Here is a 114,902-nt window from a genome sequence, read left to right on the forward strand (position 1 = left end):
AGGAGTTTCTACGCCGCCCAGGAGGTGAAGCTGCAGCAGGTCTCGCTGAAGCAGCTTGTCTGCCTGCCCGGTTCCGAGCATGATTACGCCGACCGGCAGGTCGCATCCGCCCTGCACAAGGCCGGCCTCGGCGACTTCATCGAGCATCTGGCCGATGAGAGCCGTGAAGGAAAGATCTGGGATCAGGTTCTTTCGGGTGGGCAGAAACAGAAGCTGGTCGTCGCCCGCATCGTGCTGCAGCAGCCCGGACTGCTGTTCCTCGATGAAGCCACCGGCGCGCTCGATCCTGAAGGACGAATTGCCTTCCATCAGGCGATCAAGGACAATTGCCCCGACGCAACGGTGATCTCGATCATGCATGAGGCGACGCCGCCGAGATCGGTCGCGGGAACCGAATTCTACCACAGCGTGGTTGCGATCGCCGACGGCGTCGCGACCAAGAAGCCGCTGGTTCCGAGCTTGCCGGTCGAGCTCACCACCATCCTCACGCAGCCGACGCGGCCGGCCGAGGACAAATGGCTGCGCTTTCCCCGCCGGCTGAAGCAGAGATAGCCGCGGCACCACTGCCGGCATCCAGCCAGCCTGCCACGCAGCCCGATCACAGTCTCGCGATCCAGTCGGTTTGCCGCCGTTTTGACCCGCTCTCGCGATTGACTCGGCAAGGCGCGCTCCTATGTTGCGCCGGCTCGCAGAGATCCCAACCCGAACCCGCGAGCAGAAAGGTCACCGCGCCATGCCTGGCGACAGTCACAGTCGAACGCAACCGCCGTCCGCTTGACGTGACCTGACCGGCTCACGTCCTGCCGGACGGCAAGGAGTGAGCCATGAACGAGTTTTCCCCTGTCGCGGGCGGCGATGCTATCGCCATCGCCCGCGTGCTTGCCAACGAACACATCGCCGATATCGTCGAGGCCTTGAATCAGGAGCCCCGCGAGACAGCATCGGATCTGCTCTGCGAAGTGCCGTTCGAGCGGCTGGTCGAGATCTTCGACCAGCCTGAACTCGACGGCGCGTCCGAACTGGTCGAGGCGCTGCCCCGCAGCAGGGCAGGCAGGCTGCTTGCGGCCATGTCGGTCGACCGCGCCGCCGACATACTGCGCGATCTGAACGAACCGGCTCGTTCCGAACTGCTCGGCGGCCTGGCGCCGCCGCTGCGCGCGACGCTGCTTGCCATTCTAGGCTATCCCGAGGGCAGCGCCGCCTCGCTCATGACGACCGAATATGTCAGCGTGCCGCCGGACTGGAGCGTGGCCCGCACGCTGGATTACATCCGCAAGGTGGAGCGGACACGCGAAACCGTCTACGCGATCTACATCGTCGATCCGAAAACGCATGTCCTGTTGCGCTCGACCAGCTTGCGCCGGCTGATTGCCGGTGAGCCGGATGAGCTGATCATGGCGGTTGCGCCGGATCGCGCGCCTATTACCGTGTCGCCGCTGACCGATAGCGAGAAGGTCGCACAGCTGATCTCGAAATACGATCTGCTCGCCGTCCCGGTCGTGGACAACGGCAAACTCCTCGGCATTGTCACCATCGACGACATCATCGACACGATGATCGAGGAAACGACCGAGGACGTGCATCGCTTCGGCGGCATGGAAGCTCTGGATGAGCCCTACATGAAGATGAGCTTTCTGGCGATGATCCAGAAGCGCGCCGGTTGGCTATGCGCGCTGTTCGTCAGTGAGATGCTGACAGCCAACGCGATGCAGAGCTACGAGGGCGAGCTGGAAAAGGCGATCGTGCTGACGCTATTCATTCCATTGATCATGAGCTCCGGCGGCAATTCCGGCTCGCAGGCGACCTCGCTGGTCATCCGGGCGCTGGCGCTGCGCGAAATCGGCCTTGGCGACTGGTGGCGGGTGGCCCTGCGCGAGCTGCCGACTGGTCTGGTGCTTGGCTCGATCCTTGGCGTAGTCGGCGTTTGCCGCATCGCGCTCTGGCAGTATCTCGGCTTCTACGACTACGGCCCCCACTGGCCGCTGATCGCAATGACGATCGGCGCCACGCTGGTTGGCATCGTCACCTTCGGCTCGCTGTCTGGATCGATGCTGCCGTTCGCCCTGAAGCGCATCGGCTTCGATCCGGCCAGCGCATCGGCTCCGTTCGTCGCCACGCTGGTCGACGTCACCGGGTTGGTGATTTATTTTTCTGTGGCGCTGGTGATCCTGCGCGGAACGCTGCTGTAAAAAAACTCACGCACTTCCATCGCGGCAATCCCGTTGCCGCGATGGGTTCTTGTCGCGTCAGACGCGCTCACCATCTCTCACCCGGTAAGTCGGCTTGTACATGGTGACGAGTTCTTCCGCCGCGGTCGGATGCACCGCCATGGTACGATCGAAATCATCCTTGGTCAGCCCGGCCTTCAGCGGTATGCCGAGAAGCTGCGCCATTTCGCCGGCATCCGGCCCGAGGATGTGGGCGCCGAGGACTCTTTTCGAGGCGCCGTCGACGACCAGCTTCATCAGCATCTTTTCATCGCGGCCGGAAAGCGTGTGCCGCATTGGCCGGAAGGTGGCGCGGTAGATTTCGAGATCCGAAAAGCGTTTTGCCGCCTCATCCTCCGACAGGCCGACCGTGCCGATCTCGGGCTGGGAAAAGACCGCGGTCGCGATCGTGTCGTGGTCGGGCGCCGTCGGCTTGTCCTTGAAGGCGGTCTCGACGAAGCACATCGCCTCGTGGATTGCCACCGGCGTCAATTGCACGCGGTGGGTGACGTCACCGATCGCCCAGATGTTGTCGATATTGGTGCGGGAGTATCCGTCGACCTGGATTGCCCCGGTCTTGGTCATCTCGATGCCGACGCCTTCCAGGCCCATGTTCTCGGTATTGGGAATGCGGCCGATGGCGAGCATGACCTGATCGACCGTCAGCACCGTGCCGCCGGTGACAAGCGCGTCGAGCCGGCCGTCAGGCCGCTTCCTGACCCACTCTGACACGGCGTGGCAGAGAATTCTTACCCCCTTCTTTTCCATCGTCTCGTGCAGCATGCGTCGGAGGTCCATGTCGAAACGGCTGAGGATCTCCTTGCCGCGGTAGACCAGCGTCGTGTCGACGCCAAGCCCGTGAAAGATATTGGCGAATTCGACGGCGATATAGCCGCCGCCCTCGATCATGATTGCCTTCGGCAGCTCCTTGAGGTCGAAGGCCTCGTTGGAGAAGATGCAGTGCTCATGGCCGGGCAATGCCGGGTGCGGTGCCGGACGCCCGCCGGTAGCGATCAGGATCTGGTCGGCGGTAACGGTGCGATCCTCACCGAGAAGATGCACCACATGCGGATCGACCAGCACGGCGCGTGAGTGAAAGACTTCGCCGCCGGCACCCTGCACATTGTTCTGGTAGATGGCCTCCAGCCGGCTGATTTCGCGGTCCTTGTTGGCGACCAGCGTCGGCCAGTCGAAATGCGCCTCAGGCACCGTCCAGCCATAGCCGGCGGCGTCGGCGAAATGTTCGGGGAACTGGGAGGCATAGACATAGAGCTTTTTCGGCACACAGCCGCGGATCACGCAGGTGCCGCCATAGCGGTATTCCTCGGCGATGCCGACCCGCTTGCCGAGTGCTGCCGCGACGCGCGCCGCCCTCACCCCGCCGGAGCCGCCGCCGATGACGAAAAGATCGTAGTCGTAACCGGCCATGGCTGAACTCCTTGCCCCTCAAACACCGAGACAGGTAGGCTGCCGACCATCAAAAGAAAAGCCCGGACTTGCCGGGCTTTCTGGTCCAGTGGCGGTCAGGCCGCTCGGAAGTCCGCGATCAATTCGGTGTGGCGTCCGCGGGAGCAGCGCCATCGGCCGGGGCGGCACCGTCGGCAGGTGCGGCACCGTCGGCAGGTGCGGCCGGCGCCTTGGCATTCGCCGCTGCACCCAGGGTCTCGCCTACCTGCTGGGCGAGATCGCGAGCCAGGCCGTTCTGCCAGATGTCGGCAGCCTTCACCAGCTCGCGCGTCACGATCGAGCCGTTGTCGAGCAGCTTCTTGCCGGTATCGGAATTGTAGAAGGCGGCGATTTCAGTGAGTTCCTTTTCCGAGAACACTTTTGCATAGGCAAGCGCTGCTTCCTTTTCCAGGTCGGCGCGGCGCGATGCCAGGGCCATCGCCTTCTCGTTGATCGTCTTGGCGATCAGTTCCTGCATGTCCGGGTTCTTCTGGATCAGCTGCTGCTCGAGCGCCGCGGCAGCTTGCGGCAGGATGTTGTCGAACGTATCCGTCGCATGGATCGCCGCGACCGCGGCGCGCGCCGCCTTCAAATGCGCATCAGTGACATCCTGCGAAAACGCCGGCGACGAAAACGCGAAAACGGCCGAGGCCGCCAGAATGGCAAAAAAGCGGCCAACCCGGTTATGCAACATCATGATCGGTAAAACTCCCTGGTTTTCGGGCGGCATGGACGGTTTGGATGCCGTCGCCACCGGCTATGATGGCCGTTGATGCCAGCCCGATGAAAAGACCATGCTCGACCACGCCCGGAATGGCGTGGAGAGCATTCGAAAGCGCTCTTGTATCCGGAATGCGGCCAAAAGATGCATCGAGGATAAAATGGCCGCCGTCCGTAACAAATGGCTGGCTCCCCGTCATCCTCAGTGTAACAGGGCCGGAAAGGCCAAGGTTTGCAGCCACTGCGCCAACTGCAATTTCGGTGGCGCGCAGGCCAAATCGGTTGACTTCGATGGGCAGCGGAAAACGGCCGATCATCTCGACCATCTTGGAGCTGTCGGCGATGACGATCATGCGGGCGGAGGCCGCCGCGACGATCTTTTCGCGCAGCAGCGCGCCGCCGCCGCCCTTGACCAGTGTCAGCGCCGGATCGATCTCGTCGGCGCCGTCGATGGTGAGGTCGAGCTCGGGCGTTTCCTCGAGGGTCGACAGCGGCACACCAAGCTCGGTGCAAAGGACGGCGGTGCGCTCCGAGGTCGGCACGCCGATGACAGTCAGGCCGGTGGCGACCTTGTCGGCGAGCAGCCGCACGAACTCATCCGCTGTCGTGCCGGTGCCGATGCCGAGCCGCATGCCGTCCGTGACATGGGCAAGCGCTGCCCGCGCAGCCTCAACCTTCAATTGCCTCGCATCCATGCCGGGTCCCGAGATTTGTTTCGGCGCTCGTAGCATTTTTGCCGGGCTGGTCAAAGGACCTTGCCCGCGATGCATAAGCCGGCTTGCCTGAACGGGCCGCAGCGGTTATCGCCTGCCGGCAATCAAATCGTCACAGGACAGGCCATGACCCGACCGATCATCGTGTTCGACCTCGACGGGACGCTGATCGACACGGCGCCGGATCTGCTCGACAGCCTCAACCACAGCCTTGCCGCCAGCCAGCTCACGGCCGTCGACGAAGCCGGCTTCAAGCGCTTCGTCGGCCATGGCGGCCGGGTGATGATAGAGCGCGCCCATGCAGCGCAGCACAGGTCGCTGGCAGTGGAGGAGCACGACCGCCTGCTAAAGCTGTTTCTGGACCATTACACCGTTAACATTCCCGGCAAATCGCGCCCCTACCCGGGCGTACCGGAGGCGATCGCGCGGTTCGCGGCGGCCGGGTACCTGCTGGCCATCTGCACCAACAAATACGAGGCCAATTCGGTGGCACTGATCGAGGCGCTCGGCATGACCAGGCATTTCGCGGCGATCTGCGGCCAGGACAGTTTTCCGTTCCGCAAGCCAGACCCGCGCCATCTCACGCAGACCATCGCGCGTGCCGGCGGCGACCCGCACCGTGCACTGATGGTCGGTGATTCGCAGACCGACATCGACACGGCAAAGGCCGCCGGCATTCCGGTGGTGGCAGTCGATTTCGGCTACACCGACCGTCATGTGCGGGAGTTTGAACCGTCGGCGGTGATCTCGCATTTCGATTCGCTGACGCTCGATATGGTACAAGGGCTGATGGCCGCGGCAGAGGGCTGAAGCCGGCCATAGTCCGGACCGCCAGATGCCGACCGACAAGTGGTTGACTTCGCGGGCCGGCCTCCCTTATATCGCGGCGCGCTTGGCCTTCGGGCAACGAGCGGGCGATTAGCTCAGCGGGAGAGCACACCCTTCACACGGGTGGGGTCGCAGGTTCAATCCCTGCATCGCCCACCATCTGCTTTCCTGAATCAATTCCAAGTCAGAGCGGCTAGTTGTCAAAATCTGACGCTTGGTGCCGAAGCAGTAGGCCCGCTCTGGGTAAACCTGCCTTTCGCTCCGGCTGCTGAAGCGGCTTTATCGCGCCCACTGCAAGCATATCGCCCATTCGGCAAACTCGCGCGTCGAGGCCTTTTTCAGCGGCGCGAAGCAATCCCCGCCGCCTGGGAGCGGCTGGAGCGCCCGTCGCGGTCATCAAGCGGGTCGCTCGCTACGCTCCCGCTACGGACTCGATGTCACCCATTGTGAGGCCGCAGCCCGATCACGGTCCGCGCTAAACCCAACCCGAACCAAAGTGTCCACAGGGACATCACCAGTGATGCCACGACCCAGACGAAGCTGCCCAGGGTGACTCCGAGCCACATGCCCAGGGGCCAACCGAGGAAGGCTCCAATTCCGGCCACGACTGCGATGTACGATGCCCAGACCGGCGTGGCTCGGTGAGTGGTCTGCGCCTCGTTGCCAGCGATCACGGCAACGGCCAACGCCAAAAACATGAAGCCGTTGGCCTTTCCTTCGGAAAATGCCCACCAGGCCTCGAAAGTTGCCGTGTCCCCGGCGGCAGCAGCGGCGGAGACCACGGTGGCCTCGGCCACCGCGGTCGTCATGGTCCAGAGGGCGCCGACAGTCAGCACACCCCAGGCAGACAACGTCCACCACGCCTCGGTGAGGCGCGATCTGGCCGCCAGCACGATCAGACCTGTCAGGACGAACAGTGATAGCGCTACCGCGGAAACCCAATGGATGATCGCCCATCGGACAGGGTCGTCGGTGATGACTCCCATCTGGCGACCCATATCGGGATCGATCGGCCCATGGCCGACCAGCGCGCCTGCCAGCAGGATAGAGGCGATCGCAAGCCAAACTCCTGCTACGCGCGTTCCTTCTTCTGTGTTTGCCATAGAGACCTCGCGCAGTAATGGTCCCATGTCCCATCTAGCGCCAGATTTCAAAGGGTTGCAAGATGGCCAATGATCGGAACGGGTCAACTGACGCCGTAACATTGCCACATCTGTACGACCGGAAAGGGTCGGAACAGATAATCCGCATTGGGCACCAAGCGTCAGATTTTTACCACTAGCAGCTGCAGGTCGCCCCCTCGCCCCCAAAATTCTTTTGGGCGAAATTCAAGGCGCTGCTGTAGCTCGTGTAGCTCTGGAACTGGCAAACGTTGGAGCCGGCCCGCACCTTCATCTGCTCGATATCCCAGAACGAAACTTCGATACGGTCGTCGGCGCAATAGACCGTATAGCGTTCAGGTTCCAGCGCCTCGGCTTTCTGCACAGGCATCGAAACGGACGGGATGGAAAGTATGGAAAGTACAAATATGATGGCATGACGCATTTGCATGTAGACCCCCGAGTGACCGTCGGCACTGTTATGGCCGCGATGTTGAGGCGACGCATCATGATTTTAAGCAGTCGCCTTGTTCTTTCGGCGGCCATAGATCAGGTACGGACGGCGCCTCGTTGTAGCGCAACGCTCCGCGATCCCGGAACAAACCTGTATGGAAACGAGTTTCTGGTGATCGAGATGTGAGGGAAAGCCATGTCCAGACTTGTTTTGGCGGCCGCCGTGCTGCTTGTCGGCGGATCGGCCTTTGCGGCTGACGAAAATCCGGTGCCGGCGCAGAATGCCAAGAAGCTGTCGGAAATCATTGCCAAAGTCGAGCAGCGCGACGACTTCCGCTACATCAAGGAAATCGATTGGGACAGCGGCGCCTACACCGTCATTTATTACACGAACGACAAGGCCAAAGTCGAAATCACCTATGATCCGGTGACAGCCGCGCCGAAATGAAGCTGTCCGCCAACGGTCCAGATTCTAAAAAATGGCGCGCCTCGAAGGTCCCGGGCCTTCGGCACACCCTTGCGCAGATATGACTTTGATGGCTGACTGGGTGCTATCATTGCGCGCGGGGGTGGGCATGGCGACGGTAAAGCACGTATTGAAACGCTTTCTGATGATGCTCGCGGGTTATTTCATAGCGGTACTGGTTGGGCTGATCGCGGTGGCGGCGATCTATGGCGGGCTGAGCTCGCTGCCAAATGCGCCGAATTATTTCGACGTCATGGGTGTCAGCCCCGTTGCGGTGCTGCTGTTGCCGCCGCTCGGCATGTTCATCTATTTTCTGACGATCGTGCTGACTGCCCTGCAGACGCTGATCTTCGCACTGATTGCCGAGTTTTTCTCGCTGCGCAGTTTTTGGCTGCATATGATCTTCGGCGCCGCGGCTGCGGTTGGCGGCTTCGCCCTGATCTGGCCCAGTGTACCAGACGATACGAACCCGGAGCGCTGGGCCGATGTCGGTATTATTGCAGCGGCAGGCGTTGTCGCCGGCCTGGTTTATTGGCTGATCGCCGGGCGCGAGGCCGGCTTCCGGCGTCCGCTCTTTCAGCGCTAGACCCGCATTCCTCAGCTTGCCGGCGAACGCACCGCTTCCGTGCTGTCGAGCGCCTGCTGCAGCCTTGTGTCGCGGCCGTATACGTCGTTGAAATATTCGACATTGCCGGACAGGTCCGGCCATGCGGTGAAATAGGCGACATAGACCGGGATCTTGCGTGTCACGTCTTCGGTCGAATGTCCGAGCTTCAGTCTGTCCTCGATGTAGTCGACCGAGGTGCCGAGCACGGCAGCCGCCATACCGCGCGGATCCTGCAAGCGCACGCAGCCATGGCTGAGCGCGCGCATGTCGCGCTGGAAAAACGACTTCTGCGGCGTGTCATGCATGTAGATGGCGTGCTTGTTGGGGAACAATATCTTCAACTCGCCCAGCGCATTGGCCTCGCTCGGCAGCTGGCGCACGCCGTAGGGTATCTTCGCGCCATAGGCGCCCCAATTGACCGAGGAGGAGGGAATGCGCTTACCGCGCGCATTGACCACCTCATAGCCCGCGCGGTCGAGATAGCCCGGATCCCGGCGCAGCCGCGGCAGCATCTCATTGACCAGGATCGACTGCGGCACGCCCCAATAGGGATGGAAGTCGACCTGCTCGATCTGGTCATAGAAGAAAGCAGTCTGGTTGGTGGGCCTGCCGACGACGGCGCGGGTCTTCAGCTTCTCCTCGCCATCGTCGATATAGCTCGCGGTGAAAGCCGGCTGGTTGATGAAGACACGCGGGCTGCCGAGGTCGGAAGGCAGCCAGCGCAACTCTTCGAGCGCGACCCGAACCTTCTGAACCTTGTCGGCCTTGGACGTTCCGGCCAACGATGCAACGGTACGTGGGCCGATGACGCCGTCGCCTTTCATGCCGGCCCGTTTCTGCACCGCCTTGATCACCGGCACCAGCTCCGGATCGTAGACCTCGCTGGTGGCGAGCCTCGCCAGGACCTCGCCATAGGCGCCGCCCATCTCGTCATCGAGATTGCGCGCGATCTTTGTCAAAAGCTTCGGCAGTTCAGGGCTGGTCTGCCCCGGCTTCAGCAGCAGATTGGGATCGATGGTGATTTCGTCTTCGGCGCTGGCCTGGAGCGCTTCCAGTTCGACGCGCAGCGCCTGATACTCGGCGTTCTGTGGATGCCGCGATTCGAGGTAGGTGCGAGCTTGCTGGGTATGGGCCAGCGTCTTCAGCACCCCTTCCATGTCGAGCGGCTTCGGCGGAAAATCGTAGTAGCCGGTCATGCGGTTGGGATCGACGCGGCCGCTTTGTGCGTCACGGGCGTAGCGCAGGACGCGTGCCGACAGCGCCATCTCGAAGCGGACCAGCTCTTTCAGGCGTTCATCGGCATCGCCCGCCGATGTGCCTGCTGCCGGAATTTCGACGGTGTAGTCGGCGGGCGTCAGGCCGTAGCTCGCGGCTTCGCCCAGCACCCGCACCGCATCCTGCGCACGGCTGCTGGGACTGGTTCCCGTCACCCAGATGAAATCCGGATTGGCTGAGTAGTAGGCGATCAGCGCCTTGGCGATGTCCTTCTCGGCATAGAGGTCATAGCCGTCGAGCCCGGCAATGGCTTCGCGGAATGCAGCCCCGGTGGCCGCCGGCTCGAACGCAGCATCCTGCGGCGTTGCCGGTTCAGGCGCTGCCGACAGTGCCGAAAAATCGACGCGCACCAGCGGATCGCTCTTGTAGGTGTAATAGGACGGGCTGCTGATTTGCGCACCACCACCGCCACCACCGGAAGCGGCCGGCGCCTTGGGCCTCGGCTTGTATTTTGACGGTGGCGGGGGAAAGTTACCTTTCGGCGGTGCGTGTTTGACGCCGCCGCCGAAAAGCATGTCGAAGAACCCTTGTGCTTCAGCCTGCGGCGCGCCGAAGGCCAGCATTGCCACGGCCACCGCAAACGGCAGCACGGTGGCTTTGTTTCCAAGGAGTTTCATGGATCACCCGCTCCGGTTGAACCCGGATCCCGTTCCGCACCGCTTTCACGGTCTCGCCCACCGCATGGCGGATGTAAGGCGTGACTATACTGATTCATACTGATTTCGTTAAGCTTCCATAAATTTCGGAACGTCTGTTGCAGAACGGTTTCACAACATCGTGACGGGTGGAGCGAATCCGCCGTCGCTCCCGACCAAATGGTTGCGCCCGTGAGCCAAGCCTCAGGCGTTGGCGCCGCCGTCGATGGTCAATGCTGCGCCTGTCACGAAGCGCCCTTCGGGGCCGGCAAGCCAGGCGACCATGCCGGCGATCTCGTCGGCCGTGCCGAAGCGAGGCGTCGCCATCTTCTGGCGCTGATGCTCGGCGTGCGGGCCGCCTGCTGGATTCATGTCGGTATCCGTCGACCCCGGATGGACGACATTGGCGGTGATGCCGCGCGGACCGAGATCGCGTGCAAAGGCCTTGGTCAGGCCAACCAAGGCAGCCTTGCTGGCCGAATAGGCGCTCAGGCCGGCATCGGTGGCACGCTCGGCCAGGTTGCTGCCGATCGAGATGATCCGGCCACCCTCGCCCATATGCGCCGCTGCTGCCTTGGCCGCGACGAACGGGGCTCTGAGGTTGACCTCCATCGTCTCATCGAAGTCGGCAAGCGACAGGGCATCGATCGGCGCAGCGCGCCAGATGCCGGCGCTGTTGACGAGGATGTCGAGCCGTCCGAAGGCTCTTACCGCCTCATTGACTGCCGCCTCGATCGCGGCAGCATCGCGATTGTCGGCCTTGATGGCGAAGGCCCGACCGCCGGCCGCCTCGATTTCCCCGACCACCGTACGCGCCCGTTCCTCGCCATTCACATAGGTGATCGCCACGCCCGCGCCGTCGGCCGCGAGCCTTCGTGCGATCGCCGCACCAATGCCGCGGCTGCCGCCGGTGACGAAGGCGGCCTTGCCGTTCAAGCTCCTGGATGACATTTGCTTCTCCATTTTGTAGTGATTGATACATAAATACCTGCCAGCCTTGCTGAACCACGTCAACTGAATTATGTATCGATCAACACAGAAAGCACACCATGCCGGAACGAGGCCGCCCCCGCACCTTCGATCGAACCGCCGCCTTGCGGCGGGCAATGGAAGTGTTTTGGGCCAAGGGTTATGAGGGCGCGTCGATAAGCGACCTGACCGCTGCAATGGGCATCAACTCACCCAGCCTCTACGCAGCCTTTGGCAGCAAGGAAGCGCTGTTCCTCGAGGCGACCGAGCTTTACACGCAGGTGGAAGGCACCGATATCTGGTCTGCGCTGGAAAAGGCGCCGACCGCACGCCAGGCGGTCGAGCGATTCCTGCGCCAGACGGCCAGGGCCTATTCGCAGACCGGCCGTCCGCAAGGCTGCCTTATCGCGCTCGGCGCATTGCACCAGGACTCGAGCCGCGGCGCCATCTGCGATGATCTGCGCCGTCGCCGTGCCGAAAACCGCGAAGCCTTGCTGAGACGCCTCGAGCGTGGCGTGGCCGAGGGGGAGTTGCCGGCCGATTTCGACTGCGGTACGGCCGCGACCTTCTATGCGACCGTACAGCACGGCATGTCGATCCAGGCGCGCGACGGCGCGTCGCGCTCGGCTCTTCTGGAGACGGTGGCCGGGGCAATGGCGGCTTGGATAGCGATGGCCAGCACCGGGGCGGCGTGACGGTCGAACCCGGCAGACAAGAACAGACATTCAGGTCACTGCAGAGACGGCTCCAGCCTGCCGGCAACGAAGCCAACGGCGCGCTCCACCACACCCTTGTCCGCGAGAATGCGGCGGTGGCCGAGCCCGTCGGCCCAGTACAGCCGCACATGGTCGCCGGCACGCGCGTAGAGCCTTGCATGATCGGCGGACACTTCGCGGTCGTCCGGCGCGTGGATCACCAGCGTCGGCAGCGGCGCGCTTGCCAGTTGGCGGTCACCGGTGAATTCGTGCAGCGGCCGGCCGGCGATGCGCTCGACCCGGTCGGCCATGGCGATCTGCGAGCGCGAGCCGACATTCAGCATGCGGCTGAAATCGGCAAAGATCGCAGGAAGCGAGCTCGGCGCAGCGATTAGCACCAGCCGCCCGGCCGTCAACGGCGGGATATGTCTGATTGAACCGGCGACGGCATTGGCGGCGACGGCACCACCAAAGGAATGGCCGGCGATGGCGGCAAATGGGCCGAACCATTCGCCGGCAACCCGTGCTGCATCGACGGCACTGACAAGGGTCAGCCGGCGGCCCTGCGACTGGCCGTGGCCCGGCAAATCGAGCGAGACCACCTTGTAGCCGGCATCGCGATAGGCTTCGATCAATGTGCGCATGTATTCGGTACGCGAACGCCAGCCATGGATGACGAGCACGGTGCCTGCAGCCGCCCTGCCCGGCTCGGGCCGGAATTCATGCACCATGACGCAGCCGGTTCTGGTCTTTAGCCGGTGATGGCGCGCTTCGGTCATGAAATCGGCGGCGCGATCGATTGCGCGGCGCTCACCATGGCTCAAGCTCTTTTCGTGCGGCGTGCGGCAGAACAGCTCGAATGCAGCGCGCCCGGTGAGTCGCGGCGCCACATGCTCGGCCACGCCGAACGTGCCGCGGATGACCTTCAGTCCAAATGATGCCATAGTGGCGATCCATCCATTGGTTCAAGCATGAACATAATAGTTCAAACATGAACATTAAGCAAGACCTGCCCTGGGACAACCCGCGTTTTCGCAACTGGGTTGCGGTGGCGCGCGCCTGCCACGTGGTGGAACGCACCTTGGCGGTGAAGCTGGCGCCGCTCGACCTGAAGCCGGCGCAGCTCGACGTGCTGATGAACCTCTACCGCCATCCCGGCATGTCGCAGCACGACCTCGCTCGCCGCCTGCTGGTCGGTCGCTCCAACATCACCATGCTTTTGCCGCAGCTGGAGACCCGCGACCTGCTGCGCCGCGAGAGCGACGAGAAGGACAAGCGCGTGCTGCGGCTGACGTTGACTGAGGCAGGCGAGGCACTGCTGATGCGGGCCCTAAAGGTCCACATGACGCTGATCGAAAAGGCGATGAGCCAGTCGACGCCGGAACAATGCGACATGATCGGCGAACAGATGCGCAAGATTGCCGAGGTGTTGAAGACCGCCTGACGGCCCAGTGCTTCACCACCAAATTCCCTCACCACCAAATTTCTTCACCACATCGATTTTTGCGCGCGCTCCGGCCATTCCCTGTCGTAGACCTCGCCGTCGATGTTCTTGCGGCTGGTGATTTCCAGGATTTGGCCGGCGGTCGGCAGCGATTTCGGGTCGACATGCCTTGCCGGATTCCACAGATCCGACCGGTGGATGGCGCGGGCGCACTGGAAATAGACCGCATCGACCTCGACGACCGTCACCGAGCGCGCCGGCTTGCCCTCGACTGCGAACGAGGCGCAGAGCGCGGGATCGGTGGTGATGTGGGCGCGTCCATTGACGCGCAGCGTCGTGCCGGAACCCGGCACCAGGAACAGAAGCGCGACGCGCGGATCGCGAAGGATGTTCCTTAGCGAATCGGCACGGTTGTTACCGCGCCGGTCCGGCATCATCAGCGTTTTCGGATCGTGGATGCGGACGAAGCCGGCGAGATCGCCGCGCGGCGAGCAGTCCAGCCCTTCAGGCCCGCAGGTTGCGAGCGCAGCAAACGGCGAAGCTTCGATGAAAGCAGCGTATTCAGGAATCAGCTGGTCGAGTTCCTTGACCACCGACGCCTCGCCGGGCAGGCCATAGAGCGCTTCGAGCTGTTCGACGCTGGTGATCATGGACATGTTTTCGTCTCCAACCTTTGCCGGCGCTACTCCAGACGCATGACATTTTCACGACACGATGCCCGTTTGTCGGTCATCAGGAAACGGGTGTCGAGGGACCGCGAACAAGCGCAAACCGCTTTCGTGCTGACAGAAACGGAGGTCAAAAAATGGAGAAACCGCTCGGCCGGCGACGCACCGCCATGGAACTTATTGAAAACATGTTCAATGTTGAAATGCGTTTCCTACAATCAGGCTCGGAGAGCCTCGATACGCTTGCCAGCGCATTTCATGTCGAGATTGTCGTGCATGAGCCTCGCTCCCTGCCCTATGCCGGTGACTGGAACGGCCTCGACGGCGTTGGCGCCCTTTTCCGCAAGATGCGGGAAATCTGGAGCGACGTGGCGGTGGAGGACCTCCGGGTCGCCCAAAACGATGACATGGTGTTCATGAGCTGCACGCTTTCGCGGACATCGCGGGCCAATGGTGCAACCATCAAGCAGCCGTTTGCCGAAGTCTTGCGCTTCAAGGATGACCGGCTGATCGAAGGCACGCCGTTTTATCACGACACCAGCGAGATACTGGCGATGCTGCGTTGACCGAAGCGTCCCGCGAAATCAGTCAGCGGTCGCGGCTCAGCCCCTTCTCTTCCAGCTCGGCGAGATAGGCGGCCCAGCGTGCATCCTTCTCATGACCCAGCGTATGCAGGTAATTCCAGGTGAAGATGCCGGTGTCGTGGAAATCGTCGAAGGTGATGCGCACGGCATAATTGCCGACCGGCTCGATCTTAAGGATCGCTACATTGCGCTTGCCGGGAACGGTGACGCGCTGTTCGGGCGAATGGCCCTGCACCTCGGCCGACGGCGAGGCGACGCGCAGCAGCTCGGCTGGCAATTCGAACGGCTGATGGCCCGGAAAGGTGACGGAAAGCAGCTTGCGGTCCTTCGAGACCCTGAGTTCCTTTGGCGCTGTCATGCTGGTGGATCCTGCGGAAGACAGCCTTCCCTACGCCGCTTCGCGTTGAGGGAAAAGGCCGTTTCAGAACTTCCGACATGATCTGTCGGCGTCGGGATGTTACCGCAGATCGCGAGCTTCTATCTTGAATGGCAAGTTGGCTCGCATCACATAGCCATATATAACGAAGCCGTTCACGGCCACGGGAAGCGCATAAGCATGGATATGATCGATCCTTTCGGTCGCACGATCACCTACCTGCGCGTGTCGGTCACCGACCGCTGCGATTTCCGCTGCACCTATTGCATGGCCGAGGACATGACGTTCCTGCCCAAGAAGGACCTGCTGTCGCTGGAAGAGCTCGACCGGCTTTGCACGGTCTTCATCGAAAAGGGCGTGCGCAAGCTCCGCCTCACCGGCGGTGAGCCGCTGGTGCGCAAGAACATCATGCATCTGGTGCGCCAGCTTTCGCGGCATCTCGAGAGCGGTGCGCTGGAAGAGCTGACGCTGACCACCAACGGATCGCAGCTTTCACGCTTTGCCACCGAGCTCGCCGACTGCGGCGTCAAACGCATCAACGTCTCGCTCGACACCCTCGATGCCGACAAATTCCGCCAGATCACCCGCTGGGGCAATCTGGATAAGGTCATGGACGGCATCGACGCGGCGCAGGCGGCGGGGCTGAAGGTAAAACTCAATGCGGTGACCTTGAAGGACTTCAATGATGCCGAATTGCCGGAAATGCTGCGCTGGGCGCATGGCCGCGGCATGGATCTGACGGTCATCGAAACAATGCCGATGGGCGAGATCGACGCCGACCGCACCGACCAGTATTTGCCGCTGTCGCTGCTGCGCGCAGCACTCGAGCGCCAGTTCACGCTGAGCGATATTCCCTATAAGACCGGTGGCCCGGCCCGCTATGTCCACGTCGCCGAGACCGGCGGGCGGCTCGGCTTCATCACGCCGATGACGCATAATTTCTGCGAAAGCTGCAACCGGGTCCGGCTGACCTGCACCGGCACGCTTTACATGTGCCTCGGCCAGGAAGATGCAGCCGACCTGCGCGCACCACTGCGTGCGTCCGAAGGCAACGAGCTGGTCGCCGACGCCATCGACGAAGCAATCGGCCGCAAGCCGAAAGGCCACGACTTCATCATTGATCGCCGCACCAACCGCCCATCGGTGTCGCGGCATATGAGCGTCACCGGCGGCTGATTTTTCACCGATTTCGTGCAAGAATAATCGCCTTGGCATCGGCTTCGAGGCAAGGCTCATGCAGCGGCTTTTTGCAATCCCGACGTTTTTCGGAGTGATGGCGGGGACCATGGCAGTTGCCGCGCCACTCACCTATACGAACGAGCGCTTCGGTACCGTCTGCACCTTTCCGGATGAGATCTTCACTCTTCGCCAGCCTGAGCCGGACAATGGCGATGGACAACAATGGCTCACCGCTGATGGCGCCAGCCTGATCTGTTCAGGCATCCTCAATATCGATGATGAAACTCCGACAGCCTTCGTCTCCGCCCAGAGGGGCAGCAAGGAACCTGGCTACAAGATTACCTACAGCAAGACCGGCAAGGACTGGGCGGTGCTGTCGGGCATCAAAGGCGAGAACATCTTCTATGAACGCCGCCTGTTCGGAAAAGACGGTGTCATCCGTACGGTCTGGATCGACTATCCGCCAGCCTTGAAATCGAAATACGACCCGCTTATCGGAGCGATCGCCGGCAGCCTCAGGGGACCGTGAGCATCCGGCGACCTCGGAACATATTCGCAACCCGTTGTTTTTGCTAACGAGTCACGGTTGACGCGTGTAGTCGTATCGTACGGCAAGCCATTTCTTGCCGCTGCCATTGGCCTGGAGGAAATGCTGCTCGGCCACTTCGTGATTGTCGCCGTCCCTGGAAATGACGAAATCGGAGGCAGTGAATCGCCCTTCGACCTCAGGCCCGAAGCCGACGAAACCAAGCGGCTCGAAAAGCAGCGAAATCTTGCCGTCCTCCTCGCCACCAAAACTCCAGGCGGGCATGATCCCTGCCGGGAAACGGGTATCCATCGAGACATACTTCCAGCGGCCCTCCACCCGGTCATAGCTCAAATAGGCTATCCGCTGGAAGTCTGGGATTTTCGACCCGGGCGCCGGTCGCATCACCTCCTGCATGAAGGGGCCGATCATCGTACGCTCGGCCACCAGCCCGGTCATCACAATCGGCTGGGCGCCGGGCGTTGGCCAGATCGTGTTGACGACGGACCATTTCCCGACGCGGCGAGCGAGTTCATCCGCTTCGTGACCCGGCGTGGACATCCGTTCGACTGCCGACGCCGAAGCGCCGTTCTCGGCGAAGGCAGGCGCCATCGCCATGAGGATAACCGCCAGTGCAGAAGAGAACCGGGAAGCCGACGAAACGTGCCGCCTGCTGCCTGTGCCAAGCATGTCCGCATTGCCTCGTGCATTCATCATGGACCACCTCCCCAGACAAGATCAGAAGCCTACAATGACCAATTTGGTGAATCTTGCCGAGCAAATTTGATCTCGTCGAAAAATTTTCCTCGAGCCGCAGTGTGATCGATTTGCCCTCCGAACCCATCCTTTGGAACGGCACATTTCGGGATCACACCCAGAAAAGGTCTTGTCCGCAAACGGTTACCGGATTTACCGCAAGCCCGTTCGGGCCTAGCCTCTGCTCTGGAGCGGTTCTTCGCCCAGTGGGGGAATACGATATGCACAAACTCATTCTTTCTGTTGCATTGCTCAGCTTCGCGGCCCTGCCCGCGGCGGCCCAGTCGATCGGCGGCACCTATGCCGTGGCCGGCACCAACTTCGATGGATCGTCCTATGGTGGCGACGCGACGATTACGCTGACCAGCGAGACTACCTGCACGATCCATTGGGAGACAGGCGGCTCGTCCTCGGACGGCATCTGCATGCGCAACGACGATGCCTTCTCCGCCGGCTATGTCATGGGCAAGGCGGTTGGCCTTGTCGTCTACAAGGTGCAGGAAGACGGCTCGCTGCATGGCCTGTGGACGATTGCCGGCAAGGAAGGCAACGGCACCGAGGTGCTGACGCGCAAATAAGCCTGCCGCTCTTGCGAGGTAGATGTCACGGGCCACAGAAAGGCTGTGGCCCAGCCCTTTGACGTTGCTGTTTTGCGGGTGCCTGCTAGACGCTTGCTGCAGGACTCACCCGGTAATCGCCTTGCCTCTTTCGCCAAATCTGCGCGGCGCGTTGTTCATGATGGTGGCCATGATTGGTTTCACCCTCAACGATGCAATCACCAAATTCTCGTCGGAATCGATGAACATGGCGCAGGTCATGCTGATCCGCGGCGCCTTCGCTTCGCTTTTCGTTGCCCTGCTTGCGTGGCAACGCGGCGCGCTTGCCCGGCCTGGCTCGATGCTGCAGCCGACAGTTGCGCTGCGCGTCGCCAGCGAGGCCGGCGCCACGGTGTCGTTCCTGGTTGCTCTGGCACATCTTCCGATCGCCAATGTGTCCGCCGTGCTGCAGGCGCTGCCGCTGGCTGTGACGATGGGCGCCGCGCTTGTGTTCAACGAGGGCGTCGGCTGGCGGCGCTGGCTGGCCATTGCCGTCGGTTTTGCCGGCGTGCTGATCATTGTGCGGCCGGGCTTCGAAGGGTTCAGCATGTTTTCTCTGCTGGCACTGGCTAGCGTGGCATGCTGCGCGGTGCGCGACCTCGCCACCAAGCGGATTCCGCAGGCAATTCCGACATTGCTGGTGTCGACCGCCACCGCTCTTGCCATGACCGTTCTGGGCGCAGCATTGCTTTCGCCGATGGGCGGTTGGACGCCGATGACGGGAAAAAGCACGGCATTCCTGGCGCTGGCGGCGGTGCTCGTGCTCATTGGCTACCAGTTCATCATCATGGCGATGCGGGTGGGCGATATCTCCTTCATCGCGCCGTTCCGCTACACCGCCCTGCTCTGGTCGATCCTGCTTGGCTTCACGATCTTCGGCGATGTCCCCGATCTGCCGATGATCGTCGGTGCCACGATCATCATCGCCTCAGGCCTCTATGCGCTCTACCGCGAACGGATCGTCGGCCGGCGAAAGACAGCTGCCGAAAGCGCTGGACCGGACATGGCGCCGGACGGCATATAGGCGCGACCGTTGACGACCGTCTGATTTGAAAACTTGATTTGGTCATAGGGTCTAGCAGCAAACGATGGGCCGAGATATCGCAGGGATCATTCTGGCCGGCGGCCGGTCGAGCCGGATGGGCGGCGGCGACAAGACGCTGCTTGCGCTTGGCGATTGGACCCTGCTCGACCGTGTCGTTTCGCGCCTTGGCCCGCAGGTCGGCCCGCTGGCGCTCAACGCCAATGGCGATCCGGCACGGTTTGCCGCGACGGGGCTTCCCGTGCTTGCCGACACCGTCAAGGGTTATGCCGGGCCGCTTGCCGGGATCCTGACCGGCCTCGAATGGGCTTCCGACACCACTTGCCAGGCGCTGGTCACGGCTGCAGGCGATACGCCTTTCCTGCCCAAGGATATGGTCGAGCGGCTGCTCGCGGCAGCCTATGCACGCCCGGGCTCGATCGCCGTTGCCTGTTCCGGCGGCAAACGGCATCCGACGTTTGCGCTCTGGCCGCTGGGGCTCGACCAGGCCTTGCGCCAATTTCTCGTCGAGGAAGACAACCGGCGCGTTTCGGCGTTCATCGACCGGCACGGTTTTGTCGAAGTGGATTTTCCCATCCTGAAATCCAGAGGGGCCGAGATCGATCCCTTCTTCAACATCAACACTCCCGACGACCTTGCCCGGGCCGCGCATCTGTTGCAGAGCATCGAGCCATGAACAGACGTATCTTCGGCATCACTGGCTGGAAGAACTCCGGCAAGACGACATTGACCGAAAAGCTGGTAGCCGAACTCGTCCGGCGCAGCTGGAAAGTGTCGACTGTAAAACACGCCCATCATGATTTCGACATCGACAAACCTGGAGCGGATAGCTTTCGCCATCGCCAGGCGGGAGCGATGGAGGTGGCGATCGTGTCGGGCAGGCGCTGGGCGCTGATGCACGAATTGCGTGGCGAGGACGAGCCGACGCTGGAGGCGATCCTGTCACGGCTGGCACCCTCCGACATCGTGCTGGTCGAGGGCTACAAGCGCGAGGCGCACAAGAAAATCGAGACGCGACGGCTCGAGGCCAAGGACCGGACACCGCTCTCGGCAGGCGATCCACACATTATCGCCGTCGCCTCCGACTTTCCCATTGTCGGCGAAGACTTGCCGGTCTTCGATCTCGACGACACGAATTCGATAGCCGACTTCATCGAACGCGCCACCGGCCTGACGCGCTGAGATTGCGGCCGCGGGGAGCTTCCCGCCACTTTCTCTCCATTTAGGCGTTTGACCCAGCGTCACCGTTTTCTGAACATGACCTTCCCTCAAGCGGCGGTTTTGCAGTTGCTTTTTCTTGGGAAAGAATGGGAGTATCGCGCCAGCGGGCGGTCAAAAGCACCGCCCACAGAGCCGTTCGGGAACGACGGCCGGGACCAACAGAGAGGACCATTATGCGTATTGCACTGCGTATCGCGCTCGCCGCATCGGCTGCGCTGCTGACGCTTGGCGTTGCCCAGGCCCAGGAAAAAACCTTGAGGATCGGCACCGAAGGAGCGTATCCGCCATTCAACAACCTCACCGCCGACGGCCAGCTCGTGGGCTTCGATATCGATATCGCCAAGGCACTGTGCGACGAGATGAAGGTGAAGTGCACTTTTGTCGCGCAGGACTGGGACGGCATCATTCCAGCCCTTCAGGCAGGCAAGTTCGACGCCATTGTCGCGTCTATGTCGATCACCCCGGAACGCGCCGAGAAGGTCGACTTCACCCACAAATATTACAATACGCCGCCGGCAATCGCCGCGCCTAAGGACACTGATATCAAGGGTGTCACCAAGGAAGATTTGGCCGGCAAGACGATCGGCGTGCAGGCATCCACCACGCATTTCAACTATTCGACCAAGACTTACACCGACAGCACCGTCAAGCCGTATCCGACCGCGCAGGAATACCAGCTCGATCTGGCCAATGGCCGGCTCGATGCCGCCAATGACGACATCGTCGTGCTGCAGCAATGGCTGGATTCGCCGGACGGCGCCTGCTGCAAGCTGGTCGGCACAATCAAGCCCGTCATCGAAATCCACGGTCCGGGCGCCGGCATTGCCGTGCGCAAAGGCGAGACCGACCTGGTCAACCAGTTCAATGCGGCGATCGACGCGATCCGCGCAAACGGAAAGTACAAGGAAATCAACGACAAATACTTCAAATATGACGTTTACGGCGGCGAGTCCTGATCGACCGACATAGGACAACGTGAACGGCGGGAGATTCCCGCCGTTCTTATAAGGATGCCGCGCACGAGGGGTGATGCGGTACGGGTCTCAACGAGCCTTAAGGAGAACAGGCAGGCGGATGCAGAGCGCACTGACGCTTCTCAGTTGGGGACCCGAAGGCTGGCTCGACGACATCGCCGCGGGTGTGTTTGTCACAGTATGTCTTGCGCTGGCCACGCTGCCCTTCGGGCTGACGCTCGGCTTTTTCGTGGCGCTGGCCAAACAGTCGGAAGAGCCGTCGCTGAGACTGGCCGGGAACATCTACACCACGATCTTTCGCGGAATACCCGAGCTGCTCACGCTGTTTCTGATCTTCTTCGGCATCCCATTAATCCTGCAATACATTGTCCGGCTGGTGAGCCCCGGGACATCGGCCGACGTCAACAGCTTCGTCGCCGGGATGATCGCGCTGTGCTTCATCTTCTCCTCTTATTCCAGCGAGGTGTTTTTATCCGCCTTCCGCGCGATTCCAAAAGGGCAATATGAGGGAGGCTATTCGATTGGCCTGTCCAGCGGCCAGACGATGCGGCTGATCGTACTGCCGCAGTTAATCCGCATCGCATTGCCCGGACTTGCCAATCTTTGGCTGATCCTGCTCAAGGACACCGCGCTCGTCTCGGCCGTCGGCCTCAACGAGATCCTCCGGCAGAGCGGGGTTGCCGCTCGCGTCACCAAGCACGCCTTCCTGTTTTACGGTTTTGCCGGCCTGATCTATCTCCTGCTAGCGATCGTCTCCTCCTTCGGCATCAATGCGATCGAACGAGCGGTTGGCGGCAGCGAGGTCAAGAGATGAGCCTGGCCACCGACACGCTGAAGGTTGACCGGCCGCCGCCGCCCGCACGCGGCTGGTCGCGCCAACGCATCCTCGGCCATGTCCTGGTCGGCCTGTGGATCGCTCTCGGCATTGGCGTGGTCGTCTACCTAGTCACTGCGTGGAACCCGGAGTTCTTCCAGAAATATGCACCCGGCTACATATCCGGCCTTGGCATCACCCTGCTGCTGGTTGCCATCTCGATTGTGCTTGGTGCGATCCTGTCGGTGCCGATCGCCTATGCACGTATGTCGAACAATCCGATCCTTTCGGGGTTCGCCTATGCCTATGTCTATTTCTTTCGCGGCACGCCGCTGTTGGCGCAGACCTTCCTGGTCTACTACGGGGTCGGCTCCTTCCGACCGGAGCTCGAGATGGTCGGCCTGTGGGGCTTCTTCCGCGAAGCGTTCAACTGCGCGATCTTCGCCTTTTCGCTGAATACGGCCGCCTACCAGGCCGAGATTTTGCGTGGGGCGATCGAGAGCGTGCCAAGGGGCCAATGGGAAGGTGCCGCCTCGCTCGGCCTGCACAAACTGCAGACGATGTGGAAAATCATCCTGCCGCAGGCGCTGATTGTGGCGCTGCGCCCTTATGGCAACGAGATCATCCTGATGATCAAGGGCTCGGCAATCGTCGCCATCATCACGGTCTACGATTTGATGGGCATCACCCGGCTCACTTATGCGCGCACCTTCGACTTTCAGTCGTATATCTGGGCGGCGATCATCTATCTGGTCATCGTCGAAACATTGCGCCACGGCGTCGAGTGGATCGAACGGCGTATCACCATCCATCTGCACCGCTGACTCCCATCCCCTTGCCTGATCCGATAAGAAGGCCGCAAAGCAGGTTTCTAAGGGATTCGAAAACATGGCTTCGGTGGCATTTCTCGGTCTTGGCGTCATGGGTTATCCGATGGCCGGGCATCTCAAGAACAAGGGCGGTCACGACGTCACTGTCTACAACCGCACCAGGGCCAAGGCCGAGCAGTGGGTTGCCCAGCATGGCGGCAGCTTCGCCGTGACGCCGGCAGAGGCGGCCGAGGGCAAGGACTTCGTTTTTTCCTGCGTCGGCAATGACGACGATCTGCGCTCGGTGACGACCGGCGCCGGAGGCGCCTTCAATTCAGTGAAGAAGGGCGCCATCTTCGTCGACAACACCACGGCATCGGCCGAGGTCGCGCGCGAACTGGCGCAGCAGGCGCAAGCGCTCGGGTTTTCGTCCCTCGACGCTCCGGTCTCCGGCGGTCAGGCAGGCGCTGAGAACGGCGTGCTGACCGTGATGGTCGGCGGCGAGCCAGACGCCTTCGACAGGGCCAAGCCGGTCATAGATGCTTATGCCCGCATGGTCGGGTTGATGGGACCGGCAGGGGCTGGCCAGCTCACCAAGATGATCAACCAGATCTGCATTGCCGGCCTCGTTCAGGGACTGGCCGAAGGTATCCATTTCGGCAAGCAGGCCGGGCTCGACATCGAAAAGGTGATCGAGGTGATTTCCAAGGGCGCGGCCGGTTCCTGGCAGATGGAGAACCGCCACAAGACGATGAATGCCGGCAAATATGATTTCGGCTTCGCCGTCGACTGGATGCGCAAGGATCTTGGCATCTGCCTCGCCGAGGCCGACCGCAACGGCGCCAAACTGCCGGTGACGGCACTTGTCGACCAGTTTTACAAGGACGTGCAGGCGATGGGCGGCAAGCGCTGGGACACGTCCTCGCTGCTGGCGCGGCTGGAGAAATAGGATTTCACCGTGGCCGAGCTTTCGCCTCAATCCAGCGCCGACGAAATCGTCGCTCATCTGCGCTCGATCGCCTCGGAGGAAAATCGCCTTGGCATGCTGCGCTACGGCATCAAGATCGAACGTGCGCTCGGTATCTCGCATGGCGTGCAGCGGCAGATTGCCAAGAAGATCAAGCGCAACCATGACCGTGCCTTCGAGCTTTGGCAGACAGGCATCATGGAGGCGCAGTTCATCGCCTCCGTGACCGCCGATCCAGAGCGGTTCTCCGCCGCGGATGCAAGACGATGGGCGGCGACTTTCGACTCGTGGGATATCGTCGACGGGGTCTCCGATCTCTTTGTCGATACGGATTGCTGGAGGGAACTGATCGCCGAATTCGCGGTCGACGAACGGGAATTCGTTCGGCGCACGGCGTTTGCGATGATGGCTTGGTCGGTGGTCCACCGGAAGAAGGAACCCGAGGCGACCTTCCTCGAATTCCTGTCGATCATCGAAGCGCATGCGACCGACGGCCGCAATTTTGTGAAGAAGGCGGTGAACTGGGCGCTTCGTTCGATCGGCAAACGATCGATGAATTTGCACGGCCCTGCCCTTGCCCTGGCGCAAAAACTAGCGGCCTCGACAGACAGGACTGCGCGCTGGATCGGCAAGGACGCCGTGAAGGAACTTTCCGATGCCAAGACGCTCGAACGGCTCGCCGCCAGAAAAGCTTGACCTGAGCAAAGTGCGCTTCACCCAGGTGACGCAATCGACGCGCGCTGATTTCGAAAACCTGTTCGAGCAACCCGGCGGGCCGAAATATTGCTGGTGCATGGCCTGGCGCAACCTCGACCGCCGCGAGCATGTCGAGAACGACGAGAAGAAACGCGCGATGATGGCGCTGATCGAGGCTGGCACGCCGGTCGGCATTGTCGCCCAGATCGATGGCCGGACCGTCGGCTGGTGCTCGGTCGCGCCGCGCGAGACCTACCGCAGGCTGTCGCGGCAGCAGGACGATAGCGAGATGGGCATCTGGTCGATCGTCTGCTTCTATGTACCGAGAGCGCTGCGCGGTGGCGGGCTGGCAAGCGCATTGCTCGACGCGGCCATCGATCACGCCGTTGCCAAAGGCGCCAGGATGATCGAAGCCTATCCGGTCGACGATGCTTCGCCGAGCTACAGCTTCATGGGGTTTCGCGGCATGTTCGTCGCCCGTGGCTTTCGCGAGATTGGCATAGCCGGCTCGCGCCGGCATGTGATGCGGCTTGAGCGTTGACCAGTGGACAGCGGCAGCTTTACTTGATGTCCGCAGATCAAGGCTCAACAGCGGAGCAGCGATGAGCAACCGTTTTAAATCAGGCGCGGTCTTGGCGACTGCCTTGTTGGCGTCCGCCATCGCGGCAAGCGCTTCCGCTGGGACCATGCACATTTTCTGGAAGGATCTGCGCCCAGCGACCCAGGCAGCCGCCGAAAGCGTCGGACTGCCAATGATCGCGGCCAAAATGCCGGATCATGGCGAAACGCTCTCTCACGATTTGCAGGACCAGACCGTGCAGCTCGCGGGCTACGCACTGCCGGTCGATCGCGACGGTGATCTCGTCTATCAATTCCTGCTGGTGCCCTGGACAGGGGCCTGCAGCCATATGCCGACGCCGCCGCCCAACCAGATCGTCCTCGTTACGCCTGCGCAACCCTACCGGATGTCCGAGGCCTACCAGCCGGTTTCGATAACTGGCGCACTAGAGCCAGGCATGGAGAAGAGCCAGCTTTTCATCCTTGACGGCGTCAGTGTCATCCAGTCGGGCTACACTGTGCGCAAGGCCGAGGTGGTCAACGTCGACACCGTGCCGGACACGATCACGCTGCCGGTCAACTCGCCCTGGACTTTCCTCAACAAAAAGAAGAACTAAGCAGAAGAATGTCAAGCGGCGTTGGCGCCGGACTCCTTGTCGAGCACCATGTAATCCAGCGGCATCTCGGTGGTGTATTTGATCTGCTCCATGGCGAAGGAAGACGACACGTCGCGGATCTCGATCTTGGCGATCAGCCGCTTGTAGAAGGCGTCGTAGGCGGCGATGTCGGGCACCACGACGCGCAAGAGATAGTCGACATCGCCGCTCATGCGGTAGAATTCGACCACTTCGGGAAATTCCTGGATGACCTCCGAAAAGCGCCGCAGCCATTCATGGCTGTGCGAATTGGTGCGGATCGACACAAACACCGTGACCCGCACATTGACCTTTTCATGGTCGAGGATGGCGACGCGCCGCTTGATGACGCCCTCTTCCTCGAGCTTCTGGATGCGCCGCCAGCACGGCGTCGTCGACAGGCCGACCTTCTTGGCGACGTCGGCGACCGCAAGCGTCGCATCCTCCTGCAGGAGGCGGAGGATTTTTCTATCGAGGCGGTCCATTGGGTGCTCCCCCTGATGCAAGTCGTCCAAAGTGCGCAGCGGCTTTGGCACAACGATATGCATAAAAACAAGAATTTAAAGCGCGTCCCCTCATGCGCTGCGCGCTTCGCGGAATAGATTACCATATTCCCTCTTGTCATGGCCTTTTACAAGAAAGAAATTCTGTCGGATAGCGCGAAAGCGAGTGATTTCTTGCTGAATGCCTAGCCGATGCGATAGCGGATTTCCGATCTTAGAAATGGCAGCAAATCCATTTCAAACCATGGATTGCGCTTCAGCCAGCCGGTGTTGCGCCAGGACGGGTGCGGCAGCGGCAGGACTTTCGGGTCAGTCGGTGCCGCCCAGATGGCGCGCCAGTCCAAGACTGTTTCTGTCAGCGAGGGACGGCGCGCCGCGCCCATATGCCAGCTTTGCGCGTAGATGCCGATCGTCAGCACCAGATCGACTTGCGGCATCAGCGCCATCAGCGATACGCGCCAGGCCGGCGCACATTCGCGGCGCGGCGGCAGGTCGGCGCCCTTGGCGTCCTGACCCGGAAAGCAAAAGCCCATCGGCACAATGGCAAACTTGTCCGTGTCATAGAATTCCTCGCTGCCGACGCCGAGCCAGCTTCGCAGCCGGTCGCCGGAGGCGTCGGTGAACGGCATGCCTGACACGTGGACCTTGGTACCCGGCGCCTGGCTGGCGATCAGGATGCGGGCGCTCGAAGATGGCCTGAGCACCGGACGCGGCTGGTGCGGCAATGGCCTGCCGGCCGGCTTATCGACGCAGATGCGGCAGGCGCGTACCCTCGCTGCCAAGGCTTCCAACTCTTCGCTCATTCGGAACTCATTGTCAGGCGGCGGCACTCGGCCGGCTTGAGATTGCCCGATACCAGCGCAGCACGTTGGTGCACTCTTCGGGTACCTTGATGCGAGCCGGCTTCATGAAGTCGATGGCGACCAGCCCGGTGATGTCGGCGATCGAATAGGTATCGCCGGCGACGAATTCCCTGCCGGCGAGCTCAGTGTCCAGAAATCTCAGGAATTCGATCGCCTTCGGCTTGTTGGCCTCGCCCCATTCGGGGATTTGCGGGATCTCCCATTCCCTCATTGCGGGATGGATATGCCGGAACGCCGCGGAGACGCAGCCGAACAGATTGAACTCCACGCGCCTTTGCCACATCTCGACGATTGCCTTGCCCAGCGCACCACGCCCGAACAAAGCCGGCTCGGGGTGCAGTTCCTCGAAGTAACGGCAGATTGCGACGGACTCGGTGATGATGGTGCCATCGTCGAGTTCGAGCACCGGCAGACGCTTCAGCGGATTGCGCGAGCTGACCGGCTGCTCTTTGTGCTCCAGCGCACCCATGTCGACCGGCACCAGCGGAACTTCAACTCCCTTTTCAGCCAGGAAAATCCGAACCCGACGTGGATTGGGCGCGCGCCCGCCGTCGAACAGCTTCATCTTTATCCTCTCGTGCATCTCGACGAATCATAGGCGCAGCTCACCAGAAGCGAAAAATCTCCCGCAGGGCGTCGCCGATCGACGCCAAGGTCCCGTGTTTTCTTTCGACCAGCTCGTGCCCGTGGCTCTCGCGCCAGTTCTTCGGCTCGTCGAAAGTTCCGGCCCAGATGCCGGCCTTGCCTGCGCGCGCAGCGGCTTCCTCGGTCTCGAAATCGCCAAAGGCGACCGCCCAGCCGGCCTCGACCTGAGCGCGGTTGAGATCCTTGCCGCCAGCCTTGCAATCGCCGAGCAGCCTGCCGTAACGGTCGCGCTGCCAGCCGCTGCAGGTCACCGGATTGCCTGATATCAGCCGCACCAGCGCCTGGCGCGCCAGCCTGCCGCAGGCGTAGTCTGCGCCATCCCTACGGCAGATCTGCTGGTATTCCGGAGCGTCGATGCCGCGCATGCGGATACGTTCGGTGCCAAGAGTGAGTGAATCGCCATCGTTGACGATCGCCGCCCCTTGCGCCTTGCGCGTCTCGAAACGGTCGAGGCGTGCGGCGAGCAGGATCAGCAGGCCGAGCAGAATNTTGAGATCCTTGCCGCCAGCCTTGCAATCGCCGAGCAGCCTGCCGTAACGGTCGCGCTGCCAGCCGCTGCAGGAAACCGCTTTGCCGGCAATCAACCGCACCAGGGACTGCCGCGCGAGCTTGCCGCAGGGATAGTCGGCACCGTCCTTGCGGCAGATCTGCGAATATTCCGGCGCGTCGATGCCGCGCATGCGGACACGCTCGCTGCCGAGGGTGATGCTATCGCCGTCATTGACGAGCGCGGCGCCCTCCGCCTTGCGCGTCTCCACCCGGTCGAGGCGCGCCGCCAGGAGGATCAGCAGGCCAAGCACGATGAGCGTCAGCCCATAGTCCATCAGCCTGCGCCACCGGCTTCGCGGGCGCGGCGCATAGTATCGCTGGCGCGGCCATCGCGACCACGAACGGCTCATATGGCAAACCGTTGGTTAATCATTCGAACGTAGCTTAACGATTTGAAATTGCTGCCCGCGTAAATTGAAGACTTCATGCCCCTGCAACGCTCGACCACGGCGGACAAGTTTATTGTGGACCGCAGGAAACGCCATCGCAACAGCGATGTCGCGCGCGCGGTCCGCAAGACGCGCGACCGTCTTTCGCAGCAAGCCGGAAATCCCGACTTCGACCGCGAGCTGTTGAAGCTCCACGCGCTGTCGATGACCGGCGGCGTGATCGTCGTCCCGCTGCTCGTTCTGGCAACTGCCGCCGCAGGCTTGCTCGCGGGCGTCGGCAAGGAGATCGGCGTCTGGGCGCTGTTCACATTCATCTGCTACACCATCGTTGCATTCATGGCGAGACGCGTCACTCAGGCGTCCGAGCTCAACCCGCTGGAAACGCATAGGGATTTCCTGATCGGCCATTTTCTTTGCGGGCTTGGCTGGGCCTGGTTCGCATGGCTCGGCTGCGAAACTTGCCAAATCGATCAGTTCCAGGTCGCCAAGGCGGTGGTGCTGCTGCTCGCCATGTCGGCAACCGCGATCCTGGCATCGTCCCTGCGCGGTGCGCTGTTGGCGACCTTCGCCCTCCCGGTCGCCATCTATGCCTATGCCAGTGCGAAACTATGGCTGCCCGTCGAGGTGATCATGGCAGGTTTGCTGATCGCTTCGCTGCCTTTCTTCGCCTATGTGGCGCGCCAGCTCAACCGTTCCTCGCTGATGCTGCTGTCGTTCCGCTCCGAAAAGGACGCGCTGATCGCCGAACTGGAGACGGCGAAATCGATGTCGGACGAGGCACGGCGGCGGGCGGAAGACGCAAATCTGGCGAAATCACGTTTCCTGGCCTCGATGAGTCACGAACTGCGCACGCCGCTCAACGCCATTCTCGGCTTTTCCGAAGTGATGGCCAACGAGGTGCTCGGCCCGATGAGCAACCCGACCTATCGCGACTATGCCCGCGACGTGCATGACTCCGGACAGCATCTGCTCGACCTGATCAACGAAATCCTCGACTTGTCGCGCATCGAAGCGGGTCGCTACCAGCTCAATGAGGAGCCGATGATGCTGCTCTCCGTCGTCGAGGATTGCTGCCACATGATGGAGCTGAAGGCGCGCAACAAGGACATCCGCATCGTCCAGGATTTCGAAAACGCCTTGCCGCGCCTGTTCGCCGACGAACGCGCGGTGCGGCAGATTGCGCTCAACCTCTTGTCCAATGCCATCAAGTTCACCGCCACCGGCGGCGAAATCCGCGTGCGCGTCGGCTGGACGGCGGGCGGCGGGCAATATCTCTCCGTCAAGGACAATGGGCCGGGCATACCGGAAGACGAGATCCCGATCGTACTCTCGGCCTTCGGCCAGGGCTCGATCGCCATCAAGAGCGCCGAACAGGGCACCGGGCTTGGCCTGCCGATCGTGCAGGGCCTGCTGGCCATGCATGGCGGCGAATTCCAGCTCCATTCCAGGCTACGCGAAGGCACCGAGGCGATCGCCATCTTCCCGCTGAGCCGGGTGATGGAGGAACTGCCGGCGCTGCCGACCAAGGCGGTTGCTTCGCGCCGGCGCTGAATGCTTAACCGCGGACCGCGGCTGCCATGCCGGAGCTGGTCAGCGCGGCCGCCTTGACCAGTCCAGCGGCAAGAGCCGCCCCTACCCCCTCGCCCTGGCTGACGCCCAGATCGAGCAGCGCGCGAAGGCCGAGGCGCTCGGCGGCCTTGGCATGGCCCGGCTCCGGCGATAGGCTTGCGAGGAGACAATGATCGAGCGCGGCGGGGTTGGCGGCATATAGGGCGGCAGCGGCCGCGGTCACCGCAAACCCATCGAGCAGCACCGGGATCTTCTGCATCCGCGCCGCCAGAATGGCGCCGCAGATCGCTGCGAATTCCCGTCCACCGACCCGGCGAAGCGCTTCCAGCGGATCCTTGAGGCTCGCGCCGTGAAACGCCATCGCGGCATCGACCACCTCCGCCTTGCGCCTCTGCATCGCTGCGTTGGCCCCCGATCCAGGGCCGACCCAGTCGGCGCCGGTGCCGCCGAACAGCGCCGCGCAAAGAGCCGCGGCGACAGTCGAATTGCCGACGCCGAGGTCGCCAAGGCAAAGCAGGTCGGTGCCGCCGGCAATCGCTTCCATGCCGAAGGCCATGGTGGCGGCGCAACCGCGCTCGTCCAGTGCCGCGTCCTCGGTGATGTCGGCTGTTGGAATGTGCAGAGCCAGATCGAACACCTTCAAGCCGAGATCGTTGGCGATGCAGATCTGGTTGATCGCTGCACCGCCGGCGGCGCAGAGCTCGACCGCATTTGCCGTGGCGGCGGCGGGGCGCGGCGAAATGCCGTGGCGGGTGACGCCATGATTGCCGGCAAAGATCGCCACCAATGGCCGCGTCACCGCCGGCGGCGCGCGGCCGCTCCAGCCGGCGAGCCAGGCGGCGACGTCCTCGATGCGGCCGAGCGAGCCTTCGGGCTTGTCTGCCTTGGCAAACAACTGGCGCACGTGGGCCTCGGCCGCCATATCTGCCGGTGGCAGGCTCATCAGGAGTTCGCGAAAATCGTCGAAAGGCAGCGCGCTGGTCATGTCGATGGCGATCGTCCCTGTGAATTGGTGAGCGGCATAGCCGCCTTGGCCAGCCGGCACAACCTCGGCACAACTTCGAGGTATTGACGCGAAAGCACTTGTCGGCGGCGCACCCCGGAGGGCTTGCATTGACTTTGTCGTTGCACCATGTGGAGGCTAGCCAAGGAAATCCTCATGACGGCCATTGAATCCCCGTGCATCCTGGTCTGCTCGATCGACATGAAAACCGGTTTCTGTTTCGGTTGCGGGCGCACGCGCGAGGAAATCGCCGCCTGGATCGACATGACCCCGCAAACCCGCCGCAGCGTCATGGCCGAGCTGCCGGCAAGGCTGGAAACGGTCGAGCGACGCCCCCGCCGGGAAACCCGTCGCAGCCGCATGGCACGCGAACGCGACGCCCTCTCGTGAACCGGCCGCAGAGATGAACCGACTGTTGTGGATTCTGATCGTCGCGATCGGGGCGGGTGTGCTCCTGCTCATGCTCAACGATTCCGCCGGCAGCACGTTCGGCATTGAGAATTACGATTTCAGCCAGCTGATCTGGCTTGGCGCTTTAGCGGCGCTCGTCGGCGCCGGCCTGCTCAGATCGGGCAGGCCGTTAGGCACCATGGCCCGCAGCCTCGGCGCCTGGGGTGCCATCGTGCTGGCGCTGATCGCCGGCTATCAGTACCGCTATGAGTTGCAGGATTTCGCCAGCCGCGTCACCGCCGGCTTTGTTCCCGGCAGTCCGCTGGCACTGGGCGTGGACGAAGGCCATGCCACCGTCACCCTGGACAAGGCCGGCAACGGCCATTTCGAAGCGCGTGTCACGATCAACGGGACGCCGATCCTGACGGTTGTCGATACCGGCGCGACCAGCACCGTGCTGACCGCCGAGGACGCACTGGCGGTCGGGTTCAATTCGGCGGCTCTCCGCTTCACCATACCGATCTCTACCGCCAACGGCATGACACGCGCCGCCGCCGTAAAAACCGATGAGCTGTCGATCGGCGGCATCATGCGCAAGGACATGCCCATCATGATCGCCGCACCCGGCACGCTCGGCCAGAGCCTGCTCGGCATGAATTTCATCGGCTCGCTATCGGGCTTCGACGTCCGTGGCGATCGCATGATTTTGCGGGATTAACTTCTTTCCTCAGGCCGCCTCTGCGGTCCTGCCGAAATCGACTTCTGCGAAAGCCGCCTTGAGCACCTGCGGTCCGGCACCCGGCTTTGTCGCCTCGGTGGAAAGGATCTGCCGATAGCGGCGTGCACCGGGCAGGCCGTGAAACAGCCCGACCATGTGCCGGGTGACATGCCCGAGGCGTCCACCCTGCTCGATATGGCGTGCCGCGTAATCCGCCATGGCATCGATCAGCGCGGCAAAATCGAACGGCTCAGCCGTGCCGCCGTAAAACGCGGCATCGATGCCGGTCAGTATCCCGGGCGTGTGATAGGCGGCGCGGCCGAGCATAGCGCCATCGACATGGTCGAGATGCCTCAGCGCCTCTGCAAGAGATTGAATGCCGCCATTGATGCCGATGAATTTGTTTTGTTTTCTGGCTTTCAGCCGATATACGCGGCCATAGTCGAGCGGTGGGACGTCGCGATTTTCTTTTGGGCTCAGACCTTCCAGCCAGGCCTTGCGGGCGTGCACCCACAGCGCGTCGGCGCCGGCCGCGAAAACACCGTCGGCCAAGGCATCGAGTGCCGGTTCCGGATCCTGCTCGTCGACGCCGATGCGGCACTTGACGGTAACCGGTATTTTCACCGCCGCCTTCATCGCAGCGACGCAATCCGCGACGAGCACCGGCGTCTTCATCAGGCAGGCGCCGAACGTGCCCGACTGGACGCGGTCGGACGGACAGCCGACATTGAGGTTGATTTCATCATAGCCGAAGGCTTCGCCGATGCGCGCCGCCTCGGCCAGCTTTCCCGGATCGGCGCCGCCGAGCTGCAGCGCCACCGGATGTTCGCTGTCGTCGAAGCCGAGCAGCCGCTCGCGTGCGCCGTGGATGACCGCATCTGCCACCACCATCTCAGTGTAGAGCAGCGCCTCGCGCGTCAATTGGTGATGGAAGAACCGGCAGTGCCGGTCCGTCCAGTCCATCATAGGTGCAACGGCAACTTTGTGTTCTAACATACTAATTTTATTATCTTTTTTATGCGTCAGTCCGTCCAATACCCTGTTGGAACGACTGAGCAATTTGGAAAGAAGCGCGTAGCCAAACGTAACCGAATTTACGACTATGCTGGCGCAAACTGAAGGCCATTTAGCACATCACGCCGCTCACTGCACACGTGGTGCACACGAAATCTTCCGTCATCCCACCGGCCCGACCATCGATCAGATGACCATCAATAGCTTCGCTTGGCTGAACAAGGCCTTGACACGCAACTGGCATGCACACTGCCTCAACCACTTTAGTGACAGCATCGGGCTGTATCGACTTCAAAGGCGTTGCCTGCGGCTTATCGGCGAACTGAATTTGCTCTCCGCTAGTCTGAGCAATGTTATGCGTCAGCCCGAGGCCAGCCTGACCGGTTGGCTGTTCGGCTGCCGCGCGGAAAGCAGGGCCGCGAACTGGTCCACAGCCTGTCCGGCCCGCGCCAGGACTAGCGGATCCACGAGCTTGCCATCGGCAAAGTCGCTGTCGCTGCCGTAGACGGCGCTCGGCACGGTCAGTGCGGAGTAAAAGCCGAACAACGGGCGAAGCTGATGCTCGACCACCAGAGCGTGGCGCTGGCCGCCGCCTGTCGCGCCGATCAGCACCGGCCGGTCGACAAGCGCCAGCGGATCGATGAGGTCGAACAGATGCTTGAAGAGGCCGGCATAGGAGCCGTTGTAGACCGGCGTCGTCACGATCAGCGCGTCGGCCTGTTCGACAGCCTCCACCACATTCAGCGCCTCCGGCGTCAATTCCTTTCGCGTGAACGCAGCACCCAGACCACGGCCGGCATCGACAAGATCGAGGAAATTCACCGTGGCGGATAATCTTTCGCGCAGTGCCTCACCCAGATGATGCGCCAGCGTCCGTGATTTCGATGGCCTATGGGTGTTGCCTGACAAAACGACGATGCTCTGGCGCAGCCGTTCGACATGGAAATTCATGGGCTCTCTCATCTGTCCGAAACGATTGGAGACTCTGGCGGGCCGCCGGCCCCGCCAGTCCACAGCTGACCGTCAGGCGGCGCGCAGAGGCCGCGTCAGCGGGATCGGTGCGGCCGGCTCGGAACGCGGCACGCGGCCTTCGACCGGATGGCTCGGATCGTTGAATCGGTGCGTCGAGGCATGGCCGGCTGTGACGAGGCGGTCGACAAAGGCCTCGTCTTCAGCGGTCAGCCTGAAGTCCAGCGCCTTAGCGTAGCTGTCCCACTGTTCCTCGGTGCGCGGGCCGGCGATCGCCGCCGTGACCAGCCGGTTGTTCAGAACCCAGGCCAGCGCAAAATCGGCGGCGGAGACGCCGCGTGATTTTGCGTGCGCCGCGATCTGCCTGGCGATCTCAATCGATTCCGGGCGCCACTCGGTCTCGGCGATACGCTTGTCGCCACGGCCGGCCCGCGTGTCGGCAGCTGGCGCCTGGTTCGGCTCGTATTTGCCGGTCAGCACGCCGCGCGCCAGCGGGCTGTAGGAGACGACGCCAAGACCAAAATAGGCGGCGGCCGGCAGTTGCTCAGCTTCGGCGGTGCGGTTGACGATGTTGTAGAGCGGCTGGCTGGCCACCGGCCGGTCGATGCCGAGTTCATCGGCGAGATGCGCGACTTCGGCAATGCGCCAGCCACGGAAGTTCGACACGCCGAAATAGCGCAGCTTGCCTTGGCGGATTAGGTCTGCAATCGCCCGTACCGGCTCCTCCAGCGGCGCATCGAAGACGGCACGGTGGAAGTAGAACAGGTCGATGTAATCCGTCCCGAGGCGGCGCAGGCTGTTCTCGACGGTCTGGATTACCCATTTGCGCGAATGGCCGCCAAGATTGGGACCCTTGTCATGCGAGTTGACGAATTTGGTCGCTACAACCCAATGATCGCGCGTCGCCTTGATGCCGCGGCCAACGATTTCTTCGGACTTGCCGTTGTGGTAGACGTCGGCGGTATCGATGAAATTGATGCCTTGCTCGCGCGCCTTGTCGATGATGCGGTGTGCGACATTTTCCTCGGTCGGCCCGCCAAACATCATCGTGCCGAGGCTGAGCGGCGAAACCTTCAAGGCGCTGCGGCCAAGATAGCGGTAATCGGACATTTTTCTGCTCCGTTGAACTTTCAGTTGAGGGTTGGTTCGGCGTAGTGGCAGGCGACGTGGTGTCCCGCCGCGATCGCCCGGAATGCCGGCTCCTGCGAACGGCAAAGATCGGTCGCCAGCGGGCAGCGCGTGTGAAAGCGGCAGCCGCTCGGGATGTTCTGCGGGCTCGGCAGGTCGCCATGGATCGGCGCGGCCTGACGCCGGCGCAACGGGTCCGGCACGGCGTCCATCAGCGCGCGCGTGTAGGGGTGCTTGGGCGAGGTCCACAGCGTCGCATTGTCGGCGCTTTCGACGATGCGGCCGAGATACATGACCAGCACCCGGTCGGCAAAATAGCGGACCACCGACAGATCGTGCGAGATGAAGAGGTAGGACAGGCCGAGCTGCCGCTTCATGTCGACTAGCAGGTTGAGGATCTGCGCCTGGATCGAGAGGTCGAGTGCCGACACCGGCTCGTCGCAGACGACCAGTTCCGGATTGAGGATCAGCGCCCGTGCTATGCCTATGCGCTGACGCTGACCGCCGGAAAATTCATGCGGGTAGCGACCGAGCGAATCCTTCGGCAGACCGACACGCTCGATAATGTCCTCGACGATGCCGCGCCGCTCGGCCTTGTTGCCGATGCCATGGACTTTCAGCGGCGCGGTCAGGATGTCGCCGATCGTGTGGCGTGGGTTGAGCGATGCGAACGGATCCTGAAAAATCATCTGGATATTGCGGCGCGCCGCCTTCAGCCGGCTGGCGTCGAGAACGGTGATGTCGGTGCCGTTGAACTCGATCTTGCCGCCGGTCGGATCGACCAGCCGCATGATCGTCTTGCCGAGTGTCGATTTTCCGCAGCCGCTTTCGCCGACGAGACCAACCGTTTCGCCGCGCCCGACCTCGAGGGAAACGCCGTCGACAGCGCGCAGCGCACCGCCCTGGGCGTGGAAATGCGTCGAGAGGTCAGAGACCGAGAGCAACGCCATGCGCAACCTCCGGAATGAAGCTGTAGGGACAGGCAACGAGGCGATCCTCGCTCACCTCGACGAGGTCGGGTACGAAATGGGCACAGCTGTCGCGCGCCACCGCGCAACGCGGCCGGAACGGACACCCTCTCTCGCCGGCAGCCGAGACGATGCTGCCGGGAATCTCCGTCAGTCTGGCGTCGCGGTAGTGGAGATTGGTCTTCAGCCGCGGCGACGCAGCCAGCAGGCCGCGCGTGTAAGGATGAAGCGGTGTTCTGAACAGCGCGCCCGGCAACGCCTGCTCGACCTTGCGGCCGGCATACATGACGACGACCTTGTCGGCCCATTGCGCGACGACACCGAGATCGTGGGTGATCAGCACGACCGCCATCGACAGTTCGCGGCGCAGCGTATCGAGCAGGTCGAGCACCTGCGCCTGGATGGTGACATCCAGCGCCGTCGTCGGCTCGTCGGCAAACAGCAGGCGCGGCCGGCAGGCAACGGCGATGGCAATCATGACGCGCTGGCGCATGCCGCCGGAAAGCTGGTGCGGATAGTCGTCGATGCGCCGCTGCGGATCGGGAATGCGCACAAGCGAGAGCAATTCCATCGCCCGCGCCCGCGCTGCCTTGCCGCGTATGCCCTCGTGCAGCGTCAGCACCTCGGTGATCTGCCGGCCGATGGTCAGCACCGGGTTGAGCGAGGTCATCGGCTCCTGGAAGATCATCGCGATCTCGCGCCCGCGCAAGTTCCGCATCGCCTTCTGGTCGAGACCGAGCAGATCCCTGCCGGCGAACTCGATCCTGCCATTGGGGATCTTCGCCGAGCGCGGCAGAAGCTGCATCAGGGCAAGTGCTGTCAGCGATTTGCCGGAGCCCGATTCGCCGACGATCGCCAGCGTCTCGCCTTCGCCAACCTCGAAACTCAGCCGGCTGACCGGCTCGGTGGTCGGGAAGCGAACCGTCAGATTGTCGACCCTGAGCAAGGGAGTGGCCATCTCTAGCGCTCCTGCGAGAAGCGCGGATTGAGCGCGTCGTTGAGGCCGTCGCCGATCAGGTTCAGCGCCAGCACGGTAAAGACGATCGCTAATCCCGGCAGTGCCGTCAGATACCAGGCGGTTCGGATCAGCTCTCGACCGGCTCCGATCATCGAGCCCCAGCTGACGACATTGGGATCGCCGAGGCCCATGAAGGACAGCGCCGATTCCATCAGGATCGCGGTTGCCACCATCACCGACGAGGTCACGATCAAAGGTGGCAGCGCGTTGGGCAATATCTCGCGGAAGATGATGCGGGCATGGCCGTAGCCGAGGCTACGGGCAGCCATGACGAAATCCTTCTCGCGGATGGCCCGGAATTCGGCACGCGTCAACCGCGCCACCGTTGGCCAGGTGATGACGGCGATCGCCACCGTCACCACAGGCGCCGTCGGCTGCGCGATCGCCACCATGACCACCAGAAGCACGAAGCTCGGTATGGTCTGAAAGATTTCGACCAGGCGTACCAGCAGGTCGTCGATCCAGCCGCCGAAATAGCCGGCGGTAGCGCCGACGAGGATGCCGAAGCTGAGACCGAGCGCGGTCGCCATCAGCCCGACGAACAGCGAAATCCGCGCGCCATGCAGAATGCCGGAAAGCACGTCGCGGCCCATCGAATCCGTGCCCAGCGGGAAGGCCGGATTCTGCCCCGGCCACAGGAAGGGCCGTGCTACCATCGACAGAGGATCGGCCGGATAGAGGACGGGCGCCAGCAAGGCTGCCAGCACGACAAGCGACAGGAACACCACGCCGAACATGGCGTTGGGATTGCGCAGGAAAACCTTCAGCGCCCGGCCACCGGCCGCAATCGGTACCGACGCCGCAGAGGCGGAGCGCGCGTCGGGCGCGTGAAGATTGCTCCAGCTCTTCGCCTCGGGTTCAGCCGACACCGCAGGCTCGCGGGTATCGGCATAGAGGCGGCGGGAGCGGGCATCGCCGGCGGCGAATTCGGTGGAAGCCATCAGCGTACTCCGATGCGGGGATCGAGCCAGGCGTGCAGCAGATCGACGGTCGCATTGGCGACAATGACCAGCAGCGACGACAGCAGCAAGATGCCGAGCAGCACCGTGAAATCACGGCCCATGACCGCCTCGAAGGCGAGACGCCCGAGGCCAGGCCAGGAATAGACGGTCTCGACGACCACGGCGCCGCCGAGCATGCCGCCAACATGCATGCCGGCCATGGTGGTGATGGGGATCAGTGCGTTGCGCAGGACATGCCGGATGGTGATGACGGTCGGCGACAGGCCCTTGGCGGCGGCGGTGCGCACATAGTCCTGCGACTGGACTTCCAGCATCGCCGCCCGGGTCAGCCGCGCATAGATCGCCACGTAGAACAGTGCCAGCGACAGCGCCGGCAAGATCATGTAGCGCACCTTGTCCCAGAGGCCGGCAAGGCCGGTCAGGTTGCTGCCGATGGTTCCCGAACCGCCGCTCGGCAGCCAGCCGAGCTTGACCGAGAACAGGACGATCAGCATCAACCCGATCCAGAAGCCCGGGATCGAATAGAACAGCAGCGAAACGACCGAAAGCAGACGATCCGGCAGGCGTCCCGAAAACACGGCCATCAACGATCCGAGGACGAGACCGAGTGCGATGGCGATGGTCAGCGCCACCGCCATCAGCAACAGCGTTCCCGGCAGCCGCTGGCCGATCAGGTCGGCGACCGGCATGCCGTAGCGCGGCGAAAAGCCAAGACTGAAATGCGCCAGATTGTAGAGATAGTTGAACAGCTGGACGAGCAGTGGATTGTCGAGTCCGAAGCGCTGGCGCAACGCCGCCATGGTTTCCACCGTGGCCGAACCGGCCTCGCCGGCCATGACGTCGGCGGCATCGCCCGGCGCAAGCTGGAGCAGGAAGAAGTTCAGGATCACGATGCCCAGAACCGTTGGCACCGCCTGGATGGCCGTGCGCCGAAAGGTTCTGCCAATGCGCGTCAGGGTCGACATCGTTTTCGCTATCCCGGCTGTGGCTGACGATGCGGGTTTGCTGTTTCCCGGAAAGTTCCGTGCTTTTTAGTTGACAAGATTTATAGACATTGTCAAACCTGATTTAAGAAATTTTGTTCTGAAAATGGCAATGTTTCAGAATAGACTTTTATTTCATGCTACAAAAATAGCCGTTTGAAGTATGAAATCTTAAGTGCGGGAGCGAAGCGGCCAAATCTTTTCACAAACGGGCCGGCTCTTGGAACGATGGATTTTTCACCCGGCTGCCGACGACCGGCCGATTGATGCCGGCAGCAAAAAAGGACCAAGGCGCCATGTCTCATTTCCTCACCCCGAACCGCCGTAGGTTTCTCGGCCTTTCGGCAACAGCGCTCGGAGCCACCCTATTGCCCGCATCGCGCGGCGCCTACGCAGCCGAGCCGAAACAAGGTGGAACGGCGACGCTGCTGCTCTCGGCCGAGCCGCCGGTGCTGACGACGATCGCCCACACGGCGTTCAATTCCGTCTACGTCTCGGCAAAGACCACCGAGGGCCTGCTGACCTACGATTTCGATCTCACGCCGCGCCCGTCACTGGCCAGGCAATGGTCGCTCAGCGACGATGGCCTGCAATACACTTTCAAGCTGCGCGAAGGCGTGAAGTGGCATGATGGCCAGCCATTCACCGCCGCCGACGTCGCCTATTCGATCGCCACGATCAAGGATGTTCACCCTCGTGGCCGCAACACCTTCCTCAATCTTATCGACATCCAGACACCGGATCCGCTGACCGTCACGCTGGTGCTGTCAAAGCCGGCGCCTTACCTGATCACGGCGCTGGCCGCGGCCGAAACGCCGATCGTGCCCAAGCATCTCTATGACGGCGGCAAGGCAGCCGAAAATCCGGTCAACGTCGCGCCGGTCGGCACCGGCCCGTTCGTCTTCAAGGAATGGGTCCGCGGCAGCCACATCGTCTATGAACGCAACCCTGATTATTGGGACGCGCCGCGCCCCTATCTCGACCGGCTGATCGTGCGTTTCATCCCGGACGCTTCGGCGCGTGCCTTGGCGCTGGAAACCGGCGAGATCGACCTGGCGCCGGCAACGCCGATCCCGTACAGCGACTTGCAGCGCTTCGAGACGCTGCCGCATATCGGCTTCGAGAAACAGGGCTATCAGTATTCCAACGGTGTCAGCCGGGTCGAGTTCAACCTGGAGAAACCCTATTTCCAGGATGTTCGGGTCCGCCGCGCCTTCGCCCATGTCATCGACCGCAACGTCATCCGCGAGACGATCAACTATGGCTATGGCGAGACCATGCCCGGTCCGATCAACCCCAATCTGAAAAAATGGTTCGTCGCCGACCTGAAGACCTATCCGGTCGACACTGCCGCCGCCGAGAAACTGCTCGACGAAGCAGGCTTGCAACGCGGTGCCGACGGCACCCGCCTCAAGCTTGTCCACGACTATGTGCCGAGCGGCGAGACCTACAAGCGCGGCGCCGACTACATCAAGCAGGCACTGGCCGCGGTCGGGATCGAGGTCACCGTGCGCAGCCAGGATTTCGCCACCTACACCAAGCGCATCTACACCGACCGCGATTTCGACTTCACCTTCAACGGCATGAGCAATCTGTTCGATCCGACGGTCGGCGTGCAGCGGCTCTACTGGTCGAAGAATTTCAAACCGGGCGTGCCGTTCTCCAACGGGTCGAAATACAGCAATCCCAAGGTCGATGAACTTCTTGAAGCTGCCGCCGTCGAGGTCGATCACGAAAAGCGCTTCGAGCAATGGGCCGCGATCCAGCAGATCCTTGTCGAGGACCTGCCCGACATCGGCATCGTCAGCCAGCCGGAAATCACCCTCTACAACAAGCGCATCGCCGATCACACAGTGGGCGCCGAGGGCAATGCCGGCAGCCTCGCATCAACCCATATCGTCGCCTGATCCGCCGCCCCATGCGCGGTCTTTCGCGCATGGCATCTCTTTCTCCTTCCCCGAGAGATTCCCCCATGACGCTCGCCCACAAGCCTGGTTCCATCGTCGGCACGCCCTTCTTCAAGGCGCCGACCGACTATCCGGACAGCCCGCTATCGAAAGCGCTTCAGCAGCCGGTGCTGCTCGGACTGTTCCTGCCGATCCAGGCCGGCGGCTGGACCAACTCGACCCTGCCGCGCTCGACCGACTGGCGCTTCGATTACAATCGCGACCTGACGCTCAAGGCCGAGGAGCTTGGCTTCGACCTCGTCTTTGCGCTCAGCCAGTGGCTGCCCAAGGGCGGCTATGGCGGGGTCTTCAACGGCCAGGCGCTGGACAGTTTCGTCTCCATTGCAGCCATGGCCGCGATCACCAAGAAGATCATGCTGATCTCGACCATGCATGTTCTCTACGGCCCGTGGCATCCGCTGCATCTGGCCAAATTCGGCGCCACGCTCGATCACATTTCTGGCGGCCGCTGGGGCATCAACGTGGTCACCGGTCATCGCGCCGTCGAACACGAGATGTTCGGCTGGAACCGCATCGAGCACGACCGTCGCTACGAACTCGCGGCCGAGTTCGTCGAAGTGCTGCAGCGGCTGTGGCAGGACGACGAGAATTTCTCCTTCTCTGGAGAATCGAGCTGGAAGCTTAATGGCGGCTTCGTCACGCCGAAGCCGAATTACGGTCGGCCGATCCTGGTCAATGCCACCGGCTCCGATGCCGGCATTTCCTTTGCCGGCCGTTATTCCGACATCGTCTTCGTCACCAGCCCGGCCGGCTCCGACATCGCCAGCGCGCTGGAGGCGCTGCCGGCGCATACGAAGAAGGTGAAGGACGCCGCCCTCGGTGTCGGCCGCACCGTGCGCACGCTGCTCAATCCGCTGGTCATCAGCCGTCCCACTGAGAAGGAAGCCTGGGCCGTCGCCGACCAGATCGTCGCCCGTGCCGACAGCCGTACGCCGAAAGGGTTCCAGACCTTCAACAGCGACGCCCAGGCCTGGAAGGGCCGCGAAGGCCGCGACGATCCCTACGCCAAGGTCGGCGGCAACATTTATCTCATCGGCACGCCCGAGCAGATCGTCGACCAGTTCGTCAAGCTCAAGGACGCCGGCATCGATGGCCTGCAATTGTCCTTCTTCGACTTCAAGCCGGACCTCGAATTCTTCGGCGAGAACATCCTGCCGCTGATGAAGCAGGCCGGCCTGCGCAACGCCTGAGGAGCACTCATGACCACGACTGCGATCTCCGAAATCTGGTACACACGCTGCCCGGTGCCGACGCCTGTCGGGCTTGCGGCGCAGCTCGGACTTCTCGACGAAACCTTTCGCAAGGAGGGGATCGAATTGAAGTCGATCATCGATTCACCCAACCGCGACATCCGCCAGAGCCATTTCAACCACACACTCGACTGGTCGTTCCGCCACGGCGGCAACGTGCCGCCGATCCGTGCGCGGTCCGAAGGGCGCAAGACGCGTCTCGTCGGCATCACCTGGACCGACGAATTCCAGGCGATCATCACCTTGCCCGGCACCGGCATCAGAACAACCCAGGACCTGAAAGGCCGCCGCTTCGGCATCGCCCGGCGTCCGGAAGGCATCGTCGACTTCATGCGGGCGACGGCGCTGAAAGGGCTGGTCTCGGCGCTCTCGCTTGAAGGCCTCAGCCATGCCGACGTCGAGATCGTCGACATCGGGCTGACCGACAGCGTGCTCGACAGCCAGGAAGGGCCGTCGCTGTTCGGCCTCAAGCGCAAACAGGCCTATGGCGAGGAGGCAGCCGCGCTGATCCGTGGCGAGGTCGACGCCATCTATGTCAAAGGCACGGCCGGCATCAATGTCGCCAATCTGATCGGCGCCATCCAGGTCGCCGAATTCGGCTTTCATCCCGACCCGAACATCCGCATCAACTCCGGTTCGCCGCGTGTGCTGACCGTCGACGATTTGCTGGCCGAAGAGCGCCCTGATCTGGTCACGCGCCTGATCGAGACGATCCTGCGCGCCAGCGCCTGGGCTAAGGCGCATCCGGAAGAGACGCGGCGCTTCGTCGCCCGCGAATCCGGCGCCACCGAAGAACAGGTGCTGGCCGCCAACGGTCCGGATGTCCACAACCATCTCGGCCTCGGACTGCAGCCTGAGCTCGTCGCGGCGATTTCCCACTACAAGGATTTCCTGCGCGACTGGGGTTTCCTTGCCAGCGATTTCGACGTCGAGGCCTGGGTCGATCGCCGGCCGCTCGATCAGGTGACCATCCGCGCCGCCGCCTGAGAGGAAGCCAGCATATGACCTCGACGATCCCCGAGTTCCCACAACTCCTCGACACGGTAGCGAGCCTGGCCGACGACTTCGCGCTGACCGCCGCACATCACGACGCGACCGGAGAATTTCCGTTTGCCAATTTCGGCCGGCTTCACCAGGCCGGTCTGCTTGGCCTGGTCACAGCGCGCGAGCATGGCGGCCTCGGCGGCGGGCTGACGGAAGCCCAGGCGGTGATCGCCGAGATCGGCCGCGGCGAGCCGTCGACGGCGCTTGTGCTGGCCATGCATTACAACAGCCAGTATGCGCTGCGGAAATCCGGAAAATGGCCGCGCCATCTGGTGCAGCGGATTGTCGAGGCCGGCCGTCTTGGCCCTGCCTTGATCAATGCCGCCCAGGCCGAGCCGGGGATCGGCTCGCCCGCCCATGGCAAGCCGCCCGAAACCATTGCCCGGCGCGACGGCAATGTCTGGCGGATATCCGGCCACAAGAACTACGTCACCGGCATTCCCATCCTGAAATGGGTGAACTTGCTGGCATTGACCGACGAGCCGCAACCGCGCCTCGCCTCGTTCCTGGTGCCGACCAATGCGCCGGGATTGCGCGTCGAAAAGACATGGAACGCCGCCGGCATGCGGGCCACCGCCAGCGACGACGTCATTCTGGATAATGTCGCCGTGCCTGCCGAGGACATCACCGAGGCGCAGCCGGCGTCCGAGCCGCTGCGGCGGGAGGAAGGTGCGACGGCGTTCTTCTTTTCGCTGATCGGCGCTGTCTACCACGGTGCCGCCCGCGCTGCCCGTGACCGGCTGGTCTCCTTCGTCACCACGCATGCGCCGGCGAGCCTCGGCGCGCCGCTGTCGACCGTGCCGCACATCCAGGCAGGGCTGGGCGAGATCGAGGTCAGGCTCGCAACCAGCACGCGGCTGCTGCGCTCGCTCGCTGATGACGTCGACGCCGGCCGACCGGTCGGCACCGACGGCATGACCGTCAGGCATGTCGTCATCGACAATGCCGTGGCAGTTACCTCGCTGGCGCTGGAGCTTGCCGGCAATCCCGGTCTTAACAGAGACTTCCAGCTCGAGCGTCACCACCGCGATACGCTGACTGCCCGCTCGCACGCACCGCAGAACCATATGATCCGCACGATCGCCGCCAAGGCGGCGCTCAGCCGCCACGCTACCAGCCAAGTGGCCGAGCCGCCGGCTGTTGCCGCTGTCAAACCCAGGCTCAAGGCGGTCGGGTGAGCGACGCCATGATCTCCGAACATGTCGAAGTCGCTATCATCGGCGGAGGCCCCGGTGGCCTGACATTGGCGCAAGGCCTGAAGAAGAACGGCATCAGCGTCGCGGTCTTCGAGAAGGATCGCGCCCGCAATGACTACGTCCAGGGTTTTCGGCTGCGCATCCGCCAGCGTGGCATCGATTCGCTGATCGCCAACTTGCCGCCGGAACTCTACGAGGCCTTTGTCGCCACGCTCGGCCGAGCGCCGGACCGCAACATCCTGCTCGACGAAAATTTCGAGACCTTGGGCGAGGACGCCTGGGGTGGCGGCAACGCACTCGGCGAGGCCGACGACACGCATATCGAAAAGTCGGTGAGCCGCATCACGTTGCGCCAGGTGCTGCTTTCCGGCCTCGACGGCGTCGTGCGCTACGGCAAGGTCTATTCCCGCTACGAAGAGCAGCCGGACGGTTCGGTGATCGCGCATTTCGAGGACGGCTCGACAATCCATGCCGATGTGTTGGTCGGTGCCGACGGCGCCCGCTCGCGCGTGCGCCAGCAGCTGGTGCCGCATGCGCGAAGCTTCGACACCGGCGTCAGGCGCCTGGCCGGCAAGATGACGCTGCATGCGGCTGCCCTTCACCAGATCTCGCCGCTGCTGCTCGACTACAATGTCGGCGTCAGGCCGACGGAAGGTCACGGGCTGATGGTCACCAGCCATCGGGTCAATGTCGAGGCATTTCGGAAGCATGGGCTGATCGGGCTGGACGACGACACCCACAAGGACATTGCCGGTTTCCATTTCAACAACACCACCAGCTATGTCTGGTGGAACACCGCCTATGAAAATGACGAACTCGCTACGGACGAAGCGCTGGCGAAGTTCTCCGGCTCGGAGTTGCTCGGCCTCTTGATCTCGAAGATCGGCCACTGGCATCCGGAGATCCTCAACCTCATTCGCTACACCGACCCGTCGACGGTGGCGCTGCTGCATGTCCACAGCTCAGAGCCTGTCGATCCGTGGCCGACGAAACAGGTGACACTGCTCGGCGATGCCATCCATGCCATGACCTATTTTCGCGCGCTCGGCGGCAACACCGCGATCTATGACGCCGGGCTGCTGGTGCCTGAACTGGTGGCCGCTAAACGCGGCGACAAGCCGCTGCTTGAAGCCCTGTCAGACTATGAGGCGAAGATGCTGAAGCACGGCGCCAATGCGGTGCGGTCTTCGCTGACGGCGATGCAGAAGAATGTCCTTTCAGGCCGCCGCCGTCAAAAGGAAGCCGCCGAATAGCTGCCTCCAAAAATCGCCCGACAGCTCCTGCCCTACGCCGCTTCCACCAGGCTGGCCGACTGGAAGTCATGCTGGAGGATGGCGATCTCGTAGCCACGGCGCTGCAGCCAGTGCGCCGTCGTCGCCGCGCGGACACCGAGCAGATCGTCGATCAGCACGACACGGGCGCCACGCACGGCAATGGTTCGATAGGCGACGCCGAGCAACTGCCCGCCCTCCGACGCGATCGAGCCCGGAATGTGGCTTGCCGCGAATTCCTCCGGCGTGCGCACATCGAGCTGGTAGGTCGTGCGCCTCTCGTCCTTCGCCCAGGCTGCGGCCGTCGCCGCATCGATGCGCGGGAAGCTGTCGCCTTCGGCAAGTTTTGCGATGCGCTCCTCGGCGAATCGCTTCGCGTCCTCGCTCGCCGAACCATAGGCAGCAGTCCTGCCGGTTTCGAGCGCAAGGCCGGCCTCGCGCCACGCCTTGGTGCCATCGTGCAGATAAGCAACTTTGTTGGGCACGCCGGCATCGATCAGCGTCTGCGCGCCGATGTGGCGCGCGGCAGGCCGGCGCAGGAGACGATCACCTGCGTGTCCGGCGACGGCACCAGGTCGGCGAAGCGCAGCACCAGCTCAGCACCCGGAACGCTGATGGCGCCCGGTACATGGTCCTTGTCGAATTCCGCCACCGTCCGGCTGTCGAGCACGACCACGTCGGCTTTCTTGGCCTTGAGCGCCGCAAGCTTTGCAACGGTAATGACCGGCGTCCCCTTCTCGTCGCGGATCGCCAGCGAAAAATCGACGCCCGGCGTGTCGAAGGTCGGCAAGCCTTCCACATCGTCCTTCGTCCATTCCGGAATTCCGCCGGCCAGTGCGAACACCTGGCTGCGGCCGCGCTCGGCAAATCGCTCAGCAAGCCGCTCGGCGACGCCGCTGCCGTCATCCGCCAGCACGGTGCGCACCGCCTTGCGCGGGATGAAGCGGTCGATCTCCGCCTCGACCTGTGCTGCGGGCAGATTGGTGGCGAACAGCGGCGAGGCATATCCGACAATCGCGCTGTCTCGGATATCCAGCACCGCAAGTTCCTCGCCATCGGCCAGCCATTGGCGAAACGTCTCCGAATCGATCGTGCTCGCGCTCATGATGCTTTCCTTTCCTGGTGTTCGGTGGCGCCGCGGACCGGACGCGCAAGGCCGAGATTCTCGCGCAACGTCCCGCCCTCGTAAGCGGTCCGGAACAGGCCGCGCCGCTGCAGTTCCGGAATGACGAGATCGACGAAATCGGTGAGGCCCGTCGGCAGGATCGGCGGCATGACGTTGAATCCGTCCGCCGCGCCGCCGACGAACCATTCCTCCATCATGTCGGCCACGTCTTTTGGCGTGCCGACGATCTGGAAATGGCCGCGCGCGCCGGCAACGGCGAGATACAATTGCCGGATGGTCAGGTTCCGGCTCGAGGCCAATTCGGAGACGACTTTCAGGCGGCTCTTCACCGCATCGGAACTGCCCAGTTCCGGCAACGGTCCGTCGAGCGGATGGCCGGAAAGATCGACGCCGCCGAGCAATCCGGAAACCAGGGCGACGCCGACCACGGGATCGACCAGGCGTTGGATGGCGTCGAACCTGTCCTCGGCTTGCGCGCGCGTCGGCGCGACGACCGGGAAGACACCGGGCATGATTTTCAGGGAATCGGCAGAGCGGCCAAACGACGCCAGCCGGCCTTTCAGCTCGGCATAAAAACCGCGCGCCGATTGGATGGTCGGATGGGCGGTGAAGACCACTTCCGCCGTCCGCGCCGCCAGATGCTGGCCGGCATCGGAAGAACCCGCCTGGACGATGACGGGATGGCCTTGCGGCGGGCGGGCGACGTTGAGCGGCCCTTTGACCCGGAAATGCCGGCCGGCATGGTCAGGGGCATGGATGCCATGCCGGTCGATGGCGATGCCCGAAGCCTTGTCGGCGACGAAAGCATCGTCGTCCCAGCTGTCCCACAGCTTCTGCGCCACGGCGACGAACTCCTCGGCGCGGTCATAGCGGTCGGCATGAACGGGATGCTGGTCGCGGCTGAAATTCGCCGCCGCCGGCGCATCGGCCGAGGTGACGACATTCCAGCCTGTCCTGCCGCCGCTCAGGTGGTCGATCGAGGCAAACAGCCGCGCCAGGTGGAAAGGTTCCCAATAGGTGGTCGAAGCGGTGGCCACCAGCCCGATCCGTTGCGTGATGGTCGAGAGCGCCGACAGCAGCGTCAGCGGCTCGAAATGCACGACATGGCCGGTGCGCTCGAAAGTCTCGATCGGCTGCTCGCCATTGCGCGCACTGAGGCTGTCGGCAAGGAAGACCATGTCGAAGAGACCGCGCTCGGCGGTGCGCGCGGCCTCTGCGTAGTGCTGAAAGCTCAGGCCCGGATTGGCGGGGACATCAGGATGGCGCCAGGCAGCGACATGATGTCCAGGGCCGCGGATGAAGGCTCCAAGCTTTATCTTTCGATCTTCAGTCATTGGGGCTCTTCGGGGGCGTTTCTCGGGCTGGTCGCAAAGGCCTTTCATCTCTAACGCCTGCCAGACCCGCTGAGCGAAAGAATGCCTTTCGCCAGCTGGCAATTATTGTTTTTTGACATCGGGTTATGGGACAGCACGATGGTCGCTGCCGGGGTGATGGGCTAGAGCCACGGACCGCCGGCGTCGTAAGGGTCCTTGATGCTTCATACTTCTTCCTCCCCGCGTTCGATCCCTCGTTCAATCATCATTGTAGGCGGCGGCTTTGCCGGCGCGGTTACCGCGATCAAGCTGCTTGACCGTTCGACCGAACCACTGGCGATCACCATCATCGAGCGCCGGGCGGAGCTCGGTCGCGGCGTTGCCTACAGCACCGTCGATCCACAACATCTGGTCAACGGCGCGGCGCGCATCTTCTCGCTGCATCCGGACGATTCCGATCACCTCGTTCGCTGGCTCGTGGCGAATGGGCCTGAGCATGGCTGGACGCCGCCCGAAGATGTCCCGGACTCCAGCCCGCCGCGTTGGCTATTCGGCAGCTATGTCCAGTCCGAACTGACGAGAGCCGTCAGAGAAGCGGACGGGCGTTCCTCGCTGCGCCACGTCAAGGCGTCCGCCATCGACATGCTGACCGGTCCATCGGGTGTCTGCGTCGGCACCAGCGATGGCCAGCAATTGCCGGCCGACGAGGCGGTGCTGGCAACCGGAGTGTTCCAGAGCGAGCCATCCGCCACGGAAGCAGCCATCGTCAGCGATCCCCGCTATGTCGCCAATCCCTGGGATCCGGCGGCACTCGACCGGCTAGCCGGCAGCAAGGAACTGCTGCTGATCGGGTCCAGCCTGAGCATGGTCGACGTCGTCGCCAGCATGGAAGCGCGCGGCTTCGAGGGCAGCTACCGTGTCGTGTCGCGGCGGGGACAGATTGTCGAGCCACGGCGCAACACCGAGGCATGGCGCGACTTTCTCGCCGAGCGTCCGTTGCCGAAAACCACCAGGGCGCTTCTCGTACTGGTCAAGGCCGAACGCCGGGCAATCGAAGCCACCGGCCTGGACTGGCAAGGACTGCCGCTGACGATCCGGCCATGGATCCTGGCTCTGTGGCAAGGCGCTACCGACAGGGAGCGTCTAAAGTTCACACGCCATCTGCGCGCCTTCTGGGACGTCACCGCGCACCGGGCGGCGCCGCCGAGCTTTGAGCGCGTTGCGCTGGCGCGAAGCCAAGGCCGATGGGTGGGTGGAGCTGGACGGGTGCTGGCACTCCATCCGCAGGCCGACGGCATTGCCGCTGAGATCCGCTGGCGCGATAGCGGCGCGGTCGAACGGCTGCGTTTCGATGGTGTCGTCAACTGCCGCGGCCATCAGGAGCATGACTGGCGGCGGGTCGCCGATCCATTCGTCCAAAGCCTGCTCGATAACGGCATCGTCAGGCCGCATGCGACCGGCTTCGGCATCGACGCGACGCATGGCGGCCAAGTGATTGCCGGTAACGGCAAGACCCACGGCAATCTGTTTGCCGTCGGCCATCCGCTGCGCGGCGTTGCCTGGGAATCGAGTTCCATCAGTGAACAGCTGGCGCAGGCCATCGCCCTGGCTGGCCTTCTGGTCGGCGCCAGCCCAAGGCTGCGTGCTCTGGCCTGAGATTGCAGCCCCACAAATGACAGAAACGAAAAAGGGCCGCATCGACATGCGGCCCTTTTCTTTTCGGTCATCCGCTGGTTCAGGCGTTCGGATCGATATAGGCGTCGGCGAAACTGGCCGACAGGCCTTCCGCACCCGGCGCGTAGTTCTTGACGGTTTTGCGGGCGATGATGATGGTCGGCGGTGCGATCAAATTGATGATCGGCAACTCGTCGGCGATGATCTCCTGGAACCTGAAGAACAGCTGCTTGCGTTTGGCTTCGTCGAGCTCGACGGAAGCGGCTTCCAGCAGTCGGTCGACCTCAGGGTTCTCGTAGTGCGCGCCGTTCGAGAACGGCAGCCCGATCTTGATGTTCTTCGACCAGTAGAGCCGCTGTGCGCCGGCGCTCGGGTCAAAGATGTTGCCGCAGGATTCCGTCGACAGGTCCCAGGTCCGGTCGGTGTAGATGGTTTTGACATAGGTGCCGAAGTCGAATTTCTGGATCTCGGCGTCGATGCCGATCTTCGCCAACGCCTGTTTGAGGAAGTCGGCATAGCCCCACGGGTTATACGGGTTGTTGGTGAGCCTGAGCTTGAAGCGGATGCCGTCCGCTCCCCGCTTGAAGCCCGCCTCGTCGAGCAGTTTTTCCGACAGCGCCGTATCGACGGTCGCGGCCTTCACATCGGGATCGAAATACTTCTTGTTGACGACACTGATCGGCGTCGGCGACACCTGCCCATAGCCGTAGAACACGATGGCATTCACCGCGTCGAGGTCGATCGCGTGCGCGATTGCCTGACGGACTTTCTTCTCCTTCAGGATCGGGTTTTCGAGGTTGATGATCAGCTGGTGCAGCGGGCCGCTATAGGCGAAGACCGTGCTGTCGACGACGAATTGCGGCAGCGCCTTGAAACGCTCCAGATCGGCGAACGCCACCGGGTTCGGCCCAATGTCGACCTCGCCCGTCTCCAGCGCTGCGGCACGCGCGCCGGGATCGGTGATGAAGCGGAAGATGATCCGGTCGAGATAGGGTTTGGGCGCATCCCAATAGGTCGGATTCTTTTCGACGATGATGTGGCTGCCCTTCACCCATTCCTTCAGCACGAACGGTCCGCTGCCGATGATCTGCTCGAAAGACGGATCGTCGGCCGGCTTCAGCTTCTCGTAGATGTGCTTGGGCACGACAGGCGATTCCGTCGCGGCCAGGCCAGAGATCAGCGCGGCGGACGGTTTCGACAATTTGATCTTCACGACATGCAGGTCCGACGTGTCGATGTCGGTGACATTCTGGAAGGTGATGCGCCCGCGCGGATGGGCTTCGCGCAGCCGCGAGATCGAAAAGGCCACGTCCTGCGATGTCAGGTCGTGGCCATCGCTGAATTTCACCCCCTCGCGCAGCTTGAAGACATATTCGAGCCCGTCGTCGCTGATCGACCATTCGGTGGCCAGTTGCGGCCTTGGATTGAGGTCGTAGTCGTAAGCGAGTAGGCCGTCGAAAATCTTCGGGCCGATGGTGGCCGGCCCGCCGGCGCTGGTGTTGATGGAAACGATCTGGTTGGGCTCGGGATAGTAGACGAAGTTGAGCGTGCCGCCGGCCACCGGCTTTGCGTCTTGCGCGAAGGCCCCGGCGGGAAGCGCGGTACTCGCGCCGGCCAGCAGCAGGAACTGATTGAATAGGCGTCGGTTGATGGTCATGGTCGGTACTCCGCGTTTGCGCGATTTGTCTTTCATGGAGAAAAGTCGGATCGGCGGCTTCACGCGCCAATCCCAGAAAAAGGAGATCCAAATGCTTATGCGTTTGGCGCGAGCCAGATCTGCGCGAAGCTGTTGTTGATGCCCTGGGCGCCGGGCGCGAAATCCCGGACCTTCTTGTTGGCGACGATCTGGGCGCCGGCGGCGACGAGATCGACCGACACCACGTCGTCATGGATGATGTGCTGGAATTTGTACCAGAGCTCGCGCCGCTTGGTCTCGTCAGGCTCGATCGCGGCGGCTTCAAGGATCTGGTCGACCTCGGGGTTTGCATAGTGGCTGGCGTTGGAGAAAACGAGGCCGATCTTGAAGTTCTTCGACCAGTAGGCGCGCTGCACGCCGAGCGTCGGATCGAAGGTGTTCGACAGCGATTCGATGACCAAATCCCAGGCGCGGTCGGTGTAAACCGTCTTCAGGAACGTCGACAGATCGAGCTTCAGTATCTCGGCATCGATACCGACCGCTGCCAGCGACTGCTTGATGAAGTCGGCATAGGACGCCGGCAGGAACGCATTGTAGGCGAGCCGGAGCTTGAAGCGCTTGCCGTCTGCGCCGCGCTTATAGCCGGCATCGTCGAGCAGTTTCTCCGCTAGTTTGGGGTCGGGCTCACGCGCCTTGATGCTCGGGTCGTACCATTTGGGCAGTGCGGTGCTGATTGGGCTTGGCGATACCTGGGCGTAGCCGTAGAGCGCGATGTCGACCAGCTTCTGCAGGTCGATCGCATGGGCAATGGCCAGGCGCACCTCGCGCTTGGTCAGGATTTCATTTTCATAGTTGAAGAACAATTGCTGCTGCGGGCCAGAATAGGCGTAGGTGTTGGTGTCGACGACCAGAGCGGGGTTTGCCTTCAGCCGCTCGATATCGGCCAGCGGCACGGGATTGGCGCCGATGTCGATCTCACCGGTTTCAAGAGCCGCCGAGCGCGCAGCCGGATCGAGGATGACATGCAGGACGACACGGTCGAGATAGGGCCTCGGCGCGTCCCAATAGTCTGGGTTGCGATCGAAGATCAGATGGCTGCCGGGCACCCATTCCTTGAGCACGAAGGGACCGGTGCCGATCGTCTGCTCCAGCTTGGGCTGTTCCGCCGGCTTGAACGTTTCGTAGACATGCTTCGGCACGATCGGCGATTCCGAACTGCTCAGCGCCGTGATCAGATAGGGCGCCGGTTTCGACAGCACGATGATGGCGGTGTGCGGATCGGGCGTCTCAACCGCCGTGACATTCTGGTAGGTGATGCGGCCGCGCGGATGCGCCTCCTTCAGCCGCAAGATGGTGAAGGCAACATCTTGTGAGGTGAAGTCCTTGCCGTCATGCCATCTGACGCCCTGGCGCAGCTTGAAGGTGTAGCGCAGGCCGTCATCGCTGATCGACCACTCGGTCGCCAGCAGCGGTTTCGGGCTGAGGTCATAGGCGAAATCAAGCAGGCCTTCATTGACCTTGGGACCGATGGCCTGGCCGGTGCCTGAAGAGGTGTTGATGGCAATCAGCGACGTGGGGTCGGGATAGTAGGCCCAGTTGAGCGTGCCGCCCTGGACCGGCGTGCCTTCGGCGGCAAAGGAAAGACCGGGCAATGCGAAGCTCGCACCGCCAAGCAGCAACAGCTGGTTGAAATGACGACGATTGACAGACATGGTCTTGGGCTCCGGAAAACGGATTGCATCCGGCGGCCGAACGCATTTCGGCGCCTCGACGCAATGATCCCCGTGGCGCCGCAAAACCGGAAGAATGATTTTCTATCGTCTGCCGAAAGCGCCGCTTCGCACGACGGTTTCATTCCAGGACCCGGCTTTGGATCCGGCGAGGCTCGTCGCCGCCCAAATCAGCATCCCGACCTTATTCTACAAGAATAGTAGACATTGCGATTTCTTAGATTTCCGTTCCTGCTGGCGCGACGCTGCGGCAAACGAAATTTTCCCCTGCGTGCTTTGGCGCAAAGCCCGCCCTCGTCGCGCCGGGCCTGAAAGTGTTGAATGCGCCTCATGGTTGATTTCATTCGTGCGAAAACAAGGAAGCTGCGACCGACGCTGGCGAGACTTCCGCCGCTGACCTCGCTTCGCGCTTTTGTCGCAACCGCCCGCCATTTGAGCTTTACGCGGGCGGCGGAAGAGCTCCACGTCACGCCCGCCGCTATCGGCCAGCAGATCCGCCTGCTCGAGGATCACCTCGGGCAACCACTGTTCCAGCGCAACCGCGGCGAGCTTCTGCTGACTTCGGCCGGCCAGGCGCTGATGCCTGGTCTCACCGAGGCTTTCGACGTCGTTGTCGAATCGGTCGCACGCATTTCCGGCGACGAGGAAGATGCACCGATCAAGGTGTCGGTCGCGCCCTCTTTTGCCAGCAAATGGCTGATCCCGCGCCTCGACGCGCTGCGCGATGCGGTGCCCGGCCTCGAAGTGCTGGTCGATGCATCGACCAGGCTTGCCGATTTTGCCAGCGAAGACGTCGACTGTGTCATCCGCTACGGCTCGGGCGCCTATAGCGGCCTCGTCACCGAACGGCTGTTTTCGGAAGCGGTGCTGCCTGTCTGCAGCCCGGAATTTGCCCGTACGCACGGCCTCTACCGCGGGCCGGAGGGGCTGCGTAACGCGCCGATCCTGCATGAGGAAGGACCAGAACGCGATCCTAGCTGCCCGGACTGGAAGGGCTGGCTGCGATCCAATGGCCTGTCTGGCCGGCTTGTCGAAGGTGGCATACGGCTTAGCCAGTCGTCGCTGGTGCTCGATGCCGCTGTGGCCGGCAAGGGCATCGGTCTCNCGGTCTCGGCAAATTCCGACTGGCCGAGCCTGACCTTGCCGCAGGGCGGCTGGTCAGTCCGTTCGGCTCGCCGCAGCCGGTCGAGTTTTCCTATTATTTCGCGACCACGCCGCACAAGGCGAAGCTGGCGACAGTCGAGCGCTTCCATGGTTGGCTGAAGGCCGAGGCGCGGCGGCTTGGGGCTCTCGACTTCACGCCGCCAGTGCCGCTGCCGGCCCGCATCGCCATCGTCGCTGCGGAATAGTCTCACCTCGGTCTCGCGAGCAGGCGCGCGCGCCTATTTTAGCTTGAAGCCCAGCGCTTTGAGCACTTCGCCCAGGCGATCACGGCCTTTCAGCGCCGCCGTGCTGCCGATGCGGTTCGACATCAGCTCGGTCCAGTCGACCTCAGGCATCGACTGCTCCTGCTGGAAGGTGCGAAGCGTCTGGTTGTAGGCTGCGAGATCGTCCGGATGCGGAGCTGACTGGTAGCGCTCACGGTGCAGAACCACTGTCTGTGGCAGTCTGGGCTTGATGTCAGTCGCGGCCAGGAGATCGGGACAGCCGACGGTCAAGCCGAACATCGCGACGGTTTCCGGCGGCAGGCCGAGTTCGCGCGCCACCTCCTGCGGATGATTGCGCATGGCGCCGATGTAGCAGGAGCCGAGCCCGAGCGCATCGATCGCCACCACGGCATTTTGTGCTGCAAGTGCGGCGTCTATCACGGCCAGCAGAAAACTCTCCTGATAGTCGAGCCCCTCGCCCGCCCGGCCATTTGCCTTGGCAATGGTACGCAGCCGCGACAGATCGGCCAGCCAGACCAGCAGCAGCGGCGCCTGCTCGATATGGCGATTGATCGCCGCCAGTCCGGCAAGCCGCGCCTTGCGCGCCGGATCCTCGACGGCGACGACACTCCACGCCTGGAGATTGGAAGAAGTTGGCGCCGACTGGGCGGCAGCGACGATCAGTTCCAGCGTGCCTTCAGGCAGCGGCCTGGCCAGATAGTTGCGGACCGAGCGATGCGAAAGGATCGCCTCGAGGGCTTCGTTCCAGTTTCCGGTATGCGCGCTTTGCGGCGCTCGATAACGCCGCCGTAGCGCCGCTTCACCGCGTAGGTCAGCGTCGGAAGGGCGGATGCTGAAGGCGGCCGGCTGTGACATCGTCTTCCCTATTTGCCAATCTGGCTTATTCGGCTACCCGGCACGTGGCATGCCGATTGATTGAAGCGGCACCGGTCACATCAGAATGGCATTGGATGCGCCCTGTACGCCTCGCCGATCCGTGCCAGTATGTCCGGCGACAGTGCGACCGAGGCTGCATCGAGCGCATGGTCCAGTTGTTCCACGCTGGTCGCCCCGACGATGGGGACAACGGGAAATGGGCGAGACCGGACGAAAGCGACTGCCATCGTCACAGGGTGGATGCCGGCCTCCCGGGCGATCGAAATATAGGCGTCGACCGCCGGCCACACCCTCGGCGTGCAACGGCCGCCGAGATCGCCATTGAGCGCGCGACGCGATCCTTCGGGCGAGTAGTCGGGCCGGTATTTGCCGCTGAGCAGACCCGCTCCCGCAGGCGAATAGGCAAGCAGCGTTACCCCCTCGTTCACGGCAAGCTCCGCGAGGTCCGTATCGTAGTAGCGGCAGAGCAGCGAATATTCGTTCTGGATCGTCAGCGGGCGAGGACCGACATCGTCATCGGCCAAGCGCAGCCACTGCGCGATGCCCCATGTCGTTTCGTTCGACAGCCCGAAATGCCTGATCTTGCCTTCATTGCGAAGCGCGGCGAGCGTTTCCAGGCATTCGGCCATGCCGGCCACAGTCTCAGCCTTCACCTGTCCGGACGGATCGAAGCTCCAGACCCGGCGAAAATGGTAGTGACTTCGGTTGGGTACGTGGAGTTGGTACAGATCGATGTAGTCCGTCCTCAACCGGCGCAGTGAATTTTCAACCGCGGTCCGCAGCGTCTCGGCGTTGATCTTCGCGCCGCCGCGCACGACGTCCTGGCCGAGACCCGACACTTTGGTGGCAATTACCAAATCGTCACGGCGGCTTTTCGGCGCGAGCCAGCTTCCAATGTAGCTTTCGGTTCGACCGACCGAGTCTTCTCGAACCGGATTGACAGGATAGACCTCTGCTGTGTCGATGAAATTCACGCCACGCTCGACCGCACGATCAAGCTGTGCGTGCGCCTCGGCCTCGGTGTTCTGACGACCCCAGGTCATTGATCCCAGGCAGATCGAACTCACATGCGGGCCTTCCGGACCCAAAATCGTTCTCTTCATCCAAACCGTTCCCTGCACACGCTTCACTCGCCGGCACTTGCCGGTTCAAGAAGCGCGGCTTGGGCCCCATTGCGCAAAAGCGGAAGCAACTGATCGCCCTGCCGCTTGATCTCGGAAAGATACGGTGTGTCCGAGAGCACGAAGTGCGTGATGCCCAGATCCCGGTACCTGCCGAGCGCGCGGGCGACGTCGGCGGCCGAGCCGACCAGCCAGGTGGTGCCGGCGCCGCCGCCGCCGTATTTGCCCGGCGCAGTGTAGAGGTTGTCGTCCAGGACCTCGCCGCGCGCGTGCAGATCGAGCAGACGCCGCTGGCCCACCGCTACCGCCCGACCGTGATCGTTCCAGCCGGCGCCCTTGCCCTTGGCCATCTCGTCAACCTTCGCCTCGGCGTCCGCCCAGGCCTGCTCAGTGGTGTCGCGGACCAGCGTGGTAACCCGCAACCCGAATTCCAGAGGCGGGAGGTCTCGGTCGAGTTCCCTGCTCAAGGCTTTGAGCCGCTCGATCCGCTCCCGGACGCCGTCGAGCGGCTCTCCCCAGAAGAGCTGCACATCCGCCTCCCTGGCCGACACCCGCTCGGCCGCCTCCGACGCACCGCCGAAGTAGAGCTTGGGATGGCGACGATCGCAACGGACAGGGATGCGGGGCATGACGGTAGACCCTGTGACCTGGAAGTGCTCGCCGGCAAAGGTCACGTTCTCTCCGGACCAAAGTTTGCGAACCAGCCGCATGAACTCTCTGGTGCGGGCATAGCGATGTATCTGGTCGCCTTCGCTGTCGCCATACGCAGCGAGGTTGTCCTTGCCCGACACTATGTTGATACGCACGCGACCGGCAGTCAGCTGATCGAGCGTGGCTACGGCTGATGCGAAGTGCGCCGGCCGCCAGTAACCCGGGCGGATCGCGATGAGCGGCTCGAAGGAGGTGGTTCGGGCGGCGAGTGCGGCCGCGACGGTAAACGTGTCGGGCCGACCCCAGCCGGTACCGATCAGCGCGCCCTTCCAGCCGTGGTCCTCAAGCGCCTTCGCGTGGCTGGTCAGTGTGTCCAGGCTGTTGTGGTCCACGGCGGCCGGCTCGCCACGGTGACCGGGATCGACCTGGTTCGGTATGTACCAGAGAAATTCGGGATCAGCGCTCATTGTCAGGCCTGTATTTTTGTCGGGCATGGAGGTCGATGACAGGACTTTCAGCTCCGTTGTCGTTTGATGATCGTTCAATGGGTGGCCCCGAGCAACCCTGGCGCCTTGTGCGGCTGCGGCGCAAAACGACTTTCGGGCCGGACAAGGCCGAGATGGTCTCGCAGCGTGCGCCCTTCATAGTCCGTGCGGAACAGGCCTCGCCGGCGCAGGATCGGCACCACCGTATCGACAAAGACCTCCAGTCCGGTCGGCAGCACGTCCGGCATCAGGTTGAAGCCGTCGACGGCGCCGGCGACAAACCATCTTTCGATATCGTCGGCGATCTGCTCCGGCGTGCCGACGATGGTGCGGTGGCCGGTGCTGCCGTTCAGCGCCCGGATCAGCTGGCGAACCGTGAAATCGTTGCTGCGCGCGAGCGCGAGTGTGGCCTTGAAGAAGGTGTGGCCGCCATTGGGGGGCAGTTGAATCCCTTCTGGCAGCTTCTCGTCGAGCTTCAGCCGCTCGCGATCGATGCCGAGCACGCCGGACAGCCGCCCAAGGCTGTAGTCGAGCGGGATGCGATCCCACAGCTCTTCTTGCCGCCGCTCCGCTTCCCCCTCGGTGCTGCCGATGATGGTGGCCAGGCCGGCAAGGTTGAGCGGCACGCCGCCGGTGCGGCCGTAAATCTGGGCGCGTGTCTTCAGCTCTTGTGCATAGGAAAGCGCTTCTTCGAGGGATTGAGAGGCCGAGAAGACGGCTTCGGCGTGGCGTGCGGCGAGCTCCTTGCCGTCATCGGAACCGCCGGCCTGGATGACCACCGGATGCCCTTGCGGCGAACGCGGCACATTGTGCGGCCCATGCACCGAAAAATGCGCGCCCTTGTGCTCGATGGCATGAACCTTGGCGGCATCGACGAAGCGCCCGCCGGCCACGTCGCCGATGAAGGTATCGTCCTCCCAGCTGTCCCACAATGCCTTGACGATCTCGGCGCATTCGGCCGCCCGCTCGTAGCGCCGGCCGTGATCGATCGCACCGGTGAGGCCGAAATTGCGACCCGAGGCGGGATCGGCCGTGGTCACGATGTTCCAGCCGATGCGCCCGCCGCTGACATGGTCGAGCGTCGCGAAGCGTCTGGCGATGTTGTACGGCTCGTTGAAACTGGTTGAAGCGGTGGCGATCAGGCCGATGCGCTCTGTTGCGGCGGCCATCGTCGCCAGCACGATGGTCGGCTCCAGCGACGTGATCGGACGATAGTCGATGCGATCCGAGATCGCCGCCTGGTCGGCAAGGAATACGGCGTCGAGCTTGGCGCGTTCGGCGATCTTCGCCACCTGCACATAGTGGTCGACGGTGAAGGCGGCATAGGGGTCGACGCCGTCCATCCGCCATGCCGCCGGCGAAAAGCCGGCGTGCAGGATGTTGACGTTGAGATGGAGCTGCCGGCTGCTCATCGAAACACGCCGGGCTCGGGGTAAGCGCCGGTCAGATACCAGGTGCCGACGGTGCGGGTCTTGTATTCGGCGGGGTTGTGCAAGGTGTGGATGCGCGCGTTGCGCCAAAAACGGTCGAAGCCGTATTTGCGCACCGCCGAGCGCGCGCCCATCACCTCGAAAATCTCGGTCGTGACCTCCAGCGCGACATCCCCCGCCAGCACATTGGCCGCAGCGACGGCAACGGCCGCTTCGCCGCGCTCTTCCTCGGTCAGCGCCTTGCCGCGGGCGATCGCATGATCGATCGCCGCAGCCGCGCGATCGGCCAGCACCGTCGCCGCCTGCGTCTTGACCCAGAGTTCGCCATACTGGCGCTTGATCCAAGGATCGTCGATATGGCGCTCGACTCCGGAATACATCCATGGGCGCGAACTGTTGATCGTGTAGTCGCGTGCCGCCAGCAGAGCGCCCTGGGCTGTGCCGATGAAAACATTTAGCAAAACGCTTTGCTGCTGCAGCGGCCCGATGGTGCGGATCGGCAACGACGCGTCGACCCAGCCGCGCACCAGCTCGCTGTCGTGGATCCTGACGTCCTTATAGGCGACCTTGCCGCTGCCGGTCTGCGTCTGGCCGATGCCATCCCAGTCGTCGAGAATGGTGATGCCGTCACGGTCCGCGGGGATTGCCGCGAATTTCCTCTCGCCGCTGATCTCGTCTTCCCACGAGGTCGAAAGATAATCGGCCACATGCGAGCCGGAGGCGAAGGGTTTGAAACCATTGACGATCGTCCACTCGCCATCCTTGCGACCGAACAGCGTTTTGGAAAAGCTGTTGCCGGTGTTGCCCCAGAACCAGTCGCCGGCAGCCGAACGCCGCAGCAGATCGGCCGAACGCGGCTCGTCCGAATTGAGCCTGGCGGCGATCAATGCGCTGAAATGGTAGCCGTAGATGTGGCCGATCGAGCCGTCGACCTTGGCGAACTCGCGGCCGATCTTCAGCGCCGTCGAATAGGGTTCGCCGGCGCCGCCGAATTCCTTGGGGATGACGATTGTGAGCAGGCCGCTTTCCTTGAGCAGGCGTATCTGTTCGCTCGGCCTGCCACCAAGCTGGTCGCGCTCGACCGCGTCGCGGGCAAAGATGTCGCGCAGCTCGACCGCCTTGGCGATCCATGGATTGGAGGTATCGGGATCGAAGGTCATGCTGTCACTCATGCAGATGCGGGAAGCCGTGGCGCTCGGCCAGAAGCGCAAGAATGCATTTGGTGTCGTCGGCGAAGGCCTGGCCCTTGGCCGTCGGCAGGTCGGTGGGCGGATCGCCGCCGATGACGAGCACCGGCAGGGACTGATGCCGCTCGCCGAGCGCGTCGATCACCTTGTCCCTCGGCCTCGCGAACGGCACGCGCTCGACGTCCAGTCTGGCGGCGAGATCGGGAAAGGCGGCGAGCATCCCTTCGACCTGGTTGCAATAGGGACAGACGAATGTCCGGCCTGGATGTTTCGGGTCGGAGAAACCCGGCTGAATGAGAAAGAGCTTGTCGCGCGCCATGGTCTGCCTATTCCGCGGCTGCCGCGGCGGACCGCGAAAACCGATTTGCCGGCCGCTTCAGGCCGAGATTGTCGCGCAAGGTCCTGCCCTCATACTCCTGACGGAACAGGCCGCGGCGGCGCAGTTCCGGCACCACCAGTTCGATGAAATCCTTCAAGCCGCCAGGCATGATCGGCGCCATGATGTTGAAGCCGTCGGCGCCGTAATTCTCGAACCGCTCNCCTGCCAGTGGCCACGGGCGCCGGCGATGCGCAGATAGAGCTGCCGAATGGTCAGATTCTCGCGCCGTGCCAGGTCGATCACCAGAGCCTGCCGGCTCTTGCCGGCGTTGGTCTCGGGCAAATCCGGCACGGGCCCGTCGAGCGGGTATGAGCTGAGATCGAAGCCGCCAGCCAGCGCCGACACCAGGCCGAGGCCGACTTCCGGCTGGATCAGGTCCTGCAGCTGTTCGAACTTCTCCTGCGCCTCGGCTTCGGTCCGGCCGACGACCGGGAAGATGCCAGGCAGCACCTTCAGGTCATCTTCCGAGCGGCCATAGTTGCCGAGCCTGCCCTTGACGTCGGCATAGAATGCGGTGGCTTCGTCGAGCGTGATCTGCGCGGCGAAAATCGCTTCCGCGGTACGAGCCGCCAGCTCCTTGCCCGGACCGGACGCCCCGGCCTGGACCACAACCGGATGACCTTGCGGCGTTCGCGGCGTGTTCAGCGGACCGCGCACCTTGAAGTGCTGGCCCTTGTGGTTCAGCACGTGCAGCTTGTCCTTGTCGAAATAGCGCCCACTCGCTTTGTCGCGCGAGAAGGCATCGTCTTCCCAGCTGTCCCAGAGGCCGAGCACCACATCGACGAATTCTTCAGCCCGGTCGTAGCGGTCGCCGTGCTGGATATGCGCCTCGTGGCCGAAATTGAACGCCGCTTCCGGATCGGAAGAGGTGACCAGGTTCCAGCCGGCACGGCCGCCGCTCAAATGATCGAGCGAAGCGAACTGGCGGGCCAGATTGTAGGGATCGGAATAGCTGGTCGAAGCCGTGGCGATCAGGCCGATGTTCCTGGTCGCCGCCGAAAGCGCCGACAGCAGCGTGATCGGCTCGAACGGATAGACGCCGCTATGCGCCTTGCGGCTGGCGACCTCCAGATCCTTCAGCCGCGCCGCGACGCCGTCGGCGAAGAAGATCGTGTCGAACTTGGCCGCTTCCGCCAACCTGGCAAGTTCAATGTAGTCGCTGAGGCTGGTTCCCTCGCCCGCCGCCGGATGACGCCAAGCGGCGACATGGTGGCCGGTGAAGAGCAGAAACGCTCCAAGCTTGAGCTTGTCCTTGCGCCTGGCCATGTCTCCCGCCTCCTCAGCGATACAATCCGCCGACCGGGAATTCCCCGGTCAGCAACCAGGTGCCAATGGTGCGCTTCTTGTACTCGGCCGGATTGTGCAGCGTGTGCGTTCGCACGTTGCGCCAGAACCTGTCGAAGCCGTTGGCCTTGGTGGCCGAGCGGGCGCCCATCACCTCGAAAACCTCGCTCGAGGCATCGAGGCCGATTTGCCCGGCATAGACATTGGCGGTGGCGAGATCGATCGCCGTCTGCCCGCGCTGCTCCAGGGTCAAGGCCTCGCCTTGGCTATAGGCGGCATCGAGGCTTTTCGCCGCCACATCGGCGAGTTCGGCCGCGGCGAGCGTTCGGATATAGAGATCGCCATATTTGCGCTGCACGAACGGGTCGTCCGTGTGCTTCTCGTAGCCGGAATAGATCCAGGGGCGCGATTGCGAGACCGTATAGTCGCGCCCTTCGCTCAGTGCTCCCTGCGCACTGCCGACGAACAGGTTGAGCAGGACCGCCTGCTGGAAAAGTGACGTCAGCGTCTGGAACGGCGTTAGCGGCGCCGCGGGTGAGCCGATCAGTTCGTCGTCGCAGACATGCACATCCTTGAAGGTCACCTTGCCGGAACCCGTCTGGCGCTGGCCGACACCATCCCAGTCGTCCTCGATGACGATGCCTTCGCGATCGGCCGGGATCGCCGCTGCCAGCCGGTCCTGACCGTCCTCCCAGGCGACCTGGATATAGTCGGCGATATGCGAACCGGAAGAAAAAGGCCGAAAGCCGCTGAGGATCCAGCCCTTGCCGTTGCGCTTGGCCGTCGAGGTCTTTGACATGGCGTTGCCGGAATTGCCCCAGACCCAGTTTTCCCGGGCTGAGCGCGTTAGCAGCTGATCCTTTTGCGCCTGCGTGCCGCGAAACAACACGCCGTTAAGCGGCAGATGATGGTAGCCGTAGAGATGGGCGAGCGAACCATCGGTGCGGGCGAATTCGCGCACCACGCGAAGCACCGACAGCCAGGATGCGCCCTTGCCGCCATAGCGCTTGGGAATCTGCGCCGACGGCAAGCCGCTCTCCTTCAGCAGCCGGATCTGTTCGACCGGCCGTCCGCCGGCCTTGTCACGCGCCACCGCATCCCGATCGAAGATCTCGCGCAACTCAACCGCCGTGGCGACGAACGGGTCGGAAAGGTCAGGGCTGAAGGTCATCGGCACTTGTCCATTGAAATGCGTCTATTCCGCCGCGATGGTCTGCGCCGGCCGCCAAACGGCAGAGGCATAGGCCTCTTCGCCGAATTCGGCCGGATGGCTGCCGGTTATGCGGCTCTCATGGCTGTCGAGATCGGCGAGGAAGAGATCGCGGCTGATGCGGGCAACCACGGCGGGCACATCGCGCCTGATCGACGGGATATCGCCGATCGGCAGGCCGAAGCTGACGAAGCCGCCGGGATTGAAGACATGGACATCCTTCAGGAACGGCGCCTCGCCCGGCGCCTTCTCAAGGAATTCATGACCGAGACCGAGATAGGGATGGGCGCCGAAGAATTTATCGCGTTCTGCTTTGGGCGGCGCGTACTGGTCGCGCCACAGGCGGATAGAGGCGGCGAAATCGGCGAATTCGGGCTTGCGTGTCGGGTCGGCGAAATAGCCGGTACCGGCGATGACGAAGTCGAAGGCAAACGTCTCACCGGCGATCTCTGTGACGACCTTACCGCTGTCGACACCGGCCTTCGTCCATGGGGCGCCGAGGTGCAGGTGGAAATTCTGGTGCCGCACCACCCGCTCCACCGCATCGGGTGGCGGCGTCGAACCGGCATCGCGAAACCGCAGCGCCTGGCGCCAGCGCACCGCATCCGGCAGCAGCGGATAGTTGTCATAGGCACCGGGATAGCCGCGGACGCGATTGATCGGCACGCTGGCAATGCTGTTGCGGCGGGCAAAGAGACGCACCGATTTTGCCCCGGCCTCAAGGGCCGTCCCGGCTGCATCGAATGCCGAAGCCGCGGAACCGACGACAGCGATCGCCTTGCCCTTGAGCGAGGCAAAATCGATTGCCGCCGAACTGTGCGCGACGATACCCGGGGGAAGAGCTGCGAACACATCCGGTATCACCGCACCGCCGCTGCCGCCAAAGCCATTGGCCAGGATGATCTTGCGCGCTGTTTCGACCGATCGTTTGCCTTCCGCTTCGAGATCGAGGCGGAAATGCCCGGCAGCCGGCTCGATGCGCAGGAGACGCGTGCCGTAGCGGATGCCGATACCGAGGAACTCTCGATACCATTTCAGGTAACTCGCCCAATCCGTCCGCGCGATGCGGTCGAAACCGGCATACGCTTCCGCACCGTGGCGGGCTTCATACCATGACTGAAAGCTCAAGCCTGGCAGACCGAGTTCTGGTCCCGGCAGGCCTTTCGGCGTCCGCAGCCGGTTCATCCGCGCATGGGTAAGCCAGATGCCGGCCTTGCCTTCGTCCGATGCGGCGTCGATGACCGTGACCTTGCCGATGCCGGCGCGCCTCAGCGCGAAGGCGAAGGTCGCGCCCGTCTGCCCGCCACCGACGATGAAGACATTGTGGTCGATGCCCTCCCGATCCGGCACCCAGTTCTGCGGATCGGGACCGATCAGTCGAAGTGTTTCGCGGGCGTCGTGATCTGGATCGGACGGTAAGGCCATTTCGGTCCCGGCTGAAGTTCAAGCGTTGCGCCAAACTCCGCCTCGCTCGACAAACAGTCCAGAAATGTCTGCTTTGATTGCCCGGTAGTTTTTTTCACTTGCATTGCAACGACGCGCTTTCACCGCCGACCGAATGGGCGGTGGGTGTGGCCTCCCTGAAGCCGGAGCATCTTTTGATATTGCAGCGAGCGCAGGCACTGTTACGGCTCCCGCACAATACGCATGCGTAGCCGGGCATTGGTGTCGAGGACATCAGCAGCGCCGCGTGGGATCAGCTTTGTGTGACGTCCGCCATCTGGCAGACGGCAGATCGCGGATACACTGGCGACGGCCCTCGCGAGATAAGTCAGCGCAGCTATTCAAAAGGCGTCCTAAGAGTGCGGTCGGATACTCCGTCGCAAGAACGGATATGGACGAGAAGGAGAACTTTCGTGTGCAGTTGTTGCACACAAACCCTCATAAACATTTGATTTTATTTATCTATCTTCCCCATCCATCATTGGCGCCACCGCAAGTCTGTGGCGTAACATATTCATTTCATTATCTTCTTAATGTCTCTGTCAGACCAATTTGGCGAGGATGCCCGCCCAAACGTAACCGAATTTACGATTTTGCCGCCGCAACTGAAAGCCCCTCAGCTACATCAATCTTTCGCTGCACACGTAGGGCGCACGAAACCGGTGAGCAACGTCCGCTCCGCCACTGCGCATCGCGCTGCCACGCTGGTCGTGTCTGACGATCGAACGCGCCGTGCCTCAGGTGGATTGGCGGATCACCAGTTCCGGATCGATCAGCGTCACGATCGGCGTCGGTAACGGCTTGCCGATCATCGACAGGATCCGCTCAACCGCATGGCTGCTGACCTCGGCGGCGGCATAGTTGATCGATGTGATCGGCACCGAGCTGAAGTCCGCCGCTTCGGTGTTGTCATAGCCGACGATCGCCAGTTCGCCGGGCACGGAGACGCCCTGCTCGCGACACCAGCGCAACGCTCCAATGGCGAGCGAATCGGTCGTGGCAAACAGCGCCGTCGGCCGCTGCTTCGGCTTCATTGCCTCGCCGATCGCCTGAAAACCGTCGGTCGCCGAATGGCCGCCGGGCTTGACCACGACGAGCGCATCGGCGGGAAGCCCTGCCTCGGTCACGGCGCGAAACGCGCCGTCATGCTTTTCGCTGTTGCCGAGCAGCTGCGCCGCGTCGAGCATGGCGATGCGACGATGGCCGCGCTCGATCAGGTGCCGGACCGCCTTGTAGCCGCCGCTGCGGTCGTCGATCGCCACCACGTCGAGGCCGGCAACCGGAATATCGGCAAGCACCAGTGCGGGATATCCGACCTGACGCACCGCGCGGATGTGGTCGAGCCGGTCGTGGTTGGTCGGATAGATGAGGATGCCGTCGACCTGCCGCGAGCGGAACACGTTCAGCGCACTCCACTCCTTGGCGGAATCGTGGTCGCTGGCGGCCAGCATCAGGGAATAACCACGCTGGGCGAGCTCCCTCTCGAGGAAACGCGACACCAGCGTCAGCGTCGGGTTCATGATGTCGGTGAGCACCAGCCCGATCGTCCGCGTCTCGCGGCTGACCAGCGCCTGCGCGATGGTGTTCGGAAAATAGTTCAGGCTCTGCGCGGCCGACTGGATACGGTCGCGCGTTTCCTCCGGAATTCGCAGACTGCCGCGCAGCGCCAGCGAAACGGTGTTCGCCGAGTAGCCGGTGGCCACCGCGATGTCCTTCAGTCGGGTACGGGTTCTCTGCAAGATCTCGTCACATTGGCCATGTTGCCTGAGAGGACTTAAGCCGGCAGCAATCCCTCTTCGCGCAACCGTTTCAGACCCTTGTACTGAAGGCAATCGGCGTGCATCTCCATCAGCTCGATGCGATTGCCGTCAGGATCCTCGATCCAGGCCTGGCGGTTGCCGTCGAGCCCGTCCTTGATCTGTGCGGTCAGCTTGATGCCGTTGGCCTCGATCGCCGGGCAGAAGCTGTCAAGATTATCGATCGTCAGGCACATGTGATTGACGCCGTTGGCGTTCCAGCCGGGAGCGCGATCGTTTTCCGCGCCGGGAAATATCTCCAAGAACACCTCTTCCGTGATCCTGAGATACACCAGCCAAGTGCTGCCGTCCTTATTGTGAAGGCGCAGCATCTCGGGAAAGCCGAGCTTGTCCCTATAGAAGGCGAGGCTGGCGTCCAGGTCCTTCACCTTGATGGCGGCGTGGCCGAAGCCGGTGATCCCTTTCATGACGTTTTCCTCCCGATAGGTCGAATTTCGTATGAGCGTTAATATCGCCTTTGCTCCCCGCCGCGCGCTTTGTCAATATGAATTCTCACCCGCCAAAGCGCGGGTTTGCTGCGCTGCAGCGTCGTTTTCTCGAATGCCCGGTGCCATTTGATCCCGATTTGCTTGTCACTGTTGACAGAGCGATATCGTCATGATTGGTTTAACGCTAATATGAAAATTGCCAGAGCCGCGATCGGCTAAGGCAGGCCTTCGAGGGAGGAACCCGAATGGCGCTCAGGTGGAGCAAGGTCTCGCCGCAGCTTGCGCTGATTCCTGCGCTCACTGTCACCCTGGTGGCCTTCGCCGGCGCCATCGGATGGACGATCTGGATGTCGTTCACGCGTTCGCGTCGTTTCCCTGACTACGCGATCGACCCCGCAGTTTGGGCGCGCCAGTATGACCGGCTTTTCAGCGACGGCGTCTGGATGACCTCGCTCCGGAACGTCGTCGTCCTGGCGATCGGCAGCGCGCTCGCCATCGTGCTGGGTTTCATCCTGGCCGCGATGATCGAGAAGGAAAAGCGCGGCGAAGGCTTCTTCCGGACGATTTTTCTCTATCCGCTCGCGGTGTCGCTGATCGTCACCGGCATCGTCTGGCGCTGGATATTCAACCCGGCCCTCGGTGTCCAGAACTTCCTGCACCAGCTGGGCTGGGAAAGCGCCAATTTCAACTGGCTGGCCGATCCTGCCACGGCAATCTACGGCATCATTCTCGCCTCGATCTGGCACGGGCTCGGCTTCTACATGGCGCTGATGCTGGCCGGCCTGAAGTCGATCAACACGGAAATCTGGAGCGCCGCCAAGCTCGACGGCGTGAGCTTCTGGCGGCTCTACGTCGAGATCATCATTCCGATGCTGAAGTTCACGTTCCTGACCTGCGCGATCCTGCTGTCGCTCGGCGTGGTCAAGACCTACGACATCGTGCTCGCCATGACCAATGGCGGACCCGGTACGTCAACCTGGACGCCGGCCTATTTCGTCATCAACGCCTATTCGACCCGTTCCAACATCGGTTACGCGTCCGCCTCAGCAGTCATCATGCTGTTGATCACGGCTGCCGTCTTCCTGCCGCTGATGCTGGTCACCGCCTGGCAAGTCCGCCGTCGCCAGGCCGCCGCCGTATGAATGCCGTGTCCGCTTACGAGACATCAGCGGCCGCGCGCATCGGCGGGCGCGTCTACCCCCGTAGGCGCCGCCGCATCAAGGGAGCGTCGATCGCCGTCCTCGTGTTCCTCGCCATGTGCGCGGCCTTCATTTCGATCCCGCTCTACGTGGTGATCGTCACCTCTTTCAAGACAATGGACCAGATCGCGCTCGGCGAGGTCTTTTCGCTGCCGACCACCTGGACATTCGAAGGCTGGTGGAAGGCCTGGGCAGAAGTCTGCTCGGGCATGACGTGCGAGGGTGTCAGGCACGGATTCTTCATCTCGCTCGCCATTCTGTTCCCGAGCCTGTTCCTGTCGATCGCCCTGGCGTCGGTCACCGGCTACGCGCTGGCTCTGTGGAACGTCCGCTGGGCTGGCCCCTTTCTGTTCGTATTGTTCATGTGCGCCTTTGTGCCGTTCCAGATCATCATGATCCCGTTGGTCGCCCTGACCGCCTCGCTCGGCATCTACGGCACCATTTGGGCGATCGCCGTCATCCACGCCGTGCTGGCGATGCCGCTGCTGACGTTGATCTTCCGCAATTTCTACAAGGACGTGCCGCCCGAGATCATCAACGCGGCGATCATGGATTCCGGTAGCTTCTGGCGCATCTTCGCCGAGATCATCCTGCCGATGTCCGGCAACATCATGATCGTCGTGCTGATCCTGATGATCACCAGCGTCTGGAACGACTTCCTGATCGGGCTCACCTTTGGCGGCATGGGCGCCCAACCGATGACCGTCATCCTGGCCAACACCGTCATCACGGAGCGCGGCGAGGTCCACTACAATGTCGACATGGCCGCAGCTTTGCTGACGGCCATCCCGCCGCTGGTGGTCTATTTCGGGCTCGGCAAATTCTTCGTCCAGGGCATCACCGCCGGAGCCATCAAGGGATAGCCGTGCCGAAGGTCGAATTCAAAAATATCGTCAAGCAGTTCGGGCGCGTCACCGTGCTCGAGGATCTCGACCTCACCGTCAATGACGGCGAGTTCCTGGTGCTGCTCGGCCCGTCCGGCTGCGGCAAGACCACATTGCTTAACCTGCTTGCCGGCCTGCAGGAGGTGACCGCAGGCTCGATCACCATCGGCGGCCGCGATGTCACCGATCTCGATCCCAAGGGACCGCGGCCTGGCCATGGTGTTCCAGTCCTATGCGCTCTATCCGACAAAAACGGTGCGCGGCAACCTGAAGTTCGGCCTCTCGGCGCAACGGCTCGACCGCGGCGAGATAGAGCGGCGTGTCGCCTGGGCCGCACAGCTGTTGCGTATCGAACCGCTGCTCGACCGCCGTCCGGCGCAACTGTCCGGCGGCCAGCGCCAGCGCGTCGCCATCGGCCGCGCGCTGGTGAAGAATGTCGACGTGTTCCTGTTCGACGAGCCGTTGTCCAACCTCGACGCCAAGCTGCGCACCGAGATGCGTCTGGAGATCAAGAAGCTCCACCACGACCTCAAGAAGACGGTCGTCTACGTTACCCATGACCAGGTCGAAGCGATGACTATGGCGACGCGGATCGCTGTAATGGACGGCGGCGTCATCCAGCAGATCGGCACGCCGGACGAGATCTACGAGCGGCCGGCCAACCTCTTCGTCGCTCGTTTTGTCGGCTCGCAGCCGATGAACGTCTTCGAGACGACGATCGATCTCACCGGCAACCGCGTCGTCGCGACCCACCGGTCGACCGGCGTCGAGATGGACCTGTCCGACTATTCCTTCATCAGGCAGCCGGCCACGGGCATGAAGGTGCTGGTCGGCTTGCGGCCGGAGCATTTCTCGATCGGCAGGCCGAATGGCGGCAAACCGGCCGCCATCTTCGACCTGCCGCTGCGCTACAGCGAAAAGACCGGTAGCGACGGTACCGCCTTCTTGGCGGCCGCCGACGAGCTGCTGGCTGTGCATGTAGACCATTCGCAGATCGGCGCGCTGCGGGACGGCGCCAGCGTCAGAGCGATCTTTCCGGCCGACCGGTTCAATCTTTTCGACGCCGAAACTCGGAGTCGGATTTAACATCAATAGGGAGGAAACGATGTCCAGAAGACTGACGTCCAAGAGACTGCTGGGCGCATTTGGACTGGCGCTGGCGATCGGCGCCGCGCCGTTCGCCAGCGCCGCCGCCACCGAGCTCAAACTGTTCCATACATGGTCGAATGAGAGCGAGATCGGCGCGCTCAACGCGATCGTCAAGGCGTTCGAAGCGAAAGGTAATAAGATTACCGAGATGGCCGTGCCGCACGAGCAGGCCGGCTCCAGCCCGCTGGTCAGCCTGATCGTCGCCGGCACACCACCCAATTTGTTCATCAACTCCGAGCCTGGCCTTTATCGCGATCTGACCAAACGCGGACTGGGCGAGCCGCTCGACGCCTATTTCGACAAGATCGGGGCGACGCCGAATTTTCCCGAAACGGTTTTGAAGTCAATCAAGGTCGACGGCGAGATCCGCAAAATCCCGACCGGCGTCCATATCGACGGGATGATCTACTACAACAAGAAGGTCGCCGCCGAGGCCGGCGTCGACCCGACCAAATGGGCCTCGCTCGACGATATGTTCGCCGACATGAAAAAGGTCCAGCAGGCCGGCTTCACCTTCATCGGAGTGGGCGGCAACACGTTTCAGGCCGGCTATCTCTTTCATGCCCTGGTCGCTGCCGTCGCCGGCCCGGACATATACAACCGCTTCTATGGTGAAACGCCTGACAAGACTGTGTTCGACGAGAAAGGCCTGCGCGACGCGATCGACATGTTCCGCAAGATCACCAGCCAGGCCGACGCGGGCTGGGTGAACCGGCAATGGAACGAGACGACCAGCACGGTCATTTCGGGCAAGACGCTCATGCAGATCCATGGCGACTGGATGAAGGGTCAGTGGAAGGCCAACAAGAAGGTGCTCGGCGAGGATTTCGGCTGCATCAACATTCCCGGCACCAAGGCGCTATCGGTGACGGTGGATGCGTTCGGCATCCTCGGCGGCCAGCCCGATGACGTGCTCAAGGCAGAGCTCGACTTCGCCGGTACCGTCGTCGACCCCAAGATCAACGCCGAGTTCGCTTCCATCAAGGGATCGAGCCCGGTGCGCCTGGACGTTCCGACCGACAAGCTCGACGCCTGCAACCAGCTCGTCCTCGACTCGCTGAAAAAGCCCGGCTTCAGCGTCCAGAATCCTTTCAACATATCCGACACCGACTGGCTGAACTCGGTGTGGAATACGATGTACACATTCCAGGGCGACCCCGACATGACGGTCGACGACGTCATCGGGGATTTCCGCAGCGAATACGCGGCGGTCTTCCCGTAATATTGGTTGAGTCCGCGCCGCCCACCTGCCTCGCGAGTTCGTCGAAGGACGATACCCTCTCCCGTGAACGGGGAGAGGTTGATCGATCATTTGGCCAACTCAACGCGCCGCCACTAACCCACGGGAAAACATTTTGCGCAACAGACGGCGGGGGCAACTCCTGCATCCATTGACAGTCGTCATGCTCGGCTGGAGAATGAAGAAGGTCAACGGCGATAGCCATGCGGGAAGGCAATGGTCCAACCGCCAGATACCGGACACCGTCCTGGCAGCGTCGTCGCGGTCATCGTCATTTGTTTGATCATCGTCGCTTTGTTCTTCATAGGCTTCAGATACTCAAGGCCAGGCCAAGGTACCCTCGTTATTCCTGGCGGTACGCTGCAGCAACCGTGAATCCGACCCCTTGGCGCTGATGCGGAGCCGTTCTCGGGCTACCAAAAGTGCCCCGGCGGGACTGGGGACGACAGCAAGAACCGTCCGGCGCTTCGCGGCCGGTCTCTTGCATCCCGCCGCGGCCTTCCTTTCCCACCTAAACAACCAAGCCTGGCCGGTGTGAGGTCGACATACTGGGAGACGACGAGCCCCATCCACCAGGCACTAGACGGCCCTGATCAGCCGGAGCAGAGAAAGCGCCTCGAAAAAGGTCCCCTTGCGAAAGGCGAGATAGGTCGGCTCTTCGACACCGTGGAACCGGCGCTTGAAGGCCGCCTGCCCCTGCAGGTTGAAGCGGGTGCGATTGACCCACGGCGATTCATAGGCGCGCTGGAAAGCGCACCGCCAGAAATCGCTTTCGACAAACCCGCTGGGTCCGATTTCGACCAGCGGCGACAGGCCGAGGGTAACGACGGAAACACCTTCGTTGCGAAAGCGGTCGACCGCAAATTTGGTCAGGCCGATCTCGGCATGCGCCGAGGCATCGATGTGCTTGCGCTTGAACGAGGTGGTGTAGCCGATGACCTTGCCGTCACTGAACAGCGGATCGAAATCCAGCAAGGCCACGAGCTCTCCATCCGGACCGTGCAGGACGAAGCGGCGCATGTCGATGCCAAGGTGATCGGCAAAGGGCCTGTTGAGAAACCTCATCTCCCAGCGCTTGACGATGCGGTCTGCCCGCCAGTTCTGGGAGAGCCTGGCAATCTCGTCGAGGAAGACGGTCCCGTTGTCCTCCGCAAAGGAAAACCCCTTCCTCAAGAGCCAACGTTCGGAATAGCGCACTGTCTCATTGCGCCTTCCGGAAAAGTCGTGGCCGGGCAGGACAAGCCTGGTGTCGACGCCAAGGCGGTTGACCTGATAGCCAAGCCCGGCAAGCACGCGCGCCGTCTGTTCGCCGATCTGCACGAACCACGGGCTGCCTGCAACCTCGACGAAACGTTTGATATAGTCGCGCCGATCGGCCGGGGCAGCCATTGGGTCACCGAGCGCGAAATGATGTCGCGTTTTGCTGCCGTAAGCGATGTAGCCCTGGGCATCGCCGAAGTAATGAAGCCCCTTCTGCACGGCGGCCGAATAGGCAAGGGAAAAATCACCATGGCGACGGACCAGCGCCAGGCGCTCGACATGGTTCAGCTGCAGCCGCGGTATTTTAGGCCCGCGGTTTTCCAAAAAACGATCGAGGCGTCTTCGCAATGACGGCATGGTCGACTTTCGCGTGCCGGCTAGGCCGATGAAAGAGCTGACGGACCCCAGACCGATCATATTGCCGCGAGCTGATCCTTACCTGGTGCGGCATCTTATCCGGCCGGAACCGCCAGATTTAGGCACAATCCGCCCCCGGTCCCGCCCCAAGGCGGCACCACGCATTGTTGTCGACGCCCAGCGTCTGACGGCTGGTTGCTGCGCTCTTCGCGACACGAAATCGATTCCACTTCGGAAGCGCTCACCTGCCAAACACGATGGCGCTTATCGAACTGCGCTCTGAGAAGATTGTGCTTGATCTGAAGCCAGGAATTCGTCGCGTTCTGCTATCCACAAATCGGCATAGTCGACATTCTGCCACTCGGCAAACCACGGGCCGCCGCTCGTATAGTGGACCGCCTTAGGTGTGCCGACAGCAGGCTTTTCGTTCCAGCCTTCGAGCCAATTCCACTCTACCGGCAATGAGCCCAGATCTTCGTCGGCAACCCACTGCATTCGGTGAAGATAGGCGCCACTTTCCTGGTTCACGACCTCTGGCGTGAGCGATTTGACCGAGGGATGCGCGCAATTGAACAGCATCAACGACGACCAGTTTTTCCGAGGATAGGATGTCTGGACCACGCCATCCATCTTGGTCGTGGCCTTCGGCGTATAGTCATGCTGGACGCAATAGACCGCCTTTTCCGAGTCCGTATACTTCAGCAGGCCTGCGACGTCACCGAGCCACAGGAAATCGCAATCGCAAAACAGGGCCCAACCCGTGTAGCCGGCGAGAAAGGGCGTCAGAAAGCGCGTGTAGGTGAACTCCGTTGAGGCGAGCGGGTCTTTTTCCCGCCAGTACAGCCCGCGGCTACGCATCTCGTCCTGCTTGATCGGAATGACGGAGACAGGCGCCGACGCATGTTTGAGCAGCGAGTGGCGCGCGACGTCGTACGCGATCGGCTCACGGCTGTCCCATCCGATAAATACCCTAAACGCATCAGTCATATTCACTACCCTGGCTTTCGATTTTAACGGTCGTACACTAACTAGTTGGCGATGGCTCGGCAACAATGGCGGTCGCGCAAGCCGGTTTCTCACAGATTTGTCCTGGCCTCGGTCTTGCTGGTTCGGGTGGAATTGGCCTCGCTCCCCAATGCCACACGCGCCCATTTCTGATAGGTGTAGCTGGCGGAATAAGCGGCAACCATCGCCCCAGTGGAACCGTCCAGAAATCCCAGCCGGAAAACATAGCTGCGCATATAAGCCCAGACAGAGCGCAAAACCGCCTTGCCTATCGAGCTTTTTTTGCCCTCGGCAAGCAGCCGCGCGGCGGACGCTTCGGCGTACCGGCCAATCTTGTCGTGGGCATCCGCCAGGTCGGCGATGGAGTCGTGCTCGATCGGCTGGGACAATCGCCCGACCTTCCCGTTCACCACTACTTTCTCGTGCACGGTATCGTCGCTGAAGCGCCCGGAGCGGCGACGAAATAGCCTGAGCACCAGATCGGGTGACCAGCCGCCATGGCGGACAATATGCCCGCAAAAGCGCGATCTTCTCGGTATTTCGAAGCCGTCATAGCCTTTTGGGTCGGCGATTGCGGCTCTGATTTCCGCACCGAGCGGCGCCTCCACCCACTCATCGGCATCCAGCGAAAGGATCCAATCCCCCGTTGCCGCGGCAAACGCACGGTTTTTTTGCGCGCCGAAACCGGGCCAATCAAGGGTCATCAAAACCTTGGCTCCGAGATCACCGGCAATGTCCCTGGTTCTGTCGCTGCTGTCATTGTCTAGAACGACGATTTCGTCGGCAAAATCCACCGAACGAAGGCAGCGCGCGATGGACGCCTCCTCATTGCGGGTGATGATAACGACCGAGAGCACCGGCACGGTCAGAAGGTTCCGGCATCAAAGCTGCCGCTGTCATTCGAATGTATCTGCAGCATCGGCTCCCGGCCTGTTAGCGCACTGAGGGTACTAACCTAATCCAACAAAGTCGAAAATCATTTCAGATCAAGGCTTTCATACAGCGCCATCATTCGCTTTATCATGACGTTGAAATCATAATGCTCGGCCGCCGCTCTCACCCGGGTCGCGGTCTCACATCGTGACGACAACTGCAGCGCGTGCGCGAGCCCTGCAGCGAGGTCGCTTTCGCTGGCCGCGTCGCAAACAAGCGTCGGCTCGAACCGCTCGACAAGCTCGCGCGCTCCGCAGCCGGTGCTTACCACAGCGGGCAAGCCGCTGGCCATGGCCTCGATCACCACTGTGCCGAAAGGATCATAGATGGAAGGCAGCACGGCAATATCGGCCGCGCCGTACCACGGCAACATGTCCTTTTGCGGCCCCAGCATCTTGAGCCTTGCGCCGAGACCCAGCCTGTCACCAGCCTGCCTGAAGGCGTTGGCGCGCGAATCGTGGCCGACGACCCACAATTCCGGCTCGCCATCGAGCCTGGCGACAGCCCTCATCAGTGCAAGAAGCCCCTTTCGCGCAAAGCCCGAGCCGACAAACAGGACGACCGACCTGTTATCGTCGACGTCGAGCCGCGCGCGGACCGCGGTCCGATGCTGTTGGCGCAGTTGCGGATTGAAGCGGTCGAGGTCCACGCCGTTGGGGATATGGTGCACATTTTCCGCCGGATAATCGTAGTGACGGACAATGTCGTCTGCGACCATTTTCGAAATCGCAATGACAGCTTTGAGCCGTGGGCTGGCATAGGTTGCGCGCTCGAGGCGCAGCGTCTGGCGGTGAAAAGGGCTCAGCGCCATTGCCGCCCTGCCAAGCCGCGTCTGGAAACGCCGCCGCTCGGCAAGATAGGCGGCATGAACGCCCTCCCCGGCCCGGAAGACATCGCAGCACGGGAGGCGATCGTTGCTCTGCACCAGCGCCCGTGGCATCTCGGCGATCTTGCGGCAGGCGGCTTGAGCAAAGGACGTCGCCCGCAGCGAACGCGGAAAGCGGCGGCCGGCGCAATGGATGAACTCTATCCCTTCATTACGCGGCCAGTCGCCGGAGAGCACGGCCACCGGCCGCTGACGCGCCGCGAACGCGGCCATGATGTTTTCCAGCATGATCTCGCCTCCACCGAAAGGCGCATAACGCTGGCGCACGAACAGGATCGGCACTGTCGGTTCGGCTTGGACCTGCCGATCATGCTGAGACAGAGCCATTTGACCTCGCTACGCCGTGAAGATTTGCACATGATCGACTGGAGTGTCGTTTTCCTGAGGTAGACTGTGCGCCGCCGAGCAGAAGCCGCGCATTGCCGTCAGTAGCCGAAAGCCTCAAAATCCTCGGCATAGAGGCTAGAGACGATCCCGCGCGATCTCTTATCATAGTAATCGTCGGCCTTGCTCGTCGCATCCGTTCGGCTTTGGCTGCGGTGGATGGTGTTGCTGATTTGCCTGCCGCCACTGATCCGATCCCACACCTTTTGGAAGTCCTCGGCGAAATTTTCGACACGACCGATAAAATCAAACTCGGACGTGGGCATGACAAGCGACGATGTCTGCGGAGCCCAATGGAGGTCCGCATACAGCCAGCCATCTTCCAGGAGATCACAAAATTCACAGAAAGTCGGGATATTGCCGCGCTTACCGATGTTTTTCTTTCCCGTCGCGACCTTATCCAAATAGGCCGACAGCACGCGGCTGTAGGGATTCCGCACAAACGTGAACGCGAACACGTTCGAAATCGAATCAACCTGATCGACGGTCAATTGCGACGGACGCAACAGGGTGTCGCTCTGCAGCAATTGTTTCTTCGCGCCGGCGAGCTGGAACTTTTCGCGAAATTTAAGCTGGGCCAAGTTTATTGTGACCGTAGAGTTGGCCGACTTCGCAATGCGATTGTAGAAAAATCCGTGATCGGGATCAAACAATCCTTGCCGATCGGCGGTCAGTATCGTCAATTTGCCGCCATACGGGTATCGCTTGTAAAACGGAGAAGCCGGTATGGTCCTTTTGGCGACCGTTCGGCCAACCTTTGTTTTGATTTTCCGAAATCGTTTCAGCACATTCGAGCTCGATCCGTGAGTGGTTTCGTCCCCCGTTTACCGTGCCCACCGCGGCGTATAGCGTAAGTCTGTCGACGCTGCCAAGTTAGAGATTGAATGTAAAAAATTTGGCGGAACATTTGCGTTGTCTAACGCCTTCCCACCCCCGGAAAAACATCGCAGCACAAAAGGCGATCATTGTCCTGCACCAGGGCCGGAAGCGTTGGTCGTGCTGTGACAAGCCCGTGCGACGCGCGATGCCTCTATCCACCTCAATTGAGCTTTCGAACTTGGCGGGAGTTTCTTCGCGGTCTATTAAGCGCCGTAAGCCAGCCTTGGATAGGGCAATGCGGTAAAGACAGTCTGCCTGCTTACAGGCCTATGCCACGACAGGTAGACTGATTTCAAGGCGAGGGTTTTTGCCGATGACGACCAGCCATGTTTCGCCCGATAATGTCGTGCCGGGCAAACCCCAGCTCGGCGCATTCCGTCGCCTCGAGCGCTCGTTGCGGCCACGGCTGCAAAGCCTTCGCGACGTAGTCAGGGAGCCGTTTCTTGCCTGGGCGCATCCGGAAGCCCTCGCCTTCTACCGCAGGGCCGTGGCAACCGCATACCTGCCGGACGACTTGATCGACGTGGTCCCGCAACTCAAGATCCTGTACCTGGCAACGCCGAAGGCGGCCAGCAGCCGCATTCGAAGCAACCTTGCAGCCATGATCGGCAACGACACCGTGTCGGGGTGGCGCAGCGACCAGAACTGGAAGGTCCACAACCGAAAGGCGTCACGGTTGCAGGCGCCTCGCCATGGCATCGTGCAGTTCCACCACATGGCGACAAGTGCTGAAGCCTTGCGATTTACCTTCGTTCGCAATCCCTACACCAGGCTGTTGTCGTGCTGGGCCGACCAATATCGCGACCGTCCCCTTGTGCCTGGCTATGGCAGGGTCGAGGTCTATCTGGCCCACCGCGAACGGGCCGATCCGGCGCTGCCTGTCGGCGCTGACAAGAGCCTGTCCTTTGCAGATTTCGTCGCCTTTGCCTGCAAGACGTCCACATGGCGCATCGACAAACATTGGCAGAGGCAAAGCGACATTGTCGAAGTTCCAGGAGTTGCGTTCGACCTCATCGGCAAGACCGAGACTTTCGCAAAGGATTTCGAACGGGTTCTCGATCATGTCGGTGCAGGCGACGATATGCGGCGCGCGGCGATGCCGCCCCTGCACACCTCCTCGCGTCGCAGGCTTGCCGACTACTTCACGCCAGAACTGGCGGATTCCATCTATCGCGCATATGAGCGCGACTTCGATCAGTTTGGCTATCCGCGCGCGCTTCCAGAGTGAAAATATCGGGCGTATCGCTCAAAGGTACCCGAAAGCCTGCATCAGGGGCTTCCCACGGCCCTCGGTAAGCTCCGCCAATTCCTGCTGACCAAGGTCGGTCTTCCATCGTCCGCGCCCGTCATAGATCGGCTGATTGACCTGCTGGTTGCGGAGTGCAGTATGTTGCTTCTCAAGTTCGACTTCGGCCGGCTTGAACCATTGCTGCGGCTTCCTGTGATAGTCGAGCAGGTCCGGGCTGAAGGGCAGGTTGAGAAAGCCGCAGATGCGCTCGACGATCTTGGCCGGATCCTCGACCAGATCCTCGTAGCGATAGATCAGTACATCCGGCTGTCCTTGTTCGGCGAGAACGAGCGCATTGTCGCCGATCCAGCGGTCGAGCGCCTCCCTTGGATCGCCAAGACGCTTGGCCAATGACGCCACGACGTCGCGCCCGTCCCGCACCGGCATCACGAAACGCGCCCCGGGCACGAGGCGGCGAATACGGCCGACGCGACGGATATGCCGCGGCGTTTTTTCAAGCAGCAAGGTCTTTCCGGCACCGCGCGCCGCGCGCTTCAGCTTCCAATAGCGAAACATCGCCAGCGGCGTCCATTTGAAGAAGACATTGGTTTCCTGGAACGGCAGGTAGACGTCGGGATGGGCTGCGAGGATCGTCGCGATCAACGTCGTGCCGCTATGACCGCAGCCGCATATGAATCCGGTCCGCATCACCATGTCGGCAGTGCTCCCATGGCCCGACCCCGCTCCGTCACGGCAAAAAAGAAATGCTGGCAGCCTTGAGGGTGGCTATGCGGAGGCATTCGAAAACTTGGCGCCTTTCAGGAAACCGGACAATACCGCCTCCTGATAGCTTTCCTCGGATTGCGAAGCCACGGCCGTTCGCTTCCAGCTTTGTGGAAGACCAAATCCCTGCTTCTTACGTTTGAGCGTGCTTGCCGGCAAAACATTGCGATATGCGTATTTAAGCCCGCCCTTAAGCTGGCCATCCTTGTAAAGAAACGACTCCGGCAGGCTGAACGCATATTCGATCATCGTTCGCGACAGGAACGGGATACGCGCTTCGAGCGAAACCGACATGCTCAACCGATCGACCTTGGTCAGGATATTGTTGGGCAGACTGGTATGAAAATCGAGATATTGCAGGCTGCGCAACGGTCCGAGTTCCGGCTTCCACCACGCCCTGAGATGGGCGAGTTCATCATAGTCAGCAGCGATGGCAAGGCGTTCGCGATAGACGTCGCGCTGCCATCTCGTTCTGCCGGAGCCAATGGCGATGGAGAGCTCGACCGGGTCACGCGTGGTGATCAGGCGCAAATTGCGGTCCTTCAGGCGCCACCCGCTCTGTGAACCGAACGGGACGAAACGTTGCTTCCTGCGAATGCCGCTAAACCGCTTGTATGAGCGATAGCCGCCGAAAAGCTCGTCCCCGCCATCGCCCGTCAGCACGACGGTCCTGTCGCGGCTGGCAAATTCGCAGACACGAAACGCCGGGATGGCGGCCTTGTCGGAAAGCGGCTCGTCATACCATTCCCGCGTGCGGTCGAAGACGTCATCGAGCTCTGTCGGCTGCAGGATCCGGATCGCGTGTTCGGCGCCGAACAGCGCCGCGACCTTGGCCGCCTGCGCGCTCTCGTCAAATCTCGGATCTTCGAAGCCGATCGAAAACGCCTTTGCCGTGGGGTTCACCGCAACGGCATGCGACAGGACAACCGCCGAGTCTATGCCGCCACTGAGAAAATAGCCGACCGGCACATCGCTCACCATGTGAGCGGCAACGCTCGCCTGCATGCGGTCCCGCAGCCCGTCGGCCAGGCGGTCGTCATTGTCCGAGCGGAGTTCGGTAGGCATGGTCCAGTAACGCCCGACATCGACGCGGCCGGTTTCCAGATCGAATGTCAGCCGACTTGCGGCCGGAAGTTTGAAGATATTGCGGTAAAGGCTTTTGGGCGCTGGAATATAGCGGCATGCGAGATAGTCCAGGACAGCCGTCTCGTCGATCGGCGGCAGATCGTCGCCGAGCCAGGTCTGCAGCGCTTTCAGTTCCGACGCCCAGGCAAATCGGCGTCCCGAATGGAAGTAGAAGAACGGCTTCATGCCCGGCCGGTCGCGGATCGCATGCAGCTTGCGGCGTTCCCCGTCATGGATCACGGCCGCATACATGCCGTCCAGCTTCTCGCAGAGCCCTTCGAGCCCCCACACCCGATAGCCATGCAGCACAACTTCGGAATCGGACTGCGAGGTGAATACGCAGCCTTTGGCAATCAGATCGGCGCGGAGCTCGCGATAGTTGTAGATCTCACCATTGACCGTGATCGCGAACTTCCCGTCGGCGCTGACCATGGGCTGATTGCCTGCCGCCGAGAGGTCGATAATGCTGAGGCGCCGAAACCCGTGATAGAGATCGCTGGTGACACGTGCGCCGCCATAATTCGGGCCGCGGTGCACAAGCGTGTCGCGGGCCTGGTCGGCACGATGGATATCGTCGGGCGAAAAGCCCTCGGCACGATAGACGCCGAACAATCCGCACATCATTGGCTCCGCAGGAAGATCTTCGGTTCGAAAGCTTTTTGCCGGCTCCGCCAGCCGGGCCAGACCAGTATAGGAAACTGCCTGGATGCTCAACCGCCCTGCTGATTTGTACGGTCAGGCTCGAGCGGCCTCGAGCAGGCGCCTCATGTTCTTCTCCGCCTCGTCCATCACCTCGGCCGTAGGCGGCCGTGATCTGGGGATCGGCCCGGGCCGAGCGCGCGGGCCGATAGAACTCGCATGATGGATCGCTGTGGCCAGCCAGACCTGCTTCTCGGCCTTCTCGAACCGGAGAGCAGAACCTAGATGGCAAAAAAGGCATCGGCATATGAGGCAAAATCGTAGCTATCGGCGTCGTGCCGCTATGTCCGCATCCGCAGACAAACCGATGCATCGGATCAATTCACACCTGCCCCTGTCGCCGATATAAGATATGCCATGCCGCAGGAAGGCCTCATCGAGCCGCTTCCAGTAATCGAGCCGCGCAAGTACATTGTCGCAGAAGGCTACATCATCTACGCTGAGGTAGTCCAAATAACCACCGACCTTACCTTTTCGAACCTTGAAACTTTCCGGGTCGTCAGGATTGCGTGGTCGCAATTTTCCGCCATAGCGCGCACCCAGTTCTCCTGAGATTTCAGATTGCTGCATTCGTTTGAACGACCTACTGACGACCACATCAGCAAGGTTGGACTCGTCGAAGGACTTTCCCACAAAGTTTCCGACACTGCGCAAAGCGTCGTTTGTATCCCGCTGCATATCTTCATAGCGCAGAAGCGCAATTTTTCGCATGTAACTTGCGGCTGCGAACCACTGCAGATTGAAAAGGGCAATCTTCTCGACGCCGTGTTTGGGGCTCCTTACACATTCGCCTATCGGACCTGCTCCCAGCTGATGGCGTTTGCAAACCTGAAAATATCCAGACACCACAGTGTCGCGGGGGTCTCGCGTCAGAAATAGGATCCGCTGCCGTTTGTAGCGTGATTTGTCGGTGCTGATCTGTGCAATGTCACGCAGCTCCTTGTGGTCGGAACCATCATGCGTGTAAGCCGCATTGACGCCCAGATCGTCAAGCATTACGCGCAGCCACGTCCGCCCGGACTTGGGAAACGAGACGACAAGGAGTGGCGGCCTTTTTGCAAAGAAGTTGGACAACAATCTCAACTTAGGCCTCCGATTGCGAGCACTTTGATTGCGCAAAATCAGCGGTTGTAAATATCGATCAAAGCATTGGCGATCCGTTGCGAAGCTGGCATCTTCGGATCAATCGACAGATTGGCATTGAGGAAGTCCCGGCTTTGCTCAAAATAGGTCGGTCTTGACCTGACCGCAGCAAGGATATCGTCGACGAGTTGATGCTCCGACCATGTTGGTTTGAAAGCGCCCATAGGACTGTCGAACTCGACCATCGGCGAAACCAGCGGAAAGAGCACCACCGGAATGCCGCAGGCGATCGCTTCGTAAACCGTGGTGCTTGGGCGAGTTACTAGCGCCAGGGCGTCCGGGAGCAGTTGTGCGAAGTCTACGGGCGATTTGTTCGGCATGTCGACTTTTGCGAACATCGTAGGATGGACACTAACGACATGGGCAAGGCCGAGTTTCGCACATGCGGCTGCCACCGCTTCAATCGATTGGCGGTCTGCGAGGTCTTCGATATCCCCCTTGAAGTTCACCAGCACGAAAAGCCCTTCATCGTGCCTGGCGCCCGCGTTTTCGACAGCACGCTCAATTACCGGGGAGCCGACAATGTAGGTCGGTTGTCGTCGTTGCTGCAGCGCTGCCGGTCCCATCGACAGGATGTAGTCAGCTCTCACAAATCGATGCGGCTGCAGCAGTCTCGCACCTCCGATGAGGCCGACCACACGGACCATTCCGAAGTTGATAGAATCTATGAACCGCCTAAAAAATTGCGGTGCATAGTCATTTCCAGTCACCAGCATGTCGCAGGGTCTGATCGTCCGCTTGAGCTCAGCAAAGCTGATATGCGACATTCCCCGGGCGTTTAGTTCAGGGCGTGCGACGCCGCCGCGTTTCAATCCGTCAATATGCGCGAATACGCATTGAATGCCGCCGTCGACCAGAAGTTGAGCGGCATCAGCCAGCAGACGAACATTGTTGCGATTGTGTGGGACGAAGTAGACCGTCCTCGTCTCTGCCCTGCCGCGAGCGTAGATACGCCCCCGCCTGAACAGGTTTCCTGGATGCACAAGCCTGTACACCGCGAGGAGCCGCTGCACAAAGTCTTCGCTGATAAGAGAAGCCGACTTGTTCCCCGACCTACCCAAAGATATGCATCGCCCTCCAAGTCTTGAACCAGCCGCCAGCCGGCAGTTTACAGCGTTCTCGCCGTAAAAAAAGGCCCTTGACCACTTGGCTGCTGTGGCCTTCCTAGTGCGTTCGCGATGCCAGGCGTGGCGGAGTCAACTAGAGGCGATGAGTGAGCACATGTGGTGTCGCGCCTCGTCCATCACGTCGGCCCAGGGCCGTTCGCGCTTTGAGACCAGCACGGCCGAAGGATAGTAGGGCGTGCGGTCGCCCTCCACTGGCCACGAACGTTTGAAGCCGTCACCAAGGATGAAGACCGACGGGACGCCGAGGGCGCCCGCCAGGTGGGCCCCGGTGTTGCTGATGGTTACGACGGCGTCCATCGCTGCAACCTGCGCGGCGAACATGTCCATGTCGACAAGCTGATCCACGGTAGGGTCGTGCAACACACGTGTCGGGTCGCCATCGGTCAAGATTTTCAGGTCTGACTCGGTCCGGCCATATTGCAGCGAAACGAACCGAAGGTCCTGTCGGCCAAGCAGGGGACGCCACGCCGCCAGCGGCGGCAGGTCCTTGCCGGGATTGGAGCTGCCCCATGCGACGCCGACCAGCGGCCGGCCGTCCTCGCTGTAGCGGGCGCGAAGTTCAGCGACCCGCGCCGGATCCGGTTTAAGCGGGACGAAATGCTCCCGGATCGTCGCCTCATTGGTTTCGAACACAGCAGTCAGATGCTGGACGCCGGCAAAGGCCTGCGCCTCGGCGTAGGCGGCCTTGTTCCCGGGACCGACAGCCCGCACATCGGCAATGGGAAATGTCCGCTGAAACAACGGCACCAACCGATGCTCGACGAGCACGATCAATCGTGCGGCGCGGGCGAGCGCGCGGCCGACGGAACTCGCATGATGGATCGCGGTGGCCAGCCCCTGCTTCTCGGTCTCCATCAGGTCGACGAGCAGTACCTGGCCCGAGACATCCTGGCCGAGCCACTCACGCTCGACACGGCCTTCAACGATATGGCGCCGGGCGATCTTGAGTTCGGCCGCCGGTCCGTAAGCGCCCATCCGCATCAGCGCCTTGCCGAGCTCGTCGAGCAGATGTACCTCGCCCCTCGACTTCGCGATCGATGCTAGCGCCAGGGCTTTCGGCAGCGCGGCCGACCAATCGCGCGCCTCGATGCTTCGCCGATAATCCGCCATCTGATCGGCAATATCGCCGTCACGCCAGCGAAGGAAAAGCTGCCGCCGATGACTGCGGAACCAAACCTTGTATTTGTAACCGGCAAGCGCGATAGCGCGGCGCAACCGGAGAAGAAATCGGCTATCGGCCATCAGCAACTCCACTGATGATTTGCCTGATCCGTCCACCTGCTTCCTGCATTGCGGACGCCCATGCCTGGCCGCCTTTTCTGACCAGTCGAACGCTTGGATATGTGGCCACGGTCTCGCCGAAGGCGGGCCACGACAGCCGAAACCCGTCGTCGAGCATGACGACCGTTGGGACGCCAAGCGCCCCCGCCAGATTGGCGCCGGTATTGCTGATCGTCACCACGGCATCGAGCGCAGCGATTTGCGCGGCAAAGCGGTCCATATCCGACAACTGGTCGACGGAAGCGTCATGGATGATGCGTCCCGGCGCCCAGTGCTCGAACTCGGAGAGCGCCGGCCCGACATCGCCATATTGCAGGCTGACGAAACGTCCCGGCAGGCTGCCGAGCAACGCCCGCCAATCGTCCAGGGCCGGCAGGTCCTTGGCCTTGTTCAGGCTTCCCCAGGCAAAGCCGATCAGAGGACCGGGGCCGCGATCGAGGTAGGTGCTGCGCAACTCGGCGACCAATCGGCGGTCCGGCTCCAACGGGACGAAGGGCGCGCGTGCTGCCGGTTCATCCGGCCAGAAGTGCTTCGCCAGTGTCTCGAAGCAGGCGAAGACATCGGCGTCCACCGCCGCCACCTCCCCCTGTTCCTCCAGCCTGAGATCGAGCGCAGGATATGTTCGGCGATAGAGTGGCACCAGTCGCGGCTCGACCGAGACGATGCATCGCTCGGCAGCCGCGACCACCGGGCCAAGCAACGACGCGAACTGAAGGAAAATCGCAAGGTCGCCTTCGCGGCGCTCGACGGCAAGCCTGCGACCCGCAAGATCACTGCCATCCCATTCGGGCCTGCCTGGCATTTGCTTGCTCGACGCAATCAACCGCCAGGCACGGTTTCCGCCGCCGAGACGTCTGAGCCCACGCCCGGCTTTCTTGACAAGCCCGCGATCGCCAAGCTGCTCACCGAGCAGGCCGAGTGCCAGCGCATGGTCCCGGGCCGCCTTCCAGTCGCTTCGCTCGACGCTCTCCGCCATCAGCCTCATATGCCGTTCGACGCTTTCGTCGGCATGACGCGAGGGCCGTTTAAGAAGTTCCTTTGCTCGATCAAAAAGCGTCTGTAGCCGCTTGCCCGCGCCTGCTTGCGGGCGCAGGTCCGCAGCTTTTGCTTTTTGAAGGACGGATCGTCTGTTCGGCACGGCGATCCTCAACAGGCAGCGTCGGAATGCGTCGTCAAGATCGACGAGAGTCTTTGACCAACCTCGTCGAGCACCACCGACCACGCGCGCCCTTCCTTACGAATGACGACGCCCTTCGGATACCAGGGCGTTCGATCGCCGATGACTGGCCACGCCGTCTGAAAATTGTCGTCGATCAGGAAAATAGTCGGAATACCAAGTGCTCCGGATAGATGAGCCGCCGTGTTGCTGATCGTCACGACGGCATCGAGCGCTGCGACCTGTGCAGCGAACCGGTCCATATCGACCATCTGGTCAACGCTGTCGTCATAGATAAGACGCGCGTCATTGCCATTGCGCAGGCGCCGCAGCGCCGGCTTGATCTGTCCGTACTGAAGCGAAACGAATGTCGCTTGTGTCTGGGCGATGAACCGTGCCCATTCGGGGAAGTCAGGCACGTCCTTGGTGTGGGATTTGCTACCCCAGGAGAGGCCGACCAGCGGCAGATCCGTGATCGAGCGATAATGCTTGCGGAATGTCTCGACGAGCCCAGGATCTGCTCGCAGCGGCACGAAGTCGGCGGCAAGTTTCTCGGCATCGCGTCCGAACACCCAGGCGAGATCTTCGAAGGTCGCATGTTTGTCGCCGATCACATCCTGCTGCGCCGGGACCACGGTCGCCTTCGGGAACGTTCGCTGCAGAATTGATATGAGCCGCGGCTCTGCCCGAATTGTTGCACTTTGCGCATAGGCAGCGGCGGCGCCGGCCAGTCGCGCGTGGCGGATAACCCGGCCAAGGCTGCGCGGGTCATCCTCCACAAGATCGATCAGCAGTGTATCCGAACCGAGGTTCTCCCCGGTCCACTCGTTGGCATTTTTCCCCTTCCGCAGCCGGCGAGCGGTAAGCCGTAGCTCGGCCGCCCGGGCGAAGTTGCCCAGCCGTTCGAAGGCCTGTCCTGCCTTCTGCATCAGCTCGGCGTTGCGGGAACGGTCAGCCATGATGGCCATTTCATTGATACTTGCTTCAAGGCCTGTCCAGTCCCTGCGCGCGATCAGCGCGTCGGCCTTGGCCTGCAGCTCAAGAACGGAATGAGGCTTGGAGCCGGCAAACAATGTCCGCGCGGCCTTTGTGTATCGGCGCAATCGCAGGCCTATCCCAGCAATCACATACCTGACATAGGAACCGTGATAAAAACTGGTCATCGCCGTCAGCGCAAAACGCTTTGCCGCAGCTGCTTGCTGCCCTCGACGATCGGGCCGGACGCCTCCAGGTGAAAGATCGAGCGATAAATTTCGCTGCGCCTGGCAAGCTCGTCATGAGTCCCGGCGTCCGCCAGAATGCCAGCGTCAAACACCAGGATGCGATCGGCTGCCTTGATGGTTGAAAGCCTGTGCGCAATGCAGATCACCGTGCGCTCGAATGCATCGTCGAAAGCAGCCTCCATGACCGCCCGTTCGTTTTCGCCGTCAAGCGCGGACGTTGCTTCATCATAGACGATTACCGGAGCATTCTTGAGCAGCGCGCGCGCGATGGCGACGCGTTGTTTCTGCCCGCCCGACAGGTTGGTGCCACTCGGCCCGACAAGAGTGTCGAGCCCGTTTTCAAGGCTGGAGGAAAAGCTGGTGACCCGGGCGAGGTCCGCCGCGGACTCGATTTCCTGATCGGTGGCGCCCGGGCGTCCGTCGCGGATGTTGTCGCGGATCGAGCCTTCGAACAGGAAGACATCCTGTGACACCAGTGCGATATTGTCGCGAACGTCGGCGAGGCCGATCTTGGAAATGTCCTTTCCGTCGATGAGGATCCGGCCCTTGTCCGGCTCAATGAGGCGCAGGATCAGATTGACGATGGTGGTCTTGCCGGCGCCGGAGCGGCCGACGATCGCCAGCTTCTCACGGGGCCGTACCTCGAAGGAAACGCCGTGCAGCGCCGGGCTGTTGCCTTCGTAGGAGAAGGCCACATCTTCAAAACGGATACCGCCCTCGACATCGGTGAGGCGCTCGCCGGCGGTTGCGAGTTGTCGCTGCTCGGGCGTATCGATCAAATCATACATCTGCTCAACCGCCACCATCTGCTTCTGGATATCGACATTGACGCGGGCCAGCCGCTTGGCGGGCTCATAGGCAAGCAGAAAGGCCGTTATGAAGGCCATGAACTCGCCCGGGGTCTTGCCGTTGCCGAGGGTCTGCCAACTGGCATAAATGACGAACAGCCCGATGATCACGCCGCCGCCGGTCTCCATCAACGGACTCATCAACGCTGACGTCCGGTTTATCTGGATGCCGCGCCTTTCCATCTTGCCGACGGCCTTTGCGAAGCTGGCGACCGCCTTGTCTTCGAGCTGAAAGGACTTGATGGTCCGGATACCTTCGACGGCTTCCGTGCCGATCGACTGGACCAGTGCAGCCAACTCCGTCTCGCCCCTTGCCAGCGCCTTGAGCTTCCTGGTTATGGCGCCCACCGACAGGAACAGCAGCGGCAGAACCGCCACGGATATCAGCGACATCATCGGATCCTGCTTGACCATGACGCTTGCCAGGCCAATCAGCGTCAGCACATCGGAGACGGTGCTGCTCGTGAGCGTCAGAATAACGGATGACCCGGCGCGCGCGTTGAACATGATCTTGGAGACGAATTTCGCCGGATGCTGATTGGCGAAACGACCGATGTCGAAACGCACCATTCGAGAAAACTGGCGGTTTTGCAGGTCCGAGACGATAGCCCGGCGAATCTTTCCCGTCGTGATGGTCTGGCAATAGGCGGCTATGCCCTTAACCAGGAAAATGCCGATGATTACGGCGCTGATACCCCATGCGGCGGCAGCGTTGCGTTCCACATAGATGCTATTGACCATGGTGCTCATGATCCAAGCCGACGCGGCGGTCGTCGCCGCAACGGCGATCGAACACAGCAAACCGGCGAGATACAGCGTTTTGTGCGGCGGCAGGTTCTCGATGATCAGACGCTTAACCAGCGGGTATGCCAGCACCGCCGAAATTCGTCTCTTTGCGCTCATTCCATTTCCCGATGCGATGTGCGTTGGTACCGGAGGGCCTCTGCTCTCTGCCGACCCGCACGATTTCGGGACGCCGCTTGAGCATCCGCGATAGTTCATATCCTATTCCATGTCTGTGGCTTCGTTCGGAGCCGCAGTCAATGCCGAACCCGACTCATTGAATGGCGACCGTCAAGGCTGCCGCACGGGCTCAATCGGCTCGGTGATACGCCGCGTCCTTGACAAGCTTTGTTCCTTCGGCTCAATCGTTTGCCAATAGCTTGGGTGCATTCTCGTGGTGGGCGAAAATAGTGTCTGACATTCACAACGTGCCCTCCAAGAGGGCTGCGACCAATGGTTGGTTTTCCGACTTGGTGTGTGCATCGACGTTCTTTGGGGTGGTATTTCCCGTCGGATTTGCACGCCGGTTGGTCAGAGTGATCTGCCGACGGCTCCAAAGAACGCATTCCAATGATACATTTTGGATTGAACGAAGAACCAAGAACGATTTGAACTCGATGACCAATCAGTTTTGAAGACAATATTATGACCAATATATTGGGCATATCGGCTTTCTACCACGACAGCGCGGCCTCCCTCGTCGTCGACGGCGCCATCATTTCGGCGGCCCAGGAGGAGCGGTTCACCCGTCGAAAAGCCGACGAACGCTTCCCCTCAAACGCCATTCGGTCCGTTTTGCAGACCGGCGGTGTCTTGCTGAAGGATGTGGACTACGTCGTATTCTATGAAAAGCCGCTGCTAAAATTTTCGCGTCTGCTTGAAACCTATCTCGACGCCGCTCCTAGCGGATTCGATTCATTCCGAAAGGCGATGCCCGCTTGGCTGACGGGAAAATTATTTCAGAAGAGGATCATTTTCGACGAACTCCGCAGAATCGACCGCGGCTTCAAGGATCCATCCCGGATCCTTTTTTCCGAACACCACGTGAGCCACGCGGCCAGCGCGTTTTTCCCGTCGCCCTTTAACGAAGCTGTGGTTTTGACTCTCGACGGCGTTGGCGAGAAAGCAACCACGACAGTTGCGATCGGCAGGGGCGCAACTCTCGATGTCGTGCGGGAATTGCGGTTTCCGCATTCGCTCGGGCTTCTATACGCAGCGTTCTGTTATTATCTCGGCTTCAAGATAAACAGTGGCGAATACAAGGTGATGGGGCTGGCCCCCTATGGTGTGCCTCGGTTCAAATCGCTGATCCTGGAAAAGCTGGTCGACCTGAAGGAGGACGGAACCTTCCGTCTCGACCAAAGCTATTTCGCGTATGCCACTGGACTGAAAATGACGAACGCACGGTTCGCCAGCCTCTTCGGACAGCCGGTAAGGCGCCCTGATACCGATCCGTTAACTGATTTTCACATGGACGTTGCCGCGTCCATCCAAGCCGTCGCCGATGAGATCGTTCTTCGGCTGACCCGCAGCTTGGCACGAGATTTTGCAATTCCCAATCTGTGCATGGCCGGCGGTGTGGCGCTTAACTGCGTGGCGAACGGCAAAGTGCTCAGAGATGGTGCCTTCAAGAGAATCTGGGTTCAGCCCGCAGCCGGCGACGCAGGAGGCTCGCTTGGGGCAGCACTCGCCGCCTGGCATCTTAAACTCGGCGGTGAGCGGGTTATAGCCAAGCAAGATTCCATGAAAGGGAGTTATCTCGGTCCGGAATTCGGTCAGAGCGAGATCGAAGCGCAACTCAGCCGAGCCAAAGCCGTTTTCGAAGTCATGCCAACCGACCAACTGATCGATGCCACGGCTGCGGCGCTGGCCGACGGCAAGGCGGTGGGGTGGTTCCAGGGCAGGATGGAATTCGGACCACGGGCGCTTGGCAACAGATCCATCCTTGCAGATCCGCGGTCGGACCATATGCAGAAGACGCTCAATCTCAAGGTCAAGTTTCGCGAGAGTTTTCGTCCGTTCGCCCCCTCAGTCCTGTCGGCACATGTGTCGGACTGGTTCGATCTGGAGGGTGAATCGCCTTATATGCTCCTCGTTGCTCCGGTTAAGCAGAGCCGTCACCGCGCGATGACTGCATCCGAGGCCGCTATGTTCGGAATAGACAAGCTGAACGTCCGTCGGTCCGAGATTCCTGCCGTCACGCATGTCGACTATTCGGCCAGGATTCAGACGGTGCACGTCGAGACCAACCCGCTATACCACGCGTTGATCACCCGGTTTGAAGCGCTTACCGGCTGTCCTGTCTTGGTGAACACCAGTTTCAATGTGCGCAGCGAGCCGATCGTATGTTCCCCGACGGATGCTTTTCGCTGCTTCATGGGAACGGATCTGGACGTGCTGGTGGCTGGTAACTGCGTTCTCCATAAGCCGAAGCAGGATTCCGCCCTCGCAATGGACTACCGCGGTGAGTTTGAGCCCGATTGAGCACGCGCACGAAAGGCGTTGCTACATGGTGTCGAGATGAACGTGGTTAAAAAGCAACTTTGGAGAGCGCGGCGCACTTTGCGCAAAGGCCTCATTATGCTTCTAGGCGATAGGGCGCTGCTCCAGATCGGTTTCCCAGGCTTGATTGCCAAATGGGCTGGTTGCCCGACACCTTTGGTTCGGCCAAACCCCTATACCCTATATGAGCTGAATCCTGTGTGGCACTCGGGCAACGGCAGATCGAGACACAATAGCCTGGGCTTCCGGGGCCCGGAAACCGCCATGCCGAAGCCGGAGCAATGTCTAAGAGTTGTCTGTATGGGAGAATCGTCTACTTATTGTACCGGAATAGAAGACGATAGCCGTACTTATCCGCACCGGCTGGGCGAATACCTGAGGGATCTGAAACCGGGAGTCGAAATTGACATCGTCAACGCAGGAGTTGGCGGATATACCTCGGTCGAGAACGTTTTGAGACTTCTTTTCCACGTAGCACCATTGTCACCTAATCTTATCGTATACTACTATACCCACAATGATGTTCATCCTCGGCGACTGGAAGGACTGTCTCGAGACTACAACCAGTATTCCTGCTCCTGGTTCGAGCCACCGTCAGGTGGCGGGCTTTCGGGTTGGTTCAAAAGACGGCAAAATCTGGCGACCGCGTATGTCGGGAACATTGTTCGACGTCGAGGCGATGGACGTCGAAATTCGAAGCACATTGCGCACAATCCACCAGACGCGTTTCGTGCGAACTTTAGTGCACTGGTCGTCCTCGCAAAGGCAGCCGGAGCCTCGGTTCTCTTCGTAAACCCCAATTATCGGCAGGAAGACCCAAACGATCCCGCTGCAAACGCGGTTTGGGAACACAGACGCATTGTGGAAGACATAGCCGAGCGAACCGGCGCCTCGGTCGTTGATCTCCATGGATCGTTGCCTTACCTTTGCCAACGCAGCGAGACTTTGGATAGAAATTATTACGACGAGGTGCATTTCACCGAGAAGGGAGCGGATTCCGCTGCCAGGATTGTTGCCAACGCGATTATGGAACAGGGTCTTCTGAACTTTTCCAAAGAGAAACCTCTAATATACTGACGTATACGAGAGAAAAACTATGAATGTTTTCCATGAATAGTATATTTTTTTGGACATCCGCTGCTTTGCTGGTTGTAGCCGCAATAGCATTGGTGCGGATGGTCATAAAAAAACGAGGAAAAGCTGACGAGGAAGCTGAGCCGGAGGACAATTACCCTCTCTGGTAGGCCCTAATCCCTCGGTCTGCCTTGGGTTACGCCAGACGTGCGCGAGAGAGATCCCCCGGTCCCAAGGGCGCGGCTCATGTTGCGTTGCCGATCCACCAAAGGCGATTTCTGCACAACTGTCGGGGTCAGCGGACAGCCCGACAGACGCCTCAATGAAGCGTGAAGCGGAACCAGACTGCGCCGCGACAACATGCGCCAAAAGAACCGCATCTGAGGTCTGACGTCGTTCGAATAGTCAATCTTGAATCCTTCTGATTGCAGCTAGCCGGGAAGCGGACTACATGTCCGGCATTGCGGTTGGGGCCAGCTGTGACCACTATGGAGCGACTGTGCCATTTCTGGAGCGAGTTAAACGAAGGTACCTTCGGATACGCAATCGACTCGGATACGCCAAACCTGTCCGTCTGATGGCGTCGGATAAATTGAACGCGAAGTATGGCGACTTTGTAAGCTCTGGCGCCATTACTATACGCAAGACCCCCGTATTAACTTCTGACGATATATTCTTCACGATGGGGAGTTGCTTTGCGCAGGAAATTCGACGCGCGTTGACAAACAGACGCATCGCATGCGTCCCGTCCTACGGAAATATCAGCTTCGACCCCGCGGAGGCCATTGTAGATGAGCTGCCTCGGCAGGAACATATGAACTTCTACAACACTTTCACTGTTCGCCTCCAGCTCGAGCAAATGCTTGGCGTGTGGGATCAGGCAGACGACGACTGGTGGCAGGTCAAGAAACGCGTCCCTTGGGGCTCGGCCAGCTTTCAGGACCCGTATCGGCGCGGTATTTTCGCCAAATCTCCGGAAGTTCTCAAAGAGGTGATCGGGAGCGTAAACCGGGAAATGCGGGCTGGCTTCGATGCCGCCACGGCATTCATATTCACCTTTGGAATGACCGAGGTCTTCATCAACAAGGCCAGTGGCAAAGCAGCAGCGCAGAAGCCGCTCTATCTCGGCGGCGGCGGAATGCAGGAAACAACGCTTCACGTCAGCAGCTTTCAGGAAAACTACGCCAACGTGATGGCTGCCGTGGACATGGTCCGTGAACGCAAACCCGATGCGCCGATAATTCTCACGGTCTCACCGGTTGCATTGGCGCGCACATTTCAGGACGCGGATGTCGTCACCGCGAGCACTGAAGGCAAGTCCGTTCTTCGCGCCGTGCTTGGTCAAGTCTGCCGGGAACGGGACAATGTCCATTATCTTCCCTCGTTCGAGCTTGTCACCTATGGGGGCCTTGCTCGTAGCTACAGAGAGGACTTGCGGCACGTAAAGAACTCAGTCGTCGACGAGATCGTTGAGCAGTTCTTCAATGCCTATTTTGCTCCGTCTCAGGTGCCATCAAGCGAGAATTGATACCCCTGCCCTGCCGATTTCCATCATGGCTTTCGGCGACGTCCTCGCTTCATCCGATGGAGAGCCGCCGCAACCATTCAGGACTAGCTTGCCTTTACGACAATCGCCTGCCCCGTTGGAAGTTCGATAATGCCTTCCGGGCGGTTTTCGAAGAATTGGTCAAAGGCCTTTCGGGCTCCAGGACAGAGCGCGGAGCCGTAGTCATCGCATATGATGATGCCATGTGCGCACACCCGATCGTAGAAGAAGGCAAGCGCGTCACGCGTCGGCTCGTATAGATCGACGTCAATATGGACCAGGGCGAAACGCCGGTCGGCTACGCTGGGAAAAGTTTCCGGTATCCATCCCACATGAAAAGTTGTGTTGCCGAAGTCCGAAATATTCTCTCTGGCTACCCTCTCGTCAGTGCTGAGATCGCCGGACTTCCACGGCGTTTGGCCGTTTCGCTTGCGATCCTCTGCGGTCGGCTCCGAGAGGCCGGCGAACGAGTCGAAAAGGTGATAGTGCCGTGGCCGAAGATCGCTCATCAGCATGAATATCGTCGACCGGCCTTGCCTTACGCCGCATTCGGCCACATCGCCGTCGATCCGCTCGATCGATCGTAGGCAGCTTTGCAGGACAAAAGCTCGCGGATCTGGAATCCCGCGGATGTTTTTGACCCGCTGCAGTGCCTTGCGGAAAAATGGCTGGTCCTTCCAGACCATATGGCTGGAATAGACATAGAAGCCGTATCTGTCCGCCTTCTTCTGTGCGATCTTATACCAAGCCACGCCTCGGCGTTTGTTTGAAAAAACAGCAAGTGCCGCGTCTCTCAATTTCACCTGTATCCTCCAGCATTCGGTATGTGTTCTGATGACGGCAGAGAGAAACTCTGCCGTCATCAGACGCGAAATGACGTCGAGTTCCGACTGAAGGACATGGCCTTATCCCGCAACGAAGCGCTTCCGGTGCACGTAATAAGCCAAGATCGGGAATGGAACTCCCATGCACTGCGACTCAAGATCACGGTCACGTACCAGGCCGGTCCGGAAATTGGTCGATTGCCAGCGGAAGTTAGCACACTGCCCGGCTTAATCTGCGCGCCGCAACGATGGCGCGGCACCTCCTCATCACATATTTGCGCACAGCAGGGCAATGCCCGCAGCAGATGTGCGTCGAAAGTGTCAGGCGCCCTCGTCGCGCCTGGAGCGTCAGAGAGCCCAACTCGGCGACCAGGGAGATCAGGCCGTCGCGATCGCGGATCAGTCTCGCCGCGCTCGCCTTGGTCAGTCCCCTGCCCTCGAGATCCTGGAACGCTACGGTAGCCCTGGGCCGACAAACGGGAGCATAAATAGTTCCCCTGTCGGCAAGGCAAGCCATGTTTGTTCTTGCTTTGTGCCGGCAGCTATGCTACTAATTTGCTTATGGTGCTGATTTGCGCCAACGACCGCCTTGCCGCGACATGCGGTTTTTCAGCCAGGCTCGACAAAGCTCGCCCGCATTGCGGGCCTTTGGCCAATCACGGTCGAGTGCCAGCCTTTTCGGCAGCTTCCGAGAAGGGAAATCGGAATAGCAGCTTCCGGTTCTCGTCGCAGATTTCGAAGGAAAGACCTGTCAGGACCGGGCTGCCGCTGAGCAGGCCCTCGGCCAGGATTTCCTTGGCCGAAGCCATGGCGTTATCCTGAGCCGCGGACAAACCGTCCAACTCCTGACCCTCGAAATCTTCCGTCAAGCGGCCGTCATTGTTTCGGAAGTGAAAAAAATATCTCGGCATGCCGGTTCCGGTTGGTCGGTTTATCTAATTTTAGCCTTCATGCGTCAGGTCGATCGAACAGCACCCCCAGCCCATGTTCGAACGCACATGCCGCAATCATGTCGTCCAAGGCTTTTCCGGAGACCGGGCAATTCGGCATGACAGCCCTGATGGCGATCTCAGCCGCTGCGGTAGAAACCTCATCGTGGCGCCTCTTCCTGGTCTCGATATATTGCTCGATCAGAATTTTCAGGCGCCGCGCTGCAATCTCGTCAACGACCATGGTTCTCCCTCGATTCGGCACAATGTCCGTCTTCCGGGGTCCGTCTTGCGGGTGAACGGTCCGCCGCCATTGGGTAGCAGCGGACCACTCGGCTGGGTGAGCCAACGGCCCGAGGCGGGGGTGTCTCGGACCGCCACCACAATAGCTTCGAGAGGCCACACGTTCCACAGGACGCTGCCGTTGGTAATTTTCGTACACTGAACATTGCCGCGGGCAGTCCGGGACTGTGGGATTTTTTGGGCTAAGCCGCCGTCGCCGGATGCCGGATCAGCTCCGGCTTTGATAGCTGTAGATGCCGGCGCCGATCGCGACCGCTCCTACGGTTATCAGGATCGATGGCAGCCCCATCGACGTGGCGATGATCCCCCAGACGATGGCGACGGCAATTGCGCCGGCCGTTCCCAACACCAGTCTAAGCCGTTTCGACATTATCTGTTTCCCCCGAAAAGCGCATCTTTGGTCTTTTTCTGATCGAAATACCGCAATGCGGCACCATTGTCTGCGCTTTGTCCAACGTTTTTACGCCGCCCCTGAGCCCGACCGCTGAGGCGTAAGCGATCCGTATGCGGCCTTGTTGCAAACACCCGCTCGACAATGAGGAAGCTTGGGCGAAAGCCCGAGAAGCGAGGCGTCAGAAAGCGAGGTATCTATGCAAAATTTTCGGAATTTACTCCGGTTCACAATCATGGGCATGGCGGCCACGACAACCGCAATAGTCATCACAGGCCTTACCCCCGAGACAACCGAAGCGACTTTGATTTGCCATAGGGTGGTCTGCCAGAAGGCGAGCAATGAACGCAGTGCTTTCGGCACCAAATATCAGCGCAAGTGCACCTGCGAAAATGTAAGCGAGGGCGCTAACAACTATCCCTCCCCGCGCAACGCCAACAAGGGGCCCATCGGCGGTTCGAGCGGCACCAGCAGTTCAGGCGGCAGTAGTGGTTCGAGCGGCACCAGCAGCTCAAGCGGCAGCAGTGGTTCGAGCGGCACCAGCAGCTCAAGCGGCAGCAGTGGTTCGAGTGGCAGCAGCGGCTCGAGCGGCACCAGCGGCTCGAGCGGCACCAGTGGTTCAAGCGGCAGCAGCGGTTCGAGTGGCAGCAGTGGTTCAAGCGGCGGCAATGACGGAACAAGCAGCGGCGGATCCAACGGCAGCGGTGGAGTGTAGCAGCTGCTCAAGTGGCTCCAGCGGCGGCGGGTGGGCACACCACGTGACCCGTGCCGGCCGCCCACGACGATCAAACCCTCACGACAACGGGAGTAGTAGCTTGACGCTCCAACCGAAATCCGCGACCGCGCCCCTCACCGGCCTTGCAGGACTGCTTGGTCTTGCGCTGGCCGTCGGGGTGCTCGTCGACAGAAGCTGGCCTGTGCATTTGCAGGCCATGACTGTCATTGCAGCTACCGCGGCAGCGATGATCGCGGTCGACACGGCCTATTTCCAGACGTTTCGAAGGCGTTCAACGGGATTGCAGGCAAAGCCGATGCGAGCGCTTGAAGTCGAGCGCGTCATGCGCAAACTCATCGGCTTCATCGTCACGCTCACGACGATTGCCGCAGTCTACTGGATATTGCCGGAATACCGGCGTGAGTTTTACGCCCCCTACTGGGCAGCTCTCTACGACACCTTGCCGGCGCTGCTCGTCACCGCGCCGTTTTATGTTGCTTATGTCGATCGCCGGCAAACCGATCCGGAAGATTCATATGCCGAAATCGGTGCATTCGTCCTCGGCGGCGCCGTGCCGCAAAGGACTGAGCAGATACGCCAGCATGTGCGGGGCTGGATCGTCAAAGGCTTCTTCCTGCCGCTGATGTTCGTCTATCTGTGCTCCGCGCTAGGTTCGATCCTGGCCGGACTGGAACAACCGTATCAATTCGACATCATGCGCTGGCACGCTTTTGCAATCGATCTCCTGTTCATGGTGGATGTCCTTGTCGCGGTCGTCGGCTACATTTTCACGCTGCGCGTCCTCGACAACCATATCCGCACCGTCGAGCCCACTGTGTTCGGCTGGCTGGTTTGTCTTGCCTGTTATGAACCCATGAATGCCGCCACCCGTGCCTACCTGAATTACGAAACGGGCGCCAACTGGACGGCGGTGATGCCCACACCGGCGCTCCAGGTTTTCTGGGGATCGGCGATCGTCTTCTGCGTCTTGATTTTTGTCTGGTCCACCGTGAGCTTTGGCCTGAGATTTTCCAATCTCACCAACCGCGGAATCATCACCTGCGGACCGTATCGCTGGATCAAGCACCCCGCCTATGTTTCGAAAAACCTCTCCTGGTGGCTGGTCTCCGTCCCTTTCCTCACCGCTACGGGACCCGCTGAAGCGCTGCGGCACTCCGCCATCCTGCTCGGGCTCAACGCCGTCTATGCACTTCGCGCCATCACCGAGGAACGCCATCTGTCACGCGACCCCGATTACGCCGCCTATTGCGATTACATCGCCGAGAACGGTGCTGTAGCCCAGTTCAAACGACTGTTCGCGAAAGCGAGTCGGTCGCCGATCGGGCGTTCCGGCTGAATGATATCTTGTTTTGAGGGTTAGCGGCAGCTGGCGCTATCGTCGCAGCGCATCCGCGCGATGCCGATCCTCGCCGCTCACCGGCAACGGCCGATCGCCCTCGAGCAGGCGGGTGATCCGGGCGAAGCCGGCAAAAGCCTTTCTCGCTTCCTCGGCCGACATCCGGCCGGCCATGGCCGCAGCACAGCAATTCACCGCACATTGGTAAACCGGCCCGCGCCGCCCGGCCGGCCATTTTCGCAGGAATGCCATCGCTTCGGCAACGCTGTCGATCTCCTCCACAGGCTGTCCCTGTCCGCGCAAAATCCGCACGGGCGAAAAGAATTGCAAGCGGTCCATCGTTTCCTCCCCGTCGACCGGATGCGTACGATCGAACCCCACTAAACTCGCGAACTGGCCCTTTGGTTCCCGGCAAAAGAGGCTTGCCGTGAAAAATGTTGGCTGGACGAGAAGTTCCAGCAGTCCCAATTGCGCGACATCTTGCCGTTGTACGGGAACGTTAGCGCGGCTGATGCATTTCGATCCCACGAGCAGTCTTTTTTTGAGGGAAATGCCAAAACATGAGAATAGCCCATGTGGCGCCGCTCCATGAATCCGTGCCACCCCGGTTCTATGGAGGGACGGAGCGCATCGTCTCCTATCTGACCGAAGGATTGGTCGAGCTTGGCCATGACGTGACCCTGTTCGCCAGCGGCGATACCGAGACGTCGGCGAAATTGGTGGCGTGTCGCGAGCGTGCGCTGCGTCTCGATCCGCGCCCCCACAAATCCGAAACCGCGGCGCATCTCTCGATGCTTGCCGAGGTGAGGAACCGTGCGCAGCAGTTCGACGTCATCCACTTCCATCTCAGCCACTTCCTGCATTTTCCTTTCTTCGAACACATGCCCGACCGGACGGTGACAACACCGCATGGCAGGCTCGACTATGTCGATCTGGCGCCGGCCTACGAACGTTTTCCGCGCTTTCCGATGATCTCGATTTCCCGCAGCCAGAGAGCCGGGCTCGCCAAGGCTAATTGGCTGGCGACCATCCATCACGGGCTGCCGATCGATATCTACGAGCCGACTTTCGAGACGGATGCGGACGAGCCGTATCTGGCGTTCCTGGGCCGGCTGTCGCGCGACAAGCGCCCCGATCGTGCCATCGAGATCGCCTTGCGCTCCGGGCTGAAACTGAAGCTTGCCGCAAAGATCGGCGATGACGACCGCGCGTTTTTCCACGACACTGTCGAGCCGCTGATCGACGGCGACCGTGTCGACTATATCGGCGAGATCGAAGAGGACGGAAAGGCGGAATTCCTCGGCAAGGCGGCCGGCCTGCTGTTTCCGATCGATTGGCCGGAGCCGTTCGGCCTTGCCGCGATAGAGGCGATGGCCTGCGGCACGCCGGTAATCGCCTGGAATTGCGGTGCCCTGCCGGAGATCATCGACCACGGTGTGACCGGTTTCCTTGTCGATACAGTCGACGCTGCGGTCGCCTCGATACCGGAATTGCTACGCCTCGACAGGCGTCAGGTGAGAGCCGTATTCGAGAACCGTTTTTCTGCCACGAGAATGGCCCACGACTATGTGGCAGCCTATGCGCACCTGATCGGTGCTCCCGGTGAAGCGAGAGCGTCCTGATCGGCGTCATTGTGGAAGTTGAGAACGAAACGACAGAGTTTGTGACGAATGAATCAACTCGACGAGCGTAAGCTTGATCCCGCCGTAGCCCTTGCCTCTCTCGACGAGGTCGCGCCTCGGGAGCCGCACCGGCTGTTCGCCCTCAAGCAAGGCGACTGCTTCGCGGTGGCCGACGCCTATGGCGACATCCGCGGCGCCGGCGACGGCTTTTTCCGAGACGACACGCGTGTGCTTTCGGAATTTCGGTTGACGGTCGGTGGCCGGCAAATGTCACTGCTCGGCGCATCGCTCAGCCAGGACAATGTGCTTTTCACCTCGAACCTGACCAATGTGCCGATTCAGAGTGTCGGTGGCCGGGATATTCCGCAGGGCGCGATCCACATAGAACGCGTCAGGCTGCTTTGGCAGGACCGGCTGTTCGAGCGCATCACCCTTTCCAACTACAGCCAGGAATCGTCGGCCATTCGGGTTTCCTTGCATTTCGCAGCAGATTTCCGTGACATGTTCGAGGTGCGCGGCTCGACCCGGCCCAAGCGCGGGATAGCCCATGCCGCCGAGACCAGTCCGACGTCCGTGGTGCTTCGATATGACGGGCTGGACCAGCTTGTGCGCCTGTCGGCGATCTCGTTCTCGCAAGCCCCGGACAATTTGACCACCAACCGTGCGGATTTCCTGATTGCGGTGACTAAGCGCAGCAGCGAGGTCCTCTATATCGAAGTCGGCCCGGAAGTGGCGGAGACACCCGACCGCGACCGTTTTCGGGCTGCCGCCGCCCGCGCTCGCTTCGGCATGCGCGCCAAACGCCGCCACGGCGCGACGGTGCACAGCTCTGGCCGCGTCTTCAACGACTGGATCGAGCGCGCGCGCGCGGACGTGGCGTTGCTGACCACCGAGCTTGCAACCGGACCTTACCCCTATGCCGGCATACCCTGGTTCTCGACGGCGTTTGGCCGCGACGGGGTGATCTCCGCACTGCAGATGCTGTGGTTGAATCCCGGGCTGGCGCGCGGCGTGCTCGCCTTCCTCGCCCAGCATCAGGCAACCGAAACGTCGCCGTTCAGCGATTCGCAGCCGGGCAAGATCATGCACGAGACCCGCAAGGGCGAGATGGCGGCACTGCGGGAGCTCCCGTTTGGCCGCTATTACGGCGGTGTCGACACCACGCCGCTCTACATTCATCTCGCTTGTGCCTATGCGGATCGTACCGGCGACATGGCGTTCCTCGACAGCCTGTGGCCATCGCTCTGTGCTGCGGCCGAATGGACCGAAGAGATAAGCCGCGCGACCGGCTTCGTTACCTATCAGCGCGGCGCCGAGTCCGGCCTCGCCAACCAGGGCTGGAAAGACAGCTTCGATTCGGTCTTCCATGCCGACGGTCGCATGCCCAAGGGGCCGATCGCCCTGGTGGAGGTGCAAGGCTATGTCTTTGCTGCGTTCCGTGGTCTGGCAGCGCTCGCCCGCCGCCGTGGCGAGGACGACAAGGCCGATCATTGGGACGAACGCGCCGAAACCATGCGCACCGCGGTCGAACGCCATTTCTGGATGGACGATCTCAATTTCTACGCCATGGCGATCGACGGTGCCGGCGAGGTCTGCAAGGTACGGACGTCGAATGCCGGCCATCTCCTCTATGTCGGGCTGCCCGAGCCGGAACGGGCGCAGTTGGTCGCCGATCAGCTGCTCTCGGCGTCGTTCCACTCGGGTTGGGGCGTCAGGACGCTGGCCGACGATGCGATATTCTTCAATCCCATGTCTTACCACAACGGTTCGATCTGGCCGCACGACACTGCCATGTGCGGTGCCGGCCTGGCACGTTATGGCGTACGCGACAGCGTGGTGCGGCTGATGAGCGGCACGTTCGAGTCGGCTGTCCATTTCAACATGCGGCTGCCGGAACTGTTCTGCGGCTTTACCAGGTCGCCGGGCGAAGCGCCGATCGCCTATCCCGTCGCGTGCCTGCCGCAGGCCTGGTCGGCGGGATCGGCCTTCATGTTGATGCAGGCCTGCCTTGGCCTGGAAATCGATGGCTGGGACGGTGAAATCCGGGTCACCCGCCCGAGGCTGCCGATCGGCATCGACACGCTGACACTGCGGCATCTGGGTGTCGGCTCGGTGGTGGTCGACCTCACATTCCAGCGTGTCGGTGGTCGGGTCGTCGCCTTTCTCGCCGATCGGTATGAGGGGATGGTACCGCTCATCGTGCGCACCTGACGCCGCCTCGCTGCGGCGCATCGAAAACGACGCGCGGCACCGCAATCGTCCGGAACCGATAGCCTCTTTGTGCGTTGCAAAAATGGGCGGCGTGGGAACTGTTGTTGTCGCACGGCAGCGAACCAGAAAAACCAATAAAAACGGCTATCGGCGGCCGGAGGCGAGATCACATTCCATGTCAGATTATACTGTAGACCTGCTCTGGGTTTTGCTGATTGCAAGTTTTGGCTTTTCCGCTTTTGCCATTCTCCTATCGATATCCCGCCAGCGCCGCGGCCGCGCAACGGCGGCCGCATACACGCCGAGCGAGGATGTCGCATCGGAAGCGGCACGCAAGGTGCTGCGCGAGTTCGAAAAGAACGGCCAGTCGGCCGACGCGGCGCTGGTCACATGGTCGCCCGACACATTGCGTAAGATCCTGGCCGACGACCTGCCGGACGCACAGGTCATCGTCGTGTCCAACCGCGAACCTTACATCCACAACATCAAGGATGACGGGGTCCAACTTCTGGTGCCGGCCAGCGGGCTGGTTTCGGCACTCGAGCCCATCACTCGCGCCTGTGCCGGAACCTGGATCGCCTATGGCGGCGGAACGGCAGACCGTCNCAGACCGTCTCACGGTCGACAAGGACGACCGGGTGCAAGTGCCGCCAGGCAATCCGTCCTACACGCTGCGCAGGGTCTGGCTGACGGAGGAGGAATATCAGGGCTATTATCTGGGCTTCGCCAATGAGGGCCTATGGCCGCTTTGCCATATCGCCTTCACCCGCCCGATCTTTCGCGCCTCGGACTGGGACGCCTACGAGGCCGTCAACCGCAAGTTCGCCGATACGGTGGTTGCCGAAGCACGCAACGAGCGGCCGATCGTGCTGGTGCAGGACTACCACTTCGCGCTGCTGCCGCGCATGATCCGCCAGCGCCTGCCGGACGCCATCATCATCACCTTCTGGCACATCCCGTGGCCCAATTCGGAAGTGTTCAGCATCTGTCCGTGGCGTGAGCGGATCCTGGAGGGATTGCTCGGCAGTTCGATCATCGGCTTTCATACCCAGTTCCATGCCAACAACTTCACCGAAAGTGTCGACCGCTTTCTGGAGAGCCGCATAGAACGGGCCGACGCGGCGATCTCCTATGGCGGACAGACCACGTTGGTCCACGCCTATCCCATTTCCATAGAATGGCCGGCCCAATTGCTGGCAAGTTTGCCGTCTGTCGAGGAGTGCCGCGCCCGTGTCCGCGATAGATTCGGCCTGTCTGCGGAGACCAAACTATGCGTTGGCGTCGAGCGCCTCGACTACACGAAAGGCATTCTCGATCGCTTCCATGCCTTGGACGAATTGTTCACCAGATATCCCGAATGGATAGGCAAGGTGGTTTTCCTGCAGATCGCGGCGCCGAGCCGGGGGACATTGCCGGCCTACCAGCAACTCCATGACGAATGCCGCCGCTGTGCCGAGGAGCTCAACCGGCGCTATGGCAGCGAGACATACAGCCCTATCCTGATGGTCGCCGAACATCATCGGCAGGAGCAGGTCTACGAGGTCTATCGCGCCGCCGACATCTGCATGGTCACCAGCCTGCATGACGGCATGAACCTTGTCGCCAAGGAATTCGTCGCGGCGCGCGACGACGAACAGGGCGTGCTTTTGCTCAGCACCTTCGCCGGCGCCTCGCGCGAATTGCTGGAGGCACTGATCGTCAACCCCTACGATGCAGCCATGATGAGCGAGGCGCTGTTGCAGGCGCTGACGATGACGCCGGAAGAGCAGCGCGAGCGTTTGCGGCCGATGCGCGAGATGGTCCGCGACAATAATGTCTACCGCTGGGCCGGCAGCATGTTGCTGGATGCCGCGCGCCTGCGCAAACGCGGCGATCTCGACAGGGTGACCGGAACTGGCGAGCGCCCGCCGTCGAACACCAACAACGTCATCTCGATGTTCGAGCGGGCACGGAAGGCAGCGTCGTGAAAAGCTTTGAACAACCGCCGGCGCCGGACCTGCCGGAAGGGCAATGGGCGCTCTTCCTCGACATCGACGGAACCCTGCTGGAACACGCTGCCCATCCCGACGCGGTGTCGGTCGGCGAGGAATTGCGCAATCTGCTTGGGCACATCGAGCAGCGGCTGGATGGTGCGGTCGCCTTCATCACCGGCCGCTCGATCCCCGCTGTGGACAAGCTGTTCCACCCGCTGAAGCTGAGGATCGCCGGCCTCTATGGGCTGGAGCACCGGCTGACGCCGACGGGTCCGATCGATGCCGCCGACGCGCCTGCCGACATCGCCGCCCTTGCCGACGAGATCGAGGCCGAACTGGGCAGCGGCAAGGTCTATGTCGAGCGCAAGGGTCCGGTCCTTGCCGTCCATACAAGAGCAGCGCCGCAACTGCTTGCGCCGGCAATCCAGTTGATCGAACAGGCATTGGCCCGGCTTCCGAAGGGTTATCGGGTGCTTCCCGGAAACGCCGGCGTCGAGCTCATGCCTCTGGAAGCCGTCAAAGGTGCTGCCATCCGGCGTTTCATGGACATTCCGCCCTTTGTCGGCCGGCGGCCGATATTCCTCGGAGACGACACATCGGACGAACACGGTTTCGAGGCCATCAACGAAATTGGCGGCATCTCGATCCGCGTGAAGCCGAACGGACCGACGGCCGCAACCTATGTCCTCGATGGCGTGACCGGCGCAATAGCCTGGCTCGGGGCCAATTTCGAAGTCTCGCCGGTCTCCGGTGCTCGACCGGCCGACAACAAGGCAGAGACCGAATCAAGGGCGAAGCTCAATATCGCAGCCACGGCAGCGTCCGGTCGATAAGCGCGTTTCTCATTGAATATCTTTAAGCCCAAAGCCGGCAAATCGTCTGCTTGCCGGTTCCCCTGCGTCAGGCTTAACCTGCGTGCCACGCGTGGAGGCGCGTGCGGTAACAAGGGGAGGACATCTCTATGACCATACAAGGCGCATCACCGGACCTGTACAATGAGGATCTCGCTCCGGCGAAGGTTCGAAACTGGGGACCGTTCTCGATCTTCAACGTCTGGACGTCGGACGTCCACAGCCTGTGGGGCTACTATCTCGCTGCCAGCCTGTTCCTGTTCTGCGGCGGCTTCGTCAACTTCATCATCGCCATCGGTATCGGTTCGCTGATCATCTATGCGTTGATGAACATGGTCGGCTATGCCGGCGTGAAGACCGGGGTGCCCTACCCGGTCCTGGCGCGCGCCTCCTTCGGCATCTGGGGCGCCAACATACCGGCGCTGGTGCGTGCCATCGTCGCCTGCTTCTGGTACGGCGCGCAGACGGCGGCGGCCTCCGGCGCGATCGTAGCCCTGCTGATCCGCTCGCAATGGTTCGCCGACTTCAACCAGAGCACACATTTCCTCGGCCACTCCGGGCTCGAGGTGATCTGCTTCGCCGTCATCTGGGCGCTGCAGCTCCTGATCATCCAGAGGGGCATGGAAACGGTGCGCCGCTTCCAGGATTGGGCCGGACCGGCGGTGTGGGTGATGATGCTGATCCTGGCGATCTATCTTTGCATCAAGGCAGGCACCTTCGCCTTCACCAGCGACATCCCGATGGATGTGCTGCTGGAAAAGACCAAGGACGCGGGCGTGCCGGGCACGCCGGGCTCCTGGACCTCGCTGTTTGCTGTGGCGGCGATCTGGGTGACCTATTTCTCAGCGCTCTACCTCAACTTCTGCGATTTCGCCCGTTATGCCGGACAAGGCATCGCTGCGCAAGGGCAACATCTGGGGCCTGCCGGTCAATCTCATCCTGTTCTCGCTGGTCGCCGGCGTCACCACAATCGCCGCCTTCGACGTCTATGGCGAGGTGCTGCTGCATCCTGACCAGATCTCGGCGAAATTCGACAGCTGGTTCCTGGCGGCGCTCGCGGCCCTGACCTTTGCCGTAGCGACGCTTGGCATCAATGTGGTGGCAAACTTCGTGTCGCCGGCCTTCGACTTCTCCAACGTCTTTCCACGTCAGATCGACTTCAAGAAGGGCGGCTACATCGCGGCGCTGATCGCGCTAGTGCTCTATCCCTTCGCGCCCTGGGAAGGCAGTGCCGCCTCCTTCGTCAACATCATTGGCGCGACGATGGGGCCGATCTTCGGCGTGATGATGGTCGACTACTACCTGATCCGGAAGGGCGAGGTCGATGTCGAGGCGCTCTACAGGGAGAATGGCGAATTCCGCTTCCAGGGCGGCTGGCATGTCAATGCCTTCATCGCCGCCGGTATTGGCGCGGTCTTCTCGTCGATCCTGCCCAACTTCACCGGCCTGCTGCCGTCCTGGTGGGGCGTCTATGGCTGGTTTTTCGGCGTGGCAATTGCCGGCGTCATCTATTACGTGCTGCGTACGATGGCACTCGGCGCCTGGGCCAAGATGGCCAAGGCCTAAACGGATTCGGGGCGGCGCAAGCCGCCCCGTTCATTCTGCGACCATCTCGGCCAGGCGGCGCACGGTGTTCCAGTTGCGCGACGTGCCGATGCCGAGGCGTTTGTGGCTCACCGCCGCAAGCAGCCGCGAACTCGGCGTCTCGCGCGAAAAGACGATCCAGATGTCGCCGCCGACCGCCTGCAGCTTTTCATTCCTGCCGATATAGGCCTGCAGCGCAGAGACCGCATCGGGGGAAACAGGCGCCCGCATCACGCGCACCGCCACCTGGTCCGCGGCTTTAGCCGATTCGGCTGGGAACGGATTGCCGGCCGCCAGCCTCAGCCAGCCGTCGGCGCGGCGCACGATGATGTCGACATGGCGGCCAAAAGTCTTTGCGAACGCCGCCTCCAGCCGCTGCTCCAACGCCGCGAGTTCTGTCTCCTGCGCCTCGAAGACCAGATTGCCGGTCGCCACCAGTGTGCGCGGGTTGTTCAGGCCCAGGCCTTCGGCCATCGCCTTGAGATCGGACATGACGACCCGCCGCCCCTCGCCCAGGATGATGCTGTAGAGCAGCGCGACGTAAGTTCGCATCGGCGGCTAATCTAGACCAGCCGCGACTGCTCTACCGCCGCCTCGATGAAGCTGGCAAACAGCGGGTGCGGATCGAGCGGCCGGCTTTTCAACTCGGGATGATACTGCACGCCGATGAACCAGGGATGGTCGGGATATTCGACCGTTTCCGGCAGCACGCCATCCGGCGACATGCCGGCAAACACCAGGCCGCAATCCTCGAGCCGCTCCTTGTAGTCGACATTGACCTCATAGCGGTGGCGATGGCGTTCGGAAATCTGCGTATCGCCATAGATCTCGGCGATCTTCGATCCCTTGGCGAGGTCGGCCTGGTAGGCACCGAGCCGCATGGTGCCGCCGAGGTCGCCGGTTTCCCTGCGCTTTTCCAGCATGTTGCCCTTCAGCCATTCGGTCATCAAGCCGACGACCGGCTCCTCGGTTGGACCGAACTCGGTCGATGATGCGTGCTCGACGCCGGCCAGCGAACGAGCCGCCTCGATGCAGGCCATCTGCATGCCGAAGCAGATGCCGAAATACGGCACCTTGCGCTCGCGCGCGAACTTCGCCGCCAGGATCTTGCCCTCCGAGCCGCGCTCGCCAAAACCGCCGGGGACGAGAATGCCATGGACCTTTTCCAGCCACGGCGCCGGGTCTTCCTTCTCGAATATCTCGCTTTCGATCCAGTCGAGCTTGACCTTGACCCGGTTGGCGAGGCCGCCATGCGACAGCGCCTCGATCAGCGATTTGTAGGCATCCTTGAGGCCGGTATATTTGCCGACGACGGCGATAGTCACCTCGCCTTCCGGATTGTGGATGCGGTTGGACACCGCTTGCCATCGTTCCATGCGCGGCTTCGGCGCCGGATCGATGCCGAAGGCGGCCAGCACTTCCGAATCCAGCCCTTCATTGTGATAGGCCATCGGCACGTCGTAGATATGCGGCACGTCGAGCGCCTGGATGACGGCGCTTTCTCGCACGTTGCAGAACAGCGACAGTTTTCTGCGCTCTTCCTTGGGGATCGGCCGGTCGGCGCGGACCAGCAGGATATCAGGCGCAATGCCGATGCCGCGCAACTCCTTGACCGAATGCTGTGTCGGCTTGGTCTTCAGTTCGCCCGCCGTCGGAATGTAAGGCATCAAGGTCAGGTGGACGTAGACGGCGTTGTTGCGCGGCAGGTCGTTACCGAGCTGGCGGATCGCCTCCAGGAACGGCATCGCCTCGATGTCGCCGACGGTGCCACCGATCTCGCACAGAACGAAATCGTAGTCGTCATTGCCGTTGAGGACGAAGTTCTTGATCTCGTCGGTGACGTGCGGAATGACCTGCACGGTGGCGCCGAGATAGTCGCCGCGCCGCTCACGCTCGATGATGTTCTTGTAGATGCGGCCGGTGGTGATGTTGTCCTGCTGGTTGGCCGAGCGGCCGGNTCGAGGAAAGGCATCGCCTCGATGTCGCCGACCGTGCCGCCGATCTCGCACAGCACGAAATCATAGTCGTCATTGCCGTCGAGCACGAAATTCTTGATCTCATCGGTGACATGCGGAATGACCTGCACGGTGGCACCGAGATAGTCGCCGCGCCGTTCGCGCTCGATGATGTTCTTGTAGATGCGGCCGGTGGTGATGTTGTCCTGCTGGTTGGCCGAGCGGCCGGTGAAGCGTTCATAGTGGCCAAGATCGAGATCGGTCTCGGCCCCATCATCGGTCACGAAGACTTCGCCGTGCTGGTAGGGCGACATCGTGCCGGGATCGACATTGAGATAGGGATCGAGCTTTTTGATGCGTGCGCGATAGCCTCGCGCCTGCAAGAGAGCCCCAAGGGCCGCTGCAGCAATGCCTTTTCCAAGTGAGGAAACCACGCCGCCTGTGATGAATACATATCGCGCCATGGGAGTCATCGCTTAACGCGGCCGAATTGATTCCGCCAGAGAAAAAACCGCCGCGAAGGCTTTTTCCCAAGAAGGCGCTCTGGTCATGGACGTATCAAAACAAAAGGGCCGGCGAGGCCGGCCCTTTTGGCACGATCTGTAAAGCGTCAGATGATGACTACCTTGGTGCCTACTTTCACCCGGCGGTAGAGGTCCATGACGTGCTCGTTGATCATGCGGAAGCAGCCATTGGAGGCGCTGGTTCCGATCGACTGCGGTGCAATGGTACCGTGGATGCGCAGATGGGTATCCTTCTTGCCATCGTAGAGATAGATGGCGCGCGCACCGAGCGGATTGTCGCCGCCGCCGGGCATACCGTCCTTGTACTGCCCATAATGCTTGGGTTCGCGCTTTTGCATATCCAGCGTCGGAATCCAGCGCGGCCATTCCTGCTTGTCGCCGACGGCAACCGTCCCCTTGAACTGCAGGCCTTCGCGGCCGACCGCAATGGCATAACGGCGGGCGGTTGACGATGATTCGACGAGGTAGAGACGGCGGGCGCTGGTATCGATGACGATGGTGCCGGGGTTGTAGCCGGTGAATTCGACCTCCTGCGGCACGAATTCCGGCTTGACCTTGAACTGGCGCTTGGCCTGCTTCCTTTCGAGCGCGGCGTCGAGCGCGCGCGTCTCAGGAAGCAGCGACATCGATGAAGAGGATGTGCCGCCGAACAGTCCCGCGAACAGCCCGACGCTCTGCGGCTTCTGCCCGACCGGTTCGCTGCGCAATTCGCCATTGTTGCCGGTCAGCGCAACGTTCATGGCCTCGGCCGGGATCGGCTCGGCCGACTGGATCGGCGCGATGGGTGCGATCGGTTCGATGATGTTGACGGTCTTCTTCTTGGCCGGCTTGGCATCAGCCACCTTGACCGCCGCGACCGGCTGGCTCTCCTTGGCAAGGAATGCCTGCCGTTCCGCATCGGCCTTGGCTTTCGCCGCCTCGCGCATCGCCAGCTTCCTGGCTTCGAGTGCCTTGGCGCGAGCGGCTTCCTTGTCGGCTGCGATCTTGGCTTCGATCTTGCGGATCTGCGCAAGGTCGTCCGGCGTCGGATCTTTCTTCTTCTTGAGAAGCTTCAATTGCGCCGCATCGCTTTTGGCAGCGACGTTGACGACGTCAGTTGTTGTCGCGGCTTTATGAGCCGAATTTGCCGTCGGCATAGCCGCGTAAGCGGGCGCACCTAGGCTGAGCACGGCACAAAGGCCGGCAAAAATGAAGCTGCGAAGCTGCATGGGGAAGATCCGATCGTTCAATGCTTGTTGCCCACGGCGTCGCCCGGCGCCCCCCAAGGACGCCGAAAATGCCGCGCGCAATGTATAATCGATTAGCCGGAAGCGCCTCAAGCGTAGGGCGCGGTCGAATCTTCGTGATTGTGCGGCATTTGCCGCGACTGTGTTCAAACGACAACAGATCGCGGCATCAGATGCCCGATTACTGGTTGGGGACCTGCGGCGTGGCCGGCGCGGTGGCGCCGTTTGTCGCTGGCGGCGTCGCCGGGGCTGTTGCCGGAGGCGTCGTTGCCGCGCCATTGCCGGACGGCGGGGTCGGCGCCGTGTTGCCTGAAGGCGGCGTCGTGGTGCCGGGCAATTGGTTGAGTACGCCCTTGCCTGCTCCGTCCGAGCTCGCCGGGACGCGATCGAGAATGTCGATCGGCTTCTCGCCATAGCGCGCGACGATCGACAGTGTCAGCGAAGTGACGAAGAAAGCCGCGGCCAGGATCGCTGTCGCCCGCGTCAGCGCATTGGCGGCGCCACGCGCGGTCATGAAGCCCGATCCGCCGCCGATGCCGAGACCGCCGCCTTCGGAGCGCTGCAGCAGCACCACGCCGACAAGCGCGAGCACGACCATGAGGTGGACGACGATCAGTACGGTTTCCATAATTTATCCTGGCAAGGCCTTGCGCGGCCGCTGATTTGGAGGCGGCTCAATACAATGCTTTGACGGCATTTCCAAGCCCGTGGCCGGAATATGGGAAGCAATGCGTCCTTTGCAACGATTCTGGCGCCGGCCGTCCGCTCAAATCCGGCAAGCAGTCCCGGTATCAAGCGATGTTTCGATAGGCTTCCGCGATGCCGAGGAAGTCCGCTGCCTTCAGGCTGGCGCCGCCGACCAGCGCGCCGTCGACATTCCTGACGCCGAGCAACTCGACGGCGTTGGACGGCTTGACCGAGCCGCCGTAGAGAATGCGCATCTTGGCCGCCGTATTGCCAAGCTTCCGCGCCAGTTCTTCACGGATATGCGCATGCGCCTCGGCGACGTCGGCGGCGGTCGGGGTCAAGCCGGTGCCGATCGCCCATACCGGCTCATAGGCAATGACGCTGTTGGACGCCGTGGCGTTTGGCGGTACCGAGCCCGCAACCTGGCGCGACAGCACGTCAAGCGTGGCTCCTGCTTCGCGTTCGGCTCTTGTCTCACCAATGCAGATGATAGCCACCAGCCCGGCGCGCCATGCGGCGGAGGCCTTGGCCTGCACTATGGCATCGTTCTCCTTGCGATCAGCACGGCATTCGGAATGGCCGACGATGACATGGCTGGCGCCTGCATCCTTCAGCATCTCCGCCGAAATACAGCCGGTATAGGCGCCGCTTTCCTCGGTGTGGCAATCCTCACCACCGGCCCGGACCGGCGTGCGCGACAGAATCTCGGCGGCGTGCGCAAGCAAGGTCGCCGGCACGCAGACCACGGCTTCGGTCTCGGCGTCGAGCCCGCTCATGAAGCCGTTGCCGATCATCCTGAGCTCGTTGAGCGAGGCGCTGGTCCCGTTCATTTTCCAGTTGCCGGCGACGAGCGGGCGGATTCCAGGCGTCATGGGATTTGTTTCTCCGGGCAATTTCCAGCTGGCTCTCACTATCAAAATCAGGCCACAAAGCAATCGACAGTGAGCAGGAAGGGCGCTATTGCGCTTGTTTCAGACTCGGCGCATGCGAAATGCGCAAAAATCGGAAGTACTCATGCTTGGTATGTTGAGAAGCGCGGCGGGGACCTGGGTCGCGAAACTGCTGCTGTCATTGTTGGTGTTGAGCTTCGCCGTCTGGGGCATCTCGGGGCGGCTGATGGGCGGTCTTGCCGGCCATGACGCCGTGATTACGGCCGGAGGCACCAAGGTCTCGATCAACGAATACCGCCTCGCCTACGATCGCCAGCTCAGCGTAATGTCGCAGCAATTCGGCCAGCGCATCAGCCGTGAGCAGGCGACGGCGCTCGGCATCGACAACCAGGTGCTGGCGCAACTCGTCTCGGGCGCCGTCCTCGACGAGCAGGCCCGCAAGCTCGGCCTTGGCCTGTCCAAGGACCGGCTGGCCGAACTGACCCGCGAAGACCCGGCGTTCAAAGGGCCTGGCGGAACCTTCGACAGGCGAACCTTCGAGTACCTGCTCCGGCAGATCGGCATGCGGCCGGAGGACTATCTGAAAAACCGCGCCCAGGTGGCGGTCCGCCAGCAGATCGTCGAGGCGGTTTCGGATGGCCTCAAAGCCCCGGATACATTCTTCAAGGCGGTCGCGCTCTATCGCGGCGAAGATCGCACAATCGACTACCTGACCTTGCCGAAATCGCTGGTCGAACCGATAGAAGCGCCGTCCGACAGCGTGCTTTCGGCCTATTTCGGGGAGAACAAGAAAACCTACGCCGCGCCCGAATACCGTAAGTTCTCCTATGTCAGGCTCGAACCGGAAGACATCATGGATTTGAGCGCAGTGACCGATCAACAGGTCAGCGACGACTACAACAAGAACAAGGCGCGCTACACCACGCCCGAGATGCGCACCATCGAGCAGCTTGTGTTCAAGACGCCTGATGCTGCCAAGGCGGCGCTCGATTCGCTCAGGACCGGCGCGACCTTCGACAAGATCGTCGCCGCCGAAGGCAAGACGCCGGCCGACACCCTGCTCGGCACGCTGGCCAAGGACAAGATCGCCGACAAGGCGGTTGCCGATGCTGCCTTCAAGCTCAACGCCAATGAAGTCAGCCCGGTCGTACAGGGCGCCTTTGGCCCCGTTCTGCTGCGCGTCACCGAGATCAAGCCCGAAGTGGTGAAGCCGCTGGCCGAAGTGTCCGAGCAGATCCGCAAGGATCTGGCACTGGGCGAGGCAAGTCGCATCTTGCTGGACGTGCACGACAATTACGAGGATACTCGCGCCTCCGGCAGTTCGCTCGCTGAGGCAGCTGCCAAATTGAAGCTGAAGGTCGTTACCATCGACGCCATCGACCGCACCGGCCGAAGGCCGGATGAAAGCATCGTCAAAGACCTGCCGGAATCGCCGGCGCTCATCAAGGCGGTGTTCGAATCCGAACCCGGAACCGACAATGAAGGCCTCACCACCGCCGATAACGGCTTCGTCTTCTACGACGTGAGCGCGATCACGCCGGCCCGCGACCGCACGCTGGACGAAGTCCGCCAGAAGGTCGTGGCCGACTGGACCGCGGCGGAGACCACCAAACGGCTTACCGCAAAGGCACAAGAGCTCGAGAAGCGTCTCAAGGCCGGCGCCACGCTCGAGGTGATCGCCGGTGAGCTCAAGCTCGAAAAGCAGACCAAGCGCGGTGTCAAGCGCGATGCTGACGACGTCGATTTCGGCAAGGAAGGGGCCGCCGCGATGTTCGGCGTCGGCGAAGGCGGCACCGGGCTAATCCCCTCGCCCACAGGCGACGGACAGATCCTGTTCAAGGTTGCCGAGGTATTCGAGCCCGCCGGGGCCGACGCCAACTCAGTACCCCAGGACGCGCAGAAATCCTTCACCTCCGGTATGTCCGACGACCTGCTCGACCAGTTGGTGGCGCAGTTGCAGACGCAATATGACGTCCGCATCGATCAGACGGCCGTAACCCAAGCCCTGGCCAGATGAGCGCGCTGAAGATCCACATCGCCAAGGTCGCCGCCGGTAGCGCTCTTTCCTTCGAGGAGGCGCGCGAGGCCTTCGACATCATCATGTCCGGTGACGCCACCCCCGGCCAGATCGGCGGCTTCCTGATGGCATTGCGGGTGCGCGGTGAGACCGTCAGCGAGATCGCCGGCGCCGTCGCCACCATGCGCGCCAAGATGCTGCGCGTCGAAGCCCCCGAGGGCGCCATCGACATTGTCGGCACCGGCGGCGACAATTCGCACAGCGTCAACATTTCGACCGCATCCGCCTTCGTCACCGCCGGCAGCGGCGTGCCCGTCGCCAAGCACGGCAATCGCGGACTGTCCTCGCTGACCGGCGCCGCCGATGTTCTGATCGCGTTGGGCGTCAAGATCGACATCCCTCCGGAGACGATCGGCCGCTGCATCCACGAGGCCGGAGTTGGCTTCATGTTCGCGCCGGCGCACCACCCGGCGATGAAGCATGTCGGCCCGACCCGGGTCGAGCTCGGCACCCGCACCATCTTCAACCTGCTGGGTCCGCTTTCCAATCCGGCCAGTGTCAGACGGCAGATGGTCGGCGTGTTCCTGCCCGAATGGATCATGCCGGTGGCAGA

The 114,902-nt window shown here is 61.8% G+C and carries 101 protein-coding genes, 1 tRNA gene and 10 pseudogenes (2 of these 112 cut by a window edge); 48 read left to right on the forward strand and 64 right to left on the reverse strand.

Features of this window, described 5'->3' with window-relative positions; all coding sequences use genetic code 11:
* A protein-coding gene (locus X760_RS46660; protein ID WP_023717611.1) for an ABC transporter ATP-binding protein/permease crosses the window boundary here: on the forward strand, positions 1-552 show its end. It extends 1,338 nt beyond the left edge of the window; 552 of the gene's 1,890 nt are visible here — the last part of the coding sequence; its start codon lies beyond the left edge, outside the window; the stop codon is at positions 550-552.
* Positions 553-824: 272 nt separating this feature from the next.
* Positions 825-2,189, forward strand: coding sequence for a magnesium transporter (gene mgtE, locus X760_RS46665; RefSeq protein ID WP_023717612.1), 1,365 nt, complete (start codon positions 825-827; stop codon positions 2,187-2,189).
* 57 nt (positions 2,190-2,246) lie between these two features.
* Here mgtE and gor read toward each other — a convergent pair whose 3' ends face one another.
* The 3 genes from gor to rpiA all read right to left on the reverse strand — a co-directional run bounded on the left by gor (position 2,247) and on the right by rpiA (position 5,068).
* A complete protein-coding gene (gor, locus tag X760_RS46670; RefSeq protein WP_023717613.1) occupies positions 2,247-3,635 on the reverse strand; it encodes a glutathione-disulfide reductase in 1,389 nt (462 codons plus the stop codon).
* Positions 3,636-3,753: 118 nt separating this feature from the next.
* On the reverse strand, positions 3,754-4,350 hold the full coding sequence (locus X760_RS46675; RefSeq protein WP_023717614.1) for a DUF2059 domain-containing protein: 597 nt from the start codon (positions 4,348-4,350) through the stop codon (positions 3,754-3,756).
* Entirely contained in the window at positions 4,337-5,068 is a 732-nt protein-coding gene (gene rpiA, locus X760_RS46680; protein ID WP_023717615.1) for a ribose-5-phosphate isomerase RpiA, read from the reverse strand. The genes X760_RS46675 and rpiA overlap by 14 nt, the downstream gene beginning before the upstream one ends.
* A 144-nt stretch (positions 5,069-5,212) precedes the next feature.
* On the opposite strand from rpiA, the gene X760_RS46685 reads away from it, so the two are divergent.
* Together X760_RS46685 and X760_RS46690 are read left to right on the forward strand one after the other, a co-directional pair.
* Complete coding sequence (locus X760_RS46685) at positions 5,213-5,896, forward strand: phosphoglycolate phosphatase (RefSeq protein WP_023717616.1); 684 nt, start codon at positions 5,213-5,215, stop codon at positions 5,894-5,896.
* A 102-nt stretch (positions 5,897-5,998) separates the two neighbouring features.
* A tRNA-Val gene (locus tag X760_RS46690) sits at positions 5,999-6,073 on the forward strand.
* Between the two features lie 278 nt (positions 6,074-6,351).
* On the opposite strand, the gene X760_RS46695 is transcribed toward X760_RS46690, so the two are convergent.
* Both X760_RS46695 and X760_RS46700 read right to left on the reverse strand, forming a co-directional pair.
* Positions 6,352-7,017, reverse strand: a complete 666-nt coding sequence (locus X760_RS46695; protein ID WP_156948025.1) for a hypothetical protein — start codon at positions 7,015-7,017, stop codon at positions 6,352-6,354.
* 175 nt (positions 7,018-7,192) lie between these two features.
* Positions 7,193-7,465, reverse strand: coding sequence for a hypothetical protein (locus tag X760_RS46700; RefSeq protein WP_051409612.1), 273 nt, complete (start codon positions 7,463-7,465; stop codon positions 7,193-7,195).
* A gap of 198 nt (positions 7,466-7,663) precedes the next feature.
* Here X760_RS46700 and X760_RS46705 point away from each other — a divergent pair, with 198 nt between their 5' ends.
* Together X760_RS46705 and X760_RS46710 are read left to right on the forward strand one after the other, a co-directional pair.
* A complete protein-coding gene (locus X760_RS46705; protein ID WP_023717619.1) occupies positions 7,664-7,915 on the forward strand; it encodes a PepSY domain-containing protein in 252 nt (83 codons plus the stop codon).
* 127 nt (positions 7,916-8,042) lie between these two features.
* On the forward strand, positions 8,043-8,519 hold the full coding sequence (locus X760_RS46710) for a hypothetical protein (RefSeq protein ID WP_023717620.1): 477 nt from the start codon (positions 8,043-8,045) through the stop codon (positions 8,517-8,519).
* An 11-nt stretch (positions 8,520-8,530) separates the two neighbouring features.
* Here X760_RS46710 and X760_RS46715 read toward each other — a convergent pair whose 3' ends face one another.
* A complete protein-coding gene (locus X760_RS46715; protein ID WP_023717621.1) occupies positions 8,531-10,432 on the reverse strand; it encodes a murein L,D-transpeptidase in 1,902 nt (633 codons plus the stop codon).
* A gap of 222 nt (positions 10,433-10,654) precedes the next feature.
* Entirely contained in the window at positions 10,655-11,401 is a 747-nt protein-coding gene (locus X760_RS46720; protein ID WP_023717622.1) for a 3-oxoacyl-ACP reductase family protein, read from the reverse strand.
* A 98-nt stretch (positions 11,402-11,499) separates the two neighbouring features.
* Here X760_RS46720 and X760_RS46725 point away from each other — a divergent pair, with 98 nt between their 5' ends.
* On the forward strand, positions 11,500-12,114 hold the full coding sequence (locus X760_RS46725; RefSeq protein WP_023717623.1) for a TetR/AcrR family transcriptional regulator: 615 nt from the start codon (positions 11,500-11,502) through the stop codon (positions 12,112-12,114).
* Positions 12,115-12,149: 35 nt separating this feature from the next.
* On the opposite strand, the gene X760_RS46730 is transcribed toward X760_RS46725, so the two are convergent.
* The gene (locus tag X760_RS46730; protein WP_023717624.1) at positions 12,150-13,058 is read right to left on the reverse strand and encodes an alpha/beta fold hydrolase; all 909 of its coding nucleotides are present in this window, start codon (positions 13,056-13,058) and stop codon (positions 12,150-12,152) included.
* Between the two features lie 47 nt (positions 13,059-13,105).
* Between X760_RS46730 and X760_RS46735 the strand changes: the two genes are divergently transcribed.
* Complete coding sequence (locus X760_RS46735; RefSeq protein ID WP_023717625.1) at positions 13,106-13,558, forward strand: MarR family transcriptional regulator; 453 nt, start codon at positions 13,106-13,108, stop codon at positions 13,556-13,558.
* Positions 13,559-13,602: 44 nt separating this feature from the next.
* Here X760_RS46735 and X760_RS46740 read toward each other — a convergent pair whose 3' ends face one another.
* The gene (locus X760_RS46740) at positions 13,603-14,214 is read right to left on the reverse strand and encodes a pyridoxamine 5'-phosphate oxidase family protein (protein ID WP_023717626.1); all 612 of its coding nucleotides are present in this window, start codon (positions 14,212-14,214) and stop codon (positions 13,603-13,605) included.
* Between the two features lie 149 nt (positions 14,215-14,363).
* Here X760_RS46740 and X760_RS46745 point away from each other — a divergent pair, with 149 nt between their 5' ends.
* The gene (locus tag X760_RS46745; protein WP_031193571.1) at positions 14,364-14,792 is read left to right on the forward strand and encodes a nuclear transport factor 2 family protein; all 429 of its coding nucleotides are present in this window, start codon (positions 14,364-14,366) and stop codon (positions 14,790-14,792) included.
* A gap of 22 nt (positions 14,793-14,814) precedes the next feature.
* Here the strand turns inward: X760_RS46745 and X760_RS46750 are convergent, their stop codons facing one another.
* The gene (locus tag X760_RS46750; RefSeq protein WP_023717628.1) at positions 14,815-15,168 is read right to left on the reverse strand and encodes a DUF971 domain-containing protein; all 354 of its coding nucleotides are present in this window, start codon (positions 15,166-15,168) and stop codon (positions 14,815-14,817) included.
* A 198-nt stretch (positions 15,169-15,366) separates the two neighbouring features.
* Here X760_RS46750 and moaA point away from each other — a divergent pair, with 198 nt between their 5' ends.
* Together moaA and X760_RS46760 are read left to right on the forward strand one after the other, a co-directional pair.
* The gene (gene moaA, locus X760_RS46755; RefSeq protein ID WP_031193572.1) at positions 15,367-16,362 is read left to right on the forward strand and encodes a GTP 3',8-cyclase MoaA; all 996 of its coding nucleotides are present in this window, start codon (positions 15,367-15,369) and stop codon (positions 16,360-16,362) included.
* A 58-nt stretch (positions 16,363-16,420) separates the two neighbouring features.
* Complete coding sequence (locus X760_RS46760; protein WP_023717630.1) at positions 16,421-16,894, forward strand: hypothetical protein; 474 nt, start codon at positions 16,421-16,423, stop codon at positions 16,892-16,894.
* A 51-nt stretch (positions 16,895-16,945) separates the two neighbouring features.
* On the opposite strand, the gene X760_RS46765 is transcribed toward X760_RS46760, so the two are convergent.
* A complete protein-coding gene (locus tag X760_RS46765) occupies positions 16,946-17,608 on the reverse strand; it encodes a DUF1579 family protein (RefSeq protein ID WP_031193573.1) in 663 nt (220 codons plus the stop codon).
* Positions 17,609-17,868: 260 nt separating this feature from the next.
* On the opposite strand from X760_RS46765, the gene X760_RS46770 reads away from it, so the two are divergent.
* The 11 genes from X760_RS46770 (at position 17,869) to X760_RS46820 (ending at position 25,941) form a co-directional block, all read left to right on the forward strand.
* Positions 17,869-18,225, forward strand: a complete 357-nt coding sequence (locus X760_RS46770) for a hypothetical protein (RefSeq protein WP_023717633.1) — start codon at positions 17,869-17,871, stop codon at positions 18,223-18,225.
* A 121-nt stretch (positions 18,226-18,346) separates the two neighbouring features.
* Complete coding sequence (locus tag X760_RS46775) at positions 18,347-19,267, forward strand: DMT family transporter (protein ID WP_023717634.1); 921 nt, start codon at positions 18,347-18,349, stop codon at positions 19,265-19,267.
* A 64-nt stretch (positions 19,268-19,331) separates the two neighbouring features.
* Complete coding sequence (gene mobA / locus X760_RS46780) at positions 19,332-19,961, forward strand: molybdenum cofactor guanylyltransferase MobA (protein ID WP_023717635.1); 630 nt, start codon at positions 19,332-19,334, stop codon at positions 19,959-19,961.
* Positions 19,958-20,467, forward strand: coding sequence for a molybdopterin-guanine dinucleotide biosynthesis protein B (mobB, locus tag X760_RS46785; protein WP_023717636.1), 510 nt, complete (start codon positions 19,958-19,960; stop codon positions 20,465-20,467). The genes mobA and mobB overlap by 4 nt, the downstream gene beginning before the upstream one ends.
* Positions 20,468-20,679: 212 nt before the next feature.
* Entirely contained in the window at positions 20,680-21,462 is a 783-nt protein-coding gene (locus X760_RS46790; RefSeq protein WP_023717637.1) for an ABC transporter substrate-binding protein, read from the forward strand.
* Between the two features lie 118 nt (positions 21,463-21,580).
* On the forward strand, positions 21,581-22,294 hold the full coding sequence (locus tag X760_RS46795; protein ID WP_023717638.1) for an ABC transporter permease: 714 nt from the start codon (positions 21,581-21,583) through the stop codon (positions 22,292-22,294).
* Positions 22,291-23,118 (forward strand): ABC transporter permease, encoded by an 828-nt coding sequence (locus X760_RS46800; RefSeq protein WP_023717639.1) that lies wholly within the window; start codon positions 22,291-22,293, stop codon positions 23,116-23,118. The genes X760_RS46795 and X760_RS46800 overlap by 4 nt, the downstream gene beginning before the upstream one ends.
* Positions 23,119-23,182: 64 nt before the next feature.
* A complete protein-coding gene (locus X760_RS46805; protein WP_023717640.1) occupies positions 23,183-24,052 on the forward strand; it encodes an NAD(P)-dependent oxidoreductase in 870 nt (289 codons plus the stop codon).
* A gap of 9 nt (positions 24,053-24,061) precedes the next feature.
* Entirely contained in the window at positions 24,062-24,766 is a 705-nt protein-coding gene (locus X760_RS46810) for a DNA alkylation repair protein (protein ID WP_023717641.1), read from the forward strand.
* A complete protein-coding gene (locus X760_RS46815) occupies positions 24,726-25,307 on the forward strand; it encodes a GNAT family N-acetyltransferase (protein ID WP_023717642.1) in 582 nt (193 codons plus the stop codon). Before X760_RS46810 ends, X760_RS46815 begins: the two co-directional genes overlap by 41 nt.
* Positions 25,308-25,368: 61 nt before the next feature.
* Positions 25,369-25,941 carry a DUF3299 domain-containing protein gene (locus X760_RS46820; RefSeq protein WP_023717643.1) on the forward strand — a complete coding sequence of 191 codons (573 nt, stop codon included), beginning with the start codon at positions 25,369-25,371 and terminating at the stop codon, positions 25,939-25,941.
* An 11-nt stretch (positions 25,942-25,952) separates the two neighbouring features.
* Here the strand turns inward: X760_RS46820 and X760_RS46825 are convergent, their stop codons facing one another.
* From X760_RS46825 to X760_RS79050, 5 genes and pseudogenes are all read right to left on the reverse strand, one after another.
* Complete coding sequence (locus X760_RS46825; RefSeq protein WP_006333679.1) at positions 25,953-26,444, reverse strand: Lrp/AsnC family transcriptional regulator; 492 nt, start codon at positions 26,442-26,444, stop codon at positions 25,953-25,955.
* A gap of 203 nt (positions 26,445-26,647) precedes the next feature.
* Positions 26,648-27,339 (reverse strand): annotated as a pseudogene (locus tag X760_RS46830) (uracil-DNA glycosylase family protein).
* Complete coding sequence (locus X760_RS46835; RefSeq protein WP_023717645.1) at positions 27,279-27,890, reverse strand: glutathione S-transferase; 612 nt, start codon at positions 27,888-27,890, stop codon at positions 27,279-27,281. The pseudogene X760_RS46830 and the gene X760_RS46835 overlap by 61 nt, the downstream one beginning before the upstream one ends.
* Positions 27,891-27,930: 40 nt before the next feature.
* Positions 27,931-28,458 (reverse strand): annotated as a pseudogene (locus tag X760_RS79045) (thermonuclease family protein); the annotation flags it as partial.
* Between the two features lie 3 nt (positions 28,459-28,461).
* Positions 28,462-28,869, reverse strand: a pseudogene (locus tag X760_RS79050) (thermonuclease family protein); the annotation flags it as partial.
* A gap of 75 nt (positions 28,870-28,944) precedes the next feature.
* Between X760_RS79050 and X760_RS46845 the strand changes: the two are divergent.
* Positions 28,945-30,459 (forward strand): HAMP domain-containing sensor histidine kinase, encoded by a 1,515-nt coding sequence (locus X760_RS46845; protein ID WP_023717647.1) that lies wholly within the window; start codon positions 28,945-28,947, stop codon positions 30,457-30,459.
* A 4-nt stretch (positions 30,460-30,463) separates the two neighbouring features.
* Here the strand turns inward: X760_RS46845 and X760_RS46850 are convergent, their stop codons facing one another.
* Entirely contained in the window at positions 30,464-31,462 is a 999-nt protein-coding gene (locus X760_RS46850; RefSeq protein ID WP_023717648.1) for a nicotinate-nucleotide--dimethylbenzimidazole phosphoribosyltransferase, read from the reverse strand.
* Between the two features lie 174 nt (positions 31,463-31,636).
* Between X760_RS46850 and X760_RS46855 the strand changes: the two genes are divergently transcribed.
* Entirely contained in the window at positions 31,637-31,870 is a 234-nt protein-coding gene (locus tag X760_RS46855) for a DUF1289 domain-containing protein (RefSeq protein WP_031193575.1), read from the forward strand.
* 13 nt (positions 31,871-31,883) lie between these two features.
* Positions 31,884-32,588 (forward strand): TIGR02281 family clan AA aspartic protease, encoded by a 705-nt coding sequence (locus tag X760_RS46860; RefSeq protein WP_023717649.1) that lies wholly within the window; start codon positions 31,884-31,886, stop codon positions 32,586-32,588.
* A gap of 9 nt (positions 32,589-32,597) precedes the next feature.
* Here the strand turns inward: X760_RS46860 and dusA are convergent, their stop codons facing one another.
* From dusA to X760_RS46895, 7 genes are all read right to left on the reverse strand, one after another.
* Positions 32,598-33,590 (reverse strand): tRNA dihydrouridine(20/20a) synthase DusA, encoded by a 993-nt coding sequence (dusA, locus tag X760_RS46865; protein ID WP_280940410.1) that lies wholly within the window; start codon positions 33,588-33,590, stop codon positions 32,598-32,600.
* 372 nt (positions 33,591-33,962) lie between these two features.
* Positions 33,963-34,553, reverse strand: a complete 591-nt coding sequence (gene msuE, locus X760_RS46870) for an FMN reductase (RefSeq protein ID WP_031193577.1) — start codon at positions 34,551-34,553, stop codon at positions 33,963-33,965.
* Positions 34,554-34,625: 72 nt separating this feature from the next.
* Positions 34,626-35,681 carry an aldo/keto reductase gene (locus X760_RS46875; RefSeq protein WP_023717652.1) on the reverse strand — a complete coding sequence of 352 codons (1,056 nt, stop codon included), beginning with the start codon at positions 35,679-35,681 and terminating at the stop codon, positions 34,626-34,628.
* A gap of 20 nt (positions 35,682-35,701) precedes the next feature.
* The gene (locus X760_RS46880) at positions 35,702-36,649 is read right to left on the reverse strand and encodes an oligopeptide/dipeptide ABC transporter ATP-binding protein (RefSeq protein ID WP_023717653.1); all 948 of its coding nucleotides are present in this window, start codon (positions 36,647-36,649) and stop codon (positions 35,702-35,704) included.
* A complete protein-coding gene (locus X760_RS46885; RefSeq protein ID WP_023717654.1) occupies positions 36,627-37,625 on the reverse strand; it encodes an ABC transporter ATP-binding protein in 999 nt (332 codons plus the stop codon). Before X760_RS46885 ends, X760_RS46880 begins: the two co-directional genes overlap by 23 nt.
* A 2-nt stretch (positions 37,626-37,627) precedes the next feature.
* A complete protein-coding gene (locus X760_RS46890) occupies positions 37,628-38,626 on the reverse strand; it encodes an ABC transporter permease (RefSeq protein WP_023717655.1) in 999 nt (332 codons plus the stop codon).
* Positions 38,626-39,612, reverse strand: a complete 987-nt coding sequence (locus X760_RS46895; protein WP_023717656.1) for an ABC transporter permease — start codon at positions 39,610-39,612, stop codon at positions 38,626-38,628. Before X760_RS46895 ends, X760_RS46890 begins: the two co-directional genes overlap by 1 nt.
* Positions 39,613-39,926: 314 nt before the next feature.
* Here X760_RS46895 and X760_RS46900 point away from each other — a divergent pair, with 314 nt between their 5' ends.
* The 5 genes from X760_RS46900 (at position 39,927) to X760_RS46920 (ending at position 46,340) form a co-directional block, all read left to right on the forward strand.
* Positions 39,927-41,537 (forward strand): ABC transporter substrate-binding protein, encoded by a 1,611-nt coding sequence (locus X760_RS46900; protein WP_023717657.1) that lies wholly within the window; start codon positions 39,927-39,929, stop codon positions 41,535-41,537.
* A 65-nt stretch (positions 41,538-41,602) separates the two neighbouring features.
* The gene (locus X760_RS46905) at positions 41,603-42,787 is read left to right on the forward strand and encodes an LLM class flavin-dependent oxidoreductase (protein ID WP_023717658.1); all 1,185 of its coding nucleotides are present in this window, start codon (positions 41,603-41,605) and stop codon (positions 42,785-42,787) included.
* A gap of 9 nt (positions 42,788-42,796) precedes the next feature.
* Positions 42,797-43,834 (forward strand): ABC transporter substrate-binding protein, encoded by a 1,038-nt coding sequence (locus X760_RS46910; RefSeq protein WP_023717659.1) that lies wholly within the window; start codon positions 42,797-42,799, stop codon positions 43,832-43,834.
* 14 nt (positions 43,835-43,848) lie between these two features.
* A complete protein-coding gene (locus X760_RS46915) occupies positions 43,849-45,069 on the forward strand; it encodes an acyl-CoA dehydrogenase family protein (RefSeq protein WP_023717660.1) in 1,221 nt (406 codons plus the stop codon).
* A gap of 8 nt (positions 45,070-45,077) precedes the next feature.
* Positions 45,078-46,340 carry an NAD(P)/FAD-dependent oxidoreductase gene (locus X760_RS46920; RefSeq protein ID WP_023717661.1) on the forward strand — a complete coding sequence of 421 codons (1,263 nt, stop codon included), beginning with the start codon at positions 45,078-45,080 and terminating at the stop codon, positions 46,338-46,340.
* Between the two features lie 32 nt (positions 46,341-46,372).
* Here X760_RS46920 and X760_RS46925 read toward each other — a convergent pair.
* Together X760_RS46925 and X760_RS46930 are read right to left on the reverse strand one after the other, a co-directional pair.
* Positions 46,373-47,463 (reverse strand): annotated as a pseudogene (locus tag X760_RS46925) (rhodanese-like domain-containing protein).
* Positions 47,460-48,818 carry an LLM class flavin-dependent oxidoreductase gene (locus X760_RS46930; protein ID WP_023717662.1) on the reverse strand — a complete coding sequence of 453 codons (1,359 nt, stop codon included), beginning with the start codon at positions 48,816-48,818 and terminating at the stop codon, positions 47,460-47,462. The pseudogene X760_RS46925 and the gene X760_RS46930 overlap by 4 nt, the downstream one beginning before the upstream one ends.
* 198 nt (positions 48,819-49,016) lie before the next feature.
* On the opposite strand from X760_RS46930, the gene X760_RS46935 reads away from it, so the two are divergent.
* Positions 49,017-50,453: an FAD/NAD(P)-binding protein gene (locus X760_RS46935; protein ID WP_051409613.1), complete on the forward strand. Its 1,437-nt coding sequence runs from the start codon at positions 49,017-49,019 to the stop codon at positions 50,451-50,453.
* A 79-nt stretch (positions 50,454-50,532) separates the two neighbouring features.
* Here X760_RS46935 and X760_RS46940 read toward each other — a convergent pair whose 3' ends face one another.
* Together X760_RS46940 and X760_RS46945 are read right to left on the reverse strand one after the other, a co-directional pair.
* The gene (locus tag X760_RS46940; protein ID WP_023717664.1) at positions 50,533-52,128 is read right to left on the reverse strand and encodes an ABC transporter substrate-binding protein; all 1,596 of its coding nucleotides are present in this window, start codon (positions 52,126-52,128) and stop codon (positions 50,533-50,535) included.
* A gap of 95 nt (positions 52,129-52,223) precedes the next feature.
* On the reverse strand, positions 52,224-53,819 hold the full coding sequence (locus X760_RS46945) for an ABC transporter substrate-binding protein (protein WP_023717665.1): 1,596 nt from the start codon (positions 53,817-53,819) through the stop codon (positions 52,224-52,226).
* A gap of 348 nt (positions 53,820-54,167) precedes the next feature.
* Between X760_RS46945 and X760_RS46950 the strand changes: the two genes are divergently transcribed.
* Positions 54,168-55,100: a LysR family transcriptional regulator gene (locus X760_RS46950; RefSeq protein ID WP_245278525.1), complete on the forward strand. Its 933-nt coding sequence runs from the start codon at positions 54,168-54,170 to the stop codon at positions 55,098-55,100.
* A 119-nt stretch (positions 55,101-55,219) separates the two neighbouring features.
* Here X760_RS46950 and X760_RS46955 read toward each other — a convergent pair whose 3' ends face one another.
* From X760_RS46955 to X760_RS47000, 11 genes and pseudogenes are all read right to left on the reverse strand, one after another.
* Entirely contained in the window at positions 55,220-56,080 is an 861-nt protein-coding gene (locus X760_RS46955; protein WP_023717666.1) for an NADPH-dependent oxidoreductase, read from the reverse strand.
* 80 nt (positions 56,081-56,160) lie between these two features.
* Complete coding sequence (locus tag X760_RS46960; protein ID WP_023717667.1) at positions 56,161-57,204, reverse strand: aldo/keto reductase; 1,044 nt, start codon at positions 57,202-57,204, stop codon at positions 56,161-56,163.
* A 23-nt stretch (positions 57,205-57,227) separates the two neighbouring features.
* Positions 57,228-58,340 (reverse strand): LLM class flavin-dependent oxidoreductase, encoded by a 1,113-nt coding sequence (locus X760_RS46965; protein ID WP_023717668.1) that lies wholly within the window; start codon positions 58,338-58,340, stop codon positions 57,228-57,230.
* A gap of 74 nt (positions 58,341-58,414) precedes the next feature.
* Complete coding sequence (locus tag X760_RS46970; protein ID WP_023717669.1) at positions 58,415-59,770, reverse strand: LLM class flavin-dependent oxidoreductase; 1,356 nt, start codon at positions 59,768-59,770, stop codon at positions 58,415-58,417.
* Positions 59,767-60,948, reverse strand: coding sequence for an acyl-CoA dehydrogenase family protein (locus X760_RS46975; RefSeq protein ID WP_023717670.1), 1,182 nt, complete (start codon positions 60,946-60,948; stop codon positions 59,767-59,769). Before X760_RS46975 ends, X760_RS46970 begins: the two co-directional genes overlap by 4 nt.
* A gap of 4 nt (positions 60,949-60,952) precedes the next feature.
* Positions 60,953-61,294 carry a DUF3088 domain-containing protein gene (locus X760_RS46980; protein WP_023717671.1) on the reverse strand — a complete coding sequence of 114 codons (342 nt, stop codon included), beginning with the start codon at positions 61,292-61,294 and terminating at the stop codon, positions 60,953-60,955.
* A gap of 7 nt (positions 61,295-61,301) precedes the next feature.
* Positions 61,302-62,620 (reverse strand): annotated as a pseudogene (locus tag X760_RS46985) (LLM class flavin-dependent oxidoreductase).
* 13 nt (positions 62,621-62,633) lie between these two features.
* Positions 62,634-63,809: an acyl-CoA dehydrogenase family protein gene (locus tag X760_RS46990; protein ID WP_023717672.1), complete on the reverse strand. Its 1,176-nt coding sequence runs from the start codon at positions 63,807-63,809 to the stop codon at positions 62,634-62,636.
* A 24-nt stretch (positions 63,810-63,833) separates the two neighbouring features.
* Entirely contained in the window at positions 63,834-65,273 is a 1,440-nt protein-coding gene (locus tag X760_RS46995) for an NAD(P)/FAD-dependent oxidoreductase (RefSeq protein WP_023717673.1), read from the reverse strand.
* A gap of 755 nt (positions 65,274-66,028) precedes the next feature.
* Positions 66,029-67,030 (reverse strand): LacI family DNA-binding transcriptional regulator, encoded by a 1,002-nt coding sequence (locus tag X760_RS0137225; protein ID WP_031193584.1) that lies wholly within the window; start codon positions 67,028-67,030, stop codon positions 66,029-66,031.
* A 35-nt stretch (positions 67,031-67,065) separates the two neighbouring features.
* Positions 67,066-67,515, reverse strand: a complete 450-nt coding sequence (locus tag X760_RS47000) for a VOC family protein (protein WP_023717674.1) — start codon at positions 67,513-67,515, stop codon at positions 67,066-67,068.
* Positions 67,516-67,781: 266 nt separating this feature from the next.
* On the opposite strand from X760_RS47000, the gene X760_RS47005 reads away from it, so the two are divergent.
* The 4 genes and pseudogenes from X760_RS47005 to X760_RS47020 all read left to right on the forward strand — a co-directional run bounded on the left by X760_RS47005 (position 67,782) and on the right by X760_RS47020 (position 71,990).
* Positions 67,782-68,678, forward strand: a complete 897-nt coding sequence (locus X760_RS47005) for a sugar ABC transporter permease (RefSeq protein ID WP_023717675.1) — start codon at positions 67,782-67,784, stop codon at positions 68,676-68,678.
* Positions 68,675-69,598 (forward strand): carbohydrate ABC transporter permease, encoded by a 924-nt coding sequence (locus X760_RS47010; RefSeq protein WP_023717676.1) that lies wholly within the window; start codon positions 68,675-68,677, stop codon positions 69,596-69,598. Before X760_RS47005 ends, X760_RS47010 begins: the two co-directional genes overlap by 4 nt.
* A 2-nt stretch (positions 69,599-69,600) precedes the next feature.
* Positions 69,601-70,705: pseudogene (locus X760_RS47015) on the forward strand (ABC transporter ATP-binding protein).
* A gap of 19 nt (positions 70,706-70,724) precedes the next feature.
* On the forward strand, positions 70,725-71,990 hold the full coding sequence (locus X760_RS47020) for an ABC transporter substrate-binding protein (RefSeq protein WP_023717677.1): 1,266 nt from the start codon (positions 70,725-70,727) through the stop codon (positions 71,988-71,990).
* Between the two features lie 597 nt (positions 71,991-72,587).
* Here X760_RS47020 and X760_RS47025 read toward each other — a convergent pair.
* From X760_RS47025 to X760_RS73625, 5 genes are all read right to left on the reverse strand, one after another.
* Complete coding sequence (locus X760_RS47025; RefSeq protein WP_023717678.1) at positions 72,588-73,625, reverse strand: phosphatidylglycerol lysyltransferase domain-containing protein; 1,038 nt, start codon at positions 73,623-73,625, stop codon at positions 72,588-72,590.
* Between the two features lie 264 nt (positions 73,626-73,889).
* On the reverse strand, positions 73,890-74,612 hold the full coding sequence (locus X760_RS47030) for an LPS glycosyltransferase (RefSeq protein WP_023717679.1): 723 nt from the start codon (positions 74,610-74,612) through the stop codon (positions 73,890-73,892).
* A gap of 89 nt (positions 74,613-74,701) precedes the next feature.
* A complete protein-coding gene (locus tag X760_RS47035; protein ID WP_023717680.1) occupies positions 74,702-75,493 on the reverse strand; it encodes a glycosyltransferase family 2 protein in 792 nt (263 codons plus the stop codon).
* A 113-nt stretch (positions 75,494-75,606) separates the two neighbouring features.
* Positions 75,607-76,776, reverse strand: a complete 1,170-nt coding sequence (locus X760_RS47040) for a glycosyltransferase family 4 protein (protein WP_051409615.1) — start codon at positions 76,774-76,776, stop codon at positions 75,607-75,609.
* A 98-nt stretch (positions 76,777-76,874) separates the two neighbouring features.
* Entirely contained in the window at positions 76,875-77,516 is a 642-nt protein-coding gene (locus X760_RS73625) for a sulfotransferase family protein (protein ID WP_023717682.1), read from the reverse strand.
* 509 nt (positions 77,517-78,025) lie between these two features.
* On the opposite strand from X760_RS73625, the gene X760_RS47050 reads away from it, so the two are divergent.
* Positions 78,026-78,940, forward strand: coding sequence for a sulfotransferase family protein (locus tag X760_RS47050; protein ID WP_023717683.1), 915 nt, complete (start codon positions 78,026-78,028; stop codon positions 78,938-78,940).
* An 18-nt stretch (positions 78,941-78,958) separates the two neighbouring features.
* Here the strand turns inward: X760_RS47050 and X760_RS47055 are convergent, their stop codons facing one another.
* The 8 genes from X760_RS47055 to X760_RS47090 form a co-directional block, all read right to left on the reverse strand.
* Complete coding sequence (locus X760_RS47055) at positions 78,959-79,654, reverse strand: sulfotransferase (RefSeq protein WP_023717684.1); 696 nt, start codon at positions 79,652-79,654, stop codon at positions 78,959-78,961.
* Between the two features lie 72 nt (positions 79,655-79,726).
* Entirely contained in the window at positions 79,727-81,469 is a 1,743-nt protein-coding gene (asnB, locus tag X760_RS47060; RefSeq protein ID WP_198030461.1) for an asparagine synthase (glutamine-hydrolyzing), read from the reverse strand.
* Positions 81,470-81,811: 342 nt separating this feature from the next.
* Positions 81,812-82,543, reverse strand: coding sequence for a sulfotransferase domain-containing protein (locus X760_RS47065; protein ID WP_031193588.1), 732 nt, complete (start codon positions 82,541-82,543; stop codon positions 81,812-81,814).
* Between the two features lie 125 nt (positions 82,544-82,668).
* On the reverse strand, positions 82,669-83,685 hold the full coding sequence (locus X760_RS47070) for a hypothetical protein (protein ID WP_156948027.1): 1,017 nt from the start codon (positions 83,683-83,685) through the stop codon (positions 82,669-82,671).
* A 201-nt stretch (positions 83,686-83,886) separates the two neighbouring features.
* Positions 83,887-85,059, reverse strand: coding sequence for a hypothetical protein (locus tag X760_RS47075; protein WP_023717688.1), 1,173 nt, complete (start codon positions 85,057-85,059; stop codon positions 83,887-83,889).
* On the reverse strand, positions 85,049-86,083 hold the full coding sequence (locus tag X760_RS47080) for a hypothetical protein (protein ID WP_156948028.1): 1,035 nt from the start codon (positions 86,081-86,083) through the stop codon (positions 85,049-85,051). Before X760_RS47080 ends, X760_RS47075 begins: the two co-directional genes overlap by 11 nt.
* Before the next feature lie 161 nt (positions 86,084-86,244).
* Positions 86,245-87,357 carry a hypothetical protein gene (locus X760_RS47085; RefSeq protein WP_156948029.1) on the reverse strand — a complete coding sequence of 371 codons (1,113 nt, stop codon included), beginning with the start codon at positions 87,355-87,357 and terminating at the stop codon, positions 86,245-86,247.
* Positions 87,358-87,422: 65 nt separating this feature from the next.
* Entirely contained in the window at positions 87,423-89,228 is a 1,806-nt protein-coding gene (locus tag X760_RS47090) for an ABC transporter ATP-binding protein (RefSeq protein WP_051409617.1), read from the reverse strand.
* 525 nt (positions 89,229-89,753) lie between these two features.
* On the opposite strand from X760_RS47090, the gene X760_RS47095 reads away from it, so the two are divergent.
* The 3 genes from X760_RS47095 (at position 89,754) to X760_RS47105 (ending at position 94,212) form a co-directional block, all read left to right on the forward strand.
* Positions 89,754-91,592 (forward strand): carbamoyltransferase, encoded by a 1,839-nt coding sequence (locus tag X760_RS47095; protein ID WP_031193594.1) that lies wholly within the window; start codon positions 89,754-89,756, stop codon positions 91,590-91,592.
* Positions 91,593-91,874: 282 nt separating this feature from the next.
* Positions 91,875-92,687 (forward strand): SGNH/GDSL hydrolase family protein, encoded by an 813-nt coding sequence (locus X760_RS74415; RefSeq protein WP_198030462.1) that lies wholly within the window; start codon positions 91,875-91,877, stop codon positions 92,685-92,687.
* A 448-nt stretch (positions 92,688-93,135) separates the two neighbouring features.
* Entirely contained in the window at positions 93,136-94,212 is a 1,077-nt protein-coding gene (locus tag X760_RS47105) for a GSCFA domain-containing protein (protein WP_084642470.1), read from the forward strand.
* A gap of 83 nt (positions 94,213-94,295) precedes the next feature.
* Here X760_RS47105 and X760_RS47110 read toward each other — a convergent pair whose 3' ends face one another.
* The 5 genes from X760_RS47110 to X760_RS73630 form a co-directional block, all read right to left on the reverse strand.
* Positions 94,296-95,027, reverse strand: coding sequence for a TylF/MycF/NovP-related O-methyltransferase (locus X760_RS47110; RefSeq protein WP_198030463.1), 732 nt, complete (start codon positions 95,025-95,027; stop codon positions 94,296-94,298).
* 683 nt (positions 95,028-95,710) lie between these two features.
* Positions 95,711-95,863 carry a hypothetical protein gene (locus X760_RS77135; protein ID WP_198030464.1) on the reverse strand — a complete coding sequence of 51 codons (153 nt, stop codon included), beginning with the start codon at positions 95,861-95,863 and terminating at the stop codon, positions 95,711-95,713.
* A 139-nt stretch (positions 95,864-96,002) separates the two neighbouring features.
* Complete coding sequence (locus X760_RS47120; RefSeq protein ID WP_023717697.1) at positions 96,003-96,227, reverse strand: hypothetical protein; 225 nt, start codon at positions 96,225-96,227, stop codon at positions 96,003-96,005.
* Positions 96,228-96,494: 267 nt separating this feature from the next.
* On the reverse strand, positions 96,495-96,656 hold the full coding sequence (locus tag X760_RS76185; RefSeq protein ID WP_023717698.1) for a hypothetical protein: 162 nt from the start codon (positions 96,654-96,656) through the stop codon (positions 96,495-96,497).
* 435 nt (positions 96,657-97,091) lie between these two features.
* The gene (locus X760_RS73630) at positions 97,092-97,346 is read right to left on the reverse strand and encodes a hypothetical protein (protein ID WP_198030465.1); all 255 of its coding nucleotides are present in this window, start codon (positions 97,344-97,346) and stop codon (positions 97,092-97,094) included.
* Between X760_RS73630 and X760_RS47130 the strand changes: the two genes are divergently transcribed.
* Positions 97,346-98,749: an isoprenylcysteine carboxylmethyltransferase family protein gene (locus X760_RS47130; protein ID WP_156948030.1), complete on the forward strand. Its 1,404-nt coding sequence runs from the start codon at positions 97,346-97,348 to the stop codon at positions 98,747-98,749. The genes X760_RS73630 and X760_RS47130 overlap by 1 nt on opposite strands.
* A 36-nt stretch (positions 98,750-98,785) precedes the next feature.
* Here the strand turns inward: X760_RS47130 and X760_RS47135 are convergent, their stop codons facing one another.
* Entirely contained in the window at positions 98,786-99,088 is a 303-nt protein-coding gene (locus X760_RS47135) for a DUF982 domain-containing protein (RefSeq protein WP_023717701.1), read from the reverse strand.
* 221 nt (positions 99,089-99,309) lie between these two features.
* Between X760_RS47135 and X760_RS47140 the strand changes: the two genes are divergently transcribed.
* The 5 genes and pseudogenes from X760_RS47140 to X760_RS47160 all read left to right on the forward strand — a co-directional run bounded on the left by X760_RS47140 (position 99,310) and on the right by X760_RS47160 (position 106,972).
* The gene (locus tag X760_RS47140) at positions 99,310-100,371 is read left to right on the forward strand and encodes a glycosyltransferase family 4 protein (RefSeq protein WP_023717702.1); all 1,062 of its coding nucleotides are present in this window, start codon (positions 99,310-99,312) and stop codon (positions 100,369-100,371) included.
* A gap of 48 nt (positions 100,372-100,419) precedes the next feature.
* A complete protein-coding gene (locus tag X760_RS47145; RefSeq protein ID WP_023717703.1) occupies positions 100,420-102,582 on the forward strand; it encodes an amylo-alpha-1,6-glucosidase in 2,163 nt (720 codons plus the stop codon).
* 175 nt (positions 102,583-102,757) lie between these two features.
* Positions 102,758-104,549: pseudogene (locus X760_RS47150) on the forward strand (trehalose-6-phosphate synthase).
* The gene (gene otsB / locus X760_RS47155) at positions 104,546-105,388 is read left to right on the forward strand and encodes a trehalose-phosphatase (RefSeq protein WP_023717704.1); all 843 of its coding nucleotides are present in this window, start codon (positions 104,546-104,548) and stop codon (positions 105,386-105,388) included. The pseudogene X760_RS47150 and the gene otsB overlap by 4 nt, the downstream one beginning before the upstream one ends.
* Before the next feature lie 128 nt (positions 105,389-105,516).
* Positions 105,517-106,972, forward strand: a pseudogene (locus tag X760_RS47160) (NCS1 family nucleobase:cation symporter-1).
* A gap of 30 nt (positions 106,973-107,002) precedes the next feature.
* Here the strand turns inward: X760_RS47160 and X760_RS47165 are convergent.
* From X760_RS47165 to tpiA, 6 genes and pseudogenes are all read right to left on the reverse strand, one after another.
* Positions 107,003-107,542: a DUF1697 domain-containing protein gene (locus X760_RS47165; protein WP_023717705.1), complete on the reverse strand. Its 540-nt coding sequence runs from the start codon at positions 107,540-107,542 to the stop codon at positions 107,003-107,005.
* Positions 107,543-107,553: 11 nt separating this feature from the next.
* Positions 107,554-108,945 (reverse strand): annotated as a pseudogene (locus tag X760_RS0137260) (CTP synthase); the annotation flags it as partial.
* 5 nt (positions 108,946-108,950) lie between these two features.
* Positions 108,951-109,409: pseudogene (locus X760_RS76190) on the reverse strand (CTP synthetase); the annotation flags it as partial.
* Positions 109,410-109,555: 146 nt separating this feature from the next.
* On the reverse strand, positions 109,556-110,677 hold the full coding sequence (locus tag X760_RS47170; protein ID WP_023717706.1) for a L,D-transpeptidase: 1,122 nt from the start codon (positions 110,675-110,677) through the stop codon (positions 109,556-109,558).
* Between the two features lie 199 nt (positions 110,678-110,876).
* Complete coding sequence (gene secG / locus X760_RS47175; RefSeq protein ID WP_023717707.1) at positions 110,877-111,323, reverse strand: preprotein translocase subunit SecG; 447 nt, start codon at positions 111,321-111,323, stop codon at positions 110,877-110,879.
* Positions 111,324-111,486: 163 nt separating this feature from the next.
* Positions 111,487-112,254, reverse strand: coding sequence for a triose-phosphate isomerase (gene tpiA, locus X760_RS47180; RefSeq protein ID WP_023717708.1), 768 nt, complete (start codon positions 112,252-112,254; stop codon positions 111,487-111,489).
* A gap of 142 nt (positions 112,255-112,396) precedes the next feature.
* On the opposite strand from tpiA, the gene X760_RS47185 reads away from it, so the two are divergent.
* Together X760_RS47185 and trpD are read left to right on the forward strand one after the other, a co-directional pair.
* The gene (locus tag X760_RS47185) at positions 112,397-114,289 is read left to right on the forward strand and encodes a SurA N-terminal domain-containing protein (protein WP_023717709.1); all 1,893 of its coding nucleotides are present in this window, start codon (positions 112,397-112,399) and stop codon (positions 114,287-114,289) included.
* On the forward strand, positions 114,286-114,902 hold the 5' portion of the coding sequence (gene trpD, locus X760_RS47190; protein ID WP_023717710.1) for an anthranilate phosphoribosyltransferase. The gene runs 394 nt beyond the window's last position; only the first 617 of its 1,011 coding nucleotides appear in the window; the start codon lies at positions 114,286-114,288; its stop codon lies beyond the right edge, outside the window. Before X760_RS47185 ends, trpD begins: the two co-directional genes overlap by 4 nt.

Source organism: Mesorhizobium sp. LSHC420B00, assembly GCF_000503055.1.
Classification (GTDB): Bacteria; Pseudomonadota; Alphaproteobacteria; order Rhizobiales; family Rhizobiaceae; genus Mesorhizobium.

Bases quoted from the DNA above. Each gene is read 5' to 3' on its own strand.
- mgtE (WP_023717612.1), top strand. From the start codon at position 825: ATGAACGAGTTTTCCCCTGTCGCGGGCGGCGATGCTATCGCCATCGCC.
- gor (WP_023717613.1), bottom strand. From the start codon at position 3,635: ATGGCCGGTTACGACTACGATCTTTTCGTCATCGGCGGCGGCTCCGGC.
- X760_RS46675 (WP_023717614.1), bottom strand. From the start codon at position 4,350: ATGATGTTGCATAACCGGGTTGGCCGCTTTTTTGCCATTCTGGCGGCC.
- rpiA (WP_023717615.1), bottom strand. From the start codon at position 5,068: ATGGATGCGAGGCAATTGAAGGTTGAGGCTGCGCGGGCAGCGCTTGCC.
- X760_RS46685 (WP_023717616.1), top strand. From the start codon at position 5,213: ATGACCCGACCGATCATCGTGTTCGACCTCGACGGGACGCTGATCGAC.
- X760_RS46695 (WP_156948025.1), bottom strand. From the start codon at position 7,017: ATGGCAAACACAGAAGAAGGAACGCGCGTAGCAGGAGTTTGGCTTGCG.
- X760_RS46700 (WP_051409612.1), bottom strand. From the start codon at position 7,465: ATGCAAATGCGTCATGCCATCATATTTGTACTTTCCATACTTTCCATC.
- X760_RS46705 (WP_023717619.1), top strand. From the start codon at position 7,664: ATGTCCAGACTTGTTTTGGCGGCCGCCGTGCTGCTTGTCGGCGGATCG.
- X760_RS46710 (WP_023717620.1), top strand. From the start codon at position 8,043: ATGGCGACGGTAAAGCACGTATTGAAACGCTTTCTGATGATGCTCGCG.
- X760_RS46715 (WP_023717621.1), bottom strand. From the start codon at position 10,432: ATGAAACTCCTTGGAAACAAAGCCACCGTGCTGCCGTTTGCGGTGGCC.
- X760_RS46720 (WP_023717622.1), bottom strand. From the start codon at position 11,401: ATGTCATCCAGGAGCTTGAACGGCAAGGCCGCCTTCGTCACCGGCGGC.
- X760_RS46725 (WP_023717623.1), top strand. From the start codon at position 11,500: ATGCCGGAACGAGGCCGCCCCCGCACCTTCGATCGAACCGCCGCCTTG.
- X760_RS46730 (WP_023717624.1), bottom strand. From the start codon at position 13,058: ATGGCATCATTTGGACTGAAGGTCATCCGCGGCACGTTCGGCGTGGCC.
- X760_RS46735 (WP_023717625.1), top strand. From the start codon at position 13,106: ATGAACATTAAGCAAGACCTGCCCTGGGACAACCCGCGTTTTCGCAAC.
- X760_RS46740 (WP_023717626.1), bottom strand. From the start codon at position 14,214: ATGTCCATGATCACCAGCGTCGAACAGCTCGAAGCGCTCTATGGCCTG.
- X760_RS46745 (WP_031193571.1), top strand. From the start codon at position 14,364: ATGGAGAAACCGCTCGGCCGGCGACGCACCGCCATGGAACTTATTGAA.
- X760_RS46750 (WP_023717628.1), bottom strand. From the start codon at position 15,168: ATGACAGCGCCAAAGGAACTCAGGGTCTCGAAGGACCGCAAGCTGCTT.
- moaA (WP_031193572.1), top strand. From the start codon at position 15,367: ATGGATATGATCGATCCTTTCGGTCGCACGATCACCTACCTGCGCGTG.
- X760_RS46760 (WP_023717630.1), top strand. From the start codon at position 16,421: ATGCAGCGGCTTTTTGCAATCCCGACGTTTTTCGGAGTGATGGCGGGG.
- X760_RS46765 (WP_031193573.1), bottom strand. From the start codon at position 17,608: ATGATGAATGCACGAGGCAATGCGGACATGCTTGGCACAGGCAGCAGG.
- X760_RS46770 (WP_023717633.1), top strand. From the start codon at position 17,869: ATGCACAAACTCATTCTTTCTGTTGCATTGCTCAGCTTCGCGGCCCTG.
- mobA (WP_023717635.1), top strand. From the start codon at position 19,332: ATGGGCCGAGATATCGCAGGGATCATTCTGGCCGGCGGCCGGTCGAGC.
- mobB (WP_023717636.1), top strand. From the start codon at position 19,958: ATGAACAGACGTATCTTCGGCATCACTGGCTGGAAGAACTCCGGCAAG.
- X760_RS46790 (WP_023717637.1), top strand. From the start codon at position 20,680: ATGCGTATTGCACTGCGTATCGCGCTCGCCGCATCGGCTGCGCTGCTG.
- X760_RS46795 (WP_023717638.1), top strand. From the start codon at position 21,581: ATGCAGAGCGCACTGACGCTTCTCAGTTGGGGACCCGAAGGCTGGCTC.
- X760_RS46800 (WP_023717639.1), top strand. From the start codon at position 22,291: ATGAGCCTGGCCACCGACACGCTGAAGGTTGACCGGCCGCCGCCGCCC.
- X760_RS46805 (WP_023717640.1), top strand. From the start codon at position 23,183: ATGGCTTCGGTGGCATTTCTCGGTCTTGGCGTCATGGGTTATCCGATG.
- X760_RS46815 (WP_023717642.1), top strand. From the start codon at position 24,726: ATGCCAAGACGCTCGAACGGCTCGCCGCCAGAAAAGCTTGACCTGAGC.
- X760_RS46820 (WP_023717643.1), top strand. From the start codon at position 25,369: ATGAGCAACCGTTTTAAATCAGGCGCGGTCTTGGCGACTGCCTTGTTG.
- X760_RS46825 (WP_006333679.1), bottom strand. From the start codon at position 26,444: ATGGACCGCCTCGATAGAAAAATCCTCCGCCTCCTGCAGGAGGATGCG.
- X760_RS46835 (WP_023717645.1), bottom strand. From the start codon at position 27,890: ATGAAGCTGTTCGACGGCGGGCGCGCGCCCAATCCACGTCGGGTTCGG.
- X760_RS46845 (WP_023717647.1), top strand. From the start codon at position 28,945: ATGCCCCTGCAACGCTCGACCACGGCGGACAAGTTTATTGTGGACCGC.
- X760_RS46850 (WP_023717648.1), bottom strand. From the start codon at position 31,462: ATGACCAGCGCGCTGCCTTTCGACGATTTTCGCGAACTCCTGATGAGC.
- X760_RS46855 (WP_031193575.1), top strand. From the start codon at position 31,637: ATGACGGCCATTGAATCCCCGTGCATCCTGGTCTGCTCGATCGACATG.
- X760_RS46860 (WP_023717649.1), top strand. From the start codon at position 31,884: ATGAACCGACTGTTGTGGATTCTGATCGTCGCGATCGGGGCGGGTGTG.
- msuE (WP_031193577.1), bottom strand. From the start codon at position 34,553: ATGAATTTCCATGTCGAACGGCTGCGCCAGAGCATCGTCGTTTTGTCA.
- X760_RS46875 (WP_023717652.1), bottom strand. From the start codon at position 35,681: ATGTCCGATTACCGCTATCTTGGCCGCAGCGCCTTGAAGGTTTCGCCG.
- X760_RS46880 (WP_023717653.1), bottom strand. From the start codon at position 36,649: ATGGCGTTGCTCTCGGTCTCTGACCTCTCGACGCATTTCCACGCCCAG.
- X760_RS46885 (WP_023717654.1), bottom strand. From the start codon at position 37,625: ATGGCCACTCCCTTGCTCAGGGTCGACAATCTGACGGTTCGCTTCCCG.
- X760_RS46890 (WP_023717655.1), bottom strand. From the start codon at position 38,626: ATGGCTTCCACCGAATTCGCCGCCGGCGATGCCCGCTCCCGCCGCCTC.
- X760_RS46895 (WP_023717656.1), bottom strand. From the start codon at position 39,612: ATGTCGACCCTGACGCGCATTGGCAGAACCTTTCGGCGCACGGCCATC.
- X760_RS46900 (WP_023717657.1), top strand. From the start codon at position 39,927: ATGTCTCATTTCCTCACCCCGAACCGCCGTAGGTTTCTCGGCCTTTCG.
- X760_RS46905 (WP_023717658.1), top strand. From the start codon at position 41,603: ATGACGCTCGCCCACAAGCCTGGTTCCATCGTCGGCACGCCCTTCTTC.
- X760_RS46910 (WP_023717659.1), top strand. From the start codon at position 42,797: ATGACCACGACTGCGATCTCCGAAATCTGGTACACACGCTGCCCGGTG.
- X760_RS46915 (WP_023717660.1), top strand. From the start codon at position 43,849: ATGACCTCGACGATCCCCGAGTTCCCACAACTCCTCGACACGGTAGCG.
- X760_RS46920 (WP_023717661.1), top strand. From the start codon at position 45,078: ATGATCTCCGAACATGTCGAAGTCGCTATCATCGGCGGAGGCCCCGGT.
- X760_RS46930 (WP_023717662.1), bottom strand. From the start codon at position 48,818: ATGACTGAAGATCGAAAGATAAAGCTTGGAGCCTTCATCCGCGGCCCT.
- X760_RS46935 (WP_051409613.1), top strand. From the start codon at position 49,017: ATGCTTCATACTTCTTCCTCCCCGCGTTCGATCCCTCGTTCAATCATC.
- X760_RS46940 (WP_023717664.1), bottom strand. From the start codon at position 52,128: ATGACCATCAACCGACGCCTATTCAATCAGTTCCTGCTGCTGGCCGGC.
- X760_RS46945 (WP_023717665.1), bottom strand. From the start codon at position 53,819: ATGTCTGTCAATCGTCGTCATTTCAACCAGCTGTTGCTGCTTGGCGGT.
- X760_RS46955 (WP_023717666.1), bottom strand. From the start codon at position 56,080: ATGTCACAGCCGGCCGCCTTCAGCATCCGCCCTTCCGACGCTGACCTA.
- X760_RS46960 (WP_023717667.1), bottom strand. From the start codon at position 57,204: ATGAAGAGAACGATTTTGGGTCCGGAAGGCCCGCATGTGAGTTCGATC.
- X760_RS46965 (WP_023717668.1), bottom strand. From the start codon at position 58,340: ATGAGCGCTGATCCCGAATTTCTCTGGTACATACCGAACCAGGTCGAT.
- X760_RS46970 (WP_023717669.1), bottom strand. From the start codon at position 59,770: ATGAGCAGCCGGCAGCTCCATCTCAACGTCAACATCCTGCACGCCGGC.
- X760_RS46975 (WP_023717670.1), bottom strand. From the start codon at position 60,948: ATGACCTTCGATCCCGATACCTCCAATCCATGGATCGCCAAGGCGGTC.
- X760_RS46980 (WP_023717671.1), bottom strand. From the start codon at position 61,294: ATGGCGCGCGACAAGCTCTTTCTCATTCAGCCGGGTTTCTCCGACCCG.
- X760_RS46990 (WP_023717672.1), bottom strand. From the start codon at position 63,809: ATGACCTTCAGCCCTGACCTTTCCGACCCGTTCGTCGCCACGGCGGTT.
- X760_RS46995 (WP_023717673.1), bottom strand. From the start codon at position 65,273: ATGGCCTTACCGTCCGATCCAGATCACGACGCCCGCGAAACACTTCGA.
- X760_RS47000 (WP_023717674.1), bottom strand. From the start codon at position 67,515: ATGAAAGGGATCACCGGCTTCGGCCACGCCGCCATCAAGGTGAAGGAC.
- X760_RS47005 (WP_023717675.1), top strand. From the start codon at position 67,782: ATGGCGCTCAGGTGGAGCAAGGTCTCGCCGCAGCTTGCGCTGATTCCT.
- X760_RS47010 (WP_023717676.1), top strand. From the start codon at position 68,675: ATGAATGCCGTGTCCGCTTACGAGACATCAGCGGCCGCGCGCATCGGC.
- X760_RS47020 (WP_023717677.1), top strand. From the start codon at position 70,725: ATGTCCAGAAGACTGACGTCCAAGAGACTGCTGGGCGCATTTGGACTG.
- X760_RS47025 (WP_023717678.1), bottom strand. From the start codon at position 73,625: ATGCCGTCATTGCGAAGACGCCTCGATCGTTTTTTGGAAAACCGCGGG.
- X760_RS47030 (WP_023717679.1), bottom strand. From the start codon at position 74,612: ATGACTGATGCGTTTAGGGTATTTATCGGATGGGACAGCCGTGAGCCG.
- X760_RS47040 (WP_051409615.1), bottom strand. From the start codon at position 76,776: ATGGCTCTGTCTCAGCATGATCGGCAGGTCCAAGCCGAACCGACAGTG.
- X760_RS47050 (WP_023717683.1), top strand. From the start codon at position 78,026: ATGACGACCAGCCATGTTTCGCCCGATAATGTCGTGCCGGGCAAACCC.
- X760_RS47055 (WP_023717684.1), bottom strand. From the start codon at position 79,654: ATGGTGATGCGGACCGGATTCATATGCGGCTGCGGTCATAGCGGCACG.
- asnB (WP_198030461.1), bottom strand. From the start codon at position 81,469: ATGTGCGGATTGTTCGGCGTCTATCGTGCCGAGGGCTTTTCGCCCGAC.
- X760_RS47065 (WP_031193588.1), bottom strand. From the start codon at position 82,543: ATGCTTGACGATCTGGGCGTCAATGCGGCTTACACGCATGATGGTTCC.
- X760_RS47075 (WP_023717688.1), bottom strand. From the start codon at position 85,059: ATGGCCGATAGCCGATTTCTTCTCCGGTTGCGCCGCGCTATCGCGCTT.
- X760_RS47080 (WP_156948028.1), bottom strand. From the start codon at position 86,083: ATGAGGCTGATGGCGGAGAGCGTCGAGCGAAGCGACTGGAAGGCGGCC.
- X760_RS47090 (WP_051409617.1), bottom strand. From the start codon at position 89,228: ATGAGCGCAAAGAGACGAATTTCGGCGGTGCTGGCATACCCGCTGGTT.
- X760_RS47095 (WP_031193594.1), top strand. From the start codon at position 89,754: ATGACCAATATATTGGGCATATCGGCTTTCTACCACGACAGCGCGGCC.
- X760_RS74415 (WP_198030462.1), top strand. From the start codon at position 91,875: ATGCCGAAGCCGGAGCAATGTCTAAGAGTTGTCTGTATGGGAGAATCG.
- X760_RS47105 (WP_084642470.1), top strand. From the start codon at position 93,136: ATGTCCGGCATTGCGGTTGGGGCCAGCTGTGACCACTATGGAGCGACT.
- X760_RS77135 (WP_198030464.1), bottom strand. From the start codon at position 95,863: ATGGCTTCGGCCAAGGAAATCCTGGCCGAGGGCCTGCTCAGCGGCAGC.
- X760_RS47120 (WP_023717697.1), bottom strand. From the start codon at position 96,227: ATGGTCGTTGACGAGATTGCAGCGCGGCGCCTGAAAATTCTGATCGAG.
- X760_RS76185 (WP_023717698.1), bottom strand. From the start codon at position 96,656: ATGTCGAAACGGCTTAGACTGGTGTTGGGAACGGCCGGCGCAATTGCC.
- X760_RS47130 (WP_156948030.1), top strand. From the start codon at position 97,346: ATGACGGAACAAGCAGCGGCGGATCCAACGGCAGCGGTGGAGTGTAGC.
- X760_RS47135 (WP_023717701.1), bottom strand. From the start codon at position 99,088: ATGGACCGCTTGCAATTCTTTTCGCCCGTGCGGATTTTGCGCGGACAG.
- X760_RS47140 (WP_023717702.1), top strand. From the start codon at position 99,310: ATGAGAATAGCCCATGTGGCGCCGCTCCATGAATCCGTGCCACCCCGG.
- X760_RS47145 (WP_023717703.1), top strand. From the start codon at position 100,420: ATGAATCAACTCGACGAGCGTAAGCTTGATCCCGCCGTAGCCCTTGCC.
- X760_RS47165 (WP_023717705.1), bottom strand. From the start codon at position 107,542: ATGCGAACTTACGTCGCGCTGCTCTACAGCATCATCCTGGGCGAGGGG.
- X760_RS47170 (WP_023717706.1), bottom strand. From the start codon at position 110,677: ATGCAGCTTCGCAGCTTCATTTTTGCCGGCCTTTGTGCCGTGCTCAGC.
- secG (WP_023717707.1), bottom strand. From the start codon at position 111,323: ATGGAAACCGTACTGATCGTCGTCCACCTCATGGTCGTGCTCGCGCTT.
- tpiA (WP_023717708.1), bottom strand. From the start codon at position 112,254: ATGACGCCTGGAATCCGCCCGCTCGTCGCCGGCAACTGGAAAATGAAC.
- X760_RS47185 (WP_023717709.1), top strand. From the start codon at position 112,397: ATGCTTGGTATGTTGAGAAGCGCGGCGGGGACCTGGGTCGCGAAACTG.